The sequence below is a fragment of the Streptomyces sp. NPDC048424 genome (genome assembly GCF_040651555.1).
Taxonomy (GTDB): Bacteria; Actinomycetota; Actinomycetes; order Streptomycetales; family Streptomycetaceae; genus Streptomyces.
Genome location: NZ_JBEZKE010000001.1, coordinates 1 through 115,343, shown reverse-complemented (window position 1 = coordinate 115,343; position 115,343 = coordinate 1). Strand labels below are relative to the sequence as shown.

General features: G+C 71.5%; 101 protein-coding genes, 3 tRNA genes and 3 pseudogenes (1 of these 107 running past the window's edge). 38 read left to right on the top strand and 69 right to left on the bottom strand.

Annotated elements, in window-relative coordinates; translation table 11 throughout:
• The 4 genes in view from AB0D29_RS00535 to AB0D29_RS00520 are tightly spaced (at most 26 nt apart) and all read left to right on the top strand, a layout consistent with a single transcriptional unit that may run on beyond the window.
• A protein-coding gene (locus tag AB0D29_RS00535; protein WP_362851328.1) for an NTP transferase domain-containing protein crosses the window boundary here: on the top strand, positions 1-877 show its 3' portion. Its footprint begins 14 nt before the window's first position; only the last 877 of its 891 coding nucleotides appear in the window; the start codon falls outside the window, past its left edge; the stop codon is at positions 875-877.
• Complete coding sequence (locus AB0D29_RS00530) at positions 874-2,169, top strand: molybdopterin molybdotransferase MoeA (protein ID WP_362851326.1); 1,296 nt, start codon at positions 874-876, stop codon at positions 2,167-2,169. The genes AB0D29_RS00535 and AB0D29_RS00530 overlap by 4 nt, the downstream gene beginning before the upstream one ends.
• Positions 2,157-3,257 carry a potassium channel family protein gene (locus AB0D29_RS00525; RefSeq protein WP_362851325.1) on the top strand — a complete coding sequence of 367 codons (1,101 nt, stop codon included), beginning with the start codon at positions 2,157-2,159 and terminating at the stop codon, positions 3,255-3,257. The genes AB0D29_RS00530 and AB0D29_RS00525 overlap by 13 nt, the downstream gene beginning before the upstream one ends.
• Before the next feature lie 26 nt (positions 3,258-3,283).
• A complete protein-coding gene (locus AB0D29_RS00520; RefSeq protein WP_362851324.1) occupies positions 3,284-4,261 on the top strand; it encodes an NAD(P)H-quinone oxidoreductase in 978 nt (325 codons plus the stop codon).
• Positions 4,262-4,383: 122 nt separating this feature from the next.
• On the opposite strand, the gene AB0D29_RS00515 is transcribed toward AB0D29_RS00520, so the two are convergent.
• The 3 genes from AB0D29_RS00515 to pdhA are packed head-to-tail and all read right to left on the bottom strand — an operon-like array spanning position 4,384 to position 7,858.
• Positions 4,384-5,703, bottom strand: a complete 1,320-nt coding sequence (locus AB0D29_RS00515) for a dihydrolipoamide acetyltransferase family protein (protein ID WP_362851322.1) — start codon at positions 5,701-5,703, stop codon at positions 4,384-4,386.
• Positions 5,703-6,671 carry an alpha-ketoacid dehydrogenase subunit beta gene (locus tag AB0D29_RS00510; protein ID WP_362851786.1) on the bottom strand — a complete coding sequence of 323 codons (969 nt, stop codon included), beginning with the start codon at positions 6,669-6,671 and terminating at the stop codon, positions 5,703-5,705. The genes AB0D29_RS00515 and AB0D29_RS00510 overlap by 1 nt, the downstream gene beginning before the upstream one ends.
• 50 nt (positions 6,672-6,721) lie before the next feature.
• On the bottom strand, positions 6,722-7,858 hold the full coding sequence (pdhA, locus tag AB0D29_RS00505) for a pyruvate dehydrogenase (acetyl-transferring) E1 component subunit alpha (protein WP_362851320.1): 1,137 nt from the start codon (positions 7,856-7,858) through the stop codon (positions 6,722-6,724).
• Between the two features lie 179 nt (positions 7,859-8,037).
• On the opposite strand from pdhA, the gene AB0D29_RS00500 reads away from it, so the two are divergent.
• Complete coding sequence (locus AB0D29_RS00500) at positions 8,038-8,637, top strand: Lrp/AsnC family transcriptional regulator (protein WP_362851318.1); 600 nt, start codon at positions 8,038-8,040, stop codon at positions 8,635-8,637.
• A 111-nt stretch (positions 8,638-8,748) separates the two neighbouring features.
• Here the strand turns inward: AB0D29_RS00500 and AB0D29_RS00495 are convergent, their stop codons facing one another.
• The 3 genes from AB0D29_RS00495 to AB0D29_RS00485 all read right to left on the bottom strand — a co-directional run bounded on the left by AB0D29_RS00495 (position 8,749) and on the right by AB0D29_RS00485 (position 12,651).
• Positions 8,749-10,431 (bottom strand): hypothetical protein, encoded by a 1,683-nt coding sequence (locus tag AB0D29_RS00495; RefSeq protein WP_362851316.1) that lies wholly within the window; start codon positions 10,429-10,431, stop codon positions 8,749-8,751.
• A gap of 124 nt (positions 10,432-10,555) precedes the next feature.
• Positions 10,556-11,143, bottom strand: a complete 588-nt coding sequence (locus AB0D29_RS00490) for a TetR/AcrR family transcriptional regulator (RefSeq protein ID WP_362851314.1) — start codon at positions 11,141-11,143, stop codon at positions 10,556-10,558.
• Positions 11,140-12,651 (bottom strand): 3-hydroxyacyl-CoA dehydrogenase, encoded by a 1,512-nt coding sequence (locus AB0D29_RS00485; RefSeq protein ID WP_362851312.1) that lies wholly within the window; start codon positions 12,649-12,651, stop codon positions 11,140-11,142. Before AB0D29_RS00485 ends, AB0D29_RS00490 begins: the two co-directional genes overlap by 4 nt.
• A 124-nt stretch (positions 12,652-12,775) precedes the next feature.
• Here AB0D29_RS00485 and paaN point away from each other — a divergent pair, with 124 nt between their 5' ends.
• Entirely contained in the window at positions 12,776-14,458 is a 1,683-nt protein-coding gene (paaN, locus tag AB0D29_RS00480) for a phenylacetic acid degradation protein PaaN (RefSeq protein WP_362851310.1), read from the top strand.
• A gap of 15 nt (positions 14,459-14,473) precedes the next feature.
• Here the strand turns inward: paaN and AB0D29_RS00475 are convergent, their stop codons facing one another.
• Positions 14,474-15,133: a MerR family transcriptional regulator gene (locus AB0D29_RS00475; protein ID WP_362851308.1), complete on the bottom strand. Its 660-nt coding sequence runs from the start codon at positions 15,131-15,133 to the stop codon at positions 14,474-14,476.
• A gap of 174 nt (positions 15,134-15,307) precedes the next feature.
• On the opposite strand from AB0D29_RS00475, the pseudogene AB0D29_RS00470 reads away from it, so the two are divergent.
• Positions 15,308-16,144 (top strand): annotated as a pseudogene (locus AB0D29_RS00470) (hypothetical protein); the annotation flags it as partial.
• A gap of 12 nt (positions 16,145-16,156) precedes the next feature.
• Here AB0D29_RS00470 and AB0D29_RS00465 read toward each other — a convergent pair.
• The 3 genes from AB0D29_RS00465 to AB0D29_RS00455 all read right to left on the bottom strand — a co-directional run bounded on the left by AB0D29_RS00465 (position 16,157) and on the right by AB0D29_RS00455 (position 19,039).
• Positions 16,157-16,936: a TrmH family RNA methyltransferase gene (locus AB0D29_RS00465; protein ID WP_362851306.1), complete on the bottom strand. Its 780-nt coding sequence runs from the start codon at positions 16,934-16,936 to the stop codon at positions 16,157-16,159.
• A 277-nt stretch (positions 16,937-17,213) separates the two neighbouring features.
• Positions 17,214-18,392: an HTTM domain-containing protein gene (locus tag AB0D29_RS00460; protein WP_362851304.1), complete on the bottom strand. Its 1,179-nt coding sequence runs from the start codon at positions 18,390-18,392 to the stop codon at positions 17,214-17,216.
• Positions 18,377-19,039 carry a DUF5819 family protein gene (locus AB0D29_RS00455; RefSeq protein WP_362851302.1) on the bottom strand — a complete coding sequence of 221 codons (663 nt, stop codon included), beginning with the start codon at positions 19,037-19,039 and terminating at the stop codon, positions 18,377-18,379. Before AB0D29_RS00455 ends, AB0D29_RS00460 begins: the two co-directional genes overlap by 16 nt.
• Positions 19,040-19,243: 204 nt before the next feature.
• Here AB0D29_RS00455 and paaA point away from each other — a divergent pair, with 204 nt between their 5' ends.
• The 6 genes from paaA (at position 19,244) to AB0D29_RS00425 (ending at position 24,149) form a co-directional block, all read left to right on the top strand.
• Positions 19,244-20,227, top strand: a complete 984-nt coding sequence (paaA, locus tag AB0D29_RS00450; protein WP_362851300.1) for a 1,2-phenylacetyl-CoA epoxidase subunit PaaA — start codon at positions 19,244-19,246, stop codon at positions 20,225-20,227.
• Positions 20,224-20,508, top strand: a complete 285-nt coding sequence (gene paaB, locus AB0D29_RS00445) for a 1,2-phenylacetyl-CoA epoxidase subunit PaaB (protein WP_030009045.1) — start codon at positions 20,224-20,226, stop codon at positions 20,506-20,508. The genes paaA and paaB overlap by 4 nt, the downstream gene beginning before the upstream one ends.
• Positions 20,505-21,260, top strand: a complete 756-nt coding sequence (gene paaC, locus AB0D29_RS00440) for a 1,2-phenylacetyl-CoA epoxidase subunit PaaC (RefSeq protein ID WP_362851298.1) — start codon at positions 20,505-20,507, stop codon at positions 21,258-21,260. The genes paaB and paaC overlap by 4 nt, the downstream gene beginning before the upstream one ends.
• Positions 21,254-21,760 carry a 1,2-phenylacetyl-CoA epoxidase subunit PaaD gene (paaD, locus tag AB0D29_RS00435; protein ID WP_362851296.1) on the top strand — a complete coding sequence of 169 codons (507 nt, stop codon included), beginning with the start codon at positions 21,254-21,256 and terminating at the stop codon, positions 21,758-21,760. Before paaC ends, paaD begins: the two co-directional genes overlap by 7 nt.
• Positions 21,761-22,864, top strand: coding sequence for a 2Fe-2S iron-sulfur cluster-binding protein (locus tag AB0D29_RS00430; RefSeq protein WP_362851294.1), 1,104 nt, complete (start codon positions 21,761-21,763; stop codon positions 22,862-22,864). It begins immediately after the preceding gene.
• 142 nt (positions 22,865-23,006) lie between these two features.
• Positions 23,007-24,149, top strand: coding sequence for an acyl-CoA dehydrogenase family protein (locus tag AB0D29_RS00425; RefSeq protein ID WP_362851292.1), 1,143 nt, complete (start codon positions 23,007-23,009; stop codon positions 24,147-24,149).
• 7 nt (positions 24,150-24,156) lie between these two features.
• On the opposite strand, the gene AB0D29_RS00420 is transcribed toward AB0D29_RS00425, so the two are convergent.
• The 6 genes from AB0D29_RS00420 to AB0D29_RS00395 form a co-directional block, all read right to left on the bottom strand.
• The gene (locus tag AB0D29_RS00420) at positions 24,157-24,501 is read right to left on the bottom strand and encodes a rhodanese-like domain-containing protein (protein WP_030383866.1); all 345 of its coding nucleotides are present in this window, start codon (positions 24,499-24,501) and stop codon (positions 24,157-24,159) included.
• An 80-nt stretch (positions 24,502-24,581) separates the two neighbouring features.
• A complete protein-coding gene (locus AB0D29_RS00415) occupies positions 24,582-25,343 on the bottom strand; it encodes a J domain-containing protein (RefSeq protein WP_362851785.1) in 762 nt (253 codons plus the stop codon).
• Positions 25,344-25,535: 192 nt separating this feature from the next.
• Positions 25,536-26,936: a DUF2252 domain-containing protein gene (locus AB0D29_RS00410; RefSeq protein WP_362851290.1), complete on the bottom strand. Its 1,401-nt coding sequence runs from the start codon at positions 26,934-26,936 to the stop codon at positions 25,536-25,538.
• A gap of 52 nt (positions 26,937-26,988) precedes the next feature.
• Positions 26,989-27,648 (bottom strand): response regulator transcription factor, encoded by a 660-nt coding sequence (locus tag AB0D29_RS00405; protein ID WP_351296994.1) that lies wholly within the window; start codon positions 27,646-27,648, stop codon positions 26,989-26,991.
• An 8-nt stretch (positions 27,649-27,656) separates the two neighbouring features.
• Entirely contained in the window at positions 27,657-29,381 is a 1,725-nt protein-coding gene (locus tag AB0D29_RS00400) for a histidine kinase (protein WP_362851288.1), read from the bottom strand.
• Positions 29,382-29,569: 188 nt separating this feature from the next.
• Positions 29,570-29,652, bottom strand: a tRNA-Leu gene (locus tag AB0D29_RS00395).
• Between the two features lie 293 nt (positions 29,653-29,945).
• Here AB0D29_RS00395 and AB0D29_RS00390 point away from each other — a divergent pair.
• The 6 genes from AB0D29_RS00390 (at position 29,946) to pknB (ending at position 38,031) form a co-directional block, all read left to right on the top strand.
• Positions 29,946-30,803, top strand: a complete 858-nt coding sequence (locus AB0D29_RS00390; RefSeq protein ID WP_362851286.1) for a DUF3662 and FHA domain-containing protein — start codon at positions 29,946-29,948, stop codon at positions 30,801-30,803.
• Positions 30,804-30,813: 10 nt separating this feature from the next.
• Positions 30,814-31,311: an FHA domain-containing protein gene (locus AB0D29_RS00385; RefSeq protein ID WP_215014477.1), complete on the top strand. Its 498-nt coding sequence runs from the start codon at positions 30,814-30,816 to the stop codon at positions 31,309-31,311.
• A 138-nt stretch (positions 31,312-31,449) separates the two neighbouring features.
• Entirely contained in the window at positions 31,450-32,904 is a 1,455-nt protein-coding gene (locus tag AB0D29_RS00380) for a PP2C family serine/threonine-protein phosphatase (RefSeq protein ID WP_362851284.1), read from the top strand.
• Between the two features lie 34 nt (positions 32,905-32,938).
• The gene (locus AB0D29_RS00375; protein WP_030707604.1) at positions 32,939-34,363 is read left to right on the top strand and encodes an FtsW/RodA/SpoVE family cell cycle protein; all 1,425 of its coding nucleotides are present in this window, start codon (positions 32,939-32,941) and stop codon (positions 34,361-34,363) included.
• Complete coding sequence (locus AB0D29_RS00370; RefSeq protein WP_362851282.1) at positions 34,360-35,826, top strand: penicillin-binding transpeptidase domain-containing protein; 1,467 nt, start codon at positions 34,360-34,362, stop codon at positions 35,824-35,826. Before AB0D29_RS00375 ends, AB0D29_RS00370 begins: the two co-directional genes overlap by 4 nt.
• A 195-nt stretch (positions 35,827-36,021) precedes the next feature.
• Positions 36,022-38,031 carry a Stk1 family PASTA domain-containing Ser/Thr kinase gene (gene pknB / locus AB0D29_RS00365; RefSeq protein WP_362851280.1) on the top strand — a complete coding sequence of 670 codons (2,010 nt, stop codon included), beginning with the start codon at positions 36,022-36,024 and terminating at the stop codon, positions 38,029-38,031.
• A 208-nt stretch (positions 38,032-38,239) separates the two neighbouring features.
• Here the strand turns inward: pknB and AB0D29_RS00360 are convergent, their stop codons facing one another.
• The 6 genes and pseudogenes from AB0D29_RS00360 to AB0D29_RS00335 form a co-directional block, all read right to left on the bottom strand.
• Positions 38,240-38,962, bottom strand: a complete 723-nt coding sequence (locus tag AB0D29_RS00360; protein ID WP_362851278.1) for a class E sortase — start codon at positions 38,960-38,962, stop codon at positions 38,240-38,242.
• Positions 38,963-38,976: 14 nt separating this feature from the next.
• A pseudogene (locus AB0D29_RS00355) lies at positions 38,977-39,663 on the bottom strand (class E sortase); the annotation flags it as partial.
• A gap of 134 nt (positions 39,664-39,797) precedes the next feature.
• Complete coding sequence (locus tag AB0D29_RS00350; RefSeq protein WP_030707619.1) at positions 39,798-40,436, bottom strand: aminodeoxychorismate/anthranilate synthase component II; 639 nt, start codon at positions 40,434-40,436, stop codon at positions 39,798-39,800.
• Positions 40,433-40,609, bottom strand: a complete 177-nt coding sequence (locus AB0D29_RS00345; RefSeq protein ID WP_030011120.1) for a hypothetical protein — start codon at positions 40,607-40,609, stop codon at positions 40,433-40,435. The genes AB0D29_RS00350 and AB0D29_RS00345 overlap by 4 nt, the downstream gene beginning before the upstream one ends.
• 89 nt (positions 40,610-40,698) lie before the next feature.
• Entirely contained in the window at positions 40,699-41,466 is a 768-nt protein-coding gene (locus AB0D29_RS00340) for a class E sortase (protein WP_362851276.1), read from the bottom strand.
• Complete coding sequence (locus tag AB0D29_RS00335) at positions 41,438-42,211, bottom strand: DUF881 domain-containing protein (RefSeq protein WP_362851274.1); 774 nt, start codon at positions 42,209-42,211, stop codon at positions 41,438-41,440. Before AB0D29_RS00335 ends, AB0D29_RS00340 begins: the two co-directional genes overlap by 29 nt.
• Before the next feature lie 91 nt (positions 42,212-42,302).
• On the opposite strand from AB0D29_RS00335, the gene crgA reads away from it, so the two are divergent.
• Complete coding sequence (crgA, locus tag AB0D29_RS00330; RefSeq protein WP_030383881.1) at positions 42,303-42,557, top strand: cell division protein CrgA; 255 nt, start codon at positions 42,303-42,305, stop codon at positions 42,555-42,557.
• Between the two features lie 115 nt (positions 42,558-42,672).
• On the opposite strand, the gene AB0D29_RS00325 is transcribed toward crgA, so the two are convergent.
• Both AB0D29_RS00325 and AB0D29_RS00320 read right to left on the bottom strand, forming a co-directional pair.
• A complete protein-coding gene (locus AB0D29_RS00325; RefSeq protein WP_362851272.1) occupies positions 42,673-43,554 on the bottom strand; it encodes a rhomboid family intramembrane serine protease in 882 nt (293 codons plus the stop codon).
• Between the two features lie 112 nt (positions 43,555-43,666).
• Entirely contained in the window at positions 43,667-44,194 is a 528-nt protein-coding gene (locus AB0D29_RS00320; protein ID WP_362851784.1) for a peptidylprolyl isomerase, read from the bottom strand.
• Positions 44,195-44,368: 174 nt separating this feature from the next.
• Between AB0D29_RS00320 and AB0D29_RS00315 the strand changes: the two genes are divergently transcribed.
• Positions 44,369-45,061: a DUF5324 family protein gene (locus AB0D29_RS00315; RefSeq protein ID WP_362851783.1), complete on the top strand. Its 693-nt coding sequence runs from the start codon at positions 44,369-44,371 to the stop codon at positions 45,059-45,061.
• Positions 45,062-45,137: 76 nt separating this feature from the next.
• Here the strand turns inward: AB0D29_RS00315 and AB0D29_RS00310 are convergent, their stop codons facing one another.
• Entirely contained in the window at positions 45,138-45,695 is a 558-nt protein-coding gene (locus tag AB0D29_RS00310; protein WP_362851270.1) for a LysM domain-containing protein, read from the bottom strand.
• A gap of 197 nt (positions 45,696-45,892) precedes the next feature.
• On the opposite strand from AB0D29_RS00310, the gene AB0D29_RS00305 reads away from it, so the two are divergent.
• Both AB0D29_RS00305 and AB0D29_RS00300 read left to right on the top strand, forming a co-directional pair.
• The gene (locus AB0D29_RS00305; RefSeq protein ID WP_362851268.1) at positions 45,893-46,798 is read left to right on the top strand and encodes a hypothetical protein; all 906 of its coding nucleotides are present in this window, start codon (positions 45,893-45,895) and stop codon (positions 46,796-46,798) included.
• A gap of 85 nt (positions 46,799-46,883) precedes the next feature.
• Entirely contained in the window at positions 46,884-47,048 is a 165-nt protein-coding gene (locus tag AB0D29_RS00300; protein ID WP_158754291.1) for a hypothetical protein, read from the top strand.
• 90 nt (positions 47,049-47,138) lie between these two features.
• Here the strand turns inward: AB0D29_RS00300 and AB0D29_RS00295 are convergent, their stop codons facing one another.
• Entirely contained in the window at positions 47,139-50,360 is a 3,222-nt protein-coding gene (locus tag AB0D29_RS00295; protein ID WP_362851266.1) for a BTAD domain-containing putative transcriptional regulator, read from the bottom strand.
• A 176-nt stretch (positions 50,361-50,536) separates the two neighbouring features.
• Here AB0D29_RS00295 and AB0D29_RS00290 point away from each other — a divergent pair, with 176 nt between their 5' ends.
• Entirely contained in the window at positions 50,537-51,979 is a 1,443-nt protein-coding gene (locus tag AB0D29_RS00290; protein ID WP_362851264.1) for an NB-ARC domain-containing protein, read from the top strand.
• 74 nt (positions 51,980-52,053) lie between these two features.
• Here AB0D29_RS00290 and AB0D29_RS00285 read toward each other — a convergent pair whose 3' ends face one another.
• Genes AB0D29_RS00285 through AB0D29_RS00230 form a run of 12 tightly spaced genes read right to left on the bottom strand, consistent with a single transcriptional unit; the run spans position 52,054 to position 64,943 of the window.
• Positions 52,054-53,067 carry an MmcQ/YjbR family DNA-binding protein gene (locus AB0D29_RS00285; protein WP_362851262.1) on the bottom strand — a complete coding sequence of 338 codons (1,014 nt, stop codon included), beginning with the start codon at positions 53,065-53,067 and terminating at the stop codon, positions 52,054-52,056.
• 41 nt (positions 53,068-53,108) lie between these two features.
• Positions 53,109-54,254: an FAD-dependent oxidoreductase gene (locus AB0D29_RS00280; protein ID WP_362851260.1), complete on the bottom strand. Its 1,146-nt coding sequence runs from the start codon at positions 54,252-54,254 to the stop codon at positions 53,109-53,111.
• Between the two features lie 35 nt (positions 54,255-54,289).
• Positions 54,290-55,552: an ATP-grasp domain-containing protein gene (locus AB0D29_RS00275; RefSeq protein ID WP_362851258.1), complete on the bottom strand. Its 1,263-nt coding sequence runs from the start codon at positions 55,550-55,552 to the stop codon at positions 54,290-54,292.
• Between the two features lie 5 nt (positions 55,553-55,557).
• Positions 55,558-56,061: a YbaK/EbsC family protein gene (locus AB0D29_RS00270; protein ID WP_362851256.1), complete on the bottom strand. Its 504-nt coding sequence runs from the start codon at positions 56,059-56,061 to the stop codon at positions 55,558-55,560.
• Complete coding sequence (locus AB0D29_RS00265) at positions 56,061-57,839, bottom strand: ABC transporter substrate-binding protein (RefSeq protein ID WP_362851254.1); 1,779 nt, start codon at positions 57,837-57,839, stop codon at positions 56,061-56,063. Before AB0D29_RS00265 ends, AB0D29_RS00270 begins: the two co-directional genes overlap by 1 nt.
• Positions 57,836-58,171 carry a hypothetical protein gene (locus tag AB0D29_RS00260; protein WP_030707650.1) on the bottom strand — a complete coding sequence of 112 codons (336 nt, stop codon included), beginning with the start codon at positions 58,169-58,171 and terminating at the stop codon, positions 57,836-57,838. The genes AB0D29_RS00265 and AB0D29_RS00260 overlap by 4 nt, the downstream gene beginning before the upstream one ends.
• Positions 58,168-58,992 carry a dimethylargininase gene (gene ddaH, locus AB0D29_RS00255; protein WP_362851252.1) on the bottom strand — a complete coding sequence of 275 codons (825 nt, stop codon included), beginning with the start codon at positions 58,990-58,992 and terminating at the stop codon, positions 58,168-58,170. Before ddaH (AB0D29_RS00255) ends, AB0D29_RS00260 begins: the two co-directional genes overlap by 4 nt.
• Positions 58,985-60,238, bottom strand: coding sequence for an ATP-grasp domain-containing protein (locus tag AB0D29_RS00250; RefSeq protein WP_362851250.1), 1,254 nt, complete (start codon positions 60,236-60,238; stop codon positions 58,985-58,987). The genes ddaH (AB0D29_RS00255) and AB0D29_RS00250 overlap by 8 nt, the downstream gene beginning before the upstream one ends.
• A 14-nt stretch (positions 60,239-60,252) precedes the next feature.
• Positions 60,253-61,575 carry an MFS transporter gene (locus tag AB0D29_RS00245; RefSeq protein WP_362851248.1) on the bottom strand — a complete coding sequence of 441 codons (1,323 nt, stop codon included), beginning with the start codon at positions 61,573-61,575 and terminating at the stop codon, positions 60,253-60,255.
• A gap of 15 nt (positions 61,576-61,590) precedes the next feature.
• Positions 61,591-63,210 carry a class I tRNA ligase family protein gene (locus AB0D29_RS00240; protein WP_362851246.1) on the bottom strand — a complete coding sequence of 540 codons (1,620 nt, stop codon included), beginning with the start codon at positions 63,208-63,210 and terminating at the stop codon, positions 61,591-61,593.
• Entirely contained in the window at positions 63,207-63,575 is a 369-nt protein-coding gene (locus AB0D29_RS00235) for a cupin domain-containing protein (RefSeq protein WP_319721961.1), read from the bottom strand. Before AB0D29_RS00235 ends, AB0D29_RS00240 begins: the two co-directional genes overlap by 4 nt.
• Positions 63,576-63,629: 54 nt before the next feature.
• Positions 63,630-64,943, bottom strand: a complete 1,314-nt coding sequence (locus tag AB0D29_RS00230; RefSeq protein ID WP_362851244.1) for a SidA/IucD/PvdA family monooxygenase — start codon at positions 64,941-64,943, stop codon at positions 63,630-63,632.
• A 335-nt stretch (positions 64,944-65,278) separates the two neighbouring features.
• Between AB0D29_RS00230 and ddaH (AB0D29_RS00225) the strand changes: the two genes are divergently transcribed.
• Entirely contained in the window at positions 65,279-66,145 is an 867-nt protein-coding gene (gene ddaH / locus AB0D29_RS00225; protein ID WP_362851242.1) for a dimethylargininase, read from the top strand.
• 94 nt (positions 66,146-66,239) lie between these two features.
• Here the strand turns inward: ddaH (AB0D29_RS00225) and AB0D29_RS00220 are convergent, their stop codons facing one another.
• Both AB0D29_RS00220 and AB0D29_RS00215 read right to left on the bottom strand, forming a co-directional pair.
• Complete coding sequence (locus AB0D29_RS00220) at positions 66,240-67,016, bottom strand: MGMT family protein (RefSeq protein ID WP_362851240.1); 777 nt, start codon at positions 67,014-67,016, stop codon at positions 66,240-66,242.
• Positions 67,013-67,618 (bottom strand): RNA polymerase sigma factor, encoded by a 606-nt coding sequence (locus tag AB0D29_RS00215; protein ID WP_362851238.1) that lies wholly within the window; start codon positions 67,616-67,618, stop codon positions 67,013-67,015. Before AB0D29_RS00215 ends, AB0D29_RS00220 begins: the two co-directional genes overlap by 4 nt.
• Before the next feature lie 446 nt (positions 67,619-68,064).
• On the opposite strand from AB0D29_RS00215, the gene AB0D29_RS00210 reads away from it, so the two are divergent.
• Positions 68,065-70,266 carry a BTAD domain-containing putative transcriptional regulator gene (locus AB0D29_RS00210; RefSeq protein ID WP_362851236.1) on the top strand — a complete coding sequence of 734 codons (2,202 nt, stop codon included), beginning with the start codon at positions 68,065-68,067 and terminating at the stop codon, positions 70,264-70,266.
• Between the two features lie 17 nt (positions 70,267-70,283).
• Here AB0D29_RS00210 and AB0D29_RS00205 read toward each other — a convergent pair whose 3' ends face one another.
• From AB0D29_RS00205 to AB0D29_RS00155, 11 genes are all read right to left on the bottom strand, one after another.
• Positions 70,284-70,943, bottom strand: coding sequence for a LysE family translocator (locus AB0D29_RS00205; RefSeq protein ID WP_362851234.1), 660 nt, complete (start codon positions 70,941-70,943; stop codon positions 70,284-70,286).
• 23 nt (positions 70,944-70,966) lie between these two features.
• Positions 70,967-72,244, bottom strand: coding sequence for an ATP-grasp domain-containing protein (locus tag AB0D29_RS00200; protein ID WP_362851232.1), 1,278 nt, complete (start codon positions 72,242-72,244; stop codon positions 70,967-70,969).
• Entirely contained in the window at positions 72,231-73,205 is a 975-nt protein-coding gene (locus tag AB0D29_RS00195; RefSeq protein ID WP_362851230.1) for an alpha/beta hydrolase, read from the bottom strand. Before AB0D29_RS00195 ends, AB0D29_RS00200 begins: the two co-directional genes overlap by 14 nt.
• Positions 73,206-73,246: 41 nt before the next feature.
• Complete coding sequence (locus AB0D29_RS00190) at positions 73,247-74,539, bottom strand: MFS transporter (protein ID WP_362851228.1); 1,293 nt, start codon at positions 74,537-74,539, stop codon at positions 73,247-73,249.
• Complete coding sequence (locus AB0D29_RS00185) at positions 74,536-75,786, bottom strand: ATP-grasp domain-containing protein (protein WP_362851226.1); 1,251 nt, start codon at positions 75,784-75,786, stop codon at positions 74,536-74,538. Before AB0D29_RS00185 ends, AB0D29_RS00190 begins: the two co-directional genes overlap by 4 nt.
• A 143-nt stretch (positions 75,787-75,929) precedes the next feature.
• Positions 75,930-76,307 (bottom strand): Rieske 2Fe-2S domain-containing protein, encoded by a 378-nt coding sequence (locus AB0D29_RS00180; protein WP_362851224.1) that lies wholly within the window; start codon positions 76,305-76,307, stop codon positions 75,930-75,932.
• Positions 76,298-77,713 (bottom strand): iron-containing redox enzyme family protein, encoded by a 1,416-nt coding sequence (locus tag AB0D29_RS00175; protein ID WP_362851222.1) that lies wholly within the window; start codon positions 77,711-77,713, stop codon positions 76,298-76,300. Before AB0D29_RS00175 ends, AB0D29_RS00180 begins: the two co-directional genes overlap by 10 nt.
• Before the next feature lie 63 nt (positions 77,714-77,776).
• The gene (locus tag AB0D29_RS00170; RefSeq protein ID WP_362851220.1) at positions 77,777-78,862 is read right to left on the bottom strand and encodes a class I SAM-dependent methyltransferase; all 1,086 of its coding nucleotides are present in this window, start codon (positions 78,860-78,862) and stop codon (positions 77,777-77,779) included.
• Positions 78,863-79,112: 250 nt separating this feature from the next.
• Positions 79,113-79,904: a 2OG-Fe(II) oxygenase gene (locus AB0D29_RS00165; RefSeq protein ID WP_362851218.1), complete on the bottom strand. Its 792-nt coding sequence runs from the start codon at positions 79,902-79,904 to the stop codon at positions 79,113-79,115.
• 81 nt (positions 79,905-79,985) lie between these two features.
• Positions 79,986-80,540 carry a methylated-DNA--[protein]-cysteine S-methyltransferase gene (locus tag AB0D29_RS00160; RefSeq protein ID WP_362851216.1) on the bottom strand — a complete coding sequence of 185 codons (555 nt, stop codon included), beginning with the start codon at positions 80,538-80,540 and terminating at the stop codon, positions 79,986-79,988.
• 216 nt (positions 80,541-80,756) lie between these two features.
• Positions 80,757-80,829: transfer RNA gene (locus tag AB0D29_RS00155), tRNA-Ala, on the bottom strand.
• A gap of 160 nt (positions 80,830-80,989) precedes the next feature.
• Between AB0D29_RS00155 and AB0D29_RS00150 the strand changes: the two genes are divergently transcribed.
• Complete coding sequence (locus AB0D29_RS00150) at positions 80,990-81,538, top strand: DNA-binding protein (RefSeq protein ID WP_362851214.1); 549 nt, start codon at positions 80,990-80,992, stop codon at positions 81,536-81,538.
• Positions 81,539-81,580: 42 nt separating this feature from the next.
• Positions 81,581-82,852: a protein kinase gene (locus tag AB0D29_RS00145; protein ID WP_362851212.1), complete on the top strand. Its 1,272-nt coding sequence runs from the start codon at positions 81,581-81,583 to the stop codon at positions 82,850-82,852.
• On the opposite strand, the gene AB0D29_RS00140 is transcribed toward AB0D29_RS00145, so the two are convergent.
• From AB0D29_RS00140 to dnaA, 11 genes are all read right to left on the bottom strand, one after another.
• On the bottom strand, positions 82,839-84,164 hold the full coding sequence (locus AB0D29_RS00140; RefSeq protein WP_362851782.1) for a hypothetical protein: 1,326 nt from the start codon (positions 84,162-84,164) through the stop codon (positions 82,839-82,841). The two genes, AB0D29_RS00145 and AB0D29_RS00140, sit on opposite strands and share 14 nt — an antisense overlap.
• A 122-nt stretch (positions 84,165-84,286) precedes the next feature.
• Entirely contained in the window at positions 84,287-84,421 is a 135-nt protein-coding gene (locus tag AB0D29_RS00135; RefSeq protein ID WP_208809277.1) for a DLW-39 family protein, read from the bottom strand.
• A 144-nt stretch (positions 84,422-84,565) separates the two neighbouring features.
• Positions 84,566-84,639: transfer RNA gene (locus AB0D29_RS00130), tRNA-Ile, on the bottom strand.
• Between the two features lie 118 nt (positions 84,640-84,757).
• A complete protein-coding gene (locus tag AB0D29_RS00125; protein ID WP_362851210.1) occupies positions 84,758-85,420 on the bottom strand; it encodes a DUF3566 domain-containing protein in 663 nt (220 codons plus the stop codon).
• Positions 85,421-85,423: 3 nt separating this feature from the next.
• Positions 85,424-88,039: a DNA gyrase subunit A gene (gene gyrA, locus AB0D29_RS00120; RefSeq protein ID WP_362851208.1), complete on the bottom strand. Its 2,616-nt coding sequence runs from the start codon at positions 88,037-88,039 to the stop codon at positions 85,424-85,426.
• Between the two features lie 43 nt (positions 88,040-88,082).
• Positions 88,083-90,143, bottom strand: a complete 2,061-nt coding sequence (gyrB, locus tag AB0D29_RS00115; RefSeq protein ID WP_362851206.1) for a DNA topoisomerase (ATP-hydrolyzing) subunit B — start codon at positions 90,141-90,143, stop codon at positions 88,083-88,085.
• A 436-nt stretch (positions 90,144-90,579) separates the two neighbouring features.
• On the bottom strand, positions 90,580-91,113 hold the full coding sequence (locus AB0D29_RS00110; protein WP_362851204.1) for a DUF721 domain-containing protein: 534 nt from the start codon (positions 91,111-91,113) through the stop codon (positions 90,580-90,582).
• A complete protein-coding gene (recF, locus tag AB0D29_RS00105) occupies positions 91,110-92,246 on the bottom strand; it encodes a DNA replication/repair protein RecF (protein ID WP_362851202.1) in 1,137 nt (378 codons plus the stop codon). The genes AB0D29_RS00110 and recF overlap by 4 nt, the downstream gene beginning before the upstream one ends.
• Before the next feature lie 89 nt (positions 92,247-92,335).
• Entirely contained in the window at positions 92,336-93,277 is a 942-nt protein-coding gene (gene gnd / locus AB0D29_RS00100) for a phosphogluconate dehydrogenase (NAD(+)-dependent, decarboxylating) (protein ID WP_362851781.1), read from the bottom strand.
• Between the two features lie 124 nt (positions 93,278-93,401).
• Entirely contained in the window at positions 93,402-94,532 is a 1,131-nt protein-coding gene (gene dnaN / locus AB0D29_RS00095) for a DNA polymerase III subunit beta (protein WP_030707714.1), read from the bottom strand.
• An 876-nt stretch (positions 94,533-95,408) separates the two neighbouring features.
• On the bottom strand, positions 95,409-97,196 hold the full coding sequence (gene dnaA, locus AB0D29_RS00090; RefSeq protein ID WP_362851200.1) for a chromosomal replication initiator protein DnaA: 1,788 nt from the start codon (positions 97,194-97,196) through the stop codon (positions 95,409-95,411).
• A 357-nt stretch (positions 97,197-97,553) separates the two neighbouring features.
• Here dnaA and rpmH point away from each other — a divergent pair, with 357 nt between their 5' ends.
• The 9 genes and pseudogenes from rpmH to AB0D29_RS00045 all read left to right on the top strand — a co-directional run bounded on the left by rpmH (position 97,554) and on the right by AB0D29_RS00045 (position 103,999).
• The gene (rpmH, locus tag AB0D29_RS00085; protein WP_008741645.1) at positions 97,554-97,691 is read left to right on the top strand and encodes a 50S ribosomal protein L34; all 138 of its coding nucleotides are present in this window, start codon (positions 97,554-97,556) and stop codon (positions 97,689-97,691) included.
• A gap of 21 nt (positions 97,692-97,712) precedes the next feature.
• Positions 97,713-98,087 (top strand): ribonuclease P protein component, encoded by a 375-nt coding sequence (gene rnpA / locus AB0D29_RS00080; protein WP_078892724.1) that lies wholly within the window; start codon positions 97,713-97,715, stop codon positions 98,085-98,087.
• A pseudogene (gene yidD, locus AB0D29_RS00075) lies at positions 98,084-98,338 on the top strand (membrane protein insertion efficiency factor YidD); the annotation flags it as partial. The gene rnpA and the pseudogene yidD, both read left to right, overlap by 4 nt.
• A gap of 30 nt (positions 98,339-98,368) precedes the next feature.
• Complete coding sequence (gene yidC, locus AB0D29_RS00070; protein WP_362851198.1) at positions 98,369-99,472, top strand: membrane protein insertase YidC; 1,104 nt, start codon at positions 98,369-98,371, stop codon at positions 99,470-99,472.
• 15 nt (positions 99,473-99,487) lie between these two features.
• On the top strand, positions 99,488-100,000 hold the full coding sequence (locus AB0D29_RS00065; protein ID WP_030707720.1) for a R3H domain-containing nucleic acid-binding protein: 513 nt from the start codon (positions 99,488-99,490) through the stop codon (positions 99,998-100,000).
• Between the two features lie 136 nt (positions 100,001-100,136).
• Positions 100,137-100,853 (top strand): 16S rRNA (guanine(527)-N(7))-methyltransferase RsmG, encoded by a 717-nt coding sequence (rsmG, locus tag AB0D29_RS00060; protein WP_362851196.1) that lies wholly within the window; start codon positions 100,137-100,139, stop codon positions 100,851-100,853.
• Positions 100,854-101,099: 246 nt separating this feature from the next.
• Complete coding sequence (locus AB0D29_RS00055; RefSeq protein ID WP_362851194.1) at positions 101,100-102,191, top strand: ParA family protein; 1,092 nt, start codon at positions 101,100-101,102, stop codon at positions 102,189-102,191.
• Positions 102,188-103,279 carry a ParB/RepB/Spo0J family partition protein gene (locus AB0D29_RS00050; RefSeq protein ID WP_362851192.1) on the top strand — a complete coding sequence of 364 codons (1,092 nt, stop codon included), beginning with the start codon at positions 102,188-102,190 and terminating at the stop codon, positions 103,277-103,279. The genes AB0D29_RS00055 and AB0D29_RS00050 overlap by 4 nt, the downstream gene beginning before the upstream one ends.
• Before the next feature lie 102 nt (positions 103,280-103,381).
• Complete coding sequence (locus AB0D29_RS00045) at positions 103,382-103,999, top strand: GNAT family N-acetyltransferase (RefSeq protein WP_030707724.1); 618 nt, start codon at positions 103,382-103,384, stop codon at positions 103,997-103,999.
• A 69-nt stretch (positions 104,000-104,068) separates the two neighbouring features.
• On the opposite strand, the gene trxA is transcribed toward AB0D29_RS00045, so the two are convergent.
• From trxA to AB0D29_RS00010, 7 genes are all read right to left on the bottom strand, one after another.
• Complete coding sequence (gene trxA / locus AB0D29_RS00040; RefSeq protein ID WP_351290154.1) at positions 104,069-104,404, bottom strand: thioredoxin; 336 nt, start codon at positions 104,402-104,404, stop codon at positions 104,069-104,071.
• 46 nt (positions 104,405-104,450) lie between these two features.
• Positions 104,451-105,416, bottom strand: coding sequence for a thioredoxin-disulfide reductase (trxB, locus tag AB0D29_RS00035; protein ID WP_362799335.1), 966 nt, complete (start codon positions 105,414-105,416; stop codon positions 104,451-104,453).
• Positions 105,417-105,540: 124 nt separating this feature from the next.
• Complete coding sequence (locus AB0D29_RS00030; protein WP_362851190.1) at positions 105,541-106,461, bottom strand: hypothetical protein; 921 nt, start codon at positions 106,459-106,461, stop codon at positions 105,541-105,543.
• A complete protein-coding gene (gene sigM / locus AB0D29_RS00025; protein WP_362851188.1) occupies positions 106,458-107,153 on the bottom strand; it encodes an RNA polymerase sigma factor SigM in 696 nt (231 codons plus the stop codon). The genes AB0D29_RS00030 and sigM overlap by 4 nt, the downstream gene beginning before the upstream one ends.
• A 97-nt stretch (positions 107,154-107,250) precedes the next feature.
• The gene (locus tag AB0D29_RS00020) at positions 107,251-108,984 is read right to left on the bottom strand and encodes a protein kinase family protein (protein ID WP_362851186.1); all 1,734 of its coding nucleotides are present in this window, start codon (positions 108,982-108,984) and stop codon (positions 107,251-107,253) included.
• Between the two features lie 117 nt (positions 108,985-109,101).
• Entirely contained in the window at positions 109,102-111,276 is a 2,175-nt protein-coding gene (gene murJ / locus AB0D29_RS00015; protein WP_362851184.1) for a murein biosynthesis integral membrane protein MurJ, read from the bottom strand.
• Between the two features lie 46 nt (positions 111,277-111,322).
• Complete coding sequence (locus tag AB0D29_RS00010; RefSeq protein ID WP_362851182.1) at positions 111,323-113,587, bottom strand: DUF6049 family protein; 2,265 nt, start codon at positions 113,585-113,587, stop codon at positions 111,323-111,325.
• A gap of 185 nt (positions 113,588-113,772) precedes the next feature.
• On the opposite strand from AB0D29_RS00010, the gene AB0D29_RS00005 reads away from it, so the two are divergent.
• On the top strand, positions 113,773-115,239 hold the full coding sequence (locus AB0D29_RS00005; RefSeq protein ID WP_362851180.1) for a CCA tRNA nucleotidyltransferase: 1,467 nt from the start codon (positions 113,773-113,775) through the stop codon (positions 115,237-115,239).
• The last annotated feature ends 104 nt before the right edge of the window (positions 115,240-115,343 follow it).

Below are 115,343 nucleotides of genomic sequence, written 5' to 3'. Positions count from 1 at the left end.
GATCGTGCTGGCCGGCGGCGCCGCGCGGCGCCTCGGCGGGGCGGACAAGCCCGCGCTGAGCGTCGGCGGCCGCGCCCTCCTCGACCGCGTCCTCGACGCCTGCCCCGACGCCCGGACCACCGTCGTGGTCGGCGGCCGCCGACCCACCGCGCGCCCGGTCCGCTGGACCCGGGAGGACCCGCCCGGCGGCGGCCCCGTGGCCGCACTGGACGCCGGGCTGCGCGGGACCACCGCCGAGCTGGTCCTCGTACTCTCCGCGGACCTGCCGTTCCTGGACCGGGGGACCGTACGGGCCCTGCTCGACGCGCCCGGCCCGGACGGGGCGATGCTGCGCGACCCCGACGGCCGGGACCAGCCGCTGGTCGCCGCCTACCGCGCCGAGCCCCTGCGCCGCGAGATCGCCCTGCTGGCCACCGAACACGGCACGCTCACCGGACTCCCGCTGCGCGCGCTCACCTCCGAACTGGACCTCACCCGCGTCACGGCGCAGCCACTCGCCTCGTTCGACTGCGACACCTGGGACGATCTCGCCGCCGCCCGGGCCCGCATCAGGGAGCATGGAACCGTGCTGGACCAATGGATGACCGCCGCCAAGAACGAGCTGGGCATCGACCTCGACGTCGACGTCAAGACCCTGCTCGACCTCGCCCGGGACGCCGCCCACGGCGTCGCCCGCCCCGCCGCCCCGCTGACCACCTTCCTGGTCGGTTACGCGGCCGCCCAAGCCGCCGCCACCGGCGCCGATCCCGCCCAGGCCGTCGCCGAAGCCTCCCGCAAGGCCGCCGACCTGGCGCTGCGCTGGGCGGCCGAGGCCGAGGCCGGCGCGGGGCCCGACGCAGCGGGCGGCGCCGCCGCCGAACAGAACGGCTCCGGATGACCCCCGCGAACTCCGCCGAACGGGCCCTCGACGAGGCCCTGGCCCTGGTCAGCCGCGCCCCCGAGGGCGGCGGGTCGGGTGACCACCGGGCCGCCTCCTGGCCGCGCGCCCGGGAGGCCGCCGTCCACGCCGGGGCCGGGGTGCGGGCCCGCACGCACCGGGTTCCCCTCGCCGACGCCCTCGGCGAGGTCCTGGCCGCGCCCCTGGAGGCGCTGACCGATCTGCCGTCCTTCGACACCTCCGCCATGGACGGCTGGGCCGTCGCCGGTCCCGGCCCCTGGAGCGTCCGGGCCGGCGCCGGGGTCCTGGCCGGTTCCGACCGGCCCGCGCCCCTCTCGGACGGCGAGGCCGTACGGATCGCCACGGGCGCCCGGATCCCCGTCGACACCACCGCCGTCATCCGCACCGAGCACTGCCGCGAGGCGGGCACCCAGCTCTTCGCCGACCGGCCCGTCCTCACCGGCCAGGACATCCGCCCGCGCGGCCAGGAGTGCCGCTCCGGGGACCTGCTGCTGCCCGCCGGTTCCCTGGTCACCCCGGCCGTGCTCGGGCTCGCCGCGGCCGCCGGGTACGACGAGCTGGCCACCCGGCCCCGGCCCCGCGTGGAGATCCTGGTCCTCGGCGACGAGCTGCTCACCGAGGGCCGCCCGTACGACGGACTGATCCGCGACGCCCTCAGCCCCATGCTCGGCCCCTGGCTCGCCCGGCTGGGCGCCGAGGTCATCGGCACCCGAAGGCTCGGCGACGATCCGGCGGGGGCCGCGGCCCTGCTGGAGGCCGTCACCGGGTCCACCGCCGATGTGCTGGTGACCACCGGCGGCACCGCCTCCGGGCCCGTCGACCACGTCCACCCCGTCCTGCGCGAGGCGGGCGCCGAGCTGCTGGTCGACGGGGTGGCGGTACGCCCGGGGCACCCGATGCTGCTGGCCCGCATCGGCGACCGCGCGGACGGGCGGCACCTGGTCGGGCTGCCCGGGAACCCCCTGGCCGCCGTCTCCGGGCTGCTGACCCTCGCCGAGCCCCTGCTGCGCGCCCTCGCCGGCCGCCGGGGCCGCCCCCGCTACTCGGCGCCGGTCCAGGGCGACGTACCCGGCCACCCGTACGACACGCGGCTGGTCCCGGTGCTGCTGAGCGACGAGCACGCGGTGCCGCTGCGCTACCACGGACCGGCGATGCTGCGCGGCGTGGCGGCCGCCGACGCGCTGGCCGTCGTACCGCCCAAGGGCGCGCGCTCCGGACAGGATCTGGAGATCCTCGATCTGCCGTGGGCTTCCGGAGGATGTTTCACGTGAAACTTCACGGTCAGGACGCCATGGCCCGCGAAGCCGACGAGAGGCTCGTCTCCCGGCGCATCAAACTGCCCAAGCGGATCGTCGAACAACCGCTCAGGCAGGTCACCAAGCGCCTGCTGATGGCCCTCTTCGTGCTCTTCCTGACGGTCCTCATCGTGTGGCTGGACCGCGACGGCTACCACGACAACGCCAACGAGCAGGTCGACTTCCTCGACTGCTTCTACTACGCGACCGTGACGCTGTCGACGACCGGCTACGGCGACATCGTCCCGTACAGCGACAGCGCACGGCTGGTGAACATCCTGCTGATCACGCCGCTGCGGGTGCTGTTCCTGATCATCCTGGTCGGCACCACCCTGGAAGTCCTGACGGAACGGACGCGGGAAGAGTGGCGGCTGAAGCGCTGGAGGAAGAACTTGCGTGACCACACGGTTGTCGTCGGCTTCGGCACCAAGGGCCGCTCGGCCCTCCAGACGCTGCTGGCCACCGGCCTCAGCAAGGAGCAGGTCGTCATCGTCGACCCGAGCGCCAAGGTGATCGACATGGCCAACGCGGAGGGGCTCACCGGGGTCGTCGGCGACGCCACCCGCTCCGAGGTGCTGCTGCGCGCCGAGCTGCCGAAGGCCCGTCAGATCGTCATCGCCACCCAGCGGGACGACACGGCGGTCCTGGTCACTCTGACGGCGCGGCAGCTCAACCGCGGGGCGAAGATCGTCGCGGCGGTGCGCGAGGAGGAGAACGCCCCGCTGCTGCGCCAGTCCGGCGCCGACGCCGTCATCACGAGCGCGAGCGCGGCCGGCCGGCTGCTGGGCCTCTCGGTGCTCAGTCCGAGCGCGGGCACCGTGATGGAGGACCTGATCCACCAGGGCAGCGGCCTCGACCTGATCGAACGCCCCGTCCGCAAGTCCGAGGTGGGCAAGTCGGTGCGGGACACCGACGACCTCGTGGTGAACGTGCTGCGCGGACACCGGCTGCTCGCCTACGACGATCCGCACGCGAGCCCGATCCAGCTGACGGACCGTCTCATCACCATCGTCCGGGCGGCTCCGTCCGGCACGCGCCCCGCGACCCTGGGCTCTGCCGAGTAGGGGCGAGTTCGCGTAGCCTCCGGGCCATGCATGCGATCACCATCGAGCAGCCCGGCGGCCCCGAGGCCCTCGTCTGGACCGACGTACCCGATCCGGTGGCGGGCGACGGCGAGGTCCTCGTCGAGGTCGCGGCGAGCGCCGTGAACCGCGCCGACCTCCTCCAGCGCCAGGGGTTCTACGACCCGCCGCCCGGCTCCTCGCCCTATCCGGGACTGGAGTGCTCCGGGCGGATCGCCTCGATCGGGCCGGGGGTGTCCGGCTGGTCTGTGGGCGACGAGGTGTGCGCCCTGCTGGCGGGCGGCGGGTACGCGCAGCGGGTGGCCGTTCCGGCGGGCCAACTGCTGCCGGTCCCGGCGGGCGTGGACCTGGTGACGGCGGCCGCGCTGCCCGAGGCCGTCACGACGGTGTGGTCCAACGTGTTCATGGTGGCCGGACTGCGGCCCGGCGAGACCCTGCTCGTGCACGGCGGGTCCAGCGGGATCGGGACGATGGCGATCCAGCTGGCGAAGGCGGTGGGCGCCACGGTCGCGGTGACGGCGGGCGGCCCGGAGAAGCTGGCGCGCTGCAAGGAGCTGGGCGCGGACATCCTGATCGACTACCGCGAGCAGGACTTCGTGGCGGAGCTGAAGGCGGCGACGGGCGGGGCCGGCGCGGACGTGATCCTGGACATCATCGGCGCGAAGTACCTCTCCCGGAACGTGGACGCCCTGGCCGTGAACGGCCGGCTCGCGGTGATCGGGCTCCAGGGCGGCGTGAAGGCCGAGCTGAACCTCGGCGCGCTGCTCGCCAAGCGTGCGGCGATCACCGCCACCACGCTGCGGGCCCGCCCGCTGGAGGAGAAGGCGGCCATCGTCGCGGCCGTACGGGAGCACGTGTGGCCGCTGGTGTCCACGGGCCGGATCCGCCCCGTGGTCCACGCGTCCTTCCCGATCGCGGACGCCGCCGAGGCCCACCGGGTCATGGAGTCGAGCAGCCACGTGGGCAAACTGCTGCTCACGGTCTGAGCCCGGCGGCCACCAGCCCCTCGTTGCCGGGGCTGCGCCCCGGGCCCTGCACCTCAAACGCCGGCGGGGCTGAATTCGCCCCGTCGGCGATCGAGGGATACGGGCGCGGAGCGGCCGCGGAGCTACAGACTGCGCAGCAGGACCGCCGGGGATTCCACGCAGTCGGCGACGTAGCGCAGGAAGCCGCCCGCCGTGCCGCCGTCGCAGACCCGGTGGTCGAACGTCAGCGACAGCTGGACGACCTGGCGGACCGCCAGCTCGCCCTGGTGCACCCACGGCTTCGGGATGATCCGGCCCACCCCGAGCATCGCCGCCTCCGGGTGGTTGATGATCGGCGTGGAGCCGTCGACCCCGAACACCCCGTAGTTGTTCAGGGTGAAGGTGCCGCCCGTCAGGTCGGCCGGCGCCAGCTTCCCCGTCCGCGCCAGCTCCGTCAGGCGGGCGAACTCCGCCGACAGGGACTCCGGGTTCCGGTCCTGCGCGTCCCGGACCACCGGGACCATCAGGCCCCGCTCGGTCTGCGCGGCGAAGCTCAGGTGCACGGCCGGGAGCCGGACGATCTCCTTCGCCTCGAGGTCCACCGTGGAGTTGAGCTCCGGGTAGCGGGCCAGCGCCGCCGTGCAGATCCGGGCCAGCAGCGCCAGCACCGAGATCTTGGGGCCGCCCACCGCGTTCATCGCGGCGCGGGCCGCCATCAGCTCGGTGGCGTCCGCGTCGACCCAGCAGGTGGCGTCCGGGATCTCCCGCCGGCTGCGCGACAGCTTCTCGGCGACCGCGCCCCGCACGCCCTTGAGCGGGATCCGCTCGCCCTGCGCGGCCGGGGCCGACACCGGCTTCGACGCCGGCTCCGGTGCCCGCAGCGCCGCCAGCGCCGCCTCGACGTCCGCCCGCAGGATCAGCCCCTCCGGGCCCGACCCATGCAGGGCACGCAGGTCGACGCCGTTGTCCTTGGCCAGCTTGCGCACCAGCGGAGAGATGACGGGCACCGGCCCGGCGGGAGCCGCCGGAGCCGCCGGAACCACGGCGGCGGGCGCCGGGGCCGCCACGGGCGCCGACACCGCGGCGGTGACGGGTCGCACCCGTCGCCGACGCGCCGGGCGCGAGTGGTCCGAGCCGTAACCGATCAGGGGCCGGGGCGCGGTGCCGGAGCCCTCGGCTTCGGCCGCCGGAGCCGCCGGGGCCTCGGGGAGCGAGGCCGCACCCACCGCGACGGTGATCAGCGGAGCCCCGACCGGCAGTTCCTGCCCCTCCTCGCCGAAGCGGGCGGTGACCACTCCGCCGTACGGGCAGGGCACCTCCACCATGGCCTTGGCCGTCTCGACCTCGACGACCGGCTGGTCGATGGCGACGACATCGCCGACCGCCACCAGCCAGCGCACGATCTCCGCCTCGGTGAGGCCCTCACCGAGGTCCGGCAGCTTGAATTCCATGACCTGCGGCATCAGTTCTCCCACTGCAGGCGTGCCACGGTGTCCAGGATCCGGTCCACACCCGGCAGGTGGTGCTTCTCCAGCATCGGCGGCGGGTACGGGATGTCGAAGCCCGTCACCCGCAGCACCGGTGCCTCCAGGTGGTGGAAGCAGCGCTCCGTGACGCGAGCGGCGATCTCCGCGCCCGGTCCGCCGAAGCCGTTCGCCTCGTGGACGACCACCGCGCGCCCGGTGCGGCGTACGGACTGCACGACCGTCTCCTCGTCGAAGGGGACGAGCGAGCGCAGGTCCACGACCTCCAGGTCCCAGCCCTCCTCGCGCGCCGCCTCGGCCGCCTCCAGGCAGACCGGCAGCGAAGGCCCGTAGGTGATCAGCGTCGCGCTCGTGCCCGCCCGCCGGACCAGGGCCTTGCCGATGCCCGGCACGGCCGCCGGCGCCTCGGGCGACCAATCGGCCTTCGACCAGTAGAGCCGCTTCGGCTCCAGGAAGACCACCGGGTCGTCGCTGGCGATCGACGCGCGCAGCAGCCCGTACGCGTCCTCCACGGTCGCCGGGGTCACCACGTGCAGGCCGGGCGTCGCCACGTAGTACGCCTCGGAGGAGTCGCAGTGGTGCTCCACGCCGCCGATCCCGCCGCCGTACGGCACCCGGATGGTGATGGGCAGCGGCATCGCGCCGCGCGTGCGGTTGCGCATCTTCGCCACGTGCGAGATCAGCTGCTCGAACGCCGGGTAGGCGAAGGCGTCGAACTGCATCTCCACCACCGGCCGCAGCCCGTACATGGCCATGCCGACCGCCGCGCCCAGGATGCCGGCCTCCGCGAGCGGGGTGTCCGTGCACCGGTCCTCGCCGAACTCCTTCGCGAGCCCGTCCGTGATCCGGAAGACCCCGCCGAGCGTGCCGACGTCCTCGCCCATGACGTGGACCGTCGGGTCCTCGGCCATGGCGTCGCGCATGGCCCGGGTCAGGGCCTGCGCCATCGTCGAGGGCTTGGCCCCCGGCTTCGCGGACTTCGCCGCCGCCACCGTCGTCACGCCTGGTCCTCTGCTTCCAGCTCTGCACGGAGCATGGCCGCCTGCTCGCGCAGCCGGTCGGTCTGCTCCGCGTACACGTGCGCGAACAGGTCCATCGGGTCCACCACCGGGTCCGCGTTCATCCCCTCGCGGAGCGCCGCGGCCATCACCTCGGCCTCGTCGCGCGCCGCCTGGACGGCCGCTTCGTCGATGATCCCGCGCGCGGTCAGCTCGCGCTCCAGGAGCACGATCGGGTCGTGCGCCTTCCAGGCCTCGACCTCGGCGTCACCGCGGTAGCGGGTCGCGTCGTCGGCGTTGGTGTGCGCCTCCATCCGGTACGTGACCGCCTCGATCAGCGTCGGACCGCCGCCGGCCCGGGCCCGCCGGACCGCCTCGGACAGCACCTCGTGCATCGCCGCGATGTCGTTGCCGTCGACCAGTCGGCCGGGCATCCCGTACCCCACGGCCTTGTGGGCCAGTGTCGGGGCGGCGGTCTGCTTGGCGAGCGGGACGGAGATCGCGAAGCCGTTGTTCTGCACGAGGAAGACCACGGGGGCCTGCCAGACGGCGGCGAAGTTCAGCGCCTCGTGGAAGTCGCCCTCGCTGGTGCCGCCGTCGCCGACCATGGCGAGGGCGACGACGTCGTCGCCGCGCAGCCGGGCCGCGTGCGCCAGACCCACCGCGTGCGGCAGCTGGGTGGCGAGCGGGGTGGACAGCGGGGCTATGCGGTGCTCACGCGGGTCGTATCCGGTGTGCCAGTCGCCGCGCAGGAGGGTCAGCGCCTGTACGGGGTCCAGTCCGCGCGCCACGGCCGCCAGGGTGTCGCGGTAGCTCGGGAAGAGCCAGTCCTGGTCCTCCAGGACCATGGCGGCCGCGATCTCGCAGGCCTCCTGGCCGACGGTGGAGGGGTAGACGGCGAGCCTGCCCTGCTTGGTCAGTGCCGTGGCCTGGGCGTTGTAGCGGCGGCCGCGCACCAGCTCGGCGTAGCAGCGCCGCATCAGCGCGGGGTCCAGCCGGTCGGCCGCCTCGGTGCCCAGGACCCGGTAGGGCTCGGCGTCCGGGAGCAGCGGGGCGGCGTCCGTACGGGGCCTCCAGGCGGGCGGCGGGGTGGGACGGTGGGACGTACCGGCACCGGGCAGCTCTTGGACCGTCATGGCGGCGTACACCTCCTCGTGGGAAGCGGGCAGGGCGACGGCTCGGGTGTGAGGCGCCTCACCTACCGATTGTTCGGTTGTCCGCGCAATTTGGCTACAGGCGACTCCAGGCTGTGGACAAACTGGCGCCGGGGCCCTGGGATGGATGCAGGACGTCCAGGAGAGGGAGGCATCGGGCAATGCCGGATGAACAAATGGCCGGAGCTGGTTCCGCACCGCTTCCACCGGGGAGCGCACCGGGCACACCTGGCGCCCCTTCCGTCCCGCCGGTCACGCCCCGCCCCCTGGACCCGATCGACCGCTCGATCATGCGGCTGCTCCAAGCGGACGGCCGCGCGTCGATACGGTCGGTGGCGGAGCAGGTGCACGTCTCGCGCGCGAACGCCTACGCCCGCATCAACCGGCTCATCGACGACGGGGTGATCCGCGGCTTCACGGCCCGCGTCAACCACGAACGCGCAGGTCAGGGCGCATCCGCCTATATCACCCTGAAGATCGTCCAGAACTCCTGGCGGACGGTCCGCGAGCAGCTGCGCGAGCTTCCGGGGGCCGCCCACATCGCGCTGGTCAGCGGGGACTTCGACGTCCTGCTGCTGGTGCACACGCCGGACAACCGGACGCTGCGCGAGCTGGTCCTGACCCGCCTCCAGGCCATCCCGGAGGTCCTCTCCACGCGCACCCTGCTGGTCTTCGAGGAAACGGATCTCCTGGACGCGGGTCCGGGCGGGCCGGGCGGGCCGGGCCCGGGCGCCGGCGCCCCGGCGATCGCCGAGGAGTAGGCCGTACGCGCGACAGCGCCCCGGGAAGGGCCTGGAGGGCCGTTCCCGGGGCGCTGTGCCCGGCACCCGCGGGTGCCACCGGTGCTACGGGTGCTGCGAGTACTGCGCGTACTACGGCTTGATCACCGGGTTCTCGTAGTAGCCGGAGATGTCGACCACGAGGTCGGTCTTCTCCCAGCCCTGGTTCCAGAAGTCGACGATGCCGTTCTGGCCCCCGCTCGCCTGGACCAGGTTCGGGACGGTCTTGCCCTTCGTCCAGTTCAGGGACGAGGCGCCGGGGCGCGCCGGCGTGACCGCGGTGCCCTTCTCGTACTGCGCCACCGAGTTCGGGTCCGGGGCGACCGAGAGGAAGCCCCCGCCCGCCGTATTGGTGACGGTGGTGTTCAGCACGTACGCGGTGACGGCGCCGTCCTCGGGGAAGAACGGCACGGCCAGGAAGCCGCGGCCGGCGATCGGTCCGTAGGCCCCGCTGATCGCGCCCTCGGGGTCGCGCGTGTCGAGCCAGCGCATCGGCGAGAGCGGCATGAAGGCACCCTTGCCGGCCGGGCTGTAGTGGCCGACGACGTCCACCACGACATCGGCGCCGGCCCAGGCGTTGTTGCGGATGTTGATGGACCCGTCGGCGCCGACCGGCACGATCACCGAGTTGGCGACGGTCTGACCGGCGGTGAAGTTCACGTTGGACGCGAGCGGGATCTTGCCGCCGCCCGGGTAGACGATCAGGTGGCCGGCCTCCTTCGGGCCGGTCACCGTCACGTTGAGCGCCACGGCCTTGACGCCCTGCGGCACCCCGCGCAGTCCGGCGATCTGCGTGCCGAAGCTCGTCTGGCCGGGGACCTGGCCCTTGGTCGTGCCGAGGCCCTCGCGGGTGTCGACGAAGCGGGTCGGGTCCATCGGGGTGTAGCCGTTGGCCGCCTTCGGCATGAAGTAGCCGGTGATGTCGGCGATCAGGTCGACCGACTCCCAGCCGGCGTTGTACAGGTCCACGGAGCCGTCGTTGCCGACCGGTACGACGACCAGGTTCGGAACGGTCTGGCCGGGCTCGAAGTTGATGTTCGAGGCGTTCGGCCGCTGGTTGCCCGTGTCGAAGGCCGTGATGTGCCCGGCGCTGGTGGTGTTGGTGACGGTGACGTTGAGGACCACGGCCCGCACGCCGGCCGGGATCGTGCCGTAGCCGCCGATCTTCACCCGGGCGGAGCCGTACGGGGCGACCTTGGCCTTCGGCGCGCGGAACCCCTCCCGGGTGTCCAGCAGACGCGTGGGCTCGTACGGCGTGAACTCGGAACCCGAGGTCTCGACCGTGACCTCGTTCTCGATGTACACCTTGTTGGCGACGTCGTTCACGCCGACCTTGATCGTGTACTCGCCGACCTCGGCGTAGGTGTGCTCCGGCAACAGCTGGGCGGAGCCGGAGGCGGCGAGCTTTTCCACCTTCCCGTCGCCCCAGGAGACGGTGACCTCGAGTGCGGCATCGGCGCTCGTGACCTCCGCCCACAGCTGGAGGGAGTGCGCGCCGGTGTTGGTGGCGCTCAGGGCCACCTGCAGGTCCGGATTCCCGGTGGCGGCGACGCCCGCTGCCCGGGCGGCGCCGGAGGCGGCCTTCCGGGTGGACTTGTCGGCGCCGCTGGTGAAGGTCCTGAAGTTGGACGCGCCGACCTTCTTCGGGTCGGCGGGCTTGGTGACCTGCCGGACGGCCGGCGCGGACGGATCCGCGGCCTGGGCCGTGCCCGGCAGGACACCGACGACGGCCGCGACGATCGCGGCGGCTGAGACTACGAGACGGCGACTGCGCACCGGTCCCCCCATTTTCAATCGGTGCGATGGTCCTGAATGCGCCGTTTTGAACGCGCTCAAGACTGAAATCCCGCTCAGGTTACAGAAGCGCCCGGCGGTGCGCCGAAGGGGGTGTCCCCGCTGGTCAGCGGGGAGTGCGCAGGCCGTCCAGAGCCATGCTCACCACCGCGTCCGCGAGCTGGTCCTGGCTGGTTCCCGGGTGCGGGCGGTACCACTCGACGAGGGAGTTCACCATGCCGAAGAGCAGCCGGGTGGCCAGCCGGATGTCCACGTCCGCCCGCAGGTCGCCGTCCGCCGCGGCCGCCTTGAGCAGGTCGGCCACCTGGTGGTCGAACTCGCGGCGGCGCTCCAGCGCCCAGCGCTCGGTCCGGGTGTTGCCGCGCACGCGCAGCAGCAGCGTCACGTACGGCAGCTCGGAGACCAGCACCTCGACCGTGCGGCGGGTGACGTACTCGACGCGCTCGACCGCCCGGCCGCGCACCGCCCCCGGCTCCTCCAGGACCGCGAAGAGGCCGTCGAGGGCGCGGCTGACGGCCCGCCGCAGCAGCTCCTCCTTGCCCGTGACGTGGTGGTAGATCGAGGACTTCGAGATGCCCGCGGCCTTGGAGAGGTGCTCCATCGAGGTGCCGTCGTAGCCGCGCTCGTTGAAGACCTGCACGGCGACGGACAGCAGCGTCTCGGGGGTGTACGTGTCCCGCTTGACCGTGGTCATTCGGCCTCCTCCTCGTCACCCGCGGCGTAGCCCAGCTTGAACAGCGCCAGCGAGGGCGCGTACCGGCCGCCGGGACAGCGCTCGTCCAGGTGGTGGAGCAGGTCGTAGGCCCAGTCCCGGCCGAGCCGGTCGTGCCACTCGGCGGGGCCCACCGGGTAGTTGACCCCGAGCCGCATCGCCGTGTCGATGTCCTCGGCCGAGGCCACACCGCGGGCCACGGCGTCCGCCGTGAGGTCGATCAGCATCGCCACGGTCCGGGCGACGATCATGCCGGGGACGTCGCCGATGACCGAGACCTGCTTGCCCAGCTTCTGGAAGAGGCCGATCGCCTCGGCGAGGGTCCGCTCGCTGGTGTCCTCGCTGGCGGAGAGCGCGATCCGGGTGGCGCCGCGGTAGTCGAGCGCGAGGTCGAAGTACACGACGTCCGCGAACTCGACCGAGGTCTTCCCGTCCGCGAGGACCAGCTGGCCCTCGCCGGGCAGCTGGATGTACGGGCCCCCGTGCTCGGTGGCCGTGACCGCGATCCCGGCCTCCTCCAGCAGGTCGGCCAGGTCCGCCGCCGGCCCGAGGTCGCCGACCACGGTGACCTTGGCCGGGGCCTCCTCGGGTCCGGCGGTGTGCGGCTGGGCGGCAGCGGCCTCCGGGCCGTACGGGAACCAGCCGTGGCCCGACTTGCGGCCGAGGCGGCCCGACTGGACCAGCCGGCGCTGCGCGAGGGAGGGGGTGAACTTGGGGCTGCGGAAGAAGGACTCCCACACGGAGCGGGTCACGGCCTCGTTGACGTCCTGGCCGATCAGGTCGGTCAGCTGGAACGGGCCCATCTTGAAGCCGCCGCTCTCGCGGAGCACGGCGTCGATGGTGGCCGGGTCGGCGCCCTGCTCCTCGTACACCGCGAAGGCCTCGGCGTAGAAGGGGCGGGCGATCCGGTTGACGATGAAGCCGGGGGTGTCCGCGCAGCGGACCGGCGTCTTCCCCCAGCCGAGGACGGTGGCGTACGCGCGCTCGGCGGCGGCCGGGTCGGTCGCGAAGCCGCTGACCACCTCGACGAGCGGGAGCAGCGGGGCCGGGTTGAAGAAGTGCAGGCCGAGGAAGCGGCCGGGGTGCGCGAGCCCGGCGGCGAGCTCGGTGACGGAGAGCGAGGAGGTGTTCGTGGCCAGCAGCGCGTCCGGCGCGACCACCTCTTCGAGTGCGGCGAAGAGCGCCTGCTTGACGCTGACGTTCTCGACGACCGCCTCGATGACGAGGGCGGCCCCGGCGAGGTCCGGGAGGGCGCTTGCCGAAGCGATCCGGCCGATCGCGTCCTCGGCCTCGGCCCGGTCCAGGCGGCCCTTGGCGGCCATCCGCTCGACGCGGTCCTGCACGAAGCCCACGCCGTCGGCGGCGAGTGCGGCGTCGATGTCGTAGATCAGCACGCGGTGACCTGCGAGAAGGGCGACCTGGGCGATGCCCTGGCCCATGGTGCCCGCGCCGACGACCGCCACAGTGCGGGACCGCTCGATTGCTGTCATGTCCTGATCCTCCCGCACCGACTTATCCACAGGTCTGCCGGGCCCTCTTGTCCCGACCGATCGTTCGGTTACTCTAACTCCAGTCTGCTCTCCTTCGCCCGGCTCAACGAGGAGTTGGTCCCTGATGGCCGCCGAGCTCACCGTCCCCCAGTTGTCCGCCAAGCACCGGCCCACCCTGGACCAGGCCCTGTCGGCGATCCGCAGCCGCGCCTACTGGTCCCCGCATCCCGAGCACCCCAAGGCGTACGGCGAGACCGCGCCGGCCGACGGGCTCGCCGCCTTCGAGGCCCTGCGCGGCACGCGGCTGGACCTGGGCCAGCCCGGCACCGACGGCTGGACGGGCTCCGAGGTGTCCCCGTACGGCCCGGAGCTCGGCGTCGAGTACCCGCACGCCGACCCGGACGTGCTGCTGCCCGCGATGAAGGCCGGCATGGGTGCCTGGCGCGACGCGGGCCCCGAGGCGCGCGCCCTGGTCTGCATCGAGATCCTGGCCCGCATCTCCGCCCGGACCCACGAGTTCGCGCACGCGGTCATGCACACCAGCGGCCAGGCGTTCATGATGGCGTTCCAGGCCGGCGGCCCGCACGCGCAGGACCGCGGCCTGGAGGCCGTGGCCTACGCCTACGAGGAGCAGACCCGGGTCCCGGGGCAGGCCGACTGGTCGAAGCCCCAGGGCAAGAAGGACCCGCTGAACCTCGGCAAGAGCTTCACCGCGGTCCCGCGCGGCATCGCCCTCATGATCGGCTGCAACACCTTCCCGACGTGGAACGGCTACCCGGGCCTGTTCGCCTCCCTCGCCACCGGCAACGCGGTGCTGGTCAAGCCGCACCCGCGGGCCGTGCTGCCGCTCGCGCTGACCGTCCAGGTGGCGCGCGAGGTCCTCGCGGAGGCGGGCTTCGACCCGAACCTGGTGGCGCTCGCGGTCGAGCGCCCGGGCGAGGGCATCGCCAAGACCCTCGCGGTCCGTCCCGAGATCAAGCTGATCGACTACACCGGGTCCACGGAGTTCGGTGACTGGCTGGAGGCCAACGCCCGCCAGGCGCAGGTCTACACGGAGAAGGCCGGCGTCAACACCGTCGTCCTGGACTCCACCGACAACTACAAGGGCATGCTGTCCAACCTGGCCTTCTCGCTGTCCCTGTACAGCGGCCAGATGTGCACCACCCCGCAGAACCTGCTGATCCCGCGCGACGGCATCGCGACCGACGCCGGCCACAAGACCTACGACGAGGTCGTCGCCGACCTCGCCGCCTCGGTCGGCGGCCTGCTGGGCGACGACGCCCGGGCCAACGCGCTGCTCGGCGCGCTGGTCAACCCGGACGTCAAGGCCCGTCTGGAGGCGGCGGCCGGACTGGGCGAGGTCGCGCTGGCCTCCCGGGAGGTCGTGAATCCGGAGTTCCCGGACGCCGTGGTCCGCACCCCCGTCCTGGTCAAGCTGGACGCGGCCAAGCCGGACCCGGACGCGCCCTACCTCTCGGAGTGCTTCGGCCCGGTCGCCTTCGCCGTGGCCGTGGACACCACCGCCGACGCCCTCGACCTGCTGCGCCGCACGGTGCGGGAGAAGGGCGCCATGACGGTGGGCGCGTACACGACGTCCGCGGACACCGAGCGGGCGATCGAGGAGGTCTGCCTGGAGGAGTCCGCGCAGCTCTCGCTGAACCTGACCGGCGGGGTGTACGTCAACCAGACCGCCGCGTTCTCGGACTTCCACGGCTCGGGCGGCAACCCGGCGGCCAACGCCGCGCTGTGCGACGGCGCCTTCGTCGCGAACCGCTTCCGGGTGGTGGAGGTCCGCCGCCAGGCGTAGGACCGCTCCCCCTGATCAGGCCTGGGACGCCTCCTGCCCGAAGATGCGGGCGGAGGCGTCCACCTGGGCCATCCTGCGCAGGGCGGCGAAGACCGCGTCGCCCAGCACCGTGCCGACGACGACCGCCTCCACCAGGTCCTCACGGGCCACCTGGCGGGCGGTGTAGTCCAGGTCCGCGCGGCCCACCCGCTCGGCCGCCTCCGCGTAGTCGTCGAGCACGTCCGCGAAGCCGCCGTGCCCCACCCGCGCGAGCGAGGCGAGCGCGGACACCAGCGCCTCCGCCGCCTTGTTGCCGGGCTCGACGCACCAGCCGCGCGCCTCGATCAGCCGCGCCACCCGCTCCCGGGCCAGTACGGTCTCCGCGTCCGGCGCAGCGCCGTCGCCGCGGCCGTCACCGTAGTCGGGCACCAGCCGCTGGGCGGCCGCGCCCAGCACCTTGTGGACCGGCCGCTCCTTGTCGTCGATGGCCGCCAGCACCTCGCCGATGGCCGCCACCGACAGGCCGCCGACCTCCAGCAGCGCGCGGACCAGCCGCAGCCGGCGCTCGTGCCCGTCCCCGTAGCTGGCCTGGTTGGGGCTGGTCAGCTCACCCGGCGGGAGCAGACCCTCCCGGACGTAGTACTTGATCGTCGGCACCGGTACCCCGGTCCGCCGGCTCAGCTCTCCGATGCGCACGTGCGTTCACCTTTTTTTGGCTTGCCCTGTCCACCTCCATCATAGATAGTGGGGCTATCAGATAGCAGCGAGTGTCGCTATCCATTCATGACGGGGGTATGAATGATGAAGACGCAGTCCTTATGGCCCACCTGGCGCGACCGGCACCGCCCGCTGGTGGTGTTCGCCCTGGTCATGGTCGTGTGGGCGCTCGGCTCCGCCGTCGGGCTCGTGGTCGACGACCGGGTGCTCACCGGGGCGCCGATCTGGGCCAAGCCCTTCAAGTTCTCGGTCTCGTTCGTCGCCTACTGCCTCAGCCTGGCCTGGATGATCTCGCTGCTGGACGAGGCCAGGCCGCGGCTGCGCCGCGCCGTCTGGTGGGCCGCGACGGTCGTGGTCGCCGCGAGCGCCATGGAAATGGTGCTGATCACCCTGCAGGTCCTGCGCGGGGTGCGCAGCCACTTCAACGCCGCGACGCCCTTCGACACCCAGGTCTACTCGCTCATGGCCAACACCGTGGTCGTGCTGTGGCTCGGCACGCTCGTCGTCGCCGCCCTGCTCTGGCGCGCCGGGATCGCCGACCGGGCGACCGCGTGGTCGATCCGGATCTCCACGGTCCTCGCGCTGACCGGTGCCGGACTCGCCGTCCTGATGACCACGCCCACCGCCGAGCAGCAGCGCCTCGACGCCGCCGGCGGCGAAGTCCTGGAGCAGGGCGGGCACAGCGTGGGCGTGCCCGACGGCGGCCCCGGAATGCTCCTCACCGGCTGGTCCACCACCGGTGGCGACCTGCGCATCCCGCACTTCTTCGGCATGCACGCCCTGCAGCTGATCCCGCTGCTCGTGCTCGTCCTGACCGCCCTCGCCGCGCGCTTGCCGCGGCTGCGCGACGGGCGGGTGCGGGTCCGGCTGGTCCTCTTGTCCGGCGCGGTGTACGCGGCGGTGCTGGCCCTGCTGACCTGGCAGGCACTGCGCGGCGAGCCGCTGGTCCACCCGGGTACGGCCACGCTCGGCGCGGCGGCGCTGATCCTGGCCGGGGGCGGGCTAGGCGTCCTCGCCGCCCTGTTCGTGGGCCGGCGGGCCGCCCCAGTGGAAGAGGGCCATGGCCACGCTGGTGGCGAGGTTGTAGCTGGAGACCTGCGGGCGCATGGGCAGGGAGACGAGGTGGTCCGCCCGGTCCCGGAGCTCCGGTGAGATCCCGCGGCGCTCCGAGCCGAAGGCGAGCAGGGCGTCGTCCGGGAGGGTGAGGGTGCGGATGTCCACGCCCTCGGGGTCGAGCGCGTAGAGCGGCCCGGGCGGCAGCTCGTCCAGCGCGAGGCGCTCGACGGTGGTGGCGTAGTGCAGACCGGCCCCGGCCCGGACCACGTTCGGGTGCCAGGGGTCGAGGTCGCCGCGGGTCACCACGCCCGTGGCGCCGAAGCCGGCGGCGAGGCGGACGACGGCGCCGACGTTGCCGAGGTTGCGGGGGTTGTCGAGGACCACGACGGGCGCGGACCTGGGCACCCGCCCGAGCCCGGCGAGAGCGGCCGCGCGGTCGGGGCGTACGGCGAGGGCCGCGACGCCGGTGGGGTGCACGCGGGGGAGCAGCTCCTTGAGGCCGGCCCGGCGCACGAGCCGGGCCACGTCGGCCTCCACGTCGGGAGCCAGCTCGGCGGCGAGCGCGCGGACCTCGGCGGGGTCGTCGGCGAGGGCCATGCGCACGTCGGCGCCGAAGCGGAGGGCGTGCTTCAGGGCGTGGAACCCGTCGAGCAGGACAAGATCCCCCCGCCCGGCGGCCTCCCGCCACTCCCGCACCGTCTCGTCCGCACCCGCCTGCTCACTCATGCCCCGACCCTACGGTCCACAGCGACCCCGCCCACCCAGCGGGCCGCCCGTTCCCGAACTGGGGCTCCGCCCCAGACCCCGCGCCTCAAACGCCGGCGGGGCTGAAAGATCCGGCCTCGCCGCACAATCCAGCCCCTCCGGCGTTTGAGGAGCGGGGTTCGGGCCGGAGCCCCGGTCTTTTCAGCCTCGCCGGCGTTTGAGGCGCTGGGGGTACCCCCAGCGGTAGCTGGGGGAGGGTCCGGGGGCCGGCCTCCGGCAGCGGCGCGGCGGCGCAGGGTCAGCGCTGTACCGGCTCGGGTTCGCGCGGCGCGGGGAGCGGCTCGGCGGCGGCGGGCGCCGCGCGGCCGGGTCGCACGGCGGCGGCGCGGGCACCCAGCCAGACCAGGAAGCCCGTCGGCAGGAACACCGCATCGGCGGCGATCATCGCCAACGAGAAGAACGGCAGCCCCAGCAGCACCGCGATCCCCACGTGCTCCAGCATCATCACCGCCAGCAGCACGTTCTTGATCCGCCGGTTGAACAGGGTGAACGGAAACGCCACCTGCACCGCCACCGTCCCGTACGACAGCAGCATCACCAGCGTCCCGCTGCCCGCCACCAGCGCCGACAGCCCCGGCCACGGGGTGAAGTAGTCCAGCCCCAGGGGGTAGTACAGCGCCGTACCGTCCTGCCACCGCGAGCCCTGGATCTTGTACCAGCCGGCCGTCGCGTAGATCAGGCAGACCTCCGCCATGATCACCAGCAGGCCCGCGTTGTGCAGCAGGTTGGCCAGGACGTCCAGGACCGCCCGCCCCTCGCCCTGCGGCTCGTAGCGGTCCACCAGCCACCACAGCCCGCAGACCACCCACACCGCCGCGAAGGCCGCCAGCCAGCCGTAGCCGAACCGCCCTGTCGCCGTCCCGTACGCGAAGACCGCCCCGAGCACGCCCCACAGCACCGGCCCGGCGGCTCCCGCGCAGGCCGACCCCCGCAGCCGGGCCCGCCTCGCGTCCAGCGACCACACCTGCGCGCACCGGGTCAGCACCAGGTAGATCGCCATCAGGTGGATGACGTTGTCCCCGCCGTCGCCCATGAACACGCTGCGGTTCTGCAGCGACAGCACCCCGACCATGAACACCACGGACGTCGCCCGCGTGCGCCAGCCCAGCAGCAGCCCCAGGCTCGCCAGCACCGAGACGGCGTAGACGATCTCGAACCACAGCGTCGAGTCGGACCACATCAGCACCGTGAAGGCACCGTTGGATTCGGTCAGCCGCTGCGCGAGGCGCCAGCTCCACGGCCCGTCCGGCCCGTACAGCTCCGCGCGGTTCGGGAACTCGCACAGCAGGAAGAACAGCCAGGTCCCGGCGAAGCCGATGCGCACCACGGCGCTCTGGTAGGGGCCGAGGGCCTGTCCGGTGACCTTCGCGGCCGCCCGCCCGAGCGCCGCGCGGGCCCGCCTCACACCGTCCACCACGACAGCTCCCGGTAGTAGGTCTGGGTGTCGGTGGTCTCGGTGCTCCACTCCGGCGCGGGCACCGAGGTCGTCGCCGAGCGCAGCTGGATCCGCAGGAGGTGCCCGCCCGGGTGCTGCGGGGAGAGCCGGTTCACGGCGATCCGCCGCAGGTACTCCTCGGACAGCTCGCCGCGCTCACCGGTGGGCTTGTTGTCCTCGTCGTGGGAGCCGGTGAAGAAGTCCCAGGCCCGGCGCAGCTCGTTCTGCCGGGTGTGGCTCGGCAGCAGGCTGTGCCGGATGGCTGCGGCGTCCTCGGCGCTCAGGTCGCGCCAGTCGGTGGTGATCAGCTCGCCGCCGGCGGTGCGCACCTCGGCGCGCGCCTCCACGGCGATGTTCTGCTGGAGCGGGTTGGGGGCGAAGAGCTTCCAGTTCTGTTCGAACTCGGGATAGATCCAGCTGTCGATCGTCCGCGCGTGCTGCTTGCTGACCGTGTTGGACGGGGCCACGTGCAGGAAGACGAGCGCGAGGTGCGTGCAGGCCGCCACGGCGACAGCCCCCAGGGCCAGGGCCGTCACGACCCGGTACGGGGTGGACAGACCGGCTATTCCGGGCGCCCGGGGCGGTGGCGGAGCGGCCCCTTCGGCGAGCTCGTGCCCGTTCGAATCCATCCCGCCCCGATCGTCCGGCGTCCACAGGGTTGACCACAGAGGTTGACACCCTACGGGCCGCCGTCTCACCATTGAAGCGAATGAACCGAACGATCGGTCGGTCGGGCGGACGGCAGACACTGACAAGGGGCCGGAATGGTGGCAGTGACCCCGGAGACGGGACCGGACACGGCCCTCGGGGCAGACAGGACGGACGGGACGGGCATGACGACTGCTGACCTGGGCGCACAGCTCGCGGCGGCGTTCGACGCCGCCGTGGCGGCGGACGAGCGCGTGGAGCCGCGCGACTGGATGCCCGACGAATACCGCGCCTCCCTGGTCCGTCAGATGGCACAGCACGCCCATTCCGAGATCATCGGCATGCAGCCCGAGGCGAACTGGATCACCCGCGCGCCCTCGCTGCGCCGCAAGGCGATCCTGATGGCCAAGGTGCAGGACGAGGCCGGGCACGGGCTGTACCTCTACAGCGCGGCCGAGACCCTCGGCACCAGCCGCGACGAGCTGCTCGACAAGCTCCACTCGGGGAAGCAGAAGTACTCCTCGATCTTCAACTACCCCACCCTGACCTGGGCCGACGTCGGCGCCATCGGCTGGCTCGTGGACGGCGCGGCGATCACCAACCAGGTGCCGATCTGCCGCTGCTCCTACGGGCCCTACGCCCGCGCCATGGTCCGGATCTGCAAGGAGGAGTCCTTCCACCAGCGCCAGGGGTACGAGCTGCTCCTCGCCCTCTCGCGGGGCACCGAGGCCCAGCACGCCATGGCGCAGGACGCGGTGGACCGCTGGTGGTGGCCCTCGCTGATGATGTTCGGCCCGCCGGACGACGAGTCGGCGCACTCGGCGCAGTCGATGGCCTGGCGGATCAAGCGCCACTCCAACGACGAGCTGCGCCAGCGGTTCGTGGACATCGCGGTCCCGCAGGCCGAGTCCCTCGGCCTGACCCTGCCCGACCCGGACCTGAAGTGGAACGAGGAGCGCGGGCACCACGACTTCGGCGCCATCGACTGGGCCGAGTTCTGGGACGTGCTGAAGGGCAACGGCCCCTGCAACGAGCAGCGGATCGGCCAGCGGCGCACGGCCCACGAGGAAGGCGCCTGGGTGCGCGACGCCGCCGCGGCGTACGCGGACAAGCAGGCGGCAAGGCAAGCGGCGGAGCACGCCGAACAGAACGAGGAGGCACGGGTATGACGCAGAACTGGCCCCTGTGGGAGGTCTTCGTGCGTTCGCGCCGCGGCCTCTCGCACACGCACGCGGGAAGCCTGCACGCCCCCGACGCGGAGATGGCCCTGCGCAACGCCCGCGACCTGTACACGCGGCGCGGCGAGGGCATCTCGATCTGGGTGGTGCCCTCCACCGAGATCACCGCCTCCTCGCCGGACGAGCGGGACCCGTTCTTCGCCCCGTCCGCCGACAAGCCGTACCGGCACCCCACCTTCTACGACATCCCGGAGGGGGTGAGCCACCTGTGAGCGGCACCGACACCAGCACCGGCACGGCCGGCACCACCGGCGCCCCCGTCGCGGCGGCTCTCGCGCTCGGCGACGACGCTCTGGTCCTCTCCCACCGCCTCGCCGAGTGGGCGGGGCACGCCCCCGTCCTGGAGGAGGAGGTCGCCCTCGCGAACATCGCCCTCGACCTGCTCGGCCAGGCCCGCATCCTGCTGTCCATGGCCGGCGACGAGGACGAGCTGGCCTACCTGCGCGAGGAGCGGTCCTTCCGCAACCTCCAGCTGGTCGAGCAGCCGAACGGCGACTTCGCCCACACCATCGCCCGCCAGCTCTACTTCTCCTTCCACCAGCACGAGCTCTACGGGGAGCTGGCCCGCGGGGACGGCCCGTTCGCCCCGCTGGCGGCCAAGGCCGTCAAGGAGACCGCCTACCACCGCGACCACGCCGAGCAGTGGACCCTGCGGCTCGGCGACGGCACCGAGGAGAGCCGGCTCCGCATGCGGACCGCCCTCGACGCCCTGTGGAAGTACACCGGGGAGATGTTCCAGCCGGTGGAAGGCATCGACGGCGTGGACTGGGCCGTGCTGGAGGAGCGCTGGCTGGCCGCGCTGACCGGCGTACTGGAGCGGGCCGGGCTCGCTCTGCCCGAGGGGCCGCGCACCGGCGCCTGGGCCGCCGGCGCCGGCCGGCAGGGCCTGCACACCGAGCCGTTCGGCCGGATGCTCGCCGAGATGCAGCACCTGCACCGCAGCCACCCGGGGGCGTCATGGTGACCACCGACGCCGGAACGACCCGCCTGGAGGCGGAGCTGACCGAGCTGGCCGGTTCCGTCCCGGACCCCGAGCTGCCCGTGCTCACCCTCGGCGAGCTCGGCGTAGTACGCGGCGTTCGGATGCACGAGGACGGCCACGCCGAGGTCACGCTCACGCCCACCTACACCGGCTGCCCGGCCATCGAGGCCATGTCGGCGGACATCGAGCGGGTCCTGACCGGCCACGGCATCCCCGAGGTGCGGGTGACCACCGTGCTGGCCCCCGCCTGGTCGACCGACGACATCAGCGCCGAAGGCCGCCGCAAGCTCGCCGAGTTCGGCATCGCCCCGCCCCGCCCGCACGCGGCCGGCGGGCCGGTCCCGCTCACCCTGTCGGTCCGCTGCCCGAACTGCGGATCGACCGACACCGAACTGCTCAGCCGGTTCTCCTCCACCGCGTGCAAGGCGCTGCGCCGCTGCACCGCCTGCCGCGAACCGTTCGACCACTTCAAGGAGCTGTAGATGGCCGCCCCCCGCCACGGCGCGTTCCACCCGCTGACGGTGGCGGCAGTCGACCGGCTCACCGACGACTCGGTGGCGCTGACCCTCCGGGTCCCCGCGGAACTGCGCGAGGAGTACCGGCACGCCCCCGGCCAGCACCTGACCCTGCGCCGCGCCGCCCCCGAGGGCGGCACGGAGGTCCGCCGCACCTACTCGATCTGCTCTCCCGCCCCGGCGCCGGACGGCCCCGGACCCGCGGAGCTGCGGGTCGGGGTGCGGCTGGTGGAGGGCGGGGAGTTCTCGACCTTCGCCCACAAGGAGATCGCCGCCGGGGACGTCCTCGACGTCATGGTCCCGGCCGGCCGGTTCGTGCTGGCGCCCGCCGCCGCCCCGGCCGCGGGGCACTATGCGGCGATCGTCGGCGGCAGCGGCATCACGCCCGTGCTGTCCATCGCCGCGAGCCTGCTGGCCGCCCGCCCCGACGCCCGCTTCTGCCTCGTGCGCAGCGACCGTACGGCCGCCTCGACGATGTTCCTGGAGGAGGTCGCCGACCTCAAGGACCGGTACCCGGCGCGGTTCCAGCTGGTGACGGTCCTCTCCCGGGAGGAGCAGGAGTCCGGGCTGCCCTCCGGGCGGCTGGACGAGGAGCGGCTGGCGGCCCTGCTGCCCGCGCTGCTTCCGGTGGCCGAGGTGACGGGCTGGTTCCTGTGCGGCCCCTACGGTCTGGTGCAGGGCGCCGAGCGCGCCCTGAGCGGGCTCGGCGTCGTACGGACCCGGGTGCACGAGGAGATCTTCCACGTCGAGGAGGTCACGGCGCCGGCCCGCACGGCGGCCTCGGCGGCCGCCTCGCACGGGCGGGTCACCGCGCGGCTCGACGGGCGCTCGGGCACCTGGCCGGTCCAGGACGGGGAATCCCTGCTGGACGCGGTGCTGCGCAACCGCGCGGACGCCCCGTACGCCTGCAAGGGCGGGGTCTGCGGCACCTGCCGGGCCTTCCTGGTGTCGGGCGAGGTCCGGATGGACCGGAACTTCGCCCTGGAATCCGAGGAGACGGAGGCCGGGTTCGTCCTTGCCTGCCAGTCGCACCCGCTGACGGAGGAAGTGGAGATCGACTTCGACCGCTAGGGAGTCCTCGCCGGGAGTCCCTCTCCGGGACTCCTCTCGGGGACTCTCCGGGACTCCTCTCCGGGACTTCCTCTGTCCAATTTCCAGAACGTGTTCTATCTTGACGCACCGTCAGACCTGAACGCGCGCGGGAGGACAGGCAGTGGACTTCACCTTCACCGAGGAGCAGCAGGCCGCCGTCGAGGCGGCCCGGGCCGTGTTCGCGGACGTCGCGCCTGACGGCGTTCCCAGCCCCGCGCTCACTCCGGGCGCCGTCGCCGACGACTTCGACCGCCCGCTGTGGGCCAGGCTCGCGGGGTCCGACCTGCTGGGCCTGGTCCTCGCCGAGGAGCACGGCGGCGCCGGCTTGGACGCCATCGCCCTGTGCCTGGTGCTGCGCGAGGCGGGCCGGGTGCTGGCCCGCGTTCCGCTGCTGGAGCACTGCGCCGCCGCCATGGCGGTCCAGGCCCACGGCAGCCCCGAACTGGCCGCCGCCCTGCTGCCCGGCGCGGCGCGCGGCACGCTCGTGCTCACCGCCGCCGCGCACGGCCGCTCCGGCCACGACCCGGCCGAACTCGCCGTCACCGCCCGTCGCGAGGACGGGGCCTGGATCCTGGACGGCACGCAGACCGCCGTCCCCTGGGCGCAGAACGCCGACTGGATCGCCGTACCGGCCCACACCGGCGAGGGCGATGCCGTCCTCGCGCTCGTCCCGCGCACCGCCGAGGGCCTCGCCCTCGCCGAGCAGGTCTCCACCAGCGGGGAACGCCTCGCCGAACTCGCCCTGGACGGCGTACGGGTGGCCGGGACGCACCTCATCGAGACCCCGGGAGCCTGGGAGCGGCTCCGCCAGCTCCTCGCCACCGGCACCTGCGCACTGGCCCTCGGGCTCGGCGAGAGCGTCCTCACGATGACCAGCCAGTACACCGGCAAGCGCGAGCAGTTCGGCTTCCCGGTGGCCACCTTCCAGGCCGTCGCCGTCCAGGCCGCCGACCGCTACATCGACCTGCGCGCCATGGAGGTCACCCTGTGGCAGGCCGCCTGGCGGCTCGACGCCGCCACCGGGGGCGCCGGCGGTCCGCTGCCGAGCTCCGGTGACGTCGCGGTCGCCAAGATCTGGGCCGCGGAGGGCGTACGCAGGGTCGTGCAGACCGCCCAGCACCTGCACGGCGGCTTCGGCGCCGACACCGACTACCCGCTGCACCGCTACCACGCCTGGGCCAAACAGCTGGAACTCCAGCTCGGCCCGGCCGCCGCGCACGAGGAGGCCCTGGGCGACCTGCTGGCCGCCCACCCCCTCGGCTGAGCGGGGACTACAGCACGAAGGCCGGGTTCCCGTTGTCCGTCACCATCGGGCGCCCGGCACCGTCCCAGGCCTGCATCCCGCCGTCGACGTTCACGGCGTCGATCTCCTGGCGCACCAGGTACTGGGTGACCTGCGCGGAACGGCCGCCGACCCGGCACATCACGTACACCCGGCGGCCGTCCTCGACGGCCTCCGTGAGCTCACCGAAGCGGGCGACGAAGTCGCTCATCGGGATGTGCAGGGCGCCCTCGACGTGGCCGGCCGCCCATTCGTCGTCCTCACGGACGTCCAGGACAAAGCCTTCGGAGGGCACCGCGGCGGCGTCCACCGAGGGAAGCGGTCCGAAGTTCATACGTCGCCTTCTCTCATCGCAGATGGTCCTTCCAACTTATCCGACGGGTACGTTCGGCCCCGCCGGCACGGCCCGCCCGCTCACTGCGCGGCGCGCGCGGCCGCCAGGTCCGCCTCGCGCTCGGACACCTGCGCCAGCAGCTGCTCCGCGATCTCCTCCAGCAGCCGGTCCGGGTCCTCCGGCGCCATCCGCAGCATCGACCCGATCGCGCTGTCCTCCAGCTCCCGGGCCACCAGCGCCAGCAGCTCCTTGCGCTGCGCCAGCCACTCCAGCCGGGCGTACAGCTCCTCGCTCTCGCTCGGTGCGGCCGCCTCCGGGGCCGGTCCTGCCGCCCACTCCTCGGCCAGCTCGCGCAGCAGCCCCGCGTCGCCCCGCCCGTAGGCGGCGTTGACCCGCGCGATGAACGCGTCGCGCCGCTCGCGCTCCGCCTCCTCCTGGGCCAGGTCGGGGTGCGCCTGACGGACCAGCTCGCGGTACAGGCGGCGGACCTCCTCCGTGGGCCGCACCCGCTCCGGCGGCCGCACGGGCCGGTCGGTGAGCATCGCGCCGGCGTCGTCGGAGATCCCGTCCGAGCCCAGCCAGTCGTGGAACAGCTCGTCCACGCCCGGCATCGGCATGACCAGCGAGCGTGCCTCCCGGGCCCGGCGCAGATCCTCGGGATCCCCGCTGCGGGCCGCCTTCGCCTCGGCGATCAGCGCGTCCAGCTCGTCGAGCCGGGAGTACATCGGGCCGAGCTTCTGGTGGTGCAGGCGGGAGAAGTTCTCCACCTCCACGCGGAAGGTCTCGACCGCGATCTCGAACTCGATCAGCGCCTGCTCGGCGGCCCGTACGGCCCGCTCCAGGCGCGCCTCGGGGCGCTCGTCGGAACGCTCATCGGGGCGCTCCTCACCGGTGACGGAGGAGTCGCCGGGATCACCGGGGACTGTCTGCTCGGGCTGCTCGGTCTGCTCGCTCACCCGGCCAGCCTACGGCCCGCCCCCGGCGGGCTGTGTTTCACGTGAAACACAGCCCGCCGCGCAGCGGTCCGGCACCGCTCAGACCCCGGCCTCCGCGGCGATCCGGCCCGCCCGCACCGCCGCCACCAGGTCGGCGTGGTCGGCCTCGCTGCGGTCGGCGTAGGCCACCGCGAAGGCCGCCATCGCCTCGTCCAGCTCCTCGTTCTTGCCGCAGTAACCGGCCAGCAGCCGCGGGTCGACGCTGTGCGCGTGCGCCCGGGCCAGCAGGGCGCCGGTCATCCGCCCGTAGTCGTCGATCTGGTCGACGGTCAGCGCGGCCGGGTCCACGCTGCCCTTGCGGTTGCGGAACTGCCGCACCTGGAACGGCCGACCCTCCACCGTGGTCCAGCCCAGCATGATGTCCGAGACCACCTGCATCCGCTTCTGCCCGGCGACCACCCGGCGGCCCTCGTGCTCCTCGGGCGGCGATACGAAGCCCAGCGCGGGCAGGTGCGGCAGCAGCACCGAGGGCCGGGCCTCCTTCACCTGGAGCACCAGCGCCTCACCGCGGTGGTCCAGCAGCAGCACCACGTAGGAGCGGGTGCCGACGCTCCCGGTCCCCACCACGCGGAAGGCCACGTCCTGGATCGCGTACCGGGCCAGCAGCGGCAGCCGGTCGCCCTGCAGCGTCCGCAGGTAGGGGCCGAGCGAGGCCGCCACGGCCGCCGCCTCCGCGTCGCCGACCCGGCGCAGCACGGGCAGGGCGTCGACGAAGCGCAGCCCGCCGTCCGGCCCCGGCCGCGTCGACTTGGCGGCGAACCGGGCGGAGGTGTTGTTGCGGGCCTTCTCCGAGACCCGCTCCAGCGTGCCCAGCAGGTCCCGGGCGTCGGTGTGCGAGACGAGCTCCTCGTCCGCGATGGCGTTCCACGCCTCGAGGGCGGGCAGCTTGGCCAGCAGCCGCATGGTCCGCCGGTAGGCGCCCACCGAGTCCAGCGCCGCCGCCCGGCAGGTGTCCTCGTCCGCGCCGGCCACCCGGCCGGCCAGCACCAGCGAGGTCGCCAGCCGCTTGACGTCCCATTCCCACGGACCGAACACGGTCTCGTCGAAGTCGTTCAGGTCGATGACGAGCCGCCCCTGGGCGTCCCCGTACAGGCCGAAGTTCGCCGCGTGGGCGTCGCCGCAGATCTGCGCGCCGACCCCGGTCACGGGGCCGCCCGACAGGTCGTGGGCCATCAGCCCGGCCGCCCCGCGCAGGAACGCGAAGGGGTTCGCGGCCATCCGGCCCACCCTTATGGGAGTCAGCTCGGCGACCCGCCCCGCGTTGGACTCCTCCACCGCCCGGACCGCGTCCGGCCGATCGGCCGGTGCCACGAAGTCGGCGTGCGCCGACCGCGGCACGCGGACGCGCAGCGCCCTGCCCTCCGCCTTGGGCGAACCCGCCGCCGTTCGCGGCGCGAAGCCCGCCACGTCCGGAATCCGCTGCCCCGCTACCGCCGCCATCGGCGCCGCCCCCACCCGTTCATCGATCGTCTTTCGAACGGGCTGACCGTATCTACAGCCCGGCGTCCCTGGCCAGCAGTGCGGCCTGGACCCGGTTCTCGCAGCCCAGCTTCGCCAGGATGCGGCTCACGTACGTCTTCACGGTCGCCTCGCTCATGTGCAGCCGCCGGCCCGCGTCCGCGTTGGACAGCCCCTCGCCCAGCAGCGCCAGCACACCGCGCTCCCGCTCGCTCAGCGCCGCCACCTGACGCCGGGCCTCCTCGCCGCGCGCGGCGGCCTTCCCCGAGGCCAGCTGGTCCACGACGTGCCGGGTGGCCCCCGGCGAGAGGTACGCGTCCCCGGCCGCGGCGGCCCGGACGGCCCCGATCAGCTCGCCCGGCGCCGAGTCCTTCAGCAGGAACCCCGCGCCGCCCTGACCCAGCGCCCGCAGCACGTTCTCCTTCTCGCCGAAGGTGGTCAGGATCAGCGCGCGCACCTCCGGCGCTGCCCGCCGCAGTTCCCCCAGCGCGGTCAGCCCGTCCATCACCGGCATCTGGATGTCGAGGAGCATCACGTCGGGCGCGTGCGAGCGGGCCAGCTCCACCGCCTCCCGGCCGTTCGCCGCCTCCGCGACGACCTCGATGTCCGGCGCCGAGGTCAGGATCATCCTGATCCCGGCCCGGATCAGCGGCTCGTCGTCGGCGATCACCACGCGGATCACTTCGGCTGTCACCCGTGCTCCTACTGCTTGACCTCGTAGACCTGCTTGTCGACGAGCTTGCCGTCCTGGAAGCAGAACCGGAAAACCAGGTCCGTGCCCCAGCTTCCCGAGGATTCCTCGGCGAGCAGGGCCAGGCACTCCGAGCCCGGCGGCCGAGCCGGCCCCTTGCGCACCGCTCCCGCCGTCATGAAGCTCTCGCCGCTCGGCAGCCGCTCACGGACGGACTGCTCCGACTCGCCCACGTGCAGGGCGTCGTACTCGTCCCGGCCGATCATCGCGTCGCCCGCCGAGTCCGCCAGCAGCACCGCCCCGGCGCCGAGCACGATCACCAGCAGCACCACCGCCGCGAAGGCGATCCCGCAGCCCACCGCGACACCGCCGGTGCGGCTGCGCACCCGTACGGCCAGCTCCCGGTCCACGGCCGCCCAGTCCATCGGCTGCTCCCCGGCCGGCCCCCGCACCCCGGCCGGCGCGTGCGTCAGCGCGTGGGCCCGCTGCCCGAAGTCGTCGGCCACGTCCTCCACGCCGGCCGGCTCGGTGCCGTAGGGGAGCACCCCGGCCACCCGGAACCCGCCGCCCTCGGTGGCGCCCGCGTGCACCATCCCGCCGACCAGCCGCGCCCGCTCGCGCAGCCCCGTCAGGCCCTGCCCGCCCGAGACCACCTCGGCGTCCGCCGGGCCGGCCGCCGGCCCGTTGGCGATCTCCACCACCAGCGAGTCGTCCTCGTACCGCAGCTCTACGGCGATCGGCGCCCCCGGAGCGTGCTTGTACGCGTTCGTCAGGGCCTCCTGGACGATCCGGTACGCGGCGTGGTCGCACGCCGCGACCAGCGGCCTCGGCTGCCCCGACGTGGTCAGCCGTACGTCGGTGCCCGAGCCCCGCGCCGCCTCCACGACCGCCGCGATCCCGGCCACGCCGCGCGCCGCGGGCTGGGCCTCCTCCACCGGCGCGGGCGCCTCCACGCCGTCGCGCATGATGCCGACGACCTCGCGCAGTTCGTGCATCGCGGCCACCGAGGCCTGCCGCAGCACGCCCACCGCCTCGCGCTGACGGCCGGTGAGTTCCGGATCCACCTCCAGCGCCCCGGTGTGCACCGAGATCAGGGCCAGCTGGTGCCCCAGGCTGTCGTGCATGTCCTGGGCGATGCGCTGCCGCTCGCGCAGCCTCGCCTGGCCGGCGACCATGGCCCGCTCGCGCAGCAGCTGTCCGTTGCGCTCGTGGAGCGCCCGCAGCAGGGTGCGCCGCTGCGACCAGTACCGGCTGGCCAGACCCGGCATCACGATCATGGCCAGGAACATCAGCGTGGAGAACACGATCACCAGCAGCGGCTGCATCTGCGCCCACTGGTCCGTCACGCTGGCAGCGACCGCCGCGACGAAGGCCAGCGCGAAGGCGGCCACCGCCCGGCCCACCCCGACGATCCGCCGCCCCGCCGACCAGGCCAGCAGGGGAGTGACGAAGAACGTCCCCGGGAGGAGCGCACCCACCGCCGAGGCGACGACGAGCGCCGTCCCCGGCAGCCGCCGGCGCATCAGGGTCAGCGCCACCACGACCACGGAGCTCACGAGCATCCGCAGACCGGACCCGTCGCTGAGCTCGTCGACGCCCAGCCCGAGGATGGCCAGCACCCCGCCGACCGCCAGGTCCCCCGCCACCATCCGCCGGGTCCAGGGCTCCGGCCCCCTCAGCCAGTCCCAGCCCGCCCGCGCCTTCGCCTTCACGTCCACCCGTCCGACCCTAGACACCCGGCCCTCCACCCGACTGCCCTCTTTCGTCGCACCCGCCCCGACGAAAGTCGAACGGGGGTGGCGACTTCGACGACGTGTCCTGGATCACCCTCGGCCGGGCCGCAGAAGTGACCGGGGAAACAGAAGTGACGGGGAAACACGAAACGGCCGCCACCGCTTTCGCAGTGACGACCGTCTCGTCGATGTGGGCGAGGGGGGATTTGAACCCCCACGTCCCGAAGGACACTGGCACCTGAAGCCAGCGCGTCTGCCGTTCCGCCACTCGCCCGAGCAGCGCCCCAGTGGTTCTTCCCTTTCGGGCCGTTCCCCTGGCGACGTCGAAACATTAGCACGGTGGGCGGGGTGGTTTCACATCGCTTTCCCGGCACCCCGGAAGCCCGCCGCGGACGGCCCCTCCCGCACTCCGCTCCCGGTGCGGGACACTGTTCCTGCGACGCCCCTACGATCCCTTGTGAGGACCAACACTCGTCCTCACAGGAGCGATGGGGAACCACTGGAATCCGCCACGCGTGGATACGATCAGTAAGCAGTACAGGGCGACAACGACGGAGGAGGTGCCCCATGGGAGTTCTGAAGCGGTTCGAGCAGCGACTCGAAGGTCTGGTGAACGGCACCTTCGCCAAGGTGTTCAAGTCCGAGGTCCAGCCGGTGGAGATCGCCGGAGCCCTCCAGCGGGAGTGCGACAACAACGCCACCATCTGGAACCGCGAGCGGACCGTCGTCCCCAACGACTTCATCGTCGAGCTCAGTGCCGGTGACTACGACCGTCTGAGCCCCTACTCCGGGCAGCTCGGCGACGAGCTCGCGGGCCTCGTCCGCGACTACGCCAAGCAGCAGCGCTACAGCTTCATGGGCCCCATCAAGGTCCACCTGGAGAAGGCCGACGACCTCGACACCGGGCTCTACCGGGTCCGCAGCCGCACCCTCGCCTCCAGCACCTCCCAGCCGCAGGCAGGGCCACCGTCACCGCAGGGCGGCTACGGCTACCCGCCGGAGAACCAGCCGCAGGGCGGTTACGGCTACCCGCCGGTCGCCGCCCCGCCCATGCCCAGCGCGCCGCCCCCCGGCGGCGCGGGCGCGCGCAGGCCCGCCCCCGGCGGACCCGCCGCAGCGGCCCCCGCGGCCGGCTCGGGCGGCCCCCGGCGGCACTGGATCGAGATCAACGGCACCCGCCACCAGATCTCGCGTCCCACGCTCGTACTCGGCCGAAGCACGGAAGCCGACGTGCGGATCGACGACCCCGGCGTATCCCGCCGGCACTGTGAGATCCGGACCGGAACGCCCTCGACGATCCAGGATCTCGGGTCCACCAACGGCATCGTGGTGGACGGGCAGCACACCACCCGCGCTACGCTCCGCGACGGCTCGCGGATCGTCGTGGGCAGCACCACCATCATTTACCGGCAAGCCGAAGGGTGAAGCGGGGGCAATGTCAGAGCTGACCCTGACGGTCATGCGGTTGGGTTTCCTAGCCGTTCTGTGGCTGTTCGTCATCGTGGCCGTCCAGGTCATCCGCAGCGATCTCTTCGGGACGAGAGTGACCCAGCGCGGCTCCCGCCGCGGTGGCGCCACGAGCGCCCCGCAGCAGGCGGGCCGCCAGGCCGCGCCTCCACAGCAGCGCCAGCGCCGCGGTGCGCCCACCAAGCTCGTCGTCTCCGAGGGCACCCTCACGGGAACCACGGTGGCCCTCGCCGGCCAGACGATCACGCTGGGCCGCGCCCACGACTCCACGATCGTGCTGGACGACGACTACGCGTCCAGCCGCCATGCCAGGATCTATCCCGACCGTGACGGCCAGTGGATCGTCGAGGATCTCGGGTCCACCAACGGCACGTATCTCGACCGGACCCGGCTGACCACCCCGACGCCCATTCCGCCGGGCGCACCGATCCGCATCGGCAAGACCGTCATCGAGCTGCGGAAGTAGTACGAGAATGAGCGAGCGGAGCGAGCGCGCGACGGCGATCCGTCCCACCGAGGACACGGACACGCGCGCGCTCCCGACCGGAGGGTGGGCAGTGTGGCTCGAGACCGGTTGTACCCGGAGCCGACCGGCGAGGTGCGCATGAGTCTGTCCCTGCGGTTCGCCGCCGGATCACACAAGGGCATGATCCGCGAGGGGAACGAGGACTCCGGCTACGCCGGCCCCCGTCTCCTCGCGATCGCCGACGGCATGGGAGGCCAGGCCGCCGGCGAGGTCGCGAGCTCCGAGGTGATCTCCACCCTCGTGCAGCTCGACGACGACGTCCCGGGCTCCGACATCCTCACCTCCCTCGCCACCGCCGTGCAGCGGGCCAACGACCAGCTGCGCGTCATGGTCGAGGAGGACCCCCAGCTCGAGGGCATGGGGACCACCCTGACCGCCCTGCTGTGGACCGGTCAGCGCCTCGGCCTCGTCCACGTCGGCGACTCCCGCGCCTACCTGCTCCGCGACGGCGTCCTCACCCAGATCACCCAGGACCACACCTGGGTGCAGCGCCTCGTCGACGAGGGCCGCATCACGGAAGAGGAAGCCACCACCCACCCGCAGCGCTCCCTGCTGATGCGCGCGCTGGGCAGCGGCGACATCGTCGAACCCGACCTCTCCATCCGTGAGGTCCGGGCCGGCGACCGCTACCTGATCTGCTCCGACGGGCTCTCCGGCGTCGTCTCGCACCAGACCCTGGAAGAGACGCTCGCCGACTACCACGGCCCCCGCGAGACCGTGCAGTCGCTGATCCAGCTGGCGCTGCGCGGCGGCGGACCCGACAACATCACCTGCATCGTCGCCGACGTCCTCGACACCGACAGCGGCGACACCCTCGCCGCCCAGGTCAGCGACACCCCGGTGGTCGTCGGCGCGGTCGCCGAGAACCAGCACCAGCTCTTCGACGGCGGCAACGCCATGCAGACGCCGGCCGGCCGGGCCTCGGGCCTCGGCCGCCAGGCCCCGCCGCCCGCCGGTTCCTTCGGCCCCCCCGGCAGCGGCGACGCCCCCTACGGCTACTCCGAGCAGGGCCAGGGCGGCGGTTACGGCAGCTTCGGCGAAGCCGACGGCTACGACGCCGACTCCGGCTACGAGGACACGTACGACCACCCCCGCAGGCGCCGCAGCAAAGGGCGCAAGTGGACCACCCGTACGCTGACCCTGCTCATCGTCGCCGGCGTCATCGGCGGCGGCCTGTACGCCGGCTGGCGCTGGACCCAGACCCAGTTCTACGTCGGCAAGAAGGGCGAGCACGTCGCGCTCTTCCGCGGCATCAGCCCGAAGCTCGGCCCGCTGGAGCTCTCCAAGGTGGAGACCGACCGCCCCGACATCGAACTGAAGTACCTGCCGCCCTTCAAGCGCAAGCTGGTCGAGGCCACCATCAGCGAAGGCAGCCTCGACGTCGCCAAGAGGAAGCTCGACGACCTCGGCGTCCAGGCCTCCGCCTGCAAGAAGGACGAAGAGCGCCGCAACGCCGAGGCGCAGAACACTCCGACACCCGGTCCCGGCCTGACTCCCGAGGAGCAGCAGCTGGTCGGTCTGTGCGGGAAGTAGCAGTCACACGCGGGCGCAGGGGGCCTGCCACACCATGAGCGTTGTCACCAACACGACCACCATCGGCGCCATCGAGCTGCCGAGCCGGCGGAACACCGAGCTCCTGCTGCTCGTCTTCGCCGTGGTCATCCCGATGTTCGCCTACGCCAACGTGGGTCTCGCGATCAACGGCAGCCTGCCGCCCGGCATGGTGCTCTACGGCCTCGGCCTCGGCTGCCTCGCCGGGATCGCGCACCTCGTCGTGCGCCGGTACGCCAAGTACGCCGACCCGCTGCTGCTGCCGCTGGCCACGCTCCTGAACGGGCTGGGCCTCGTGCTGATCTGGCGCCTGGACCAGTCCGAGCGCCTGCAGAACCTGGCGAAGCGGTCCTTCGGCACCTTCTCCCCGTCGGCCCCCCGCCAGATGATGTACACGGCGGTGGCCATCGCCCTGTTCGCCGCGGTGCTGCTGATCCTCAAGGACCACCGCGTCCTGCAGCGGTTCACGTACATCTCCATGGCCGGCGCCCTGGTCCTGCTGATCCTGCCGGTCATCCCGGGCCTCGGCGCCGACGTCTTCGGCGCCAAGATCTGGATCAGCGTCGGCGGCTTCTCCATCCAGCCCGGTGAGTTCGCGAAGATCGTCATCGCGATCTTCTTCGCCGGCTACCTCATGGTGAAGCGCGACGCGCTCGCGCTGGCCAGCCGCCGCTTCATGGGCCTCTACCTGCCGCGCGGCCGCGACCTCGGCCCGATCCTGATGATCTGGGCGATGAGCCTGCTCGTCCTCGTCTTCGAGAACGACCTCGGCACCTCGCTGCTCTTCTTCGGCATGTTCGTGATCATGCTGTACGTGGCCACCGAGCGCACCAGCTGGATCGTCATCGGCCTGCTGATGTCGGTCGGCGGCGCCACCGTCGTCGGGGCCACCGCCAGCCACGTCAAGGCCCGTGTCACCGCCTGGCTCGACCCCTTCGCCTGCTACTCCACCTCCGGCGCCTGCGAGCAGGTCGGCCAGTCGATCATGAGCTTCGGCTCGGGCGGTGTCCTCGGCACCGGATGGGGCCAGGGCAACTCCGACCTCATCGGCTTCGCCGCCAACTCCGACTTCATCTTCTCCACCGTCGGCGAAGAGCTCGGGCTCGCCGGTGTGATGGCCTTCCTCCTGATCTACGGCCTGATCATCGAGCGGGGCGTCCGCACCGCCCTCGCCGCCCGCGACCCCTTCGGCAAGCTCTTCGCCATCGGCCTCTCCGGTGCCTTCGCGCTCCAGATCTTCGTGGTCGCCGGCGGAGTCATGGGCCTCATCCCCCTCACCGGCATGACGATGCCCTTCCTCGCGTCCGGCGGTTCCTCCGTCCTGGCCAACTGGATCCTCATCGCCGTCCTCATCCGGATCAGCGACACCGCACGCCGCCCCGCGCCGGCCCCCGCCCCGTCCCCCGACTCCGAGATGACCCAGGTGGTCCGCCCGTCATGAACAAGCCCCTGCGCCGCATCTCGCTGTTCTGCGGGCTGCTCGTCCTCGCCCTGCTGATCCGTACGAACTGGCTGCAGTACGTCCAGGCCGAGGAACTCAGCACGCGCAAGGAGAACCGCCGGGTCCAGATCGCCCAGTACGCGACCGAGCGCGGCAACATCATCGTCCGGGGCGAGCCGATCACCGGCTCCGCGACCACGGACGGCAGCGACTACAAGTTCAAGCGGACCTACAAGGACGGCGCGCTGTGGTCGCCCGTCACCGGGTACGCCTCGCAGGCCTTCGGCTCCACCCAGCTCGAATCGCTCGAGGACGGCATCCTCACCGGCAACGACGACCGGCTGTTCTTCGACCGCACCATCGGCATGTTCACCGGGGAGAAGAAGCAGGGCGGCAACGTCGTCACCACGCTCAACCCCGACGCGCAGCGGGCCGCCTTCAAGGAGCTCGGCGACAAGAAGGGCGCGGTCGCCGCCATCGACCCGCGCACCGGCGCCATCCTCGCGCTGGTCTCCACCCCCTCGTACGACCCCTCCAGCTTCGCGGGCAACTCCAAGGCGGACGAGAAGGCCTGGGTCGAGCTGAAGGACAGCGAGGACAAGAAGCTCGTCAACCGCGCCCTGCGCGAGACCTACCCGCCGGGCTCCACCTTCAAGGTGGTCACCGCGGCCGCGGCCCTGGAGCACGGCGTCGTCAAGAACATCGACGACCCGACGGACACCCCCGAGCCGTACATCCTGCCCGGCACCCAGACCAAGCTGCCCAACTCCCACACCGGTTGCGAGAAGGCCAGCCTCAACGAGGCGCTGCGCATCTCCTGCAACTCCGTCTTCGCGAACATGGGCGACAAGGTCACCCGCGACAAGATGGTGGAGACCGCCGAGAAGTTCGGCTTCAACAACGACAAGATCGACATTCCGGTCCGCGCCTTCGCCAGCATCTACGACAAGAAGATGGGCAAGGACGGCAACGCCCAGAGCGCCATCGGCCAGTTCAACACGGCGGCCACCCCGCTGCAGATGGCCATGGTCACCGCCGCGATCGCCAACGACGGCAAGCTGATGAAGCCGTACATGGTCGACCAGCTCACGGCCCCCAACCTGGACATCATCGAGAAGCACGAGCCGCAGGAGATGAGCCGGCCCCTCTCCGCCGCCAACGCGCAGAAGGTCCAGGAGATGATGGTCAACGTCGTCGAGAAGGGCACCGGCTCCAACGCCAAGATCAAGGACGTGAAGGTCGGCGGCAAGACCGGTACGGCGCAGCACGGCGAGGGCAACAAGAAGCGCCCCTACGCCTGGTTCATCTCCTACGCCGAGAACTCGGACGGCACCTCGCCCGTCGCCGTGGCCGTCGTCATCGAGGACAGCGAGGGCACCGCCCGCGACGACATCAGCGGTGGCGGTCTCGCCGCCCCCGTCGCCCAGGCGGTCATGAAGGCAGTGCTCAACAGCCAGGGGTGACCAAGCAATGACGGGCCGGAGCGGAGTGACGCACCTCACTGAATTCCGCCCGGATCCGAGCGTACGGTACCGGTCCAGTATCAGCCTGTGGCCACGAACCGATCACGGACGATCGGCCGGTAGCCTTTGCGCGAACAGCACACCGCCGGACCACACACAGGTGCGGTCGGGACTGACGGAGAGGGCTGCAACGTTATGGAAGAGCCGCGTCGCCTCGGCGGCCGGTACGAGCTGAGCCACGTGCTCGGCCGTGGTGGCATGGCCGAGGTCTACCTCGCCCACGACACCCGGCTCGGCCGTACCGTCGCCGTCAAGACCCTGCGTGCCGACCTCGCCCGTGACCCGTCCTTCCAGGCCCGGTTCCGGCGCGAGGCCCAGTCGGCCGCGTCGCTGAACCATCCCGCGATCGTCGCCGTCTACGACACCGGCGAGGACTACGTCGACAACATCTCCATCCCGTACATCGTGATGGAGTACGTCGACGGTTCCACCCTGCGCGAGCTGCTGCACTCGGGCCGCAAGCTGCTGCCCGAGCGGACCCTGGAGATGTGCATCGGCATCCTCCAGGCCCTGGAGTACTCGCACCGGGCCGGCATCGTGCACCGCGACATCAAGCCCGCGAACGTCATGCTGACGCGCACCGGCCAGGTCAAGGTCATGGACTTCGGCATCGCCCGCGCCATGGGCGACTCCGGCATGACCATGACGCAGACGGCCGCCGTCATCGGCACCGCCCAGTACCTCTCCCCGGAGCAGGCCAAGGGCGAGCAGGTCGACGCGCGCTCCGACCTCTACTCCGCGGGCTGCCTGCTCTACGAGCTGCTCAGCGTGCGGCCCCCGTTCGTCGGCGACTCCCCCGTGGCCGTCGCCTACCAGCACGTACGGGAAGAGCCGCAGCCGCCGTCGAACTTCGACCCCGAGATCACGCCCGAGATGGACGCCATCGTCCTCAAGGCCCTGGTCAAGGACCCCGATTACCGCTACCAGTCGGCCGACGAGATGCGCGCCGACATCGAGGCCTGCCTCGACGGGCAGCCCGTCGCCGCCACCGCCTCCATGGGCGCGGCCGGCTACGGCTACCCCGACCAGGGCCACGGATACGGGCAGCCCGGCTACGACCAGCCCACCACCGCCCTGCGCGCCACCGAAGGCGGCCAGACCGCGATGATGGCGCCGATGCCCCCGGGCGACGGCGGCTACGGCTACGGCGACCAGGGCGGCTACGACCAGGGCCCGAACCGCCGCCAGCAGAAGAAGAGCAAGGCCTCCACGGTCCTGCTCGTACTGGCCGGCGTCCTCGTCCTCGTCGGCGCGATCCTCATCGGCCGCTCCCTCTTCAGCGAGACGGCCGACAACCGGCCCGCCGTGCCCAAGCTCGTCGGCCAGACCCTCGATCAGGCGCAGCGGAGCGGCGACAACGTCGGCCTCAAGGTGGTCAAGGGCGGCGACGCGCCCTGCGACGACCAGCCCAAGGGCAACGTCTGCAAGCAGGACCCGGCGGCCGACCTCAAGGTCGCGAAGGGTTCCACGGTCACGGTGACGGTGTCCTCGGGCGCGCCCAAGGTGCAGGTCCCCAACGTGCTGCGGCTCACGTACGAGGAGGCCGAGAAGACCCTGAAGGACAGGGGCTTCCAGGTCGACCGCAAGAACGAGGAGTCCGACCAGACCCCCGGGATCGTGCTGGAGCAGGACCCGAAGGGCGGCGAGGCGGAGAAGAACTCCGTCATCAAGCTGACGGTCTCCAAGGAACTGGCCAAGGCCGTGATCCCGGACCTCAAGGGCAAGACCAGGGACGAGGCGGAGAAGGCGCTCAAGGACGTCAAGCTCAAGCTCGGCAGCGTGACGGAGAACGACCAGCCCGGAGCCGCTCCGGGAACGGTGGTCTTCCAGCAGTTCGCGGCGGGGCAGCAGATCGAGGTGGGCAAGACGGTGAACATCACCATCGCCAAGGCCTCGGCGGCGACCGTGGTGCCGAACTTCGCCAACCGGACGCTGGGCCAGTACAAGGACGATCTGCAGCGCGCCAACCTGCGGGTCGGCATCGTCGGCGGCCCGACGGACGACAACGCGATCGTGGTGGGTACCAACCCGCCGCCCGGCACCCCGCTCACCTCGGGCCAGCCCGTCAACATCGCCACCACCCAGGGCCAGCAGGACGGCGGCGGCATCATCTCCGGCCTGACCGGCGGCAACGGCCGCAGGTAGTACGAAGCCCGGCACGAAGGGCCCGGCCCTCCTCCCCGTCGACGGGGAGGAGGGCCGGGCCTTTTCCGTGCCCCGCCGTCGTACCCCGCCTTCCGCGCCCCGCTGCTGTGCGGCCGTCTGCGCCCCGCCCGGGACCGGCCGGGGCCCGGGTGGCTCCGGTGACCCCGTGGGGCTCAGGAGGCGGCGCAGGGGCCCGCAGGGGCCTTCCTCAGCGCAGCTCCGCCGGCAGCGTCCGCTTCGCGTCCACCTTCTCCGTGCGGACCAGCTCGCCCCACACGATGTACCGGTACTTCGAGGTGTAGACGGGCGTGCAGGTGGTGAGGGTGATGTACCGGCCCGGGGCCGTCTTCCCCGACTCCTTCGGAACCGGGTTGATCACGTCGGTGTTGTACTTCGACGTCTGGCGCAGCTCCGCGAAGACCTTGTAGACGTACCAGGTGTCCCGGGTCTCGAAGACGATCGCGTCGCCGCTGCGCACCTTGTCGATGTTGTGGAACTTCGCGCCGTGCCCGTCGCGGTGCGCGGCGAGCGAGAAGTTCCCCTTCTCGTCCCACGGCAGCGCCGACTTCACCGGCTCCGTGTAGTACCCCGCCACGCCGTCGTCGAGGACGTCCGGCGCCGTGCCCGGCTTGACCAGCACCTCGCCGTTCTTCATCGCCGGTACGTGCAGGAAGCCGACGCCGTCCTTGGTGTCCAGCGCCCCGGGCTCCGCGGGCCGGTCCGGTGTCTGCCACTGCTGGCGGACCTCGTCGCCCTTCGCGGCGGCCTGCCGGTCCGCGAGGACGTTCGTCCACCACAGCGAGTAGGCCACGAACAGGCCCAGCACCAGGCCCACCGTGATCAGGACCTCGCCCAGCAGGCTCAGGAACCCGGCGAGCACACTGCGGTTGCCGGCGGGCGGGGCCGCGGCGCGGCGGCGGGCTCGTGACACTGCTTGTTTCGTCCTTAACTGGTCAGCGCGGGCGGCGGGCCCTGGCTGCGGGGCCGTTCCTCGGTCATCCTGCCCCATACGATCATCCGGTAGGTGCTGGTGAACTCGGGGGTGCAGGTGGTCAGCGTGATGTACCGGCCCTCGGATGTGAATCCCGATCCCTCCGGCACGGGCTTGAGGACCGCCACGTTCGTCGGCGGTGTCTGCGCCAGCGCCGAGGTCATCTCGTACGTGTAGTACGCGTCCCGGGTCTCGACCACGACGGGATCCCCGGGCACCAGCCGGTTGATGTAGCGGAAGGGCTCGCCGTGGGTGTTGCGGTGGCCGGCCACCGCGAAGTTGCCCTGCTTGTCCGAGGGCATCGCCGTCTTCAGGGCGCCCTCGCCGTAGTGCCCGACCATGCCCCGGTCCAGCACCTTGGGCTTGCTGATGCCCTCCGCCACCGGCACCTTCAGGTCGAGCTTCGGGATGTGGAGGATGGCGAAGCCCTGGCCGGGCTCGAAGGCCGTCACCGGCGGCGCCGCGGCCCCGTCACCGCCGGGCGGGTGCTCCCAGGTCTGGCGCAGCGAGCCGGCGGCCCCGTTCGCCGCCCGCTCCGCCACGACGTTCGTGTACCAGAGCTGGTAGGCGACGAACAGCAGCATCACCAGCCCCACCGTGATGAACAGCTCTCCGCCCAGCCGGCTCGCGATGACCACCGGGCCGCCCGACGCCGGCCGTCTGCGCCGCCGTCCGCCCCGCCTCCGGGTGTGTCTGGCGGCCCGTTTCGCGGCCTCCTGAGCTGCCCTGCGTCGCGCGGCCCGGCCCTCCGTGGGCGCGGACGGCGCGACCGTCGTCACGCGACGGCCTTGCCCACCACCGGGGCCAGCCCCACCGAGCGCTCCACGGCACCCGCGTCACCGCACCGCACCAGCCAGTTCGCGAGCATCCGGTGACCCCACTCGGTCAGCACGGACTCGGGGTGGAACTGCACGCCCTCGACGTCGTGCTCGCGGTGGCGCAGGCCCATGATGATCCCGTCCTCGGTGCGCGCCGTGACCTCCAGCGCGTCGGGCAGGGTGCCGGGCTCGGCGGCGAGGGAGTGGTAGCGGGTGGCGGTGAACGGCGAGGGCAGTCCCTCGAAGACGCCCAGCCCCTCGTGGATCACGGGCGAGGTCTTGCCGTGCAGCAGCTCGGGCGCCCGGCCCACGACACCGCCGTAGGCGACCGCCATCGACTGCATGCCGAGGCACACGCCGAAGACGGGAACGGCCGTCCGCGCGCAGTGCCGGACCATGTCGATGCAGACGCCCGCCTCCTCGGGGGTGCCCGGCCCGGGGGACAGCAGGACTCCGTCGAAACCGTCCTGCGCGTGCGCGAGCTCGACCTCGTCGTTGCGCAGCACCTCGCATTCGGCGCCGAGCTGGTAGAGGTACTGGACCAGGTTGAAGACAAAGCTGTCGTAGTTGTCGACAACCAGAATGCGCGCGCTCACGGAGTGGCTCCCGATCCCTCGTCCACCGTCACATCGTTGAACGGCAGGAGCGGCTCGGCCCACGGGAAGACGTACTGGAACAGCACGAAGACCACCGCGAGGACCAGTACGAGTGAGATCAGCGCGCGGACCCACGCGTTGCCCGGCAGGTGCCGCCAGATCCAGCCGTACATGCCGCCTGTTTCCTTTTCGTCCACATTCGTTCAACGCACCGCGGGGGCGGTACGCGAACAGACTAAAGGCAGCGGCCCGACGGGGTGGGTCACCCGGACAAACCCTCCGGCCGGCCCTGCCCCGCGGCGCGGGTGCCGGTCAGCTCCGCCCAGACGACCAGCCGGTGGCTGTGGCCCCACTCGGGATCGCAGGTCGTGAGGGTCAGGTAGCGGCCGGGCGTGGTGAACGGCGACTTCTCCGGGACCGGGGCGACCACCCCGACCTGGGTCGGCAGCGTGCGCAGGGGCCCGCCCCGCACGGTGTACGTGTACCAGGTGCTCTCGTCCTTGAGGATCACCTCGTCCCCCGTGCGCAGCTCCGGGAAGTCCTTGAAGGGATCGCCGTAGGTGCGCCGGTGGCCGGCCACCGAGAAGTTCCCGGTGGCGCCGAGGCGGGCGGTGCCGGCGTAGTGGCCCAGGCCCTTCTTCAGCAGCTCGGTGTCCGTGCCCTCCAGGACGGGTTTGACCCAGTCCGGGCCGAAGCGCGGAACGTACATCTCGGCGAAGGCCCGGCCGGCGGGGTAGGGCGGCGGTCCGGCCGGTTCGGCGGGGGCCGCCGGCGGCGCGGGCTGCGGCGCGGAAGGCGCGGGCTGCGGCGCGGCCGCCGGGGCCGCCGCCGCCCAGCGGTCGCGCAGCCCGGCCCTCTCCCCGTCCATGGCCCGGTCGGCCTTCACCCCGGTCCACAGCAGGACGTACGCGACGAAGAGCACGATCAGCGTGCCCGCCGTCAGGCACACCTCGCTGAACGTCCGTACCACCAGGCGCAGTACGACGTCGGGACGGACCCGCTCACGGGGTGGGAGCCACCGGCTTCGCATAGTGGAGGTCCACTGTGCCGGAGTAGCCGGGAAGTGTCAGCGCCTTGTGCTCGTCCACTTTCCAGCCGAGCCCGTACGCGTTCACGTACAGCTGGTAGTTCTGCAGGGCCGGCGAGGCGGCCAGGGCCTTCTTCAGCGCGTTCGGGTCACCGACCGCGGAGATCTTGTACGGGGGCGAGTAGACGCGGCCCTGGAGGATCAGGGTGTTGCCCACGCAGCGCACCGCGCTGGTGGAGATGAGCCGCTGGTCCATGACCTGGATGCCCTGGGCGCCCCCCTGCCAGAGGGCGTTCACCACGGCCTGCAGGTCCTGCTGGTGGATCACCAGGTCGTTGGGCTGCGGCTCGGGCACGTTGGGGATGCGGGCGGTGGCGTTCGGCGGGGCGTCGTTGAGGGTGACCGTCAGCCCCTTGCCGGACAGCTCCTCGGTGCCGGAGGCCGCGCGCAGGGCGGCCAGCTTCGCGTCCTCGGCCTTGGTGCTGCCGTCGTCGCGGTCGGCGAGGGCGTCCACCCGGCGGCGGGCCGCGCCGGTGCTCTGCTCCAGCTCCGCGTTGTCCTGGCTGCGCTCCTTGATGAGGTCCGACAGCTTGAGGAGCGATGCGTCCGTCCGGATGTTCGTACCCTTGGAGGTGTTGAAACTGGTGACGAAGAGCAGCCCGGCCAGGGCGAAGACGGCGGCCGTCAGCAGCCGGACCGGCCTGGCCCGGCGACGGGGACCCGCGGAGGAGTCGTCGGAATTGCTCAACGTACCCTTCTCCTTCAACGCCACAGGTCCACTACGCTAACGGACGCCCGGGGCAGGCAAGGTCCCCAGCGCATCGACAGGAGAGCCCCTCGTGCCGAAGTCACGTATCCGCAAGAAGGACGACTACACGCCGCCGCCCACGCGGCAGCCGCAGAGCATCCGGCTGACGAACCGCAGCTGGGTCGCCCCGGTCATGCTGGCGTTCTTCCTGATCGGACTCGCGTGGATCGTCGTCTTCTACGTGACCGAGACCCAGCTGCCGATCGAGGCGCTGGGCAATTGGAACATCGTGGTCGGTTTCGGCTTCATCGCCGCGGGATTCGGTGTGTCCACTCAGTGGAAGTAGCACCTCTCGACCTCTGACGGAAGCTCTCCCCATGAGTTATCCACAGCGTCATCCACACCTGAGGAAAAGACAGAAGATCTGTGGATAACTCTGTGGAGAGTTGACGCCGGTGTGATCAGGTGAGTTCCGCCGTACGGACCAGGACCAGGACCGTGGCCAGCAGGAACACCCCCGCACACGTCCCCCACTGGACGAGTGCGCGCGTCCTGCCGACGGCGGGCGTGAGCATGCCCAACGCCACCAGGGCTCCGGTGACCAGGCCGCCCACGTGGGCCTGCCAGGACACGCTGAGGCCGGTACCGAGCGGTACGAAGGTCAGCAGCAGCATCAGCGCGACCATGACCAGCACCGGGCGCATCTCGTACCGCAGCCGGCGCACCAGCACGACCGTGGCGCCCAGCAGGCCGAAGACGGCGCCGGACGCACCGAGGGTCGGGGTGTTCGGCGCGGTCAGCAGATAGACGAGGGCGCTGCCGCCCAGGCCGGACAGCAGGTAGACCGTCAGGTAGCGGGCCCGGCCCAGCGCCGCCTCCAGCGGGCCGCCGATGACCCACAGGCCGATCATGTTGCCTGCGATGTGCCACAGCTCGGTGTGCAGGAACACCGAGGTCAGCAGCCGGTGGTACTCACCGGTGGACACGCCCTCGATGGGGCCGGGGGCGTACGCGAACTCCCGGTACCGGCCGATCAGCTCCAGCTGGACCGCCAGGGCCGGGTTGATCGCGCCCACCAGGAACACCAGGACGTTGATCCCGATGAGGATCTTGGTGACGAGGTGGGGGTCGGAGGCGACCACCCCGCCCGCGATGGTCCGCGGCGCGTTGGCGGTCGGCCGGTGCCCGGTCCCGGAACCCTCGCGGACGCACTCGGGGCACTGGAAGCCGACCGACGCGCTGATCATGCACTCGGGGCAGATGGGGCGCTCGCACCGGGTGCAGCTGATCCCCGTGTCGCGGTCCGGGTGGCGGTAGCAGCCCGGCAGACGGTCGGTGTCCATCGGTTCCCTCGATCAGCGGCGAGGCAGGGGTGCGCCCCGCCGGTCCGGTATGCCCCATCACTTCATACGCATGCAGGACGGACGGGCGGGGCGGAAAGGTTCCCGGGGGCCGTCAGCGCTTCTCGACGACCACGGCCTGGATGATCACGTCGTCCAGGGGACGCTCGGTGCGCGGGTTGGTGGCGCTGCCGGCGATGGCGTCCACGACCTTCTGGCTGGCCGGGTCGGTGACCTCGCCGAAGATGGTGTGCTTGCGCGTCAGCCAGGCGGTGGGCGCCACGGTGATGAAGAACTGCGAGCCGTTGGTGCCGGGGCCCGCGTTGGCCATGGCGAGCAGGTAGGGCTTGGTGAAGGCCAGGTCGGGGTGGAACTCGTCGGCGAACTGGTAGCCGGGGCCACCGGTGCCGTTGCCGAGCGGGTCGCCGCCCTGGATCATGAAGCCGCTGATGACGCGGTGGAAGACGGTGCCGTCGTACAGCCGGTCCGTGGTCTTCTGGCCGTCGGTGGGGCGGGTCCACTCCCGGGCGCCGGTGGCGAGCTCCACGAAGTTCCGGACGGTCTTCGGAGCGAAGTTCTCCAGCAGCTCGATCTCGATGTCGCCGTGGGTCGTCTTCAGGGTGGCGTAGAGCTTCTCGGCCACGGATCTGCCTTCCATAGTCATCACTGTCGGTCCAGATGGTCGCACGGAGCGCTCCGCAGCACTGAAATCGTCCACCCGTATGCCCTGTCACGCATGCCTGTCGGCGATCGGAGAGGCATGATCCGACAAAGGGTGGAAAGGTGAACTGTGTCCGCCACCGAGGAGGAGGATCCCGTGACCCGCAAGGACAGCGTGCGCCTGGCAGCCGAGAGCGCCAGGGAGAGTTTCCTGCACGCGGCGGAAGTGGTGGCACCGTACGCGGAATCCGCCAGGGACGCCGCGGTGCACTACGCCCAAGAAGCCAACGAACTGCTGGCGCCCAAGGTGTCGTACGCGGCCGACGCGGCCGCCCGGCAGGCGCGTACGACCTACGACAGCCATCTGCATCCCCGGCTCAGGGCGGCGCGCGCGCACGTGCCGCCGAACGTGGACCGGGCGGCGACGAGGGCGGTGCACCAGACGCGCAGCGCGGCGCGGCAGGCCGCCGACTACACCCAGCCGCGGCTCGAGAGCGCGATCGCGGCCGCCACCCCGGTGGCCGAGGAGGCCGCCTCGCGGTCGGCGGCGGCCTTCGCGGCGCTGCGCGGCCAGGTGTCGGCCAAGGAAGTGCAGAAGCTGGTGCGGCGCCATGAGCGGCGGGCGCGCTGCAAGGGCCTGCTCAAGGGCGCCGTCGTGGTCGGCGTGCTGGCCGGCGCCGCCTTCGCCGCGTGGAAGTGGTGGGACCAGCAGTCGAACCCGGACTGGCTCGTCGAGCCGCCGGCCGCCACGGAGCTGTCGACGCAGGACGCCGCTCCGGCGAGCTTCGACGACGAGCTCGCGGCCAAGGAACGCGAGTCCGGTCCGGCCGCGGACGACACGCAACGCTGAGCGCGCACACGAGGAAGGGGCCCGGATCCGGCTGGATCCGGGCCCCTTCCTCGTGTTCCCGCGGCCCGCGCGGGACTCAGCCGGGGAGGGTGAGGACCATGCCCGGGCGGATCATGTCGGGATGGGAGCCGATGACCCCCTTGTTCATGGCGTAGAGCTCGCGCCAGCGGGCCTCGTTGCCCAGCTCGCGGCGGGCGATCGCGGCGAGCGAGTCGCCGGGCCCGACCGTGTACGTGCGCTTCTTCGCGGTGGCCCCCGGCTTGGGCATCGGGGCCGCGGGCACGGCCTTGTGCGCGGCCGACGTGGGGGAGGGGGTGTGCGCGGCGCCCGCCGCCGCGGTGGGCGCGGGGCCGGGCTTCGGCATCGCTGCGGGCTTGGGAGGGGCCGGCACGGCCTTGTGCGCGGCCGACGTGGGGCTGGGGGTCGCGGGGGCGGGGGGCCTGGGCTTGGGCTTGGGCGGTGCGGCGGCCGCCATCCGCTCGGCGGCGGCCCTGGTGGCCGCCGCGGCGTCGGCGGCCGAGCTCGCGGGAGGCGTCGCCCGCGCGGCCGACTGCTGCTCCGCCTGCTCCTTCGCCTTCTCGGTGGCCTCGTGTTCCTTCTTCTTGTCGGACTTCAGGAAGTCGAAGAGTCCCATGTGTGTACGCCTCCGGCGTGTGGTGCCCCCTGGGCTCGGTGCCTTCCCCCACTGTCGGACACGGGGCGCCGGGCGGCCCTGTGACGGGGCCATCCGGGGGAGCTCCGGCGGTACGCCGGACCGCGGCCGGGAACGCGGCGGGAAGGGACCGGGAACGCACGGCGCCAGCATCGTGGGACACGATGGAGGAGAATTCTGTGATCATCAACCAGTCCGCGGAACGGGTCGTGCTCGTCAGGCCCGGACCAGGGCTCGTAAGCGCCGCGGTCGTGGCGGGCCTGGACGTCTGGGTGGTGTCGGACAGCGGCCCGTGTCCATCCCGGGCCCGGCTCCCCGCCGAGCTGCCCCCGCAGCGACTCCTCCGGGTGGACTTCGACGACGCGGCCGCGCTGCGCGCCCTGTTGACGGACACGGTCGTCGAGCACGGCATCGGGCACGTCCTGTACCTCGCGAGCGATCTCGAGAAGGGCCTCGGCAGCGGGGCGGCGGCCGCCGCCGGGGAAGTGCTGCGGGAACTCTCCGCGTGCCGGGAAACCCCCTCGGAGCGGCTGCCGGACGTGGTGACGATCCGGCGCATCCTCAACGAGAGCCGGACCTCGGCCGTACGCGCCGAGGAGGCGAGGACCGTCGCCGAGGCGCACTCGCTGGCGGAGGACTTCCCGCTGCCGGTGGTGATCAAGTCGGCGGACAAGGCGGGCTGTTGGTGGACCGTGCCGGTGCACGACCGGCCCGCACTCGACCGGTGGGCCGAACAGGCCGTCACCGCCCGGCATTCGGCCCCCTATCTCGTCGAAGAGCTCTTGACGGGGGCCAAGTTCCGTGTGGAGACCCTGACGGTCGACGGAATGCACCTCGTCGCCGACATCACCCCCGAGGGGAACGCCGCAGCGCTGCACGAGACGGAGCAGGCCGGGATCCGCGCGACGGTACGGGCCCTGCTGGATCTGGCCGGCTACGAATCGGGCACCACGCGGACGGACGTGCTGGTCAGCGCCCGGGGATCGCGGATCGCGGCGGCCACCGAGCCGGACCGGGAACGGGCCGGTAACGGCCGTTCCCGCGCCGCGGCCACGAACGGGATCGAGAGGGGAACGGACCGGTAAGGGCCCCGGCCAGTCTGTGTCTTGTCGAGAGCGGCCACCGCACCACACGGGGGCCGCACCGGTACACAACCTGGGGGTTCAACACATGCGCAGCAAGCTGGCCGGACTGATCGGGATCTTCGCGGCGACCCTCGTGATCGGCGTCGGTGTGACGGTCCAGTCCGCGGACGCCGGTCAGCCCTCCGGGTACGAGGTCCTCGCGGACGACAAGGGCCCCGGCGCCCCCTCCCCGGGCCCCACCACCCGCTGAACCGGCCGCTTCCCCGCGCACCACGCGGATGTGCCCCGCACCGGAATCCGGTGCGGGGCACATCCGCGTGCGGGGCACGTCCGTGCGGGCTCAGTACGTCCGGCGGTGCTCCGGCAGCCCCATGAACTCGAATAACTCCTCGGCGGCCGCACGGTGTCCGGCCGCCGTCCGCGGATCGCCGAGCGCCTCCGCCGCACGGGCGAGGCCCACCAGCGCGGACGCCTCCTCGGCCCGGAAGCTCATCGGGGCCGCGATCTTGTGGGCGTGCGCGTGCAGGGCCAGCGCCTCCTCGTACTCCCCCCACGTCATGTGGAGCCGCCCGAGGACGTTCTCGACCTTGGCGAGCCGGATCGGGGCGCCGCTCGTACGGCCGAGGAGCAGGGCCCGCTCGGCGAACGAGCGGGCCTGCGTGCCGTCACCCCGCTCCTGCGCCACCTGGGCGGACACCGACAGCACCAGGGCCACGTCACCCGACGACCTGGTCTCGTCGCACAGGTCGCGGGCGCGCTTGAGGGTCTCGTGCGCGTCCGTGTAGTCGCCCAGACCCACCTGGGCGAAGGCCAGATCGGCCAGGGCCACGATCTCGTTGCTGCGGTAACCGAGGTCGCGGCCGATCCCGATCGCCCGGCGGGCGGCCTGGGCCGCTTCCGGGTAGCGGCCCCACCGCTCGTACAGCGTGCTGAGGGTGGTCAGGTTCTCGGCCTCCGCGCGCGGGTTGCCCAGCTCCCTGGACATGCCGAGAGAGCGCTCCAGAAGGGGCAGCGCCTCCCCGTACCTCCCGAGCATCGACAGCAGCAGCCCGATGGTCGATTCGCTGTGCGCCTCCGTGTGCCGGTCCCCCGCGCGCATCGCGGTGTCGCGCGCCTCCCGGGCCACCTCCAGGCCTTCCTCGAAGCGGCCGAGCTTCCAGCAGGCCGCGCCCAGATTGGCCAGGCTGATGCCGAGGAGCGCCGGGTCGTCGAGCCGGCGGGCGGCGGCGACCGCCAGGTGCCCGACGCTCCAGAACTCGTCGAGCTGTCCGCGCGCGTGCAGGTGGAAGCCGACGTTGCGGCTCAGACAGGCCGCGTACCGGTCGTGGCCGGACCGCTCGGCGAGGGACACGGCCGCCAGCAGCCCGGCCTGCTCCCGGTCGAACCAGCTCACGGCCTGTTCGGCCAGCGTGAAGGCCGGCCGTTCGCCCTGGTAGGGCGGGATACCGGTGGGCCGTCGCTCGCGACCGGGGAACAGCACCTCGCAGGCCGCGTTGGAGGTCGTCAGGTAGTAGCCGAGCAGCCGCTCGACGGCCGCGGCGTCGTCCTCCGCCGTCGCCGGTCCCCGCAGGCTCTGCGCGAAGCTGCGCACCAGGTCGTGGAAGGTGTAGAGGCCGATGTCGGGCTGCTGCACCAAGTGGACGTCGAGCAGGAACTCCAGGGCGTCCTCGGCGTCCCGGACGGCCGTGCCCAGCAGGGCCGCCGCCGAGTACACGTCGGTTCCCGCGCACGGGTACAGGCTCAGGATGCGGAACGCCGTGCGGTACTCCTCGTCCATCGCCAGGTACGACAGGCGCAGGGTCGCCGCGACGCTGCGCTCGCCCGAACTCAGCTCGTCCATCCGGCGTTTCTCGTCGCGCAGCCGCTCGACGAGGTAACGCACCGTCCAGCGCGGCCTGTTGCGCAGCCGGGCGGTCGCGATCCGCAGCGCGAGCGGCAGGTGGCCGCACAGCTCGGCCAGTTCGGCGGAGGCCTCCGGCTCGGCGGCCACCCGGGTGGTGCCGAGCGTCTCGGTCATCAGGCTGGTGCTGTCCTCGGGTTCCATCATCCCGATCGACACCCACTCGACGCCGTCGAGGTCCAGCAGCCGCCCCCGGCTGGTGATCAGGACCAGACAGCCGGGCGAGGCCGGCAGCAGTGGCCGGATCTGCGCGGCGTCGACCGCGTTGTCGAACAGCAGGAGCATCCGCCGGCCGTCCAGCTTCGAGCGCCACAGGGCCGTGCGGCCCTCCAGGTCCTCGGGGATCCGGTCGCCCGGCGTACCGACGGTCCGCAGCAGGCTGTCGAGCGCGCTGGCCGGTGACACGGGCAGGCCGCCCGGGGTGAATCCGTGCAGGTCGATGTGGAGCTGCCCGTCGGGATACCCCCCGGCCAGGCGGTGTGCGGCGCGTACGGCCAGGGTGGTCTTGCCCATGCCGCCCATGCCGTCGATGGCCACGATCCGGGAGTACCGCTCGGCGCCCCGGCCCTCGTCCCGTACGTAGTCGAAGAGTTCGGCCAGTTCCTTGGCGCGGCCGGTGAAGTCCGGCAGGTCGTACGGCAGGGTGCACGGGGCGTCGGTCGGTACGGCCGTGTCGGCCTGCGCCCCCGGCTCCCCGGGAACCGGTTCCGGCGTCCCGGCCGCCGCGGGCTCGGGCGCCGCCCCCACGGGAACGGCCGGCTCGGGCGCCGGCGGTACGGGGGCCGCCCGCTCGGCCGGTTCCGGAAGTACGGGCGCGGCCGGTGCGGGCGCCACGGGTACGGGCCGCGGCCGTTCGGGCGCGGCCAGCTCGGGGCTGTCCCGCAGGATCGCCTCGTACAGCCGGGCCAGCCGCGGTCCCGGATCGATCCCGAGCTCGTCCACGAGGAGCTCGCGGACCTCCCCGTACTCCTTGAGCGCCTCGGCCTGCCGCCCCGAGCGGTACAGGGCGAGCATCAGCTGGCCGCGCAGCGTCTCCCGCAGCGGGTGCTGGGTGATCAGCGCGCGTAGCCCCGAGATGAGCTCGCCGCTCTCGCCCAACGCCAGGCACAGCTCGAAGCGCTGCTCGGCCGCGGCCAGCCGGCGCTCTTCCAGCGCGGTCGCCGCGGCCTCGATCACCGGCCCGCCCGCTCCGGACAGCACCGATCCCCGCCACAGCGCGAGGGCGGCCCGCAGGGCCTCGGCGGCCTCGGACTGCCGGCCCTCCCGTACGGCCTGGCCCGCCGCCCTGGTCAGTGCGTCGAACTCCAGGAGGTCAACCTGGTCGTCCGCCACCACCACGCGGTATCCGGGCCCGTCGGTCGCGATCACCTCGTTGCCGGCCGGTATGCGCCGCCGCAGGTCGGCGACTGCCTTGCGGACCTGGTGCGCCGCGGTCACCGGCGGGTCCTTCTCCCAGGTCGCCTCGACCAATCGGGCAACGGGCACCACCCGGCCGGCCTCGAGAAGGAGCATGCACAGGACCCGTTCCTGGATCGCTCCCCCCAGCCTCAGCCGTACTTCTCCGTCCCACCCCTCAAGCGATCCGAGCACATGGAAACGCGGTCTTCCCCCCACGGGAACCGCGCTCCGTCTCTCCCCGGATTCCGCATCCGCCCCCGGCATCAGCTATCCACCCCCCAAGAACACGACCCCTGGCCAGGTCATGTCACCCGGATCATAGGGGTTCCCCCTAGCACGCGGTAAGCATCCGGTAGCAGATCAGGAAGGGCGACACAGACAGTTCATGGGCAGGCCGAAGGAGCTGGCAGCACACAGAACGAGTGCCAAAGGAGCAAGGTGTGGGAAGACTGGAGCGACCACTGGCCCCCGATGCCGGACCAGTCACCGCGTTCGCCCGGGAGTTGCGCAGGCTGCGGACCGCGGCCGGCAGTCCCGGTTACCGCGACATGGCCACACGGGCCATGTTCTCCGCCTCGGTGCTCTCCGACGCGGCCGCCGGCTACCGCCTCCCGACCCTCCAGGTGGCCCTCGCCTTCGCCGAGGCCTGCGGCGGGGACCGCGCCACCTGGGAGCGCCGCTGGCACGAGGCGGCGCGCGCCGACGGCGACGAGGGCGCGGCCCGCCCGGCGGCCAAGGCCGTGCAGCAGCACCAGGAGAACGAGCTGCGCGCCGCCGACGTGCGCGCCGTCCTGCCGCCGCCCGCCCAGCTGCCGATGGAGGCTCATCCCCTGGTGGGACGGGCCGAACCGCTCCAGCGGGCCCGCGCCCTGACGGCCCCCTGTTACGGCGAACAGCGCCCGCCCGGTCCGCTGCTGATCAGCGGTCAGGTCGGTGCGGGCAAGTCGGCCTTCGCGCTGCGGCTCGCCCACGAACTGGCGCCCAACCTGCCGGACGGACAGCTCTACGCGAACCTGGACCCGGCCGCCGACGGACGCAAGGACGCGGCGGGAATCGCGGGCGGCTTCCTGGAGGCGCTCGGCATCCCCGCCGACCGCATCCCGAACGATCCCGGGCAGCGCATCGGCCTGTACCGGTCACTGCTCCACCGGCGCCGGCTGCTCGTGGTGCTGGACGGTGTGCAGCACGAGCGGCAGGTACGGGAACTGCTCACCGCGTCACCCGAGAGCCGCATCGTCCTCACCAGTCGCTCAAGGCTCCTGGGCCTCGACGGAATTGGCCGAATAAGGCTGCCCGCCCTGGACCGCGACGAGTCCATGGAGCTGCTCGCCCAGCTGGTCGGCGGGGACCGGGTCGGCACCGAGCCGCGCGCCTGCCTGCGGCTCGCCGACGCGTGCGGGGACCTGCCGCTCGCGCTGAACCTGGCCGGCCGGCGGATCGCGGCGCGGCCCGAGTGGATGCTGCAGGACTCCGTGGCCGAGCTGCTCGGCGAGGGACGGCGGGAACCCGGCCGGTTCCTGGGCCGGCTCCAGGTCGGGGACGACAGCCTGGGCAGCCGACTGGACAGCGCCTACCGGCTGCTGACCCCGTGGGCCCGCCTGATGCTGCGCCAGTTCGCCGGCTCCGAGAACCCGCCCTCCGTGGACAACGTGGTGTACGAGTCCACGGACGCGCTCGCCGTCCTGGTCGAGCGCTCCGCCCAGCCGGTGGAGGACCTCCTCGAACGCCTCCTCGACGCGGGCCTGGTCGAGCACTCCGATCTGCCGGGGCAGTACGGGCTGACGCCGATGGCCAGGGCGTTCGCGCTGGCCCAGCCCGACCCGACGGAGGAGGAGCAGGTGCCGGTGGCGCGCTCCGAGGTGCTCGCGCGGGTCACCCGCTGACCCCCGGCCCCCCGGCCCACCGGTGCGCAGGCGCCCCGCAGCTCCGGCTGCGGGGCGCCGTCGTACGTCGCCCCTCAGGCGTCCCGGGCTTCGGAGCCCCCCGGGCGCCGCTCGGCCGCCGCGTGGGTGATCGTGAGGTAGAGGTGTTCGTCGAGGATCTTGGCGAGGGAGATCCCGGGGCGGCCGATGTCGGCGCACAGGGTCCGCTCGTCCGGGCCGCCGGCCTCCGCGAGCGCCGCGCGTGCCCAGGCCCGGCCGGTCTCCAGGTGGCGGGCGAAGGCGGCCCCGTCCCGTACGCCGTAGAGCCGGTCGGCGATGGCCGCGTCCCACGGCATGACCGAGTCGGGGCGCAGGGCGTACAGCGCCTTGGACGCGGCGGTCGGGCCGAGGCTGCGGCGGCCGATCGGCAGCGCGGCGAGTTCCTCGTAGGCCCGCGCGAAGCGGGAGACGTCGCGGGGGGTGAGCCGGGACAGCGGCGCGTCCGGCAGGGGGTGGCGCCCCCACCAGGCGGCGAGCCCCGCGCCGAACAGGTCGGGCTCCCCCTCCCGCGGGTAGCGGATCCGGCAGCCCCAGGAGTTCAGCCAGCGGTGCAGGGCGGCGCGGTGGGCGGCGACGGTGAGGTCGAGACCGGGCGCGGTCTCCTCGCGCAGGGCCAGCCAGCTCCGGTCCACCCCCGCGAAGCCGTTGAACACCTCCGCCGAGGCGTGCAGTTCGGCCAGGGTGGGAGCGGGCGGGGACGGCGGCGCGGCCGGGGCCAGGTGCGCGCGCGCCACCTTGGCCGGCACCACCATCCGCCAGGCCTCGGTGACCAGTTCCGTCAGCTCCTCCAGGTCCAGGGCCGCCATCTTGGCCTCGACCCAGTTGAAGCGCAGATCGGACTCGCGGGGCATGAGGAACTTCGCCGGTTCGGCGGCGACCAGCGCCGCCCGCTCCTCCTTGGGGAAGGCGAAGCCCAGCTCGGTCTCGTCCCGGGAGAGGGCGAGGTAGACGATCTTCCCGATCCGGAACTTCACGCGGTCCCGGATCAGGTGCTCCTCGGTCCTCGGCAGGCTGACCGCGAGCCTGCGCACGTCGTCCGTCGTGACCACCGTTTCCTCCTTCGCCTTCGGCTTCGGCCTCGGCCGCCCGCTCACCGGCCCGCGAGCTGCGGGGCGAGCGCGTCGAGCGGCGGCCCGTCGAGCGCGCCGAGCCCGACCAGTGACGGGATCCGGCCGGTCAGCCGGTCCGCCAGCGACCGCGCGATGAGCGGCGCGAACTTGAAGGATGTGCCACCGCAGGCCGCGTACGCGTACGCGTCGCCGCCGAGGGCGACCACCAGCGGCCCGCCGGTCTCGGAGAAGGAGGAGTAGTAGGCGTCCTTGGCGGCGGTGACCCAGGCCGGGCCGAAGCCGGGCAGCAGGTCCCCGAACTCCTTCTCCAGCCGGCGCTGCCAGTACGGATCGGTGGCGTGGTCGGTGAGTTCGTCCACCACCCGGCAGGCGGTGGCCGAGGTCAGCTTGAGGGCCGTGCCCGCCACCGGCGGGATCAGCCAGGCTCCCCCCTTGGTGCCGAGCGCGGGGATGGCCGGGGTGGACGCCCAGGCCTGCGCCTGGTGCCGGGGCACCCGGCAGTAGAGGAGGGACTGGCGGAACAGCGTCAGCCGTTCGGCGATGCCCTCCGGCATCAGCCCGCGGGACCAGGGGCCCACCGCGACCAGGACCGCGTCGCCGTGCAGCACCCGTCCGTCCACCAGCCGTACGGTGCCGCTCTCGCCGTCGACGGCGGTCACGGCCCGGTGCTCGATGAGCTCGATGCCGGACTGCCACTTCAGCCAGCCGACGCAGGCGGCGAGGACCCGTTCGGCGAGCAGGACCCCCGCCTCGTCCTCGAGTACCGCGCCGAGACCGCCGTCCACGTGCAGGTGCGGATAGCGGTCGGACAGGCCGGCCGCGGTCAGTTCCCTGACGCTGCCTCCGGCGTTGCCGAGCATCGCCGCCGCTTCTGCCGCCGCCGCGGGCGGCAGCACGGTGAGGGCGCCGACCTGCTCGTAGAAGCGGGTCAGGAAGAGCTCTTCCAGTTCGACCCAGCGGTGGTGCGCGCGCAGCGCGGCCGCCGTGGCCTGCGGATCCGAAGGGTGCAGGGCCCGCAGGATCCGGTGCTGGTCGAAAGAGGTGGCTCTGCTGTGCGGGATGGGGCCCTGGTCCACGATCGTGACCTTGTGTCCGTCGAGCACGCATTCGACTGCCGTGAGCAGGGCGATCACACCGCCGCCCACTACCGTCACCCTCGCCGACATCACACACCTCCTTTCCGTGTTCCGGTGCCGACGAGTCAGCTGTCGAGGACGATCGTGGTCAGTGCGGCGGCCTTGGCGAGGTGCTCCTCGCAGCCCGGCCGGTCGTCGCCGGCGCAGATCACGTTGGCGTACCGGCTGAGGTAGCCGTCCGGCGGCAGCAGCAGCGTGGTCCCGGACCCGACCATGACGTTCGCCTCCAGCAGCCCCGGGGTGTCGGAGGCGGCGGGCACGTCGACCGAGCGGACGGTGCCGTTCTGGGGCGGGTAGAGGAAGCGGATGCCCACGGTGCGGGCCTTGGTCGGCGTCCACTCGGGGCGGGTGCCTGTCGCCAGCTCCGCGGCCACCTCGCCCGGCTCGATCCCGGTGGCGAGACTGCCGAGGTACGGGATGAGGTCGCCGCCCAGGCGGGCGTTCACCTCGATGATCACCGGCCCGCGGGAGGTCAGCTTCACCTCCGTGTGGGTGATCCCGTAGCCGACTCCCAGTTCCCGGTGGGCGTCCCGGAGGATGCCCAGCAGTTCCTCGTCGGCCAGCAGCGGATCGGTGGCGCTGACGACGTGCCCGGTCTCCTCGAAGTAGGGCTCCAGGCCCACTTCCTTGTGCGCGAGGAAGAGCGGGGTGTAGCCGCCGTCGAAGACCGCGCCGTCGATGCTGATCTCGGGCCCGATCACGCACTCCTCGACCAGCACCCCGCCCTCGTAGTCGCTGTTCCCGCCGTGGCTGGCGGCGTCGGCGACCTCGAAGGCCGGGCGGACCGCCTCGGGGCCGTCGACCCGGATGACGCCGATGCTCGCCCCCATGCCGCGGGGCTTGAGCACGACCGGGTAGCCGAAGGAGTCGGCCGACGCGAGCGCCTGATCGGCGTCGGTCACGTAGGCGAAGTGCGGCTGGGGCAGTCCGGCGGCGGTCAGCAGCCGGCGGGTGTTGTGCTTGTTGCGGCAGTTGTCGGCGCCCCGCGAGGTCAGTCCGGGCAGGCCCAGCCGCTCGGCTATGAGCGCGGTGGTCACCACGAGCGTCTCGTCGTAGCTGAACACCCCGACCACGCGGTGCTCGGCGGCCACCGCCTCGGCCGCCTTGATCAGCCCCTCCTGGTCGGGCACCAGGCGTTCGGTGTCGAGCAGCCCGACGGTGGTCGAGCCGATGACGTACTCCTTCTGCCAGGTCGGGTCCACCGCGTCCAGGATCCAGATCGGGCGCCGGCGGGCGGCGCCCGCGAGCAGGTACTCGCGGTAGGCGCGCTGTCCGCTGCCGACCAGGATCACCACGCCGTCGTCGGTCGTCTTCGCGTCTTGCGTCATCTTCGTCACCTCGCGGAGTGGGTCAGGACCCGGTCGCCGGCCGTCGCGATCGCCGCCAGCTGGGGCTGGGCGATGGCCAGGTAGTCGGGGGTGGACAGGGCCACGGAGCGGTCCAGGCGGGCCGCGTTGAAGTAGATCTCTTCGGTGAGGATCAGGCCCTCGTCGACGACGAGGTGCAGATCGGGGTGGAAGCTGAGCGGCATCACCGTGCCGCAGACGCTGCCGGCCAGGCGCTCGGCGATCTCCGGCGTCGCGAAGGCCGTCCGGCCGCCGCCGAACAGCGCGCCGACCGCCTCCAGGTCGACCTGGCGGTCACCGGGCACCACCGCGAGCACGTACTTGCCGACCCGCTTGGTGATGCTCACGCGGACGACGATGCACTTCGCGGCCTGCTCCAGCGGGTGGCCGCGCAGCACGCTCGCCAGGTCCGTGCGGCCCTCGGCCGGATGGTCGATCAGCCGGTAGCGGGCCAGGTGCCCGTCGAGGTGGTCGAGCAGCCTCTGGTACATCACAGCACCTCGCCGACGTAGTGCCAGTCCTCGGGGTTGATCAGCCCGAAGGGGTTGATCGGGGCCACGCCGCGGAGGTCCTTGGCGACCTCCAGCAGACGGAAGGGGAAGTTCGGCATCCAGATGACCGGGACCTGCTGCGCGATGTAGTCCTGGTAGGCGTAGAGGTCCTCCAGGTCGTCGCTGACCACGGTGCGCGCGATCAGTTCGTCGGCCTTCGGGTCGCTGTAGCTGCCGAAGTTGACCGAGGATCCGGTCGAGTAGAGGGCCTCTCCGGTGGGGTAGAAGCCGGGGCCGTAGCCCCAGCCGCCGTTCCAGTCGCTGAACTCCCACAGGCACGGGCTGTCGGGGCCCGGGGTGCAGGTGGTGTCCTCCAGGACCAGGACGCTCGCCTCGACCTCGGTGAGCTCGATCTCGATGCCGGCCCGTGCCGCGTCCGCGGCGAACTTGCGCATGACCGCGGTCAGCGTCTCGTGGCCCTTGGCGTACCGCATCGAGAAGCGCAGCGGGGTGCCGGCGGGGATGCCCTCTCCCGCCTCCCCGGGACCGGTGCCCTCGCGGACGCAGATGCCCGGGGTGGTGCTGGTGTCCCAGCCGTTCTCGGTCAGGAAGCGGCGGGCCGCGTCGATGTCGAAGGGGTACGGGTCCTCGTGCGCGGCGGGCGAGAGCAGGGGGCTGTCCGGCAGGGCCGGGATGGGCCCGGTGGTCGGGTAGCCGTAGCCCTTGTAGACGTCGCGGATGGCGCCCCGGGAGTCGAGGCTGGACTGGAGTGCCTGGCGGAAGTAGAGCTGCTTGAAGATCTTTCCGGCGACGGTCGGGTTGTTGAAGTTGATCGGGAAGTAATGGATCTTGTAAGTGAGCTGGGGCACGAGGTCGTAGTGCTCGCCGAGCGGGTTGGGCCCGCCGAGCTGCGGGTCCTCGGCCGGCTCGGTGACCTCGTCGAAGGGCAGGAAGCCGATCTGCACGCCGTCGAGGGCCTCGGGGCCCCGGCGGAGCATCTCGTACTGGTCGGTGTCCGAGTCGGTGGGCACCAGCCGGAACTCGTCCAGGTAGGGCTTGTTGGGGCCGGAGTAGTGCGCGTTGGGCACCAGGACGCATTCGCCCGACGTGCCGTCGATGGTGTAACTGCTGAGCCTCCAGGGTCCGTTGACCACGCTCCAGACGGGGCTGGTGTCCCATCCCTTGCGCTCGTCGTTGCGGGCCCGCAGATAGGCGTAGACCGCGGAGGCCTGGGCCGGGTCGTGGGTGGCGTCGGCCGGGCGGTCGTCGCCGGTGCGGTCCCAGGCCTTCGGCAGCGGGGTGATGGTGCTGAACTGGTTCATCAGCACCCAGTTGTGCGAGTAGGCGCGGTCGAAGGTGAAGCTGACCTTGTCCTCGGCGACCTTCTCGTAGCCGGCCAGGTTGTCCGGGAAGAAGCCCGGCGTGTAGCCGCCGAAGCTGTCCTTCTCGGCCTCCAGGAGGTGCATCCACAGCATCACGTTGTCGGCGTTGACCGTCTCGCCGTTCGACCACTTGTACGGCTTGACGGTGATCGTCGCCGTACGGCCGTCCTCGCTCCACTCGGGGGGCTCGGCGAGGCTGCGCTCGTAGTCCACCGTCGGCTGCCCGCCGGTGCCGTACCAGTACAGCGGGCGGTACATGAGCGTCTGGAACTCGTGCAGGTTGGCCACCCCGTAGTACTCGCCGGGGGTGAACGGGAAGATGAAGACCGGGCTGAAGCCGCTGGTGCAGGCCCAGGTCACGCTGCCCCCGCGGAGCGGGGTGGTGGGCGGGGTCATCTCGGTACCTCCTCCAGTGCGGATTCGCCGCTGTCTGAGTGGGCTCCGTAGCGCTCCCAGCGCTCGTTGAGCCGGATCCGTCCGTCGTCGAGGAACTCGGGGGTGCTCCAGCACCTGCCGGCGATCACCTCGCCGTCCGCGAGGACCATCGTGTAGGCGAATTCGAGGTTGCCGTCGGGCTCCACCCGGCCGTTCAGCGAGCCCCGGCGGACGGGGCCGCCGTCGAAGTCGGCCCAGAGCAGGTCGCCTTCCTGGCGGTAGTGGCCGACGGGGGCGTCCTCGCCCGCCGGGTAACCGGTGTTGCGGAAACTTCTGCCGTCGTAGTCGATCACCGGTGTCGTATCTCCTGAGTGATGCACTTGACCGCGCCACCGGCCTTCAGCAGTTCCGACATGTCCACGCCGTGCACCTCGAAGCCGCGCTCGCGCAGCTCACCGATCAGGTGCGTGGCGGTCTCCGTCACTACCACGTTCAGTCCGTCGCTGACCGCGTTCAGACCGAAGGCCTCGGCATCGTCCCGGGTCGCGAGGACCGCGTCCGGGTAGAGCTCCCGCAGCACCTTGCGGCTCTCTTCGGAGAACGCTTCGGGGTAGTACGTCACCAGGTCGTCGTCGAGGACGCACAGTGCGGTGTCCAGGTGGTAGAAGCGGGGGTCGATCAGGTCCAGTCCGACCACCGGCAGTCCGAAGAACGCGCGGAGCTCCTCGTGCGCGACGGGGTCGCTGCGGAATCCCGCACCGGCCAGCACCCTCCGGCCGGCGGGGGCGAAGTCCCCCTCGCCCTCGTTGACGTGCTCCGGTACGAGGACCTCGGCGAAGCCGTTCGCTTCGAACCAGCCCCGGTACGCGTCGGCCTCGGCCGCCCGCTCCCGGTGGCGGAACTTCGCGATGAGCACCTTGTCGTCGATCACGGTGGCGCCGTTGGCGGAGAACACCATGTCCGGCAGGCCCGGGACCGGGTCGATGTACGAGACCTCGTGGCCGAAGCCGAGGTAGAGGTCCCGGATCCGCTCCCACTGGGCCAGCGCCAGCTCGGCGTCCATCGGCTTGTCCGGGTTCATCCACGGGTTGATCGCGTAGCTCACCTCGAAGTGGGTGGGCCGGCACATCAGGTAGTGGCGCCTGGTGGCCGTGCGCCGCGGGGACTCAGCCATGCTCCGGCCTCATCTCGGTGCGGATGCGGCCGGCCGCGACGTGCGCGGTGGTCAGCGCCTCCGTCAGGGAGGTGCCGGTGGCGCCGATGAAACCGAGGATGTTGTTGCCCGCCGGCGGGCGCTTGATGACGGTCCCCGCCGTGGCCGTGATCTTGAGGAAGAACAGCGCGGGGTCCTCGGCGACCTCGGTCGGCACCTCGATGGACTCGACCGTCCCCGCCCCGCTGATCAGGCACATCGCGGCGGTGTGCACCCCTGTCGGCGCGTAGTGCGAGACGTCCGGCTCGGTGCCCCGGGCCACGTCCACCACGCACTGGATGGGGTCGTGGCCGGCGCTGATCCGCGCCATGTGGTCGAGTCCGCCGCCGCCGGGACGGATCGCTATCTCCAGGATGAAGGGCTTGCCCTGGTGGAACCTCACCTCGGCGTGGAGCACGGACCGGCGCAGGCCCTGGGCGTGGGCCGCGTCCCGGACCACCTCGTGGACCGCGGCGATCTGCTCGGGGGTCAGGGAGCTCGGCGCGTGGTGGACGTCGTCGTCGAAGGTCCCGCTCTCCACGGTGATCCGGTCCACGATGGAGCCGAGGTACACCTCCTCGTCCCAGGCCAGGGCCTCGATGAGGTGCTCGTGGCCGTCGAGGTAGCCCTCGACGATGATCCCGTTCGGGCCGAGGTCCAGTCCGTCGGCCTCCATCAGGGCCCAGGTCATGGTCTCGATGCCCGAGGTGGCGTCCGCGAAGCGGGCCCGCATCTCCTCGGGGTCGTCGACCTTGAACACGAAGTTGCTGGCGGCTCCCAGGGTGGGCTTGAGGATCAGCGGGTACCCGAGCTCCTCGCCGGCCGTCAGGGCGGCCTCGACGTCGGGGGCGTACCGGAAGCCCGGGTGCGCGGCGCTGCCGCGCTCGTGGGCCTGGCGCATGAGCAGCTTGTTGCGGCTGGTGCGGGCGGCTTCGAAGCCGATGCTCGGCAGGCCGAGCGCCTCGGCGACGACCGCCACGGTGACGACGCCGGACTCCGAGAAGGTCAGGACCCCCTCGAACTCCTCCTCCGCGTGCCAGACCTTGGCGGCGGTGACGATGTCCTCGATCTGCTTGGAGCCGGCGATCCGGTAGCGGTCCGCGTCCCAGAAGTCCTCCGTGCCGATGCCGTTGAGGACGTGTACCTCGGCCCCGAGGGCCTCGATCTGCTGGTAGCGCGAGACGTAGTAGGTGGCGTTCTGGCTGGCTTCGATCGCGAGCAGCTTCATCTGCGGCGCCCCCCTCAGACCTTGGCCGGGACGGCTTCGGCCGGGGCGGCCTCGGCGACGGGCGCGGACACGGTCGCGGCAGCGGCAGCGGGCTCGGAGACGATCTCCGCGGCGGCAGCGGCGGCCTCGGCGGCGGCGACCTCACGGTCGTGCTTGCTGAGCGAGATGACGGTGATGGTGGCGATGACGACGACCAGGGCGGAGAGGGCGTAGAAGCCGTTCTTCACGTTGGTGGAGTCGACCAGGAGCGAGATCAGGACGACCGCGGTGGTGCCGGCCGCGAGGCCGAAGGCGTTGGTGGCACCGAAGACGAAGCCCGTCTTCTCCTCGGGCGCCGCGCTCATCAGGGCGGTACGGGCCGAGATGCGGGCCACGCAGAAGGCGATGGCGGCGAAGGGGATGACGGCCATCATCGCGTAGAGGTGGATGGACTCCATGGACAGGAGCACCGCGAAGGCGAGGTAGCCGATCAGGGCGGTCTTCAGCACGGTGGCCTTGGAGCTGATCTTCTTGAAGGCCCAGGCCGCGAACAGCGCACCGATGCCGAACAGGGCGTCGACGATGCCGAGGTAGCCGGCGTTGGACTTGAAGCCCTCGATGACCAGGACCAGCATGATGCTGTTGCCGACGATGATGACGATGTTGCCGATGATGTAGAGCACCGCGAGACGGGCCAGCGGCGGGCGGGAGGCGGACAGCTTGGCGGCGGCGGCCGACGCGGCCTTGGCCGCGGCCTCGGTGACGGCCTGGCCGGCCGGACGGCGGCCGATGAAGAACAGCAGGGCGGCGGAGAGCAGGAACGTGATCGCGTTGAAGTAGAAGAGCGACGTGGTGCCGACCCAGACGATCACCCAGCCGCCGAGGGCCGCCGAGGCGAGCGTGCCGGCCTGGATGGCGATCTCGGCGTTGCCGTTGAACTGGGCCAGCCGGGACTCCGGGATGCGCTCCTTGATCAGGGCGTTGCTGGCCGGGAAGAAGAGGGCCGCGGAGATCGACAGGATGAAGCTGGCGACGTAGCTGACGGTCGAGGGGTTGCCGCCGAGGGCCAGCCAGACGGGCAGACCGATCGCGGCGGCGGCGCTGGCCAGGTCGGAGACCATCGCCAGGGTGCGGCGGTCGAAGCGGTCGGCGAGCTTGCCGAAGAACAGGGAGAGCGCCACCTGCGGGATGGTGACGGCGATCATCAGCCAGCTGACCGCGAGCATGGTGTTGGCCTCGGTGAAGACCAGGTACGAGGCGGCGGTGAGCTGGATCCCGTTGCCCAGGTTGGTGATGAAGGTCGCGGGGATGAGCAGGCGTTCTGCCCGATTGGGACGGGGCGGGGCGATCGTGGACACAGTGCTCCTCGGAGGTCAGGCTCGGATGTCGGCCGGCTCGGCCACGGGCGCGAACGCCCCGACCGCGGTGGACAGGAGGGGGAGTCGCAGCGGAGCGACGGGGTCGGTGGTGAACGCGCCGGCCGGGAGGGTCAGATCGGCCCCGGCCCGCTCGGCACGGGCCGCGACGTCGACGAGCAGCGGCGCGGCGCAGGCCGTCAGCGTCCGGACCGCGAGGACCAGGTCACCGAGGTCGCTCGGGACGTCCACGGCCACCCGGTCCGTCTGCTTCAGCAGCCGGTCGAGGTGGACGACGACCAGGTCGGCCGCCCGGTGGAGGCTGAAGCTCTCCAGCTCGTAGTGGGAGCGGAAGCGCTCGACGACGATGCCCGCGTGGTCGGCGCCGGTCCGCGACACCGGGAGCAGCGCGTCCGCCGGGACGGCGGCGAGCAGTTCCTCCAGCCGGCGGGCGAGCCGGTTCCACGGCTCGACCAGCCGATCGCTTGCCAGGGTGTCGAGCGCCTCGCGGCTGAAGTTCGTCCGGGAGTGCTCGGGGGCGGTGAGCGCCAGGTAGAAGCGGACCAGGTCGCGGGGCACCTCGGCCACCAGATCGGCGGCCCAGACCACGTGGCCTTTGCTTGTTGAGAACTTCTGGTTCTCCAGCTCGTAGAACTCGTTCGACACGATGGCGTGCGGCTCGACGTACCGGTCGCCGTGCGCCATCAGCAGGGCCAGGTGCGTCATTCCCCAGAAGTAGACGTTGTCGAATCCGAGGAAGTACACGAGGTCGATGCCGTGCTCGGACAGCCAGTGCTCGTCGTAGCGGTCGGTGTGCTCACCGAGCTGCTCGGCCGCGTACCAGGTGCAGTACATCGAGGCGGCCATGCCCTCGGCCCAGGCGTTGAGGACCTGTCCGGGCGTCTCGACGAACGGCGCCGGGATGCCCCAGCCGGTGGGGTAGGTGATCGGGAAGTCCGGCAGCGGACGCTCCAGCGCCTCGCGGACCACCTGCGCGGTGTGCGGCCGCAGTACGTCCCGGTGGCGGACGTAGTAGTCGGCGAGGCGGTCGCGGTACTCCTCCATCGGCAGGACCAGGATCTGCGCCTCGCGGTGCGTGACGACGGCGTCCGGGTCGACGGTGGAGCGCGGACGCAGCAGCTCGTCGAAGTTGTTGGGGTGTCCGCAGGACTCGCAGAGTCCGCCGCGGCTCTCCACCAGGCACACCGGGCAGTCGCCGGCGACCAGGCCCTCCATGAGGTACTCGCCGGTGGCCTCGACGTACGGAAGGCGCACGGTCTTCAGCCGGAACGCGCCGTCGTTGTGGAGGTCGGTGACGAAGTCGATGACGGTCTGCCGGTAGCCCTTGTCGAAGGGGGCGAAGCCGTCCACGGAGATGCCGGCCGCCTCCAGGGTGGCGCGGATCTGCGTCGCGGAGCGCAGGGCCAGCTCCTCGGGCGTCAGCCCCGCCTTGGCCGCGCTGGACACCACGTAGGTCTGGCTGTCGTCGGTGCCGCTGGTGAAGATCACCGGACGGCCGGAGGCCCGCAGGTAGCGTGCGTGCACGTCACCGGCCAGGTACGGGCCCGCCAGGTGCCCGGTGTGCAGGTCCCCGTTGGGGGTCGGCGGCGGCGCGATGATGACCGTACGGCGTGTCATGCCTGGGCTCCTTCGTGGCGTGCTGCGAACCGCTGCGTCATGTCGAGGTCCCACCAGACCGAATACATCTCGAAGTCCTCGGCGGACTCGTTGATCACCCGGTGGTCCGAGCCGGGGGCGAAGTAGACGATGTCGCCGGTCACGAGGGGCTTGCGGACGCCCTGCGACTCCAGGACCGCGGTGCCGGAGACGGCGATGAAGATCTCGTACTCGTGGTGGGCGTGCGCCGTCGATGCGGTACCGGGGCGGATCACGCACCAGGACCCCTCGAAGGGGGCGTTGAGCTCGGGCCAGGGCAGCAGGCGCTGGGCGTCCAGCCCGTTCTCGTGCGTCAGTCCGTCGCGGTCGAGTTGCTTGGTGAGCATGGGGGTCGGTCTCTCCTCGTCAGGCGGGTACGGCTCGTGAGGGGCGCGCGGTACTCAGACCGCGCCGGCGAGTGCCAGCTCGCGCTCCTGGGCCGGGATCTCCAGCGATCTCGTACGGCGGTGCGCGAGGATGTCCTCGGTGATCTCGGCGGAGCGGCCGGCGAGCACGCTGAGCAGCGAGTCGGCGATGCCGTGGGTGGCCTCGTTGACGCCCTGCAGGTAGCAGGCGGCGCTCGCCGGGCGGCCCAGGTCGAGCCGGTAGTTCCGGCTCACGTTGATCTCGTCGAGTTCGATCGACTGCGCGAGGGCCTTGACCGCCCACGGCATCTCCCGGACGAAACCGGTGCCCAGGAGCACGAGGTCCGTGCGCATCTCCCGCTCGGCACCCGACTTGCGGTCGACGAGGGTCAGGACGATCTCCTCGCCCTCCGTCCGCGCGCCGGTCACGTCGGTCATGGGGTGGATCGCCAGGCGCTCCTGGCCGCTGCGGCGGTCCTGGTAGAACTGGCGGTAGAGGCCGTCGAGGGTGGCCGGGGACAGACCGCCGTAGTTGGAGCGGTACATCTCGGCGAGCAGCTGCTGGCGGGCCTCGGGCGAGGACTCGTAGAACTCGTCGATGAAGGACGTGTAGTACAGCTCGTTGGTGAACTTGCTGCTCTCGTAGCCGTTCAGGCCGATGGACCGCATGATCATGGTCGGCCTGCACTCGGGCAGGTCCCGCAGCGCGGCGCCGAACAGCTCGGCCGCGCTCTGCGCCCCGCCGATGACCGCGACCCGGTGCGGCAGGTCCGCGCGCACCCCGGCGATGCGCTGCGTGTACTGCGTGCTGTGGATGACGCGCTCGGCCGGCAGGCCGTCGAACACCGCGGGGACGTGGGCGTCGCGGCCGGCGCCGATCACCAGGTAGCGGCAGCCGATGGTGTCGCCGTTGGCGAGGGTGACCACCCAGCCGGAGAGCTCGCCGTCCTCGCCGTTCACGGCCTCGACGGAGGTGCACTCGCGGCCGTATTCGACCTTCACCGTGGCGAGTTCGTCGGCCACCCACTGCAAGTACTCGGATATCTCACTGCGGTACGGAACGAAGCTGGCCAGATTGACGAAAGCGTCGAGCCGTTCCTGCGAGTGAAGGAAGTTGACAAAGGAAAAGCGGCTGCACGGATTGCGCATGGTGACCAGGTCCTTGAGGAAGGAGACCTGGCTGAGCGCGTCGGGCAGCAGCATGCCGCGCTGCCACACGATGTCCTGCTCGCGCTCGATCAGCAGGGTGTCGCCGGCCAGCTCGGGGGCGAGCTCCTCGACGGCGACCGCCAGCGCGAGGTTCGCCGGTCCTGCACCGACTGCGAGCAGTTCGACGTTGCGATGCGCCATGGAAGTACCTCCAGATGGAACAGGTGGACAGGTTTGTACGGTCGGCCAGGACGGTCCGGGGTCTCTTTCCCGTCCTTGCGTCGCCTCCCGAAACCGGGTGATGTCCACATTCCACGGGAGCGCCCGATTGCCCGGAAGCGAAGTCGGACACGGACAATCAACTCCGCCGAGGGCCTGGTCAGAGCGTTGATTGGCCGGTGTTCCCGACCACTTCCGGTCAATGCGGAGCGCCTTTTCCATTGGCCCCAGTGATCAGCCGCGTTCGCGCTTCCGGCCGGCCCGCACATCCCGCGGGCGGCCGGGCTTCCATCCCCACCCCATGAGAAGGAGCCCTCGTGCCGCTCACCGAGCCCATCACCCCCGCCGGCGCTCTCTACCGTTCCGAAAGCCCCACCCGGGTCGCCACCCGTCGCCGTCTGCTGATGTGCCGGCCCCGGCACTACGACGTCACGTACTCGATCAACCCGTGGATGAACCCGCAGCACGCCACCGACAACGCGCTCGCCGTCAAGCAGTGGGAGGGGCTGCGCGAGCTCTACCTCGAACTCGGCCACGTGGTCGAGGAGATAGACCCCATCGAGGGCCTGCCCGACATGGTGTTCGCGGCCAACGGCGCCACCGTGGTCGACGGCAAGGTCTACGGGGCCCGCTTCCGCCATGCGGAGCGCACCGCGGAGGGGCCCGCGTACCTGAGATGGCTGGAAGGCCGCGGTTACACGGACACGCTGTGGCCCGAGTTCGTCAACGAGGGCGAGGGCGACATCCTCACCGTCGGGCGGCGCCTGCTGGCCGGCACCGGATTCCGCACCGACCCGCGCTCACACGCGGAGGCGCAGGAGTTCTTCGGCCTCCCGGTCACCTCGCTGACGCTGGTGAACCCGGAGTTCTACCACCTGGACACGGCACTCTCCGTGCTGTCGGACGACGAGGTCATGTACTACCCGGCCGCCTTCTCCCAGGGCAGCCAGGCGGTGCTGCGCGCCATGTTCCCCAGCGCGATCCTGGCCGACGCCGAGGACGCCGCCGTGTTCGGGCTCAACGCCTTCTCCGACGGCCGCCACGTGCTGCTGCCCGCCGCGGCCACCGGCCTGCACGCCAAGCTGCGCGCGCGGGGCTTCGAGCCGATCGGGGTCGAGCTCTCCGAGCTGCTCAAGGCCGGCGGCAGCGTCAAGTGCTGCACGCTGGAACTCCGCGACCGCTGAGCGGCACGGTGACGGCCCGCACCTTCCGTGCCGGCGCGGCGGTACGGAAGGCGGGACGGGCCGGTGTGGCGGCCCGGTGGGACGGGTCCGCCCGTCACACGGTGGCCGGCCGGCAGCTGCGGCACCCCCTGAATCCGGCGGCGGCGGCCTCGTCGGCCGAGGTGAAGGGCACCTCGTGGCGGGCGGTGATCCGGCGCGCGTGCGCACAGGTCGGGTAGCAGAAGATCCGCGTGGTCCCGCTGCCCAGGAACCGGGCACCGAGCGCCACGAACCGCTCCACCCGCTCGGCGTCCACGCCCTCCCACTCCCGCAGTCCCCGCTCGAATCCGGCCGGCAGCCCGCAGTCCGCCGGCAGCCCGTCGTCCCGGCACACCCGGTGCGCCGGAACGAGCACGGGGACGGGATTGGCCCGGACCGCCGCCATCACCTCCGCGGGGGCGAGGCCGGGCAGTCCGGCCTCGCGGGCCAGCCAGGCCGTCGGGCGCAGCTGCCCGAACGGGATGAGCCGGGTGGCCTGCAGGACCGCACGCTGTTCCTCGGGCAGCGGCCCGAAGTCGTAGCGCAGGGTCCGGTCCCGCCCGCGCAGGGCCCGCGCCAGCCCCGGCGGGGGCTTGGTCCCCGAGAGCACCGACCGCCGGGTGCGGGCCCGGTAGGCCTCCTCGAACTCCCCGTCGTCGGCGTACCAGTCCGTGGCGGCGGCACCGGTCACCGCTCCCCGCCCGTGAGCGACGTAGAGGGGGCCGACCGGGGAGTCGGTGCGTACGTAGCAGTCGTAGCGGTGCGCCGGAACACCGGCGCGCTCCAGCACACGTACCGCGAACCCCGCGGGCGCCACCTGGCGCAGGGTGCTCAACTCGTCCGGCAGTCTCATCCCGCCGCCTCCTTCCGTTCCTCTCGGGCCGGCCCGTGCCAGGTGCGGTCGGCGGCTAAGGCGGGCTCGGCGCGCAGAGTGGCCAGACCCCGCGACACCTGCGCCTTCACCGTTCCGACCGGACAGTCCAGGACCGCGGCCATTTCCTGGTAACTCAGCTCGCCGATGTACCGCAGCACCACCGGCAGCCGGTGGTGGTCCGGCAGACCCGACAGTGCGGCCACCAGCCGGGCCCGCCTCGCCCCGTCGAGCGCCCGTTGTTCCGGCCCCGGAGCGTCGTCCAGGGTCTCGGCACGCGCCACTTCGACTCCGTCGGCCACGCCGGGCCGGCGGCTCAGGGTGCGCAGGTGGTTGCGCCACACGTTCGCCGCGATGGTGAGCAGCCAGGCACGCGGCTGGAGCTGCCGGCGCCGCTCGGCCGAGTACTCGCGCAGGGCCGCATAGGCCCGCAGGAAGGTCTCCTGTCCCAGGTCGTCGGCTTCTCGTGCGGACCCCGAGAGTCGCAGCAGTACGGAGCGCACGGCGCCCGCCTGGGTACGGACGAGTTCGGTGAACCCGTCATCCAGGTCGGTCGCGAGCAGTTCCGTCAGCGGGAGCGCCATCTCGTCCATCGTCCGGGTAAACACCGGACCGCGCGAGACCGTTGCACCGGGCGCACGCCGGCACACGACAATTTTTCGCTTCTGGCCGAAACAACGGTGTTCTTGGCCAGAAGCGACCCGTGGTCATCAACGTTTTGGAGTTACGGTCGGATCGTGGGCGCTGAGCCGCGCCCCCACGGTTCGAATTGTTCATGGTCCTGCGGGATTTCGGGGGGCACGATGTCAACCATTGTGCACGGGGTATTGGAAGAATCTTTTTCCGGGCGTTGTCCTCTCCCGTTCTTTCCTGTCGCGGCGCGCCGGCCGGCACCGCACGGTGACCCGATATTCGAAGATCCCAAAAGATCCCAACGGACTGCGCCTCGCGCGTTCCGTCGCCGCGCACCTTCCGCTCGCAGCCGCTGGAAAGGGACCACCGCGCTGCACCTCAGCCACCAGGGGGAACGTTGGAGAACCGCGTTTTCGGGACGAGATCCACGGAGGACTGCAGCTGGTCGTTCGGTGAACGGCTCCGCTCCTTCCGGGGCCGGGCCGGTCTGCCCCAGCACGAACTGGCGGAACGCGCCGGGGTGAGCGTACGGACGCTGCGCGACATCGAGCAGGGCCGGGTGCGCCGGCCGCAGACCCGGACCATGCAACTGCTGGCCGACGCGCTGGGCCTCGACGCGGACGCGGCGCGACAGCTCTCATTGCCCGCACGCGGCGGCGTACGCCCCGCCGGCGGGGCGCCCGGTGACCGGCGCCCCGGTGACGAGCGCCTCCACATCGGCATCCTCGGGCCGCTCTCCGTCCGGTACCGGGGCGTGGAGACACCCGTACAAGCCACCAAGGTGCGGCGATTACTGGCCCTGCTGGCGCTCCAGCACCCGGAGCCCGCCAGCCTGGGGGAGATCACCCACACCCTGTGGCCGAACGACCCGCCCCGCTCCTACCAGAGCCTCGTCCACACCTACGTCAGCCAGGCGCGCCGGCTGCTGCTGCCCTCCGATTCCGTCGCGGGGGTGCCCGCCGACTCGTTCCTGACGCGTACGCACACCGGGTACGCCCTGGCCCTGGACCGCGACCAGGTCGACCTGACCCGCTTCCAGGACCTTTCGCTGCGGGCGCGCCAGGCGCACCGGGGCGGGGACGCCGCGTCCGCCCACGAGCTGGCCGGACGCGCCTACCGGTGCTGGCGCGGACCGCTCCTGGCGGGCGAACCGCTGCTGCCGCACCATCCCGGTGCCACCGCGGCCGCCCGGCAGCGGGTGGAGAGCCTGCTGCTGTACGCCGACCTCGCCATGCAACTGCACCGGCCCGGACAGGTGGTGCAGGCGCTGCGCGGCGCCGGCGAGGAGGAGCCGCTGCACGAGGGTCTCCAGGCCTCGCTGATGCTCGCGCTGGCGAGCTGCGGGGAACAGCAGGAGGCGCTGCGGGTCTTCGCCGCGGTGACGCACCGGCTCGACCAGGAGCTGGGCGTCCAGCCGGGCGACGAACTGCGCCGCGCCCATCTGCGGATCCTGCACCAGGAACTTCCGTGGCCGAGGACGGGACCGGTGGCCGAACGGCCGCCGTCCGGCGCGGGGGCGCCGCCCGTACGGCGGCCGGCCGCCGCGCCGCCGCCGCGCCCCCGGCCGTCCCAGATTCCGGCCGCGAGCACGGGCTTCGTCGGCCGCGGCGCCGAGCTGGAACAGCTGGACCGGCTGCTCCTGCCCGCCTGCGAGCGGGGCGGACAGGTCCCGGCGGCGCTGATCACGGGCTTTCCCGGCGTGGGCAAGACGGCGCTCGCCGTGCGCTGGGCGCACCGGGTGAGAGAGCGCTTCCCGGACGGGCAGTTGTACGGCGACCTGCACGGGTACGGCGACCGGCGCGCCCTGAACCCGGGGAAGGTGCTCGCCTCGTTCCTGCGGGCGCTGGGGGTGCGGGACGCGGAGATCCCCGACACCCTCGACGAGGCCGCGAACCTGTACCGCACCCTGCTGTCGGACAGGAGGATGCTGATCGTGCTGGACAACGCGCGCGAGGAGAGCCAGATCAGGCCGCTCGTGCCGGGGACGGCGCGGTGCGCGGTCCTGGTCACCAGCCGCAACACCCTGCCGGGGCTGGTGGCCCGGGACGGAGTGCCCCGGATCGACGTCAACGTCCTCGACCGGGACGAGGCGCTCGCGCTGCTGGGCCAGCTGGTGCGCGGCGGCCGCGTGGACGCCGAGCCGCTGGCCGCGATGGCACTGGTCCGGCACTGCGGCGGGCTCCCGCTGGCGATCCGGCTGCTCGCGGCCCGGCTCGCGGAATACCCCGGGAGCGGTATCGCCCAGCTGTGCGTCGAGCTGCAGGAGGCCGGGGCGTTCGCGGACCTGCCGGTCGCGAGTGACGACCTGTTCGCCGCGGCCCACGCGGCGTTCGAACCGTCCTACCGGTCCCTGCCGGAACCCGTGCGCCGGTGTTTCCGGCTGCTCGCGCGGACCGGGGGACGGCTGGTCAACGCGTACACCGTGGCCGAACTGGCGGAGACGACTCCGCCGGAGGCGACGCACGTGCTGCGGCGTCTGGTCGGTGCGAGCCTGCTCCGCGAGTGCGTGCCCGGCCGGTTCTCGCTCCCCGCGCCGCTCCTGCGCTACGCGCGCAGGCTGGCGCTGCGGGAGGACACGGAGCGGTTGCATGCGGTGTGACGCGGGCGGCGCCCGCGTCACCCGCCCAGTGCCAGCCGGACGGCGAACACACCGAACACGACGGCGGTGAGCCCGTCGGCGATGCGCAGCGTCCGCGGGGACCGCAGGTGCCGGGCGAGCCGGTGGACCAGTCTCATCCAGGTCAGGAGCCAGATCAGGCCCAGGGCCAGGTAGCAGGCGGCCAGCAGGGGCACGCCCGCCTCGGGGGTCATGCCGGCGGGCACGAACTGGGGCAGGAACGCCATCAGGAAGATGCCCACCTTGGGGTTGGACCCGGTGCACAGCAGGCCCTGCACGAAGGCCTGCCGCTCGGAGGGTCCGGCCGCCATGACCGCGGCGGCCGCGGCCCGGGCCGGGGCGGCCGGCGCGGCCCCGGCCGACGGAGCCTCCCCGGCCGCCGCGCCCTCGGAGCCGGCCGGGCGGGAGAACCGCCGCAGGGCGAGCACCGCCCAGCCGAGCAGGACGAGCGCGCCGGCCCACCGGAAGGCCGCGAACAGCTCCGGGCTGGCGGCGAGCAACGCGGCCAGCCCGGCCGCACCGAGCCCGGCCTGGACGGCCCCCGCGGTGATCATGCCCAGGGCCGCCGCGGTGGCCACCCTCAGGGAGCCGTTCAGCACCAGACCCGTGATCAGGACGAGGTCGGGGCCCGGCATCATGATCACGATCAGGGAACTCACCAGGAACGCGGCGGTGTTGATCTCTACTCCTCGATGGACAGGAGGCGCTCCGCGGCGCGGACCGCCTCGTAGTCGCGCCGGATCTGCTCCTCGTCGGGGTGGGCGAGGATCACGAACCCGAAGTTGAGGCTGTCGACCAGGTCCCGGGTGGCGCGGACGTGGTCGCCGTCGTTCAGGCTCTGCACCGAGAAGTGGTGACTGGGCAGGTCACGGATGGAGTCCAGGGCCGCCGTGCCGGAGACGGTCCCGGTGCGGGGCGCGATGTGGAAGACGCACATCTGGTGCAGGAGCAGTTCGTAGCCCTGGGGAAGTTCGCCCCCGGTCAGCCAGCGCACGGTCCGGTCGATCTGGCTGTCGGAGGTGGCGTTGCGGTTGAAGCGCGGCTGGCCGCCGCCGTGCGGGCGGGCACCGAGCTCGATGAGCAGCGGCCCCTCCGCCGTGCCCATCACCTCGACGTGGGCCGAACCGAAGCGCAGGCCCACCGCGTCCAGGACGCCGAGGACGTACTCCGTGAGGCCCGGGATGGCCGGGTCGTCCGGGGGGAGCCAGCGCATGGTGTCGTAAACGGCCATGTGCGGGCCGTTGTCGACCTTGCGGTAGGCACACACGTCGACCACGGCGTGCTTCCCGTCGTGGCTGAAGGTGTCGATCACGTACTCGGTGCCGGTGACGAACTTCTGGACGATGAGCCGGTCGTCCGTCTCGCCGAACTGGTTGGTCCGGCCGAGCTGTCGGCCGAAGACCGCCCGCCAGTCCGTGCCGCCCGCCAGTTTGATCACGCCGTCGGTGCTGGCGCTCTTGGGCGGTTTGACCACCAGGTCCGCCCCGGCCAGGCCCTCGCGTTCCAGCCAGGCCGCCACCTCTTCGGCGTCGTCGGTGCAGATCTGCGGGATGACCGGCAGGCCGGCCGCCGCGACGGCGGCCGCCATGCTGCTCTTGTCCCGTCGGGCCGCGGCCAGTTCGGGCACGTTGCTGCGCGCGGGCACCACCCGGGGCGCGAGGCGCTCGGCCAGTTCCACCCCGGACTCGCAGCCGGCCAGGACGGCTCGCGGATCCAGCTCCCGCAACCGCTCGACGACCGGCTCCAGGTCCCCCTCGTACACGATGATCTCGGCGAAGTCCTGCGGCCGCCACGAGGAGGCGTACGCCTCCGGCGGGCGGGGGCCCGTGACCACCGCCACCACCGGCACGCCGTGTCCGGTCAGCGGCTCGGCGAAGAGGGCCCCCGAGGAGTAGGGGTCGACGATCACGCAGGGCCCGCCGCCCCGCGGTGCGCCCGTCCCCCGGTCAGCGTCCGTCACGGCCGGCCGCCTTTCCACCGTGACCGGCCGGCGCGGCCAGCGCGGCCACGGCTTCGCAGTAGCGCGCGAAGAACTCCCCGGCCGGTTCGCTGATGCGGCGGGCGCGCACCGGAGCGTGCACCATGCCCGGCTCCATGACGTAGGTCACCGGCGTCCCGTTCTGCCGCAGCCGCTCGGTGTACTTCTCGGCGTCGACGCGCAGCGAGTCCATCTCGCAGCCCACCACGTAGGCGGGCGGCAGGTCGTGGAAGTCGCCGGTCAGCAGCGGGGAGACGTACGGGTCCTCCGCCTGTTCGGGCTCGGGGCAGTAGCAGGCGGTGTAGAACTCCATCTCGCCGCCGGAGAGCAGGGGGGCGTCCTCGCCGCCGTGCCGCCACCGGGTGAAGTCCAGCACCGGGCTGATCACGGCCTGGCCGCGCAGCCGGGGGCCGCCCCGGTCGCGCGCCATCATCGAGAGGACCACGGCCATGTTGGCCCCCGAGCTCTCCCCGCAGAGCACCGCGGCCCCGGGGTCGATGCCGTCGAGCCCGAGCGCGGGCAGGTCGGCCAGGGTCGCGCACAGTCCGGCGTAACAGTCCTCCAGCGGCCCGGGGTACGGGTTCTCCGGGGCCATGTCGAAGTCCAGGGCGACCGCCACCAGACCGGTGCGGTCGGCGAGTTCGGCGACCAGGCTGTGGTGGCTGTGGAGCGAGCCGATGACGAAGCCGCCGCCGCGTATGTAGAACAGCGGGGCGTCGCCCGTGCGCCGGGCCGGTTCGTAGACGCGGATCCGGGCGGTACGGCCCTCGTGGGTGACGGTCGCGTCCCGGTGGCTGACCCCCTCGGGCACCGGGATGGGCAGCACCTCGGTCAACGCGTCGTACAGGGCGCGCTGTCGTTCGACGGGATAGGTGTAGAAGTCGGGTGGCAGGGCGCCGTCGACGGTCTCCACGAACTTCTCGATGCCGTCTGCGTAGGCCATGGGCAGCTTCGCTCACTTCCGGATGCGGGGCGGGGAGGTGCTCAGGGGGTTTCTGCGGTGGCCGGTGCGGGCTCGGCGGCCGGTTCCTTCTCGGCGGCCGGTGCTTTCTCGGCGGCCGGGGGTTCGGCCATGCCGAAGAGGGTGGCGACGACCGCCACCGCGGTCAGGCCGCCGCACAACCACCACACGGAGGCCGCCGAGGCCTGCCAGGCGGCGATGCCGATCACCGGGCCGACGGCGTAGCCGATCTGCATGGGGAACGCGCACGCGGCGATGTACCGGCCGCGCAGGTGTGCGGGGGCGACCCGGCCGGGCCAGGCCGAGGCGGTCGGAGTGCCGACGATCTCGCCGATCGTCCACACCACGGTCGCGACGACGAACATGGCCATGCCGGGGCCGGCCACGTACAGGTTCATGCCGACACCGACCAGACCGATGCCCAGGGCGACCGCGAACCGGGCCGGGAGGTGCTGCACGTACTTGGTGAACAGCAGCTCCAGGCAGATGACCATGGCCGCGTTCATCGACAGCAGGACCGAGTAGAAGGTCGGGCCGTGGCCGTCGGCCTTGAGCTGGAGCGGCAGGGCGGAGGTGTGCTGGATGTAGACGACGGCGTTGAGGAACAGCGCCAGCAGGAACAGCAGGTACCGCTTGTCCCGCAGCACGGCCGCGTACGACCGGCTGCCCTCCTCCGGCTTCGGCCCGGCGGAGGCGGCGGTCGTGCCGGTGCGGACCAGGACCAGCGCGAGCAGGGCGAAGCCGGCCTGCGCCCCCGCCTCGGCGTAGAACATCAGGTTGTACGAGTAGGTGATGAGCAGGGCGCCGATCAGCGGCCCCGCGGTGGTGCCGAGGTTGAACGCCATCCGGTAGACGGCGAACACCATCACGTGGTGTTCCTCGGGGGTGGCCTCCACCAGCAGCGCCGAGGAGGCGGGCCGGTAGGCCTGGGCCACCACGCCGATCACCGCGGCCACGGCGATCACCAGGGGCAGGGTGTCCAGGTAGACCAGGCTGAGCGTGAGCAGGCTGGCGAAGGCCATGGAACCGACGATGGTCCGCGCGTAGCCGATCCGGTCCGAGACCGAGCCGCCGACCAGGACGCCGACGACCGAGCCCACGCCGTACGCGCCGAGCGCGAAGGCGGCCGCGGAGGTGCTGAAGCCCTTGTCGGTGAGGTAGAGCACCAGGTAGATCTGGAGGAAGGTGCCCAGACGGTTGATCAGCATGCCGACCAGGACCAGCCAGATCGGGCCGGGGATCCCCCTCAGCGTCTCGGTGACGGAAGGCCGGACGGCCTTCTGCCCCTCCGGGGAGCCTTGTCCGGTGGTGCTCACGGAGCCGGCACCTCCACCGGCCGGGAGGCGACCTCCACGATCTCCGGGGTGCGCAGCAGCGCGGCGCGCGCCTGCTCGACGGAGTCGGACAGGGCGATCACGCGGGCGTAGCGGGAGATGTAGCCGCGGGGCGGCAGGCGCAGCACCGCACCGGGATCGACCATGGCCTCGGCGCTGTGCACGTCGGGACCGAAGCGGTCCTCGTGGACGGTCACGGCGTCGATCTCGACGTCCTCGTCGGGGTAGAGGAACGCGATCGCGGCGGCCTTGCGGTGCCGAGCCGCGGTGTCCGGCGTGCGGCCGGCGGCGGTGTCGGCCGCCGCCATCGCGACGTCGACCCCGGTGGCCAGCTGCCCGAGGTAGGGGATCATGTCGCCGCCGAGGCGGGCGTTGACCTCCATCAGGCGCAAGCCCCCGGCGGTGATGCGGAACTCGGTGTGGCTGACTCCCGTGTGGAAGCCGAGCGCGGTGTGCGCGGCGCGCAGCGCCTCCAGCAGCTCGGGGTCGGTCAGCAGCGGGTCGGCCCCGTCGACCTCGTGGCCCGTCTCCTCGAAGAAGGGCGCCAGGCCGACCTGCTTGCGGGCCACGACGAGGGGCACGCACTCGCCGTCGAAGAAGACCGCGTCGACGCTGATCTCCGGGCCGTCGGCGTACTCCTCCACCAGGACCGACACGTCGAAGACGGGCACTCCGGGGTAGGAGGCGCCGGAGGCGGCCCGGTAGGCGTTCTCCATGTCCTCGGGTCCGTCCGCCTTGCGCACGCCCATCCCGCCGGCCAGGCCGCGCGGCTTCACCACGACGGGGAACCCGATCTTCTCCGCCGCGGCCCGCGCCTCGCCCAGCGAGCGGACGCCGATCGAGACCGGCTGCGGGACCCGGGCCGCGTCCAGCGCGATCCGGGTGGCGTTCTTGTCCCGGCAGGCGGTCACCGCCTCGGGGGAGTTGCCCGGCAGCCCGAGCGCCTGCGCCACGTGGGCGGCCGGCGTGACCAGCCCCTCGTCGTAGCAGAACACCCCGGCCACCTCGTGCGCGGCGGCCACCTGGCGGGCGGCCTCGACCAGGGCGTGCGGGTCGGTGTTGTCGACGACCGTGCTCCCCGCCACGTACGGGTCCTCCCAGCTCACCGGTGCGGGCTGGAGGAGCCATAACGCGTAGCGCCGGCTCACCGTCCGCAGGATGAACTCCCTGCTGCGCCGGCCACTGCTCCCGATCAACAGCAGAAGGGGCTTCTCCCCGTCCCACGCCATGGTCCACTCTCCTCGTTCGTCGTCATGCGTCCGGCGGGTGCGGTGCGGGGCCCTCACGGCCCGGCACCGCACCCGCCATCACCTGTAGAACACCGGCCCGGCCCAGGGCGTTGCAGCCTCCCGCGGGCTTGGCCGGAAGGGGGTCAGACGGCCGCGCCGGGGCGGGCGAGTTCGGGCGACAGCGGCCGGTACTCCCGGCTTGTGACACCGCACGGCCGGCCGGATACCGCCGGCCGCCCGGCCGGCCGGCGGTCGGGGAAGACCGCGGTGACCCGGCTGCCGGCCCGTACCGCCGGGATCTCGGCGCGCAGCCGCGCCGCGGACGTCTTCCGGTCGTGCCAGGGGCAGACGAGCCGGGAGGCGTCCGGCGTCACGCCGGCCAGGTGCAGCGGACCGCCGCGGTGCGGGCACTCGGCGTTCATCACGAAGCCCCGGCCGTCGACCGTCGCGTACACGTACGACGTGCCCGCGACGACCACACAGTTGTCCCGCCCGGCGACGGGGAAGGTCACTACAGGCATTTCCGGTAGTCCCCCACCGAGTGGATCTCGTAGACGCACTCCTCGGACAGGATGTCGGCGCCGTGCAGCCGGTTGCGCCGGATGACCACGCCCTCGCCGGCCTCCAGGGTCAGCGAGGAGCCAAGCCCGCTCTCGAAGCGCATGGTGCCCGAGACGATGTGGCAGAGCTCGTCGCCCTCGTGGCAGTGGGTGTTCGACAGCTCGTTGAAGGGCTCGACCAGGTGCGCCACCGGCGCCTCCACCCGGCCCTCCCGGATGGCCTCGTAGACGCGACCGTGCAGCTTCTTGAGCTCCGGCTGGTCGTCCATCCAGCTGATCTGCGCGCAGAAGTCCTGGTCGGCGACCTCGAGGAGCACGCGGTACTCCTCGATGCCGCGGACGATCTCGGGGATGATCCCCTCTCCGTGCGCCTCGATCAGCGGCGCGATGATCTTCTCGCGCGCCATGCGGCCGTGGTGCTGGTCGATGTGGACGTGTTCGGTGAAGTAGGTGGTGTCGACGGAGTCGCCGAAGACGCCGTGCAGCAGCCGGTCGGCGCGCTGACAGAAGTCGACCAGCGAGCTCTCCGTGTAGAACAGCGCGCCCACGTAGCGGAAGAACAGCTCGTGGTTCTTGCCGAGGTAGTGGAAGTAATTGTTCAGCAGCAGGCTGCTGTTGAGGTAGTACTGCCAGTACCGGTGGAGGTCGGCCTGGAGGCCGACGGACTCCAGCGTCTGCTCGAACAGCGTGCTGTGCTTGGTGTCGTGCACGCCGTAGCCGTACTCGTCGATGACGACCTTGAACCACTCGGACTGGACGGGACCGTAGTAGCCGAGCACGTTGCGGATCATCGGCGACGCCTCGGAGAGGAAGTCGGCGGCGAACTGCACCAGCCACATCCGCGCCGCCCGCTCGGGGTCACCGGAGCCGGTGATGGCCTGCTCCACGGGCGTCCGCTCCTCGCCGCCGCCCATGTCGAGCGAGTCCAGGTAGCTGTCGAGGCTGGCCTTGGTCCACTTCCCGGAGGTCTCGACCTCGTCGTCGAGGAAGCCGAAGGCGTACCGCTCCAGGGCGGGGCGGACCCGCTCGCCGAGCGCGCGGTTGGCCGGGCTGTAGAACGCCCGGAAGTCCTCCTCCTTCCCCTTGAGCCCGGACTTGGGGAAGAACACCAGGTCGGCCTCGTATATGGAGGTGAGCAGGCGCTGCACGGCCAGGCTCGTGTAGTCGAGGACGTTCTCCCGGCCCGGCACCTTGTCGAAGTCGAGGTGCGGCAGCACCTGCGGCCGCAGCTGGCGCCGGTACGGATTGTCGTGGTTCTGCCAGTCCGTGTTGTCGAGGAAGATCGGATTCGTGGCGTACTGCACGATGGCGTCGCGCAGGGCGGCGCCGCTGAGCTCGAACGGGATGTGCGCGGGTACGTGACTCACTGCGTGCTCCTTGGTCCGGATCGCAAGACGTACGGCCGTGTGCCTGGTGGGCGGGCCGGTGGGTCAGATGTGCGCGCTGAGGGAGAAGTCGCTCCAGCGCAGGCGGAGGGGGACCGTCTCACCCGTCTTCACCGGCACCGGCTTCTCCAGGGGGACCCACCCCTGCATCCAGTGCGAGCGGGTGTTCTCCGGGGAGTTGCACAGGGTGGTGCCGTGCCCCATGTCCAGTTCGAACCAGACGACCAGGGCGTGCGCCTCCCCGTCGCCGCGTGCGACGAGGTCGACCGGGCGCTCGCCCGGCTCCAGGGCGTCCTCCGCCAGGTCGAACGCCAGCACCTCGGCGGCGTCGGACAGGAACCGGTGGGGCCAGGTGTTGAGCCGCACCGGGAGGTGACCGCGGGTGGCCAGCACGTTCATGAGCGAGACGTCGAAACCCTCGGCCGTCGTCACCTGGTTGAGCCGCAGGATGTCCTCACTGCTGACGAGCCGGCCGTAGAGCCGGCCCGCGGACGGGAGCATGATGCCGTCGGGTTTGAGCAGGTGCCGGCGCGCGTGCCGGATCGACGGCAGGAGGCCCTCGCCGATGAGACCGCAGTCGACGATCTCCGAGATCAGCACGTCCACCGGACCGTCGAGGTCGGGGCCGATCTCCAGCAGGTTGGACGGCTTCCCGATCACCGTGATGACATCGCTGAACCCGTGGGCGTCGACCACCTGACGGGCGACTTCCGCGAGCATCGGGTTCATCTCGCAGGTGATCACGCGCCCCGCGCCGGCCCGCGCCGCGGCCATGGCCAGCAGCCCGCTCCCCGAGCCGATGTCCAGGACGGTCGCCCCGGCCGGTATCCCCCGCTCCAGCGCGCCGACGAGGGCCTCGTTGCGCTCGGTGTCGTTCAGCATCGCGAAGTGCCAGCGGGGAACGGTTCTGCGGGCGATCCGCCCGAACACCTCGGAGTCGGTGGCCGCGCCGCCCGCCGGCGTCGTGAGCAGCGCGGACGCCTGCTCGGCGATCTCGTTCATCTGCTGCGCCAGCGTCTGCAGCGAGGCCGTGATCAGGCGGTGCTGCGAGCTGGTGGGCGCCGGACCTGGACCCTCCGGTCCGGCATCCTGCCTCGTCGTCGCGCCCTCCGCGCCCTGGACCTGCTGCATGTTCGCTCCTCCCGTTGAACCGCCGGATCAACCGTGGTGCACGAACGGGCGGCAAGATCCCCGCGCCGTCGCAAGGTCGACCGTACGGAAGGTCGGTGGTGCGGAACTCCAGCGATCCTCCAGCCGTACCGGCGGTTCTGCCAGGCATTGATTCCCGGTGGGTAGGGGTTGACCTGCGAACGTGCCGGTGCTGCCGGTTCACTGGAAGCAGGCGGCAGAAACCGGATCCCCGCGCCGGTTGATTCCGGCGCTATCGGGCGTCGTGGAAGATGACGCCCAGCACGTGGCGCTGCCCACCGGTCACGGAACTCACCCCGTGCCGCAGGGTCACCCGGCTCCAGCCGCGCACCGAGCGCACGGGCCGGTGGCTGACCGTGAAGATCATCCCCTGGCCCTGTCCGGGCCTCCTGACGAGCGGCCGGGACTGGGCGCGCGGGCGCTGCTCGACGAAGACGCTCTCGCCGCCGGTGAAGTCCTCGTCCGGGCGGTCGAGCATGATCGCCACCTGGAGCGGGAAGGTCAGGTCCCCGTAGACGTCCTGGTGCAGGCAGTTGTAGCCGCCCCGCTCGTACCGGAGCAGCAGCGGCGTCGGACGGTGCTGCCCGGCGGCCGCGCACGCCGCGATCAGTCCGTCGAACTCGGGGGCGAACGCCGGCTGCCCCAGGCGCCGCGCCCAGTCGTTGGCGATCCGGGCGAGCGGCGGGTACAGCTGCTCCCGCAGGTCCTGGACGAGCTCGGGCAGCGGGTACGAGAAGTAGCGGTAGAGGCCCTCCCCGAAGCGGTGGCGCGCCATCGTCACGGTGCTGCGGAAGGCGGAGGGATCGTCGAAGAGCTCCCGGAGGTTCCCGCACTGCTCCGCCGTCAGCAGCGGCGGGGTCAACGCCACTCCCTCCTCGTCCAGTTCGGCGGCCAGCGCCCGCCAGTCCAGGTTCCCCAGGGGCGGAGCGTCACCCGTCGCCGGGGCGCCCTGCGGCGGGTACGGGGTGAAGTCCGGGCCGGGCAGGTCGAAGCCCGGAAGCTGCGGGGGCTCGTAGACGCTCACGTGCTCTGCTTTCCGTAGCGGCGAGGGGCGGGGCGGGGAGGGGAGGGGAGGGAGGGGAGGGAGCGCAGGAGCGGGGAGGGCTCAGTGCGCGGACGGTGCGCCGGCCGCCTCCAGGGCGAGCAGATCGCGCTTGGCCTCCGGCCCTCCCGCGTACCCGCTGAGGCTCCCCGTGGAGCCGATGATCCGGTGGCAGGGCAGCACCACGCACAGCGGATTCGTGCCCAGCGCGGTGCCCACGGCGCGGGCGGCCCGGGGCCGGTCGAGGGCCTCGGCCAGCTGCCCGTAGGTCGCGGTCCGTCCGTACGGGACGAACTCGGGGAGCAGCAGATTGGTGCGCCGGCTGAACGGGGTGGCCAGTCGCAGGTCCACCGGAACGGTGAATTCCCGGCGCGCGCCGCTCAGGTACTCGTCGATCTGCACCCGGGCCTCGTCCAGCACCTTGAGCCCCGGCGCTCCCGCGTCCCCGGTCTCCACCGGCCCCAGTCCGGCCCGGCCCAACCGCTCCGCAGCGGTCTCCGCCGTGCCGTAGCAGCACAGGACGAGCGCGTCGTCCGTGGCTGCCAGCACGAGCGACCCCAGGCGGGTGTCGTGGAACGCCACCGTGGCGACGCCGGTGGAAGGGCTGGTGGTCGGCATGGCGCGACTCCTTCGTTCGTCGTGATCCTCGTGCAGCCCGCTCGCGTCCCGCTCGGGAGACCCACGAGGCGGCCGACGGTAGAAACACCGTCTCCGTGCGAACAGTTGCGGAACGCCGCGCGCCACCCTCGCCGGGCCCGTCCGCAGCGCCCGCACCGGAAACACAAAAAGGTCCCCCGACCAGCGTTTCCGCAGGTCAGGGGACCTTTGATGATGTGGAGCCTAGGAGATTCGAACTCCTGACATCTGCCTTGCAAAGGCAGCGCTCTACCAACTGAGCTAAGGCCCCGTGAACTGGACGCACCCGTCCCACGCGAGAAGGGGGTCGTTCCGCAGAACAGAGTACCGGGTGTACCCCCTCATCTCGCAAAATGATAGGGACTCCCGTCGTGCGACCACTCTCCGTAAGATGCTCGCGAGGTTCGCACCAGCGAAGGGGAGTAGTAAGAGTGGACGCAGTACAGCAAGAGGCCACGGCCAGAGCCAGAGAGCTTCAGCGCAGTTGGTACGGGGAGCCTCTGGGAGCGCTCTTCCGCCGGCTCATAGATGACCTCGGCTTGAACCAGGCCCGCCTCGCTGCCGTGCTCGGCCTGTCGGCGCCCATGCTGTCCCAGCTGATGAGCGGCCAGCGCGCCAAGATCGGGAACCCGGCCGTGGTGCAGCGCGTCCAGGCCCTCCAGGATCTCGCCGGCCAGGTGGCCGACGGGAGCGTCAGCGCCGGGGAGGCCACCGACCGGATGGACGAGATCAAGAAGACCCAGGGAGGATCCGTCCTGAGCAACAGCGGCCAGACCACCATCAGCTCCGGCGCACCCACGGTCAAGCGGGTCGTCCGGGAGATCCAGTCGCTGCTGCGCTCGGTCTCCGCGGCCGGCGACATCATCGACGCGGCGAACAGCCTCGCCCCCAGCCACCCGGAACTGGCAGAGTTCCTCCGGGTGTACGGCGCGGGCCGCACCGCCGACGCGGTCGCCCACTACGAGGCCCACCAGAACTGACGGCACGAGGGCGGACGACGGGGACGGGGGACGGGCGCAGCGATGGGTGAGATCTTCGCCGGTCGGTACGAGCTGATCGATCCGATCGGGCGCGGTGGCGCGGGTGCCGTGTGGCGGGCCTGGGACCACCGCCGTCGCCGCTACGTCGCCGCGAAGGTCCTCCTGCAGAGCGACGCCCACACCCTCCTGCGCTTCGTGCGGGAACAGGCCCTGCGGATCGACCACCCGCACGTGCTCGCTCCCGCCAGCTGGGCGGCCGACGACGACAAGGTCCTCTTCACCATGGACCTGGTCGGCGGTGGCTCCCTCGGGCACGTGATCGGGGACTACGGCCCGCTGCCGCCCCGCTTCGTGTGCCTGCTGCTCGACCAGCTCCTGTCGGGGCTGGCCGCGGTGCACGCGGAAGGCGTGGTCCACCGCGACATCAAACCGGCCAACATCCTGATGGAGGCCACCGGAACCGGGCGGCCGCACCTGCGGCTGTCCGACTTCGGCATCTCGATGCGCAAGGGCGAGCCCCGGCTGACCGAGACCGACTACGTGGTCGGCACCCCGGGCTATTTCGCTCCCGAGCAACTGCTGGGCGCCGAGCCCGACTTCCCCGCCGACCTCTTCGCCGTCGCACTGGTCGCCCTGTACCTCCTCCGGGGCTCCAAGCCCGACTCCCAGGGCCTCGTGGAGCATTTCCTGGCCCATGGCACCCCGGGCGCCCCGGAGGGCGTTCCCGCCCCGCTGTGGGACGTCCTCGCCGGTCTCCTGCAGCCGGACCCCCAGCACCGGTTCCGTACGGCCACAGGGGCGCGCAAGGCCCTTGCCGAGGCCGTGGAACTGCTGCCGCCGCCCGCCCCGGACGAGGATCCGGTGGAGGTGTTCGACCAACTCGGCCCGCTCCCGCCCGGTTTCGGCCCGCAGGGACCGGTGGCCACGGCCGCGGTGACCCCGCAGGCGCCCACCGCCGGGGTGGTGCCGCTCGGCGCGCCCGCCTCCGTGACGACGGCCGCGGAGCCCGCCCGTACCGATCCGCGCGGGACGGCGGCGACGGCGGCGCCCACGGCCGCGACCGCTCCCACCTCGCCGACGACCCCGTATCCGGCCGTCCCGGCCCAGGTGCCCGCGTACGGTCCCTCGGAGACGGGCAGCTTCCACCTGCCGCCGCCCTCACCGGCGACCGTGCCGACGCCCACGGCCTCCGCCGCCCCGCCCGTCCGGGCGGCCGGCGGCATCGCCAAGCCCCCGGCCAAGGCCGTGGCCTCGATCCTCGCCGCGGCGCTGCTCTGCTTCGCCGTGGGCGTCTGGGCCCTCACCCAGCTGTAGGACCGCGTCCGCGCCGCCCCAGCAGGGTCCAGCCGCCGAGTACGAGCAGCAGCGCGGTCCCGGTGCCGAAGCCGGCCCCGGCCACGACCCGCATCACGGACCGCTTGTCGGCGGCCTGCGCGGCCTCCGGCTCGGTCAGCCCCTCCTCGGCGGCGGTCCGGTCCGCCTCGCCCACCCCGAAGCCGCCCGCGGCCGGACTCCCCTTGTACGCGGGCGCCTTGGCCGGGGTGCCGCCGACCTCCAGCCGCAGGGTCAGCGGCACGGGCACCGCGTCCTCGGTGAAGTCGGCGACCTTCGAGCCCATCGTCACCGCGACGTAGTACCAGCCCGCGACGGCCACCGACCGCAGGGTCCGGTCGCCGGCGAAGCGGTTCTCGTAGACGACGGGAGGGGTCTTCCCCAGGGTGATCCCGGCCTGCTTGCCGTCGTAGGAGACGTCCTTGTCGGAGACGAGGCCCCGGTACGGGCTGTAGAGCGCGACGGTGAGCCCGCCCGAGGCGGAGCCGTACGTCTTGGTCATCCGGGCGGCGGCGAGTTCGGCGCCGACCCCCAGCTGCTGTCCCCAGTCCAGCGGGACCCGGTAGTAGCGGGTCTGGCCGGGCCGCATCTCGTCGCGCCACACACCGGCGCCGAGGGCGCGCGCGTCGTTGAAGCCGGTGCCCCCGGTGCGGCCCACCGCCTCGGTGCCGGGCAGGGCGGGGGCCCCGGAGGGCCAGCTGCTCGGCGCGGTGGTGGGAGCGCCCGCGCCGCGCCCCGGCTCCCGCTGGACCTTGATCTCCAGCGGCCAGGGGCTCTGGTCGTATCCCTTGGCCGAGGTGCGGGTGATCTTGGCGTAGTACACGCCGGCCGGTGCGCAGTCCTCGTCCTCCCCGCCCCACCGGACGCCGGCGGCGCTGATGGGGTAGGGGTCGTAGCCGAAGTTCGCCCGGCCGACGCTGTCCCGGCAGGAGCTCCCGGCGGTGGTCATGATCTCCACCTCGATGCCGTCGCCGCCGGACACCTTCGCGCCCGCCGCGGGCCGGACCACGGCGGAGACGTAGACGTTCGAGTCGTCCTTGTCCAGGACGAGCCGGTACACGCGCTCCCCGGGGCCGAGGGTGTCCTTGTAGACGCCGCCGGGCTCGATCTGCGGGGCGTCCGCGGTGGAGGGCTTGCCCTCGATCGCCCGGGCGCCGTCCGCGGCCCGGTACGTCGGGACCGGCTGCGGCTGCGTCCCCTCGGCGCGGGCGGCCGCCGGCAGACCGGCCGTCAGGCCCAGGGCCGCCGCCCCCACCACGGCTCCGAGCCGCACCGTCGTCCGCACCCGACCCATCACGCCCACCCCGAGTTTGCTAGCGCAAGCCAAATCTTTGCATAACGTAAGTTTTCGTCACAGAACAGCACAAAGCCCCGGCCGCAGCGGCAGCCGGGGCTTCATGGGATCAGCCTTGGGTCTCACACACCGGAACCAGAAGGCACGGAGTCAGTTGCCTCCGTCCACAGGTCCTGCTCGGCGCGGTCCGCCTGGATCTGGCGGTACACGAGGAGCCCGCCGATGGCGGCCAGTGCGACCAGGAGCAGCTTCTTCACCGCGCGACCTCGTCTTTCGTTGACGTAGGGGACTTCTGGCAGCCAACAATACACACCGACCGATACCGATCGGTGACCTGGGAAGCCACCAACTGGCCCTACGACAAAGACCCCCAGGCCTTGGCCTGGGGGTCTTCGACACTGTGGGGCTAACAGGATTTGAACCTGTGGCCTCATCCTTATCAGGGATGCGCTCTAACCAACTGAGCTATAGCCCCATCCGCGCTGCGCGCTGACTCCTGAAGATTAGCGCACAGACCCGGTCAGGCCAAAATCCGTTCCGACGGGGCGTCTGCGCAGGTCATCCGACCCCTTGCAGCCGCTTCGGCGAAGGCCCTACTCGTCCTCGGCGAGGGTCAGCTCCACACCGCCGACGAAGCCCGCCGACAGGTTGTAGATGAAAGCGCCCAGCGTCGCCAGTGCCGTCGCCAGCACCACGTCGATCACCGCGATCACCGACGTGAAGGTCAGCACCCGCGGAAGCGACAGGAACGACTGGAGGTCGAAGCCGTTGCTCTCGTTCGAGCCGGTCGCCTCGCTGATCGTGCCGCCGACGGTCGAGAAGACGCCCATCGCGTCCATGACCATCCACAGCACCGCCGCCGCCACGATCGTGCAGATGCCCAGCGCGATCGACAGCAGGAAGCTGACCTTCATCACCGACCACGGGTCGGCCTTGGCCACCCGCAGCCGCGCCTTGCGCGTCCTGGGCGTCGTACGGACCCCAGGACGCGGCTTGCGCTGCGCGGCGGCTCCGCCGTTCGCCCGCGGCGTCCCCGGGCCCGAGGGCGCCGCGTAGGCCTGCGGCGGCTGGTACGGCGGCGGCGCGGGCCGGTCCTGGCCGGCTTCCGCGCCGGCCGTCGGCTGCGGCCCTCGGGTGTCCGTCACGGCGATCCCCCTGCCCTCGGCGGTGGCATCGCCACCCTGGGAGTCCGCGGCGGGGCCACGGGCACCGTTCGCCCCAGTCTTGGCCGGTCCGGCGCCCGTGGCTCCACTCACGACTTACTCCTCGTGCTCCCCGGCCGAAGGCTGCGTGCCCTCGGCGGCCTCGGCGGCCTGTCCGTCGGCCACCTCGGTGTCGTTCTCGTCGGCCTCGACCTCGTCAGCTTCCTGACCGGCCTCGGCGTTACGGGCGATGCCGACCACGGCATCGCGCTTGCCCAGGTTGATCAGCTGGACGCCCATGGTGTCACGGCCGGTCTCCCTGACTTCGTTGACGCGCGTACGGATCACACCACCGCCGAGCGTGATGGCGAGAATCTCGTCCGTTTCGTCCACCACGAGCGCCCCTACGAGCGACCCGCGGTCCTCCACGATCTTCGCGGCCTTGATGCCCAGACCGCCACGACCCTGGACGCGGTACTCGTCCACCGGCGTCCGCTTGGCGTAGCCGCCGTCGGTCGCGGTGAAGACGAACGTACCCGGCCTCACAACGCTCATGGAGAGCAGTTCGTCACCTTCGCGGAAACTCATGCCCTTCACGCCCGAGGTCGCGCGGCCCATCGGGCGCAGCGCGTCGTCGGTCGCCGTGAAGCGGATCGACTGCGCCTTCTTGCTGATCAGCAGCAGGTCGTCCTCGGAGGACACCAGCTCCGCACCGATCAGCTCGTCATCGCTGCCGTCCCCGGTCTCCCGGAGGTTGATGGCGATCACACCACCCGAACGGGGCGAGTCGTAGTCCTTGAGCGCCGTCTTCTTCACCAGGCCGCCCTTGGTGGCCAGGATCAGGTAGGGCGCCGCCTCGTAGTCGCGGATGGCGAGGATCTGCGCGATCTTCTCGTCCGGCTGGAAGGCCAGCAGGTTCGCCACGTGCTGCCCGCGGGCGTCACGGCCGGCGTCCGGGAGCTCGTACGCCTTGGACCGGTAGACCCGGCCCTTGTTCGTGAAGAACAGCAGCCAGTGGTGCGTGGTGGAGACGAAGAAGTGGTCGACCAGGTCGTCCTGCTTCAGCTTCGTGCCGCGCACGCCCTTGCCGCCGCGCTTCTGCGAGCGGTAGTCCTCGGTCTTGGTGCGCTTGACGTAGCCGCCGTGCGTGATCGTGACGACGATGTCCTCTTCGGCGATCAGGTCCTCGATGGACATGTCACCGTCGAAGGGCACCAGCTTGGAGCGCCGGTCGTCGCCGAACTTCTCGACGATCGCCGCCAGTTCCTCGCTCACGATGGAGCGCTGACGCTCCTCCGAGGCCAGGATCGCGTTGTACTCGTTGATCTTGGCCTGGAGCTCGTCGTGCTCGGCGACGATCTTCTGCCGCTCCAGGGCCGCGAGGCGGCGGAGCTGCATCTCCAGGATCGCGTTCGCCTGGATCTCGTCGATCTCCAGGAGGCCCATCAGGCCCTCGCGCGCGATCTCGACCGTGTTGCTGCGCCGGATCAGCGCGATGACCTCGTCGATCGCGTCCAGCGCCTTGAGCAGACCGCGCAGGATGTGCGCGCGCTCCTCCGCCTTGCGCAGGCGGAACTTCGTACGCCGGACGATGACCTCGATCTGGTGCGTCACCCAGTGGCGGATGAAGGCGTCGATCGACAGCGTGCGCGGCACGCCGTCCACCAGCGCCAGCATGTTCGCGCCGAAGTTCGTCTGCAGATCGGTGTGCTTGTAGAGGTTGTTGAGCACGACCTTGGCGACGGCGTCCCGCTTCAGGACGATCACCAGGCGCTGGCCGGTCCGCGACGAGGTCTCGTCACGGACGTCGGCGATGCCGCCGACCTTGCCGTCCTTCACCAGGTCCGCGATCTTCTGCGCGAGGTTGTCGGGGTTGGTCTGGTACGGCAGCTCCGTGACCACCAGGCACTGGCGGTTCTGGATCTCCTCGACCTCCACCACCGCGCGCATCGTGATGGAGCCGCGACCGGTCCGGTACGCCTCCTCGATGCCCTTGCGGCCCACGACCAGGGCGCCCGAGGGGAAGTCCGGGCCCTTGATCCGCTCGATGAGCGCGTCCTGGAGCTCCTCGTGCGAGGCCTCCGGGTGCTCCAGCGCCCACTGGGCACCGGCCGCGACCTCGCGCAGGTTGTGCGGCGGGATGTTGGTCGCCATGCCGACCGCGATGCCGGCGCTGCCGTTGACCAGCAGGTTCGGGAAGCGCGCCGGCAGGACCGTCGGCTCCTGGTTGCGGCCGTCGTAGTTGTCCTGGAAGTCGACGGTCTCCTCGTCGATGTCCCGGAGCATCTCCATGGCCAGCGGCATCAGCTTGCACTCGGTGTAGCGCATCGCGGCCGCCGGGTCGTTGCCCGGAGAGCCGAAGTTGCCGTTGCTGTCCACCAGCGGCATGCGCATCGACCACGGCTGGGCCAGGCGGACCAGGGCGTCGTAGATCGAGCTGTCACCGTGCGGGTGGTACGTGCCCATGACGTCGCCGACGACGCGGGCGCACTTGTAGAAGCCCTTCTCGGGCCGGTAGCCGCCGTCGTACATCGCGTACAGCACGCGGCGGTGCACCGGCTTGAGGCCGTCGCGCACGTCCGGCAGGGCGCGCGAGACGATGACGGACATCGCGTAGTCGAGGTAGGAGCGCTGCATCTCCGTCTCGAGCCCGACGGGCTCGATGCGCAGCACGGGCTGCTCCTCCGCGGAGTTCTCGGCGTTCTCTGCGGTGGGGGTGGTTTCGTCGGCCATTGCTGGTCAGAAGTCCTTTCAGGCGGCGGTCAGCGGAGCCGACTCAGATGTCGAGGAACCGAACGTCCTTGGCGTTGCGCTGGATGAAGGAGCGCCGGGCCTCGACGTCCTCACCCATCAGCACGGAGAACAGGTCGTCGGCCTGCGCCGCGTCGTCCAGGGTGACCTGGCCGAGGACGCGGTGGTCCACGTCCATGGTGGTGACGCGCAGCTCCTCGGCGTTCATCTCGCCCAGACCCTTGAAGCGCTGGATCGAGTCTTCCTTGATCCGCTTGCCGTTCTGCTTGCCGAGCTCCACCAGCGCGTCGCGCTCGCGGTCCGAGTACGCGTACTCGAAGTCGTCCCGGCCCCACTTGATCTTGTAGAGCGGCGGGCGCGACAGGTACACGTGGCCGGCCTCGACCAGCGGGCGCATGAAGCGGAAGAGGAAGGTCAGCAGCAGGGTGTTGATGTGCTGGCCGTCGACGTCGGCGTCCGCCATCAGGATGATCTTGTGATAGCGGAGCTTCTCGATGTCGAAGTCCTCGTGCACACCGGTACCGAAGGCACTGATCAGCGCCTGGACCTCGGTGTTCTGGAGGATCTTGTCGATCCGGGCCTTCTCGACGTTCAGGATCTTGCCGCGGATCGGCAGGATGGCCTGGTACATCGGGTTGCGGCCGGACTTCGCGGAGCCACCGGCCGAGTCGCCCTCGACGATGAAGATCTCGCACTTGGTCGGGTCGTTCGACTGGCAGTCGGACAGCTTGCCCGGCAGCGAGGCGCTCTCCAGCAGACCCTTGCGACGGGTCAGGTCACGGGCCTTGCGGGCCGCGACGCGCGCCGTGGCCGCCTGGATCGACTTGCGGATGATGTCCGCGGCCTCGACCGGGTTGCGGTCGAACCAGTCGTTCAGGTGCTCGTGGACGACCTTCTGCACGAAGGTCTTGGCCTCGGTGTTGCCCAGCTTGGTCTTCGTCTGGCCCTCGAACTGGGGCTCGCCCAGCTTCACCGAGATGATCGCCGTCAGACCCTCGCGGATGTCCTCGCCGGCGAGGTTGTCGTCCTTCTCGCGCAGCAGCTTCTTGTCGCGCGCGTAACGGTTCACCAGACCCGTCAGCGCCGCACGGAAGCCCTCCTCGTGCGTACCGCCCTCGTGCGTGTGGATCGTGTTCGCGAAGGAGTAGACGCCCTCGGTGTACTGCGAGTTCCACTGCATCGCGATCTCGACCGAGAGCATGCGCTCCTTGTCCTCGGCCTCGACGTCGATGACGGTCGGGTGGATGAGCTCGCCCTTGCGGGAGTTCAGGTACTTCACGAAGTCGACGATGCCGCCCTCGTAGTAGTACTTGACCGTGCGCGCGGTGGGCTCGGCCGTGTCCGCGTCGGGGTCGTCGGCGCCGACGGTGGCCTTCGCGGACTCGCGCTCGTCGGTCAGCGACAGGGTCAGGCCCTTGTTGAGGAAGGCCATCTCCTGGAAGCGCCGCGACAGCGTCTCGAAGGAGTACTCGGTCGTCTCGAAGATGTCGCCGTCGGCCCAGAAGGTGACCGAGGTACCGGTCTCCTCGGTCTCCTCGTTCTTGGCCAGCGGGGCCGTCGGCACGCCCAGCTTGTAGTCCTGGGTCCAGCGGTGGCCGTCCGTCTTGACCTCGACCGCGACCTTGGTCGACAGGGCGTTCACGACGGACACACCGACGCCGTGCAGACCGCCGGAGACGGCGTAGCCGCCACCGCCGAACTTGCCGCCCGCGTGCAGGACGGTCAGGACGACCTCGACGGCCGGCTTCCCCTCGGACGGCACGATGCCGACCGGGATGCCGCGGCCGTTGTCGATGACCCGGACGCCGCCGTCGGCGAGGATCGTCACGTCGATGGTGTCCGCGTGCCCGGCCAGGGCCTCGTCGACCGAGTTGTCCACGACCTCGTACACGAGGTGGTGGAGCCCGCGCTCACCGGTCGAGCCGATGTACATGCCTGGCCGCTTGCGGACCGCGTCCAGGCCCTCGAGGACCTGGATCGCACTGGCGTCGTACGAGGCGGTTACCTCGCCGTTCCCGCCGGCTGTGGACTGGTTGTCGTTGGGGTTGCCGGAATCGGCCACGAAGCGCCCTTTCTGGCACAGCACAGGCCGTACTCCGGGCCAGCAGGCATGCAAGCAGGAGCGGCTGCGTCGATCTGCGTTGTCAGCGTGTATCAGCTAGATCCCGCAAGCGGGCGGGATTCGCTTCAGTCTACCGGTACCACGGACATGAATGGGGGTTTGCCGGTACCTGAGTCCGCATGTGCCGCCCTGAACCTCCTCTCTCCGACTCCCCACATCCGGGAAGGGGCTCAAAGAGGCTCACACGGGCACCCAGCGCTTCGGCCTGTCAACCTCCGGCTACCGTGAGGGACGCCACCCAGAACAACCGATCTTCAACGCCTCAGGGCCGTTCCGGTCCCGCCGAACACTCCAGCCCGCCGGGGGCCAATCCAGCCCCGCCGGCGTTTGAGGCGCGGGGTCCGGGGCGGAGCCCCGGGTCCCGGCGCAGCCGGGCTCGGCCCCGCAGGGCCGCGGCGGCCTAGCCGTAGGTGTCGCCGGGGCCCTTGCTGCCCGGCGCCCGCCACGGCCCGTAGCCCTTCGGCCGCCCCCCGGGCCCCTGCACCTTGATCATCCGCACCGTCCCCTGCCCCAGATCCGCGTTCAGCCGCGCCACCAGCTGCGGCGCCAGCAGCTTCAGCTGCGCCGCCCACGCCGAGGAATCGCACCGCACGACAAGCTCACGGTCCTCGTACCGCTCCGGTTCACAGTGCGCCGCGATCTCCGGGCCGACGATCTCCGGCCAGCGCTCCATCACGCCCGCCACCGCCATCGGCATCTCCCAGCCGCGTTCGGTCCGCAGCCGGTCCAGCGCCGCCATCAGCGGCATCGGGTCCCGGCCGTCCGCGCGGGCCCCCGAGCGCAGCCCCGGCTGCCGGCCCTTCTTGGCGCCGGCCGCGTTGCCGCGGGCCCGCGCCTGCTCCCGCGCGGCCGCGAGGGCCTGGCGGGCGAGGTCCACCCCGGAGACCTCCGGGACCTTGCGGCCCTCCTGTGGGTTCTTTCCCTGCTCGCTCACAGCCGGGTCACCTCACCGCCGGACACCCCGAACCGCGTTCCCACCAGCACCCCCGGGACGTCGTCGTCCACCGCCGCCGTCACCAGCACCTGTTCGCCCGGCGCCACCAGCTCCGCCAGCCGCTCCCGGCGCCGCGTGTCCAGTTCCGCGAACACGTCGTCCAGGATCAGCACCGGCTCGCTGCCCTCCGAGCGCAGCAGCTCGTACGAGGCCAGCCGCAGCGCCAGCGCGTACGACCACGACTCGCCGTGGCTCGCGTACCCCTTCGCCGGCAGCTCCCCGAGCCGCAGCAGCACGTCGTCGCGGTGCGGGCCCACCAGGGTCACGCCGCGCTCCATCTCCTGCTTGCGGACGTCCGCCAGCGCGGCGAGCAGCACCTCGTAGAGCGCCTCGCGGGTGCGCGCGGTGCCGCTGTCCACCGGTTCGCCGGCCGAGGACTTGTACGCCAGCCCCAGCGGGCCGCCACCGGGCGCGAGCTGCTCGTACGCCTTGTCCGCGAGCGGCAGCAGCGTCGCGATCAGATCCAGCCGCTGCGCGAGCAGCTCCGCGCCCGCGCGCGCGAGGTGCTGGTCCCACACGTCGAGGGTGGACATGTCCATCGAGCGGCCGCCGTGCCTGCGCGCCATCGCCGCCGACTTCAGCAGGGTGTTGCGCTGCTTGAGCACCCGCTCGTAGTCGGAGCGGACGGCCGCCATCCGCGGCGAGCGCGCGGTGACGAGCTCGTCCAGGAACTTCCGCCGCTCCCCGGGGTCGCCCTTGACCAGGGCCAGGTCCTCCGGCGCGAACAGCACCGTGCGTACGATCCCCAGCACGTCCCGCGGCCGGACCTGCGAGGACCGGTTGATCCGGGCCCGGTTCGCCCGCCCCGGGTTCAGCTCCAGCTCCACCAGCTGCTGGCGCTCGCCCTGGGTGACGGCCGCGCGGATGATCGCCCGGTCCGCGCCCATCCGTACGAGGGGGGCGTCGGCGGAGACCCGGTGGCTGCCCAGCGTCGCGAGGTAGCCGATCGCCTCGACGAGATTGGTCTTGCCCTGGCCGTTGGGACCCACGAAAGCGGTGACGCCCGGGTCGAGGGGAACCTCGGCCCGGGCGTACGAGCGGAAGTCGGCCAATGAGAGATGCGAAACGTGCATACGGCGCCGACCTCCCCCGGCTTCCCACTACTCGCTGTGGTGCTGTGCTGCTGGTGGCTGCCGTTGATCCTCTGCAGCCCTGTGACCTGCTAAGCCTTCTCGACCGCGTGGCCGCCGAACTGGTTGCGCAGCGCGGCGATCATCTTCATCTGCGGGGAGTCGTCCTGCCGCGAGGCGAACCGCGCGAACAACGACGCGGTGATCGCGGGCAGCGGTACGGCGTTGTCGATCGCCGCCTCCACCGTCCAGCGGCCCTCGCCCGAGTCCTGCGCGAAGCCGCGCAGCTGCTCCAGGTGCTCGTCCTGGTCGAGGGCGTTCACGGCCAGGTCCAGCAGCCAGGAGCGGATGACGGTGCCTTCCTGCCAGGAGCGGAAGACCTCGCGGACGTCGGTGACCGAGTCCACCTTCTCCAGGAGCTCCCAGCCCTCGGCGTAGGCCTGCATCATGGCGTACTCGATGCCGTTGTGGACCATCTTCGCGAAGTGGCCCGCGCCGACCTTGCCGGCGTGTACGGCGCCGAAGTCACCCTCGGGCTTGAGGGCGTCGAAGATCGGCTGGACCCGCGAGACGTGGTCCTTCTCGCCGCCGTACATGAGGGCGTAGCCGTTCTCCAGGCCCCACACGCCGCCGGAGACACCGCAGTCGACGAAGCCGATGCCCTTGGCCGCCAGCTCCGCCGCGTGCTTCTCGTCGTCGGTCCAGCGGGAGTTTCCGCCGTCGACGACGATGTCGCCGATCGAGAGCAGCTCCGCGAGCTCGTCGACGGTGGACTGGGTCGCCGCACCCGCCGGGACCATCACCCACACGACGCGGGGGGCCTGCAGGCTGTCCACAAGTTCCCGCAGGCTGTGGACATCGGCGAGGTCCGGGTTGCGGTCGTATCCGATGACGGTGTGGCCTGCGCGGCGGATGCGCTCGCGCATGTTGCCGCCCATCTTGCCGAGACCGACGAGACCAAGCTCCATCAGGTGGTTCCTTAAGCGTTGTGGCCGTCTTTGCCGGGGCGTCCGTGGATCCCGGGGACACCCCAGGCCCCGAGCCTACGCCGGGCCGGGCCGCCCGGCCCCATGGGGCGCGCGCTGGCGGCCCGCTGTCCCCGCAACGTGCGCAGGCCCGGTCTCGCTGACCGCGAAACCGGGCCTGACCTGCGAAGAATCAGCCGGAGAGGCGTACCGGCATGATCAGGTACTTGTAGGTCTCGTCGGCTTCCGCATCGACCGCCGGACGGCCGCTGAGCAGCGCGGGCTTGGTCGAGGTGGTGAAGCTCAGCTGGGCCACCGGGGAGGCGATCGCGCTGAGGCCGTCCAGCAGGAAGGTCGGGTTGAAGGCGATCGAGATGTCGTCGCCGTCGAGCTGCGCGTCGACCCTTTCCACAGCCTGTGCGTCGTCGGAGGAGCCGGCCTCCAGGATCAGCACGCCCTGCTCGAAGCTGAGGCGGACCGGGGTGTTGCGCTCGGCCACCAGGGCCACGCGCTTGACGGCCTCGACGAACGGCGCGGTCTCGATCACGGCGACGGAGTTGAACTCGGTCGGGAAGAGCGTCCGGTACTTGGGCAGGTCGCCCTCGAGCAGCCGGGTGGTGGTGCGGCGGCCGGCGCCCTCGAAGCCGATCAGGCCTTCGCCCGCGCCGGAGCCGGACAGCGCCAGGGTGACGGTGTCACCGCTGGTCAGCGAGTTGGCGATCTCCTGGAGCGTCTTGGCGGGCACCAGGGCCACGGCCGACGCGTCCGGGTTCTCCGGCTTCCACAGGAACTCGCGGACCGCGAAGCGGTAGCGGTCGGTGGAGGCCAGGGTGACGCGGTCGCCCTCGATCTCGATGCGGACACCGGTCAGCACGGGCAGCGTGTCGTCGCGGCCGGCGGCGGTGGCCACCTGCTTGGCGGCGGAGGCGAAGACCTCGCCGGGCACGGTGCCGGTGGCGGTGGGCATCTGCGGCAGCGCCGGGTATTCCTCCACAGGCAGGGTGTGGAGTGTGAATCGCGAGGAGCCGCAGACCACGGTCGCCCGTACACCGTCTGTGGAAATCTCCACGGGGCGGTTGGGGAGGGCGCGGCAGATGTCGGCGAGCAGTCGGCCGGAGACCAGGACGGTGCCGTCCTCCTCGACGTCCGCCTCGACGGAGACGCGGGCCGAGACCTCGTAGTCGAAGCCGGAGAGGCTCAGCGTGCCGTCCTCGGCCTTGAGCAGCAGGCCCGCGAGAACGGGCACCGGCGGCCGGGCCGGGAGGCTACGAGCAGCCCAGGCCACCGCCTCCGCGAGTACGTCGCGCTCCACCCGGATCTTCACCGGAACCGCCTCCTGCTGTTGCTCGCTCGTCTGCCGGCCTTCGTCGTCGGCTCGTCGATGCCTCGACCGATGCCGGGGACCAGTCTGACGTACGGCGCCGACAGTCCGTGCGGCCGGCGGTCAAGTCGGGAGCGAGGCGTCGGGGCGGGCTCTCGACGAGTTGTGCACAGGACCCGCTTGAAAACCGAAACCGGCCTAACTCTCTATGGGGGTAGTAGTAGGGCCTGTGGAAACGGTGGATAAGCCTGTTCTCGCAGGTCACACCGCGTTTTTTATCCACCGACCCTGTGGGTGACACCGGTGGACAACCCCGTGTCTCTGTGGAGAACGAAAAGTTCTGCACAGGCCGTCCCCAGGGGACCCCGACTACTCCACAGGTGTGTCCCCAGCTTTCCCCCGGTACTCCACAACCCAAACGTCTACTTCCGTGTGACCGCTTTCACTCCGGGCGGTGAGAGGGGCTGGTGCGTTGCCGAACAGTGGACAAGGGTGTGGAGAACAGACCCGATCCTGTGCACAGGGTGCGCGAACCTGTGGGGAGGCGGTGGACAACGTCGTGGACAGGCCTGTGGACGAAATGTTTGTCCACAGGCTGTGGATGACGCTTGCGCACAATTCCACAGGGTGCTGACCTGGCCTGATGGTGCCTCACCCCGTATGCCTGTGGACAGATTGTGGGTGACGGAACCCGTCCCCAGGGTGTGGACGGAAGAAAGTCCCCGAATCTGTGGATGAGTTGCTCCTCAGGGGGCGTATTCGAACAGGTCAGGGGCGCGCGGACGAAGAAGGGCGCCCCCGTCGCAGTCCGGGAGCGCCCTCTGAAAGCGTTTGAAGGGGCCCTTTCGCGGCCCGGGCGAGCGGTGCGGGAGGCCGCGCTCAGCCGTTCTTGATGCGGTTGGTGAGCTCCGTGACCTGGTTGTAGATGGACCGCCGTTCGGCCATCAGGGCGCGGATCTTGCGGTCCGCGTGCATCACGGTGGTGTGGTCGCGGCCGCCGAACTGCGCCCCGATCTTGGGCAGGGACAGGTCGGTGAGCTCCCGGCACAGGTACATGGCGATCTGCCGGGCGGTCACCAGGACCCGGCTGCGCGAGGAGCCGCACAGGTCGTCCACGGTCAGGCCGAAGTAGTCGGCGGTGGCGGCCATGATGTCGCTGGCGGTGATCTCGGGCGCGCTGTCCTCGCCGCCCGGGATCAGGTTCTTGAGGACGTCCTCGGTGAGGCCCAGGTCGACCGGCTGCCGGTTGAGGCTCGCGAAGGCCGTGACCCGGATCAGCGCCCCCTCCAGCTCGCGGATGTTGCGCGAGATGCGGGAGGCGATGAACTCCAGTACCTCCGGCGGGGCGTTGAGCTGCTCCTGGACGGCCTTCTTGCGCAGGATCGCGATCCGGGTCTCCAGCTCGGGCGGCTGGACGTCGGTGATGAGGCCCCACTCGAAGCGGTTGCGGAGCCTGTCCTCCAGGGTGACGAGCTGCTTGGGCGGCCGGTCGGAGGAGAGCACGATCTGCTTGTTGGCGTTGTGGAGCGTGTTGAAGGTGTGGAAGAACTCCTCCTGCGTCGACTCCTTGCTCGCGAGGAACTGGATGTCGTCGACGAGCAGGATGTCCATCTCGCGGTAGCGCTTGCGGAACGCGTCGCCCTTGCCGTCGCGGATGGAGTTGATGAACTCGTTGGTGAACTCCTCGGAGCTCACGTACCGCACGCGGGTGCCGGGGTAGAGGCTCCGCGCGTAGTGCCCGATGGCGTGCAGCAGGTGCGTCTTGCCGAGGCCCGACTCCCCGTAGATGAAGAGGGGGTTGTACGCCTTCGCCGGCGCCTCGGCGACGGCCACCGCGGCCGCGTGCGCGAAGCGGTTGGAGGCGCCGATGACGAACGTGTCGAACAGGTACTTGGGGTTCAGCCGGGCGGTCGGCTCCAGCGGGCCCGAGGTGGAGCCGCCGGACGGGGCCGGGGGTGCGGCGGGCCGGCCGGGGGCCTGGCGCGGCGCGGGCTGCTCGTACTGCTGCTGTTCGTACTTCTGTTGCTCGTACTGATGTGACTGGTGGGGCTGCTGAGGCTCGTACGGAGACTGCTCGTACTTCTGCTGCTCGTAGGAGCCCTGGTCGTAGCCGGACGGCTCGGACTGCTGGAGGTAGCCGGGCTGCGGGGAGGCGTAGGGGTCGCGCTCGGGGAAGCCGCCGAGGCGGGGCTGCTGCCAGCCGTAGTCGTCCTGCTGGCCGCCGCGGGGCCAGGCGCCGGGCTCCGGGCGCGGCTGCTGGTAGTCCGGGTAGGCGGGGCGGGCGGTGGGCAGCTGGTCGTCCCCGTTGCCGGGGCCGCCGCCGGGGCGCTGGCCGCCGTACGGCTCGTACCCGCCGGACTGCTGCGCGGGCGGGGCGGGGGGCGCGGGCTCGCCGGCGGAGTCGTCCACCGTGATGGCGATCCGGATGGGGCGGCCGCATTCGCGGCTGAGCGCGTCACTGATCAGCGGGGCGAGCCGGCCCTCGAGGACGCGCTTGCCCCATTCGTTGGGTACGGCGAGCAGTGCGGTGTCGGCGACGAGTGCCAGGGGCTGGCACCTCTCGACCCACTGCTTGTCCTTCGGCTCGATCCCCGGCTGTCCCTCCCCGAGGAGCTTTTCGAGCACCCTTGGCCACACTGCGGCAAGATCGGCAGGTACGTCAGCCACAGAGCACGCTCTCTCACAGGGGTCCCACGAATGTGTGGTTCTTTGGGACGGTCGGGACAAAAAAACCGGGGTCGGACAACGGTAGTCAGGCCAGCGGGTACGGTTCAAGTCGTTGTCCACAGCCTGTGCACAGTGTGGGGCCACGTCGGCTCGGTTTGACCGGATGGCGTAGCCGCGCGTACCGTAACGAGGTCGAGTTGTCGATGGCTGCTGCCGCCTGCCTACCGATGGGCGAAGGTCACTGATAGTGATCATTTAGCGGTGCCACTCGGGCGAACACGCGAGTTTCTCCTCGTGGGCGCACGGTGACAGCCAGGCGATGTCCCGCCACAACGATTCATTCTCTGGAGCCCCCGAGTGAGCAAGCGCACCTTCCAGCCGAACAACCGCCGTCGTGCCAAGACCCACGGCTTCCGCCTGCGGATGCGTACCCGTGCCGGTCGCGCGATCCTCGCGAACCGTCGTGGCAAGGGCCGCGCCGCCCTTTCCGCGTAACAACACGCAGGTCGTGACGTCGTGCTGTCTCCCGAAAATCGGCTGAGGCGGCGCGAGGACTTCGCGAGCGCGGTACGTCGAGGTCGTCGGGCTGGTCGCCCGCTCCTCGTCGTCCACCTACGTACAAGCGGTGCAACGGACCCGCACGAGTCGGGGGAGATCGATCCCTCGTCGCGTGCGGGTTTCGTCGTCAGCAAGGCTGTCGGCAATGCCGTCATACGTAACCGGGTGAAGCGCCGTCTCCGCCATCTGGTCCGGGAACGGCTCTCTCAGCTGCCCGCCGGTAGCCTGGTGGTGGTACGTGCGTTGCCCGGAGCGGGTGATGCCGGCCCCGAGGAACTGGCCCGGGACCTGGATGCCGCTCTGGTGCGGCTCCTGGGAGGCGTGGCTCGATGAAGTACCCGCTGCTCGCTTTGATCAAGCTGTACCAGTGGACGATCAGTCCGCTGCTCGGCCCGGTGTGCCGGTACTACCCGTCGTGTTCGCACTACGGGTACACGGCCATCGACCGGCATGGTGCGGTGAAGGGGACGGCCCTGACCGCCTGGCGGATCCTGCGGTGCAATCCGTGGTCCCCGGGTGGCGTGGACCACGTCCCACCCCGTAAACGCCCGCGTTGGCACGAGCAGCTGCGCAGTGCGTTGCGTAGATCTCGCAATGCTCAAGGAGCCTGATTAGTGGACACGATTGCCGGTCTGTTCAGCTTTATCACCACGCCCGTCTCGTGGGTCATCGTCCAGTTCCACTCGCTGTATGGCGCGATCTTCGGCGCGAACAGCGGATGGGCCTGGGGTCTGTCCATCGTGTCCCTGGTGGTCTTGATCCGCATCTGCCTGATCCCGCTCTTCGTGAAGCAGATCAAAGCGACGCGAGGCATGCAGGCGCTCCAGCCGAAGATGAAGGCGATCCAGGAGCGCTACAAGAACGACAAACAGCGTCAGTCCGAAGAGATGATGAAGCTGTACAAGGAGACGGGTACCAACCCGCTCTCCTCGTGCCTTCCGATCCTGGCGCAGTCCCCGTTCTTCTTCGCGCTCTACCACGTGCTGGCGAGCATCGCCAACGGTGAAGAGATCGGCTACATCGACGGTCCGCTGCTGGCCAGCGCGCGTGAGGCCCACATCTTCGGGGCCCCGCTGGCCTCCAAGTTCACCGACAGCGCCGCCGAGGTCGCCGCCCTGGGTGCCTCGATCACCGACGTGCGCATCGTGACCGCCGTCATGATCGTCCTGATGTCGCTGTCGCAGTTCTACACACAGCGCCAGCTGATGCAGAAGAACGTCGACCTCTCGGTCAAGACGCCGTTCATGCAGCAGCAGAAGATGCTGATGTACATCTTCCCCGTGATCTTCGCGGTCATGGGCATCAACTTCCCCGTCGGTGTTCTCGTCTACTGGCTGACCACGAACGTGTGGACCATGGGCCAGCAGATGTACGTGATCAACCAGAACCCGACGCCGGGCAGCAAGGCGCAGGACCAGTACCTGACCCGCCTGCTGAAGCACATCGGCTCGCACGGTGACGTCAAGGGCCGGAGCAAGAAGAAGATCGTCGCGGCGATCGTGGCCAAGGGCCCGGACCGCAACGACAACGAGCGGAAGTTCATCACGGCTCTGACGAAGCAGGGCCTGGCGGCCCAGCCGGACGGCTCCGTGATCAAGAGTTCCGAGGCCACGGCGGATTCGGATGCGGCGAGCGGCGGTGTCGCGAAGCGGCAGCAGCCGAAGCGGCAGTCGAAGTCGCAGCGTCAGACGCCCAGCAAGCCCTCTCCCAAGAAGTAAGAAGGAGTCCCTCCCGTGACGGAAGGCACCACCACCGCCGCCGCTGAGAGTGGCGACACCCTGACCCGCCTTGAGCAGGAGGGTGAGATCGCGGCCGACTACCTCGAGGGTCTGCTGGACATTGCCGACCTGGACGGCGACATCGACATGGACGTCGAGGCCGACCGGGCCGCGGTGTCGATCGTCAGTGACTCCGCCAGCCGTGACCTGCAGAAGCTCGTGGGCCGCGACGGTGAGGTTCTGGAGGCTCTGCAGGAGCTGACCCGCCTCGCCGTGCACCGGGAGACCGGGGACCGCAGCCGGCTGATGCTGGACATCGCCGGGTTCCGCGCGAAGAAGCGCGAGGAGCTGGCGGCGCTGGGTGCCCAGGCGGCGGCGGACGTGAAGGCCTCGGGCGAGCCGATGAAGCTGGCCCCGATGACCCCGTTCGAGCGGAAGGTCGTCCACGACGCCGTGGCGGCCGCCGGTCTGCGGAGCGAGTCCGAGGGCGAGGAGCCGCAGCGCTTCGTCGTTGTGCTCCCGGCCTGACCCCCGGCGCGAGTATTCGGCCCCGTCTGTGTCGCAGGCGGGGCCGAAGTTTGTCAGCCTGGCAGTGCCGGCCCCGGCGGTGCCAGTTCGAGCAGTGCGTTTTCAACGATCCATGCGGTACGGAAGGACGGTCCCCGTGACGGAGGCAGCGGAGCTTCCCCCGGCGCCTGAAGAGGCGCGCGCGGTGTTCGGCGAGTTTTTCCCGGAAGCTGTGCGGTATGCGGAGCTGCTGGCGGACGCGGGGGTCAAGCGAGGCCTGATCGGCCCGCGTGAGGTACCGCGGCTGTGGGAGCGGCACCTGCTGAACTGTGCGGTGCTCTCGGAGGTGGTGCCCGAGGGCGTCACCGTCTGCGATGTCGGCTCGGGTGCCGGCCTCCCCGGCATTCCGCTGGCTCTGGTGCGGCGCGATCTGAAGATCACGTTGCTGGAGCCGCTGCTGCGGCGGACGACCTTCTTGCAGGAGGCGGTGGAGCTGCTGGGCCTGGACCATGTCACGGTGGTGCGCGGCCGGGCCGAGGAGATGCTCGGCAAGGTGCAGCCGGTACACGTGGTGACGGCGCGTGCGGTGGCCCCGCTGGACCGGCTGGCCGGCTGGGGCGTGCCCCTGCTGCGTCCGTACGGGGAGATGCTGGCGCTCAAGGGCGATACCGCCGAAGAGGAACTGGTGTCGGCGAAGACCGCACTGGCGAAGCTCGGTGTGGTGAAGACCTCGGTGCTGCACGTGGGCGAGGGTGTGGTGGATCCGCTGTCCACCGTCGTCAGGGTCGAGGTCGGAGAAAGCCCCGGAGGGGTGAGGTTCGCGGCCAAGCGGGCTAAGGCCGCGCGGACGAGCCGGACGCGTCGGCGCCGCTGATTCCCGGGGCATTGAGCCCTAAAGGTATGGATTTCGGAGTGTCGTAGCGGCCGGTAGACCCTGTCTGGGCGCTGTCCGTGCATCGTGTTTCACGTGAAACGTCGCTCTCTGCTGCACGGAATCATCAGCCGCGGTCGTGCGGCCGCGTCCCCCCTTCACCGCAAGGACGCAAGGGGGACGGAGTTGTCCACATCGGTGGATTCATCCACAGGAGTACGGGCCCCGCTGGTTCGCGACCCGGGTGACATGGCAGGCTCTGTTCATCGCGAGCCTGATGTCGAGGAGAGTGACACCGTGCGGTCCGACGCCAACCTCGCGGGGCCGATGGCCGATCCGGTCCCCGGTCCCCGCTCTGAATCGGCGGGAGAGGATGTTTCACGTGAAACATTGCCTCCGCCCCTTGTAGACAACGACGACACCCCCATCGGCCGAGCTGCCCAGCAGGCGGTCGAGGCACTGGGGCGTACCGGAGAGCGGCTGCCCCGGCCGGAGCAGACCCGCGTCATCGTGGTCGCCAACCAGAAGGGCGGCGTGGGCAAGACCACGACGACCGTGAACCTGGCGGCCTCGCTGGCCCTGCACGGGGCACGGGTCCTGGTGGTCGACCTCGACCCGCAGGGCAATGCGTCCACGGCCCTGGGCATCGACCACCACGCGGACGTGCCGTCGATCTACGACGTGCTCGTGGACAGCCGGCCCCTCCTGGAGGTCGTCCAGCCGGTCGTGGATGTGGAGGGGCTCTTCTGTGCTCCGGCCACGATCGATCTGGCGGGCGCGGAGATCGAGCTGGTGTCGCTCGTGGCGCGGGAGAGCCGGCTCCAGCGGGCGATCCAGGCGTACGAGCAGCCCCTCGACTACATCCTGATCGACTGTCCTCCCTCGCTCGGGCTGCTGACGGTGAACGCGCTGGTGGCCGGCGCGGAGGTGCTGATCCCGATCCAGTGCGAGTACTACGCGCTGGAGGGCCTGGGCCAGCTGCTGCGCAACGTCGACCTGGTGCGGGCGCACCTCAACCCGACGCTGCACGTGTCGACCATCCTGCTGACGATGTACGACGGCAGGACCCGGCTGGCCTCGCAGGTGGCGGAGGAGGTGCGCAGCCACTTCGGCAAGGAGGTGCTGCGGACGAGCATCCCCCGGTCGGTGCGCATTTCCGAGGCGCCGAGCTACGGGCAGACGGTGCTCACGTACGACCCGGGTTCAAGCGGTTCCCTCTCCTATCTGGAGGCGGCGCGAGAGATCGCGTATCGAGGGGTCGGAATGCAGTACGACGCCCAGCACGCCCATCTGGGCGCGGGCATGAACAGCACGCAGAGTGTGGCGGAGGGGATCCAGTGAGCGAGCGACGTAGAGGTCTGGGGCGGGGGCTCGGTGCGCTGATTCCCGCAGCCCCGCAGGAGAAGACGCCGCCGGTGATCAGTGCCGGTTCGACGTCTCCGTCGGCGGTGCCGGTCATGACGTCGGAGCGCGGGGTCGCGGCGGCGAAGCTCGCCTCGTTGGCGCAGGCGGATGTTTCACGTGAAACATCGCTCGCGGTCGTCCCGGCGCAAGAGCCGGATCCGGTGGGGGCCGATACCAATGTGGTGGCGGGGGCGACGTTCGCGGAACTTCCGATGGACGCGATCACGCCGAACCCGCGGCAGCCCCGCGAGGTCTTCGACGAGGACGCGCTCGCCGAACTGGTGACCTCCATCCAGGAGGTGGGCCTGCTTCAGCCGGTGGTGGTGCGGCAGTCGGCTCCCGGTCGCTATGAGCTGATCATGGGTGAGCGGCGCTGGCGTGCCTGCCGGGAGGCCGGGCTGGAGGCCATTCCGGCGATCATCCGGGCGACGGACGACGAGAAGCTGCTGCTGGACGCGCTGCTGGAGAACCTGCACCGGGCTCAGCTGAACCCGCTGGAGGAGGCTGCGGCGTACGACCAGCTGCTCCAGGACTTCAACTGCACGCACGACCAGCTGGCGGACCGGATCGGGCGTTCGCGTCCCCAGGTGTCGAACACGCTGCGGCTGCTGAAGCTGTCGCCGTCGGTGCAGCGCCGGGTGGCCGCGGGCGTGCTGTCGGCCGGGCACGCGCGGGCACTGCTCTCGGTGGACGACTCCGAGGTACAGGACCGGCTGGCGCACCGGATCGTGGCCGAGGGGCTGTCGGTGCGCGCGGTCGAGGAGATCGTGACGCTGATGGCCGCGGAGCCTTCGAGCGGGGTGAAGCCGAAGGGTCCGCGCGCGGGTACGCGGGTGGCTCCGGCACTCAGTGAGCTGGCGACGCGGCTGTCGGACCGGTTCGAGACGCGGGTGAAGGTGGATCTGGGTCAGAAGAAGGGCAAGATCACCGTCGAGTTCGCGTCGATGGAGGATCTGGAGCGGATTCTGGGAACGCTGGCGCCGGGCGAGGGCCGGGTGCTGGAGCAGGGTCTTTCCGGGGAGTGATCCCGGGGCCGTCGAGGGGCGGGTCGTGCCGGTGCGAACCGGCGCGGTCCGCCCCTTCGTCGTGCTGTCGAAGAACGTGGGGCCAGTGGATACGATGCGGTCATGGGTCGTCGGCTGGTACCGCTCACGCTGGACAACCTCCAGGACTTGCCGCGTCGTTGCCGGTCCTGTGTGTTCTGGGAACTGGACCCGGTCAGCGGTGAGGCCGCCGTGAAGGCGGGAACTCCGGCACTGGAGAAGGAGGCGTGGATCTCCGCTGTCCTTCTGGAATGGGGATCCTGCGGCCGCGTGGTCTACGTGGACGAGGTTCCGGTGGGGTTCGTGCTGTACGCGCCGCCGGCGTACGTGCCGCGGGCGACTGCGTTTCCGACCAGCCCGGTCTCGCCGGATGCGGTGCAGCTGATCACCGCGTGGATCATGCCGGGGTATCAGGGGCAGGGCCTGGGGCGGGTCATGGTGCAGACGGTGGCGAAGGACCTGCTGCGGCGCGGCTTCCGGGCGATCGAGGCATTCGGGGATGCGCGCTGGGAGGGTCCGGCGTGTCTGCTGCCCGCGGACCATCTCCTGGCCGTGGGGTTCAAGACGGTACGGCCCCATCCGGTGCATCCGCGGCTGCGACTGGAGCTGAGGTCGACGCTGTCCTGGAAGGAAGACGTGGAGCTGGCGCTGGACCGGCTGCTGGGCGCCGCGCGCAAGGAGCCGGCGCTGCGCCCCCTCTGAGCGGGATACGGGAAACGGGACCGCCCCGAGGAGGGGCGGTCCCGTTTCACGTGGAACGTGGGTTGCGCGTCAGGCGGTCTTGACCTGGACGAAGTCCGAGAGGTCACGCAGGATGGCGGCCTTCGGCTTGGCACCGACGATCGTCTTGGCGACCTCGCCGCCCTGGTAGACGTTCAGCGTCGGGATGGACATGACGCCGTACTTGGCAGCCGTGGCCGGGTTCTGGTCGATGTTGAGCTTGACGATCTCGATCTGGTCGCCGTACTCGGCGGCGATGGCCTCGAGGGACGGCGCGATCTGGCGGCACGGTCCGCACCACTCGGCCCAGAAGTCCACCAGAACCGGCTTGTCGCTCGCCAGTACCTCGGCGTCGAAATCGGCGTCGGTCACGGTCTTGAGAGCCACGGCGGGCCTCCTTCTTTCCTGCGGGGTGGGGTGTGGGATGAAGCGGTCAGACGGTGGCGGTCGCGGTCGCCTTCTCGGCGTCCGCGAGCGCGGCGAGGAAGCGCTCGGCGTCGAGGGCGGCGGAGCAGCCGGTGCCCGCAGCCGTGATGGCCTGACGGTACGTGTGGTCCACGACGTCGCCGGCGCCGAACACGCCGGTGACGCTGGTGCGGGTGGAGGGGGCGTCGACCTTGAGGTAGCCCTCGTCGTCGAGGTCCAGCTGGTCCTTGAACAGCTCGGTGCGCGGGTCGTGGCCGACGGCGATGAACAGGCCGGTCACGGGCAGCGCGGAGGTCTCACCGGTCTTGGTGTTGCGCAGGGTGAGGCTGGAGAGCTTCTGGTCGCCGTGGATCTCGGCGACCTCGCTGTCCCAGGCGAACTTGATCTTCGGGTCGGCGAAGGCGCGGTCCTGCATGGCCTTCGAGGCGCGCAGGCTGTCGCGGCGGTGGACGATCGTGACGGACTTGGCGAAGCGCGAGAGGAAGGTGGCCTCCTCGATCGCGGTGTCGCCGCCGCCGACGACGGCGATGTCGTGGTCCTTGAAGAAGAACCCGTCGCACGTGGCGCACCAGGAGACGCCGCGGCCGGAGAGCGCGTCCTCGTTGGGGAGGCCGAGCTTGCGGTGCTGGGAGCCGGTGGTGACGATGACGGCCTTGGCGCGGTGCACGGTGCCGGCGGTGTCGGTCACGGTCTTGATCTCACCGCTGAGGTCCACGGACACGATGTCGTCCGGGACCAGCTCGGCGCCGAAGCGCTCGGCCTGACCGCGCATGTTGTCCATGAGGTCCGGGCCCATGATCCCGTCCTGGAAGCCCGGGAAGTTCTCCACCTCGGTGGTGTTCATCAGGGCGCCACCCGCGGTGACCGCACCTTCGAAGACCAGGGGCTTGAGCGAAGCGCGTGCGGTGTACAGGGCGGCGGTGTAACCGGCCGGCCCGGAGCCGATGATGATCACGTTTCGTACGTCGCTCACGGGTTTCTTCCTCGTCTCTGCGGACTGCGTGCTGCCTACCGGGGGCCGGTGCGGACTCTCACCCCACCCAACGGATCCTACGGCGCATGCATTCCCCACCCGCCCCACTGCGGACCTGAACCGGTCAGCTCCGGGGATAGGTACCCGTCAAGAGGACCTTTCCGGGGGTGGCCGAGCCGCTTTCCTCGCAGCCCGAGTCGACCAGGAAGGCGTCCACGCGCGCGGAGTCGCCCGGGTGCGGCAGGACGAGGAGGTAGACGCCGGTGCCCTGGTAGTTGCCGAGCTCGGCGGCGAGCGGGGAGTCCGGGCGGCCGGTGGCGCTCTGGACGCAGGCGGGGACGGGCACCGCCGCCCGCTTGTCGCCGGGGGCGACTCCCGGAGCCGGAGCCGTGTTCTCCATGCCGTACGTGTTGTTCTGCTCCCCCGGAGGAGTCTTGGCCCCCTGGGCCGCGATGAGCCCGCGCACCGTGTCCTGGAGCCCTTGTGCCGTGTAGTTGCCACCGGCCGAGACGGCTGCGCTCCGATCCGAGGAGTTCGGGGTCTCCGTACGGGCGGCTGTGTCGCCGGTGGGCGTACCGGAGAAATCGCCGAACAGGAAGAGGCCGAGGGCACAGGCAGCGGCTCCGACCAGGCCCGAGAGCACGGCGATCCGACGGCGGGCGCGGCGTCGGCCCGGGCCGGTTGGGCCGGTCGGGTGACCGGCGGGCGATGTTTCACGTGAAACATCGCGATCCGGGGTGCGCGGCCGTCGCTCGGGTGCGGCCTTGGCCCGGGGCTGGGTGGCGTCGAGGAGGGCCTCGGCGGCGAGGGCCGCGTCGATGCGGCCGGCGATGTCACCGGGCATCCGGGCCGGCCCCGGGAGGGTGCCGAGGAGCCCGCGGATCTCCTCCAGAGAGGCGCGGACGTCGGCGCACAGGGCGCAGTCGCCGAGATGCCGGCGGACTTCGGCGGTACGGGACGGGGAGAGGAGACCTTCGGTCAGGTCGGAGATCTCCGAGACGTCCGGGTGCCGGATCGTGCCGGTCGTGCCGGTTGTGGGGCTCACGGTCGTCCACCTCCGCCCTTCACAGCGTCTGGGTCTGAATGCCTGGGCTCTGTCGCTGGTGGGACGGGTGGACCCGGCGTCCGGTTCCTTCCCCGCTCGGTGGCGGTGTTATCCCCGGCATTCGTGCGCAGATGAGTGAGGAGGGGGACGAGTTTCGCCCGGCCGCGTGCGCACCGGCTCTTCACCGTGCCGGTGGGGACCTCGAGGACGCGGGCGGCTTCGGCGACGGGGTATCCCTGCATGTCGACGAGGACCAGCGCGGCCCGCTGATCGGCCGGGAGGGTGCTGAGGGCGGCCAGGAGCTGGCGGTGGAGGTCCTGGCGCTCCGCGGGGGCCTCGGCGGACTCGTGGGGCTCCAGGAGCCGCTCCAGGCGGTCCGTGTCGTCGAGGGGAGAGGTCCTGCGGGAGGCGGCCTTGCGGGCGCGGTCGAGGCAGGCGTTCACGGTGATGCGGTGCAGCCAGGTCGTGACGGCGGATTCCCCGCGGAAGGTGTGGGCGGCCCGGTACGCGGAGACCAGGGCGTCCTGCACGGCGTCCGCGGCCTCCTCGCGGTCCCCGAGGGTCCGCAGCGCCACCGCCCACAACCGGTCCCGGTGCCGCCGCACAAGCTCCCCGAACGCATCGGGATCGCCGGCCACGTGCCGGGCCAGCAGATCCGCGTCACTGGCGTCGCCGGTCGTCGCGTCGTGCATCACACCTCGCCTCCCGGAGGGAGATTACGGCCTGGGTGGGGGAATGACGAGGGCCCGCCGTGCCGGTGCGCAGCGGGCCCGCGATGGTGGACAGGACCTACGGGTTCGTACCGGGGATCTTGATCTCGCTGATGCCGCCGCGGTAGCTGTCCGCTCCCTCGGAGGGCAGCGCGGTGAGGTGGATCAGGATGTAGCGGGTCTTGATCGTGTGCCCGAGCGTGACGGCGAGGTTCTTCTCGACGGTCTTCTCCTCGGCGATCTGCTGGGGGAACTTGGACAGCGACGTCGGTGAGGAGGCGTCGGGCGCGGCGGCGCGGACCTGGAGCTTGTGCCCGGGGGCATAGAGGTCCAGGTCGATGCCCGCCACCTCTTGCACGCTGCCGAGGTCGACGATGATGCCGCTGCCGGCCTTCCGGTTGTGGGTGTCGAGGTTTCCGAAGTTCGCGTACCCGTCGTACCGCGGGGTGATCCAGCTGGTGGACGGGTCGTCGTCGACCGTCTTGCCCGCGTCCTCCGGCTTCAGCGGGTCCCCACCGGGTGCGAACACGGAGACGCCGTTGACGGTGAGGGGCTTGCCGAGCGTCACGGGCTTCGGGTCGTCCTCGGAATCGGTCTGTGTCTGCTGCGGGCCGTTGGTGCCGCCGTTGTTGCGGCCCAGGAGGGTGCCGGCCAGCTGCCAGCTGCCCAGGCCGAGGGCGGCGATGAGCAGGGCGGCTACACCCCATTTGAGGGCCCGGCCGGTACGGCTCTGCAGCGGGGGAGGCGGCGGCTGGACGGGCCGGACCTGGGTGGTGTGGACACCGGGAGGCGTGGGACGGCCGTAGTTGCCCTGCTGGTAGGTGGTGTGCTGGTACTCCGGCGGGGCCGTGAAGGCGGGCTCCGGCGGCCGGATGCGGGGCATCGCGGCGACGGCCTTGGCCAGCTCCTCGGGGCTCGTGCAGGCGGGCTCCTGACGGGACGCGGTGGCCCCGTCGTTGGCGAGCGCCCGCATGGCGAGCTCGCCCAGACCCCGGTGGACGCCGGCGCGCACCTGGTCGGGCGCGATCAGGCCCACGCCCTTGGGCAGGCCGGCGAGGCCGTACGCGTCGTTCTCGTACGGCCACCGCTGGGTGAGGGCGGCGTACAGAAGGGCACCGATGGCCTCGGTGTCGGCGCGCTGCGGGGTCTCGCTGGTGATGCCGCGCAGGGCCGCGTTCACGGCGAGGCCGCGGATCCGGTACTGGCCCGAGGAGGTGCGCAGTATCGCGCTGGGAGTCAGCCGCAGATGGGCCAGGCCTTCGCGGTGTGCGGCGGCCATGGCCTGGGAGACCTGGCTGACGAGCTGGTAGGCCTCGTGGGGCTCCAGGGGGCCTGCGGCGAGGAGTGCGGTGAGCTCGGTGGCGTCGGGCAGCCATTCGTGGACGACGTAGACGAGGTCGTTCTCCTCCACGGCGTCGAGGACCTGGACGAACCGGGGGTCGCCGAGGAGGGCGGAGGAGCGCGCGGCGGCCAGGACGGAGCGCGCCCGCGCGTGGTCGGCGGGCATCAGGTGGACGCCCACGGCACGCCGCAGTTTCTCGTCCATCGCGCGCCAGCTGCTGAACCCGTCCACACGGGTGACGCACTCCTCCAGCCGGTAGCGTCTGGCGAGCTTGTGGCCGCTGTGGAGTTCGGGTGCGGCCGCGGGGGCCGCTTTCGTGCGTTCGCCGTCCTTGTCGGGCATGGGTCCGTCCGCGGCTCGTCCGTTCTGGGTGTCCACCCCGTCGGACGTGGCCTTTGCCGCTTGCGCGGTCAGCGGCTCATCGCCGCTGTTGTCGGCCACGTCGACGGCAGCCGTGCTACGTTCCGCCACCGTCGTTCCTGCCTCCCCATCCGTTGCGCGCTGTAGGCCAGTCTGCGAAGCCATGCCAATTGTGCCCACAGTCCGACGCTATGCACGACACACGAACGGGGGCGACGGTTGTGCGCATCAGCGCCCCAAACGTCCGCGGACCATTCCGACCATCGCGTTGAGCTCTTCGATCCGCATCCGCTTGGCGGCGATGAGGAACACGGCCGCCAGGGCGATGCCCCCGGCCACGAGGGCGGCGGCGGAACCGGCGACTCCACTGCCCAGCCACTGGGTGACCGCGTAGGCGACGGCGCCGGCCACCGCGGCGGCGGGGACGCAGGCGCCGGTGAGGCGGGCGTAGGTGCGCATCACGTGGGCGCCGTCGAGGTCGCCGCCGAGGCGGGTCTTGAGCCGGCGCCAGGCGACGCCCACGCCGACGGTGTAGCCGAGGCCGTAGGCGGCGGCCATGCCGACGACCGCCCAGCGGGCGGGGAGCACGAAGAAGGAGGCCGCGGAGACGGCCGCATTGACGGCGGCGACGATGACCGTGTTGTAGAAGGGCGTCCGGGTGTCCTCGTAGGCGTAGAAGCCGCGCAGGACGACGTACTGGACGGAGTACGGGATCAGCCCGAGGCCGAAGGCCATCAGGATGTAGCCGATGTTCTGCGCGCCCGAGCCCGAGCCGGCGTAGAGCAGGGTGGCCATCGGCACGCCGAGCGCGAGGAACGCGAAGGCGCACGGCACGATCGCGACGGCCGAGGTGCGCAGCCCGTAGGAGATGTCGTCGCGGACGGCGGCGGCGTCCCCGTCGTGGGCCGAGCGGGAGATGCGGGGCAGCACGGCCGTCATGACGGAGACGGTGATGATCGCCTGCGGCATCTGCCACAGCAGCAGCGCGTAGTTGTACGCGGTGATGCCGGTACCGGAGTGGCCCTGCTCCTCGGCGATGGATCCGGCCCAGGTGGCGAACTGGGTGACGACGACGAGGCCGATCTGGTTGGCGAGGACGAAGAAGAACGTCCACTTGGCCAGGCGGGCGGCCTTGCCGAGGCCGTGGCCCTTCCAGTCGAAGCGCAGGCGCGGCCGGAAGCCCGCGTCGCGCAGGTAGGGCAGCATCGCGAGGGCCTGCACGGTGAGGCCGAGCAGCGTGCCCACACCCAGCAGGCGCACACCGTCGGCGGTGACCGTGGAGGCGTTGACGCCGGAGGTGGTGAAGCCGCCGAAGGCCCAGATGAAGGCGCCGAACGTGGCGATGACCACGATGTTGTTGAGGACCGGGGTCCACATCATCGCGCCGAACCGGCCGCGGGCGTTGAGGATCTGACCGAGGACCACGTGGACGCCCATGAAGAACATGGTGGGCAGGCAGTAGCGGGCGAAGGCGACGGCCACTTCCATCTGCTGCGGGTCGGAGGCGATCTTCGGCGACATCATCGTGATGAACACCGGTGCGGCCAGGACACAGATGGTGGTGATGGCGGCCAGCAGGACCACGACGAGGGTCAGCAGCCGGTTGGCGTACGCCTCTCCGCCGTCGTTGTCGTTCTTCATGGCCCGGACCAGCTGCGGGATGAAGACGGCGTTGAGGGCGCCGCCACCGACCAGCACGTAGATCATCGTGGGCAGGGTGTTGGCGATCTGGTACGTGTCGTTGAACGTGCCCACGCCGATCGCGCCGGCGATGACCAGGGTCCGCCCGAAGCCGGTGATGCGCGAGACGATCGTGCCGGCGGCCATGAGCGCGCTGGACTTCAGGAGGCTGGAGGCGCGTCCGGCGGGCTTGCCGGGCGCCGGCGCCGCGACGGGAGGCTCCTCGGCGGGGGTGCGGGGCGCCGCCTCCTGGTCCCGGTAGAGGTGGGCGAAGGCATCGGGTTCCGGCTGCTCGTCCCCGGCCTGGGTGACGAGGGAGTCGACGCCGACGAACTGGGTGGTGGTGGCGTGGTCGCCGTACGGCAGGTGGCGGGAGGGACCGTCCGGCTCGGGCGGCGGGGTCTGGGCCCAGACGCGCGGGTCGGGGGAGTACGCGGGCGCGGTCGGCGCCGCGTAGAGCGGCCCGGGCTCCTGGTAGGTGCCGGGCGGCGGCGGGGGGTGCGAGGCGCGGTCGTAGAGGACCTCGGCGACGGGGTCCTGGGCGGACAGGTCCTGGGCCCGGTACGGGTCGTAGTCGTAGGCATCCTGGACATACGGGTCGCGTTCCGGCGCGGGCGCAGGCGCGGGAACCTGCCCGGGCACCGGGGTGCCCGGGGCAGTGCCCTGGGAGGGCGCAGGCCCACCAGTGCCCTGCGCGCGGTCACCGTCGTACGGCGCGTTCATCGAAACCCCACCTCATCGTCCCCAGGCCGACCGGCCACGGCATCGCTCAACGGTCCACTGTCTCACCCGTGCCGGACCCCTCGGTGCTTTGCGGTCCGGTGTCCGTGGACTCGTCACTCGGCTGCGTGCTCTCCTCGGCGGCCGCACGGGCTGCGACGCGCTTGCGGCTGGCGTACATCTTGATGCCCGCCAGGACCAGGAGGAGCACACCGCCGGCGATGACGAGCATCACGGTGGGGGTGATCTCGGTGGCCTCGACGGTGAACCGCCGTGCCTTGCCGTAGGGGACGCCGTCCTTGGTGAAGAGCTGCGCCGTGACCTCGACGGGACCGCTCGCGGTGGCGTTGGCGGTGAACTTCACGGTCTGGGTGTGATCGCCCTGGACGGTCACCTGCTGCTCGGCCTGGCCGCTGTCGCCGAACATCAGGCGGGTCGGGTTGGCGGACTTCACCCGCAGGACCAGGTCGTGGACGTCCTGGACGAGGCTGTTCTGGACGCTGACGGGGATGGTGGCGCTGTGTCCGGACAGGGTGGCGTCGGACTTGGGGATGACCTTGACCTTCTCGGTGAGACCGATCAGGTACTCCTGCACCTGGTCCCGGTAGAGGCGGGCCTCCTCGGGACGCCCGCGCCAGGACGTGGACATCTCCCGGTTGGTGGTGTTGCCGAAGGGGATCTCCACGCGGTCGGGCGCGGCCAGGATCACCTTGAAGTGGTCGAGGGTGTTCTGCGTGGTGCGGATCTTCTCGAAGGCCGACACCGGCATCTCCTGCTTGCGCAGGGCCTCGGGGTACTGTCCGGCGCCCGGCACCTGGGTGGCGGCGCCGGGATCGGGCTTGGCGGCGGCCGCGGCCTCGAGGTCCCCGGGCTGCGTCCACCGGCCCGCCTGGAGCCCGCGTACGGCCGCGGCCATCGTCTGCACCTGGCTGACGCTGGGCATCCGCTGCGGGGCGACGACGAAGCTGCGCTGCTCGTCGGTCTTCTGCAGGTTGAGGGCGAGGCTGTGGGCGAGGAACCGCTGCACGGCCAGGGTCGAGGCCCCGGCGTTCAGCATGTCGCCCTCGAAGGCGGTGGACAGATCGGCGTCCGCGACGACGGCGGTGGTGCCGGCGCCGATGGGCCGGGCGGCCGAGGGCGTGTAGCCGAGGGCTCCGCTCTCCACGAGGCTGTCGCTGCGGGTGAGGACGTTGTGGGCGCCGGCCGAGGTGGCGACGTTGACGATCGAGGGATCGATGGCGCCGTCCACGGGCCAGGAGAAGTCGGTGGACGCCGTGACGTGCAGCACGGTCTCGACGGCCTGCTTGGCCTTGTCCGTGGCGGGGCGCAGCTGGCCCAGGGAGCCCGAGACGTCCTTGCCGTGGTGGGCGAGGGAGGCGAGGTCGGGGTCCGCGAAGGGCAGGGCGACGACCTTCTTGCCCTGGACCGCGGCTTCCAGGGAGCTCAGCCACTGCTCGGCGACGGCCTTGTTCTTGCCCTGGACGGGCTTTCCGCCCGGGGTGCGGACCCGGTAGCCCTTGGTCATCGCGTCGACCGTGTAGAGCAGGTCGGGGTCGATGACCCAGGTGATCGGCAGGTCCTTGCCGAGGGTGACCATCTGCTCCAGGCGGCCGCCGGGCTTGAGCTCGTCGGCGAGCGAATCGTCGAGGAAGACGGGGGTCTGCAGCTCGTCGGAGCCGGTCTCCGCGGTCACGCGGGTGGTGGAGATCAGCGGCCACGCGTAGGTGAGCTGGGAGCGCTTGGAGGCCGCTTCCGGCTGCCAGGGCAGGAAGGTCCGCTTGATGCCCAGGACCTGTTCGGACGGGCGGCTCTCGGTCGCCCCGGACAGGGAGACGCCGAGCTGGTAGACCCCGTCCTTGTCCAGTTCGAGCTTGTTCACCGGAACGGTCAGGGTGAAGTCCTGGCGGACCTTCGACGGCAGCGAGGCGATCTTCACGGCGTAGGCCTGATCGATCTCGCTCGGGTCGGCGCCGGCCCGGAACCCGTTGCGTTCCGCGGCCTCGTCGATGGAGGACCGGTCCGCGAGCGCGGGTCCGACCCGCAGGCCGACGTGTGCGTCGTTGATCGTCTCGGAGCCGGTGTTCACCACGGTCCCGGAGATCGTCAGGGTGTCGCCCTTGACCGGCGCGGCGGGGGTCATGGAGGTCAGCTGGACGTCCACACCGGTCCCCTGGACCGCCTGGGCCTTGGGGGCGGGAGAGTAGACCAGGGCGGCCATCACGGGCGTCCCGGCGAGCAGGACGATCGCGCGCCGCAGCCAGCGGCGCCGGACAGGAGCGGGGGACGCCCCCTGGATGTCTGCCGCCTCGGCCACGCGCTAGCCCGTTCCTCGAAGTGTCAGTGCTCGTCTTTTGTGCGTCCAGGCATGGTAACGAGGCCCGCTGTGTGCGAGTGCCGCGCCTTGCTCCACATGATCGGCTCAGCCCGGGGGCTGCCGTGTACCGGGGTCGCGTAAAACGGGGCGGTCCCCGGTGGGCCGGGCACGTACCCTTTTCTGTTGTGCCGAACGCCAACGAAGACACCCCCAGTGCCCTGAGTCAGGTGCAGCGCCGCGCGGTCAGTGAACTGCTGCGGGTCGCCCCTGTCGCCGACGAGCTCGGCCGCCGATTCCAGGAGGCGGGCTTCCGCCTCGCCCTGGTCGGCGGGTCCGTCCGCGATGCGCTGCTCGGGCGTCTCGGCAACGATCTCGACTTCACCACCGACGCCCGCCCCGAGGACGTGCTGAAGATCGTCCGGCCGTGGGCCGACTCGGTGTGGGACGTGGGCATCGCCTTCGGCACCGTCGGGGCGCAGAAGAGCGCCCGCGCCGGGGACGTCGTGCGGAACTTCCAGATCGAGGTGACGACGTACCGCTCGGAGGCCTACGACCGCACCTCGCGCAAGCCCGAGGTCTCCTACGGCGACTCGATCGACGAGGACCTGGTCCGGCGCGACTTCACGGTCAACGCCATGGCCCTGGCCCTGCCCGAGCAGGCGTTCATCGACCCGCACGGGGGCCTGGAGGACCTGGCCGCCGGTGTGCTGCGCACCCCCGGGACCCCGGAGGACTCGTTCTCCGACGACCCGCTGCGGATGCTGCGGGCGGCGCGGTTCTCCGCGCAGCTGGACTTCGAGGTCGCCCCGGAGGTCGTGGCGGCCATGAAGGCGATGTCCGACCGCATCGAGATCGTCTCGGCGGAGCGGGTCCAGGGCGAGCTGAACAAGCTGATCCTGTCGGCCAACCCGCGCCGGGGTCTGGGACTGCTGGTGGACACGGGGCTGGCGGACCGGGTCCTGCCCGAGCTGCCCGCGCTGCGGCTGGAGAGTGACGAGCACCACCGGCACAAGGACGTCTACGACCACTCGCTGATCGTGCTGGAGCAGGCGATCGCCCTCGAGGAGGACGGCCCTGACCTGGTGCTGCGCCTCGCGGCCCTGCTCCACGACATCGGCAAGCCCCGCACCCGCCGCTTCGAGAGCGACGGCCGCGTCTCCTTCCACCACCACGAGGTGGTGGGGGCGAAGATGACCAAGAAGCGGCTGACCGCGCTGAAGTACTCCAACGACATGATCAAGGACGTGTCCCGGCTGGTGGAGCTGCACCTGCGCTTCCACGGCTACGGCGACGGGGAATGGACCGACTCCGCGGTGCGGCGCTACGTCCGCGACGCCGGTCCGCTGCTGGAGCGCCTGCACAAGCTGACCCGGTCCGACTGCACCACCCGCAACAAGCGCAAGGCCAACGCCCTCTCCCGGACCTACGACGGGCTCGAGGAACGCATCGCGCAGCTGCAGGAGCAGGAGGAGCTGGACGCGATCCGGCCCGACCTGGACGGCAACGAGATCATGCAGGTGCTGGATGTCGGCCCGGGTCCGGTGATCGGCAAGGCCTACGCCTTCCTGCTGGAGCTGCGGCTGGAGAACGGCCCGGTGGGGCGTGACGCCGCCGTCGTCGCGCTCAAGGAGTGGTGGGCCGCGCAGGCCTGAGGAAGGACCGCCGGCGTCGATGTTTCACGTGAAACATCGACGCCGGCCGTCGATCGGGGGCGGCGTCCGACGGGCCGCCGCGCCGCCCCGCCCCCCCGCCGCCC

Coding starts and splice junctions, on each gene's coding strand:
- AB0D29_RS00530 (WP_362851326.1), top strand. CDS start 874: ATGACCCCCGCGAACTCCGCCGAACGGGCCCTCGACGAGGCCCTGGCC.
- AB0D29_RS00525 (WP_362851325.1), top strand. CDS start 2,157: ATGTTTCACGTGAAACTTCACGGTCAGGACGCCATGGCCCGCGAAGCC.
- AB0D29_RS00520 (WP_362851324.1), top strand. CDS start 3,284: ATGCATGCGATCACCATCGAGCAGCCCGGCGGCCCCGAGGCCCTCGTC.
- AB0D29_RS00515 (WP_362851322.1), bottom strand. CDS start 5,703: ATGCCGCAGGTCATGGAATTCAAGCTGCCGGACCTCGGTGAGGGCCTC.
- AB0D29_RS00510 (WP_362851786.1), bottom strand. CDS start 6,671: ATGGCGCAGGCCCTGACCCGGGCCATGCGCGACGCCATGGCCGAGGAC.
- pdhA (WP_362851320.1), bottom strand. CDS start 7,858: ATGACGGTCCAAGAGCTGCCCGGTGCCGGTACGTCCCACCGTCCCACC.
- AB0D29_RS00500 (WP_362851318.1), top strand. CDS start 8,038: ATGCCGGATGAACAAATGGCCGGAGCTGGTTCCGCACCGCTTCCACCG.
- AB0D29_RS00490 (WP_362851314.1), bottom strand. CDS start 11,143: ATGACCACGGTCAAGCGGGACACGTACACCCCCGAGACGCTGCTGTCC.
- AB0D29_RS00485 (WP_362851312.1), bottom strand. CDS start 12,651: ATGACAGCAATCGAGCGGTCCCGCACTGTGGCGGTCGTCGGCGCGGGC.
- paaN (WP_362851310.1), top strand. CDS start 12,776: ATGGCCGCCGAGCTCACCGTCCCCCAGTTGTCCGCCAAGCACCGGCCC.
- AB0D29_RS00465 (WP_362851306.1), bottom strand. CDS start 16,936: ATGAGTGAGCAGGCGGGTGCGGACGAGACGGTGCGGGAGTGGCGGGAG.
- AB0D29_RS00455 (WP_362851302.1), bottom strand. CDS start 19,039: ATGGATTCGAACGGGCACGAGCTCGCCGAAGGGGCCGCTCCGCCACCG.
- paaA (WP_362851300.1), top strand. CDS start 19,244: ATGACGACTGCTGACCTGGGCGCACAGCTCGCGGCGGCGTTCGACGCC.
- paaB (WP_030009045.1), top strand. CDS start 20,224: ATGACGCAGAACTGGCCCCTGTGGGAGGTCTTCGTGCGTTCGCGCCGC.
- paaD (WP_362851296.1), top strand. CDS start 21,254: ATGGTGACCACCGACGCCGGAACGACCCGCCTGGAGGCGGAGCTGACC.
- AB0D29_RS00430 (WP_362851294.1), top strand. CDS start 21,761: ATGGCCGCCCCCCGCCACGGCGCGTTCCACCCGCTGACGGTGGCGGCA.
- AB0D29_RS00420 (WP_030383866.1), bottom strand. CDS start 24,501: ATGAACTTCGGACCGCTTCCCTCGGTGGACGCCGCCGCGGTGCCCTCC.
- AB0D29_RS00410 (WP_362851290.1), bottom strand. CDS start 26,936: ATGGCGGCGGTAGCGGGGCAGCGGATTCCGGACGTGGCGGGCTTCGCG.
- AB0D29_RS00390 (WP_362851286.1), top strand. CDS start 29,946: ATGGGAGTTCTGAAGCGGTTCGAGCAGCGACTCGAAGGTCTGGTGAAC.
- AB0D29_RS00385 (WP_215014477.1), top strand. CDS start 30,814: ATGTCAGAGCTGACCCTGACGGTCATGCGGTTGGGTTTCCTAGCCGTT.
- AB0D29_RS00380 (WP_362851284.1), top strand. CDS start 31,450: ATGAGTCTGTCCCTGCGGTTCGCCGCCGGATCACACAAGGGCATGATC.
- AB0D29_RS00375 (WP_030707604.1), top strand. CDS start 32,939: ATGAGCGTTGTCACCAACACGACCACCATCGGCGCCATCGAGCTGCCG.
- AB0D29_RS00370 (WP_362851282.1), top strand. CDS start 34,360: ATGAACAAGCCCCTGCGCCGCATCTCGCTGTTCTGCGGGCTGCTCGTC.
- pknB (WP_362851280.1), top strand. CDS start 36,022: ATGGAAGAGCCGCGTCGCCTCGGCGGCCGGTACGAGCTGAGCCACGTG.
- AB0D29_RS00345 (WP_030011120.1), bottom strand. CDS start 40,609: ATGTACGGCTGGATCTGGCGGCACCTGCCGGGCAACGCGTGGGTCCGC.
- AB0D29_RS00340 (WP_362851276.1), bottom strand. CDS start 41,466: ATGCGAAGCCGGTGGCTCCCACCCCGTGAGCGGGTCCGTCCCGACGTC.
- AB0D29_RS00325 (WP_362851272.1), bottom strand. CDS start 43,554: ATGGACACCGACCGTCTGCCGGGCTGCTACCGCCACCCGGACCGCGAC.
- AB0D29_RS00310 (WP_362851270.1), bottom strand. CDS start 45,695: ATGGGACTCTTCGACTTCCTGAAGTCCGACAAGAAGAAGGAACACGAG.
- AB0D29_RS00300 (WP_158754291.1), top strand. CDS start 46,884: ATGCGCAGCAAGCTGGCCGGACTGATCGGGATCTTCGCGGCGACCCTC.
- AB0D29_RS00295 (WP_362851266.1), bottom strand. CDS start 50,360: ATGCCGGGGGCGGATGCGGAATCCGGGGAGAGACGGAGCGCGGTTCCC.
- AB0D29_RS00280 (WP_362851260.1), bottom strand. CDS start 54,254: ATGTCGGCGAGGGTGACGGTAGTGGGCGGCGGTGTGATCGCCCTGCTC.
- AB0D29_RS00275 (WP_362851258.1), bottom strand. CDS start 55,552: ATGACGCAAGACGCGAAGACGACCGACGACGGCGTGGTGATCCTGGTC.
- AB0D29_RS00270 (WP_362851256.1), bottom strand. CDS start 56,061: ATGTACCAGAGGCTGCTCGACCACCTCGACGGGCACCTGGCCCGCTAC.
- AB0D29_RS00265 (WP_362851254.1), bottom strand. CDS start 57,839: ATGACCCCGCCCACCACCCCGCTCCGCGGGGGCAGCGTGACCTGGGCC.
- ddaH (WP_362851252.1), bottom strand. CDS start 58,992: ATGGCTGAGTCCCCGCGGCGCACGGCCACCAGGCGCCACTACCTGATG.
- AB0D29_RS00250 (WP_362851250.1), bottom strand. CDS start 60,238: ATGAAGCTGCTCGCGATCGAAGCCAGCCAGAACGCCACCTACTACGTC.
- AB0D29_RS00240 (WP_362851246.1), bottom strand. CDS start 63,210: ATGACACGCCGTACGGTCATCATCGCGCCGCCGCCGACCCCCAACGGG.
- AB0D29_RS00235 (WP_319721961.1), bottom strand. CDS start 63,575: ATGCTCACCAAGCAACTCGACCGCGACGGACTGACGCACGAGAACGGG.
- AB0D29_RS00230 (WP_362851244.1), bottom strand. CDS start 64,943: ATGGCGCATCGCAACGTCGAACTGCTCGCAGTCGGTGCAGGACCGGCG.
- AB0D29_RS00220 (WP_362851240.1), bottom strand. CDS start 67,016: ATGAGACTGCCGGACGAGTTGAGCACCCTGCGCCAGGTGGCGCCCGCG.
- AB0D29_RS00215 (WP_362851238.1), bottom strand. CDS start 67,618: ATGGCGCTCCCGCTGACGGAACTGCTCGCGACCGACCTGGATGACGGG.
- AB0D29_RS00195 (WP_362851230.1), bottom strand. CDS start 73,205: ATGGCCTACGCAGACGGCATCGAGAAGTTCGTGGAGACCGTCGACGGC.
- AB0D29_RS00185 (WP_362851226.1), bottom strand. CDS start 75,786: ATGGCGTGGGACGGGGAGAAGCCCCTTCTGCTGTTGATCGGGAGCAGT.
- AB0D29_RS00180 (WP_362851224.1), bottom strand. CDS start 76,307: ATGCCTGTAGTGACCTTCCCCGTCGCCGGGCGGGACAACTGTGTGGTC.
- AB0D29_RS00170 (WP_362851220.1), bottom strand. CDS start 78,862: ATGCAGCAGGTCCAGGGCGCGGAGGGCGCGACGACGAGGCAGGATGCC.
- AB0D29_RS00160 (WP_362851216.1), bottom strand. CDS start 80,540: ATGCCGACCACCAGCCCTTCCACCGGCGTCGCCACGGTGGCGTTCCAC.
- AB0D29_RS00145 (WP_362851212.1), top strand. CDS start 81,581: ATGGGTGAGATCTTCGCCGGTCGGTACGAGCTGATCGATCCGATCGGG.
- AB0D29_RS00140 (WP_362851782.1), bottom strand. CDS start 84,164: ATGGGTCGGGTGCGGACGACGGTGCGGCTCGGAGCCGTGGTGGGGGCG.
- gyrA (WP_362851208.1), bottom strand. CDS start 88,039: ATGGCCGACGAAACCACCCCCACCGCAGAGAACGCCGAGAACTCCGCG.
- recF (WP_362851202.1), bottom strand. CDS start 92,246: ATGCACGTTTCGCATCTCTCATTGGCCGACTTCCGCTCGTACGCCCGG.
- AB0D29_RS00055 (WP_362851194.1), top strand. CDS start 101,100: ATGGCAGGCTCTGTTCATCGCGAGCCTGATGTCGAGGAGAGTGACACC.
- AB0D29_RS00045 (WP_030707724.1), top strand. CDS start 103,382: ATGGGTCGTCGGCTGGTACCGCTCACGCTGGACAACCTCCAGGACTTG.
- sigM (WP_362851188.1), bottom strand. CDS start 107,153: ATGCACGACGCGACGACCGGCGACGCCAGTGACGCGGATCTGCTGGCC.
- murJ (WP_362851184.1), bottom strand. CDS start 111,276: ATGAACGCGCCGTACGACGGTGACCGCGCGCAGGGCACTGGTGGGCCT.